Below are 115,026 nucleotides of genomic sequence, written 5' to 3' on the forward strand. Positions count from 1 at the left end.
AGGTAGGCCTCCAGATGCTCGGCGTTGTTCCACATGAGCGTGCCCACCCGCTCGTCGCCCGTGACGGCGAGTTCGTCGCCGAGCGCGTGGGCCAGCCGGGCGGCGCGGCGGCCGACCTCGGCGAATGTGCGCCGGTGCGGGTCCGCGCCGGTCCAGGTGATGACCTGCGAGTCCCCATGGACCGTCGACCCGTGGGCCAGGATTCGCGAGACCGTGAGCGGTACGTCCTGCATCGTGCTGAGCACCGGGTGCCTCCGCTGTGTTACGGGCGGGTAGTCGTGCAGCGATTGTCGACGCATACCAATCGGTATGTCACGTCCCTGAAGTGTGTTCTTTCCCGCTCGCGGAGGCGTTTGCCCTACCCGGTGCCCCCGTCACACCCGCGGACGCGCGCCCGCCGTGCCCGCGACCGCCTGGAGCACCAGGACCGAGAGGTCGTCCTCGACCGGGCCGGTGCCGAAGTCGTGGGCCGCTCGCCGGACGTGTTCGGCCAGGGCCTTCGCGCCCAGGCCCAGCCCGTCCCGCAGGACGTCGGCCAGGCCGTCGTTGTCGTCCAACTGCCAGGTTCCGCAGCGGCGTTCGGTGACGCCGTCGGTGACGCAGAGCAGCGTCTCGCCCGGTGCGAGGTCGAAGGAGCTGGCCTGGAATTCGGCGCCCTCGTCGATGCCGAGCAGCATCTGCGGATCCGATACCGCCTCCACCCTGCCGTCGACGAAGAGGCGCAGCGGCGGCGGATGGCCCGCGGTGGCCACCGTGCAGTGGGCCCCGGCGACGCCCGGGTCGACCTCCAGCTCCCCGTAGAGCAGGCTCAGGAAGCGGGGCCCGGCCAGCTCGCCGCCGACCTCCACGGCCTCGGCGCTCTCCTCCGCCATGGCGGCGTTCAGCCTGCTGAGCACCGATTCGACGCCGTGGCCCTCGCGGGCCAGCAGCCGCACCAGATGCCGCGCCAGGCCGGTGACGGACATCGCCTCCGGGTCCTTGCCCTGGACGTCCCCGAGCAGGAAGCACCAGCGGCGCTCGCCCATCGGGAAGATGTCGTAGAAGTCGCCGCCGACGGTCTGCCCCTCGCCGTGCGGTTCGTAGACGATCGCCGTGTCGACGCCGATGATGCTGGCCAGCGATGCGGGCAGCTGCCGGCGCTGGAGGGCCCGGCTGATGGTCGTCTGCCGGGTGTACTGGCGGGCGGTGTGCACGGCCTGGGCCACGCGGCGCGCCACGTCCTCCATCATCCGCACCACGGTGTCGGTCATCTGCAGCTGCCCCGCCCGGCCGAGCAGCAGCACTCCCTGGTCCGTGTCGCGGGCGACGAGGGGGAAGGCCAGCGCCGAGCCGCCGGTGTGGTCGGCACCGGCGCTCTCCGGCCAGGGCCACGGGGTGCCCGCGCCGCCGACCCCTTCGGTCGGCGGGTCCCGGTCCAGCTCCGTACGCAGCGGATTGATGCGCCGCTCGTCGACGTGCCAGACGCGGGAGAGCTGCATTCCGCCGCCCTCGGTGTTCAGCCAGATGGCGCACCAGTCGGCGAGCCGGGGGACGAGCAGCTGTGCGGCGAGGGAGGTGACCATGTCCTGGTCGAGCTGTCCGGCCAGCAGCTCGCTGGTCTCGGCGAGGAACGACGGCCCGCCGCGGTCCGCCCACTCGGCGGCGAAGCGGCGCGGGCGGACGCGGGGCGCCCGGCGCTCAAGGGGCACCTTGGGTGCCGGGGCGGCGTGGGCGGGAGCGGAAGCGGCGTCGGCGGCCGGGGACGGCTCGGCCGGGGCGGCGTCGGCCCGGGAGTCGTCACCTCGGGAGCCTTCGCCCGCGGTGGCGTCGGCCGGAAGGGCCGGGGAGGGCGCGGCCGGGGAGGGCGCTGCGGGCGTGCCGGGCGGCGGGCCCGCAGGGGTGTCGTCGGGGGGAGGCTCGGCGGAGGGCTCGGCGGGGGCCTCGGCCTCCAGGCGGAACCAGACCTTCTTCTCCGCCCGCCGGTAGGTCACGCCCCAGGACTCCGCCAGCGCGGTGACCAGCTGGAGGCCGTAGCCGTGTTCCCCGCGCCGGGCGTCCACCCCGCCGCGCACCCTCCTGGCGGGATGCCGGTCCACGACCTCGACGACGACGCCGATGCCGGTGTCCGTAGCGCTGCCGCCGACCGCGCCGGGCCGCTCCTCCAGGCGGCAGAGCACCTCGATGTCGGTGCCCGCGTACATGACGGCGTTGGTGACGAGTTCGCTGGCAAGGAGGACGGCGTCGTCGACGAGTTCCCCCATGGGCCCTTCCGCGGGACTTTTCGCGAGCCCGTCCCCGGGCCCGTCCGCGAGCCCGTCACAGAGTGCGGCGCGCACAAATCGACGGGCCCCGGAGGCTGCCAGCTGGTTCGCCGGCAGGCCCTTCCGGGACACGGATTCGGTCACGGACTCCGTCACGCGAGCGGACGATGTTGCCACTCCGCCCCCTCGATGCGCCTGGGAAGAGGTCAGTGCGAGCAGTATGTGCGAGCGCTTTATACTATGACATACATGCGCATATGGAACGCCGGTGTGTCCAAATGGATCAGTGGGGGGATGGTGTGCCATGGCAGAGGACCCGACCCGGCCTGATTCCCGGCCCGATTCCCGACCCGAACCCCCGCCTGCTCCCCCGCCCGATTCCGGCCCTGCGCCGCCCGGCGGAGCATGGGTCCGCGAGGCCGACCTGCGCCCGCTCCTCACCGCCCTGCACGCCCTCTGCGACGGGGATTTCACCGTCCGGGTGGACGGCGTGGAGGAGGGCGTACCGGCCGAGATGGCGGGCGTCCTCAACCAGATCGTGGCGCGCAACGCGCATCTGTCGTCGGAGCTCCAGCGGGTGCGCCGGGAAATCCTCCGGCAGGGGCGGCTGGACGAGCGGATCACGGCAAGCCCTGGTCAGGGCGGCTGGACGACCAACACCGAGGCCGCCAATACGGTGCTCGAAGCGCTGGTCGTCCCCGTCGCGAAGGCCACCCGGGTGCTCGACGCGGTGGCCGACGGCGACCTGACCCAGCATGTCGATCTGCACGACGGCTCCCGCCAGCTCCGCGGCGATCTGCGCCGCCTGGGCAGCGGCGTGAACCGCATGGTCGACCAGCTCTCACTGTTCACCGGCGAGGTGACCCGCGTGGCCCGCGAGGTCGGCACCGAGGGGCGGCTGGGCGGACGGGCGAAGACGCAGGGGCTCTCGGGTGACTGGCGCCATGTGACGGAGGCCGTCAACACGATGGCGTCGCGGCTGACGGCGCAGGTCCGCGACATCGCGGTGGTGACGACGGCGGTGGCGCGCGGCGACCTGACGCAGCAGGTGACGGTCGAGGCCACCGGCGAACTGCTGGAGCTGAAGCTCACCGTCAACAAGATGCTGGATCAGCTGCGGGCGTTCGCCGACGAGGTCACGCGCGTGGCCCGCGAGGTCGGCACCGAGGGCCAGCTCGGCGGACGAGCCACGGTCAGGGGCGTGTCCGGGGTCTGGAAGGACCTCACCGACAACGTCAACTTCATGGCGTCCAACCTGACCTGGCAGGTCCGCAACATCGCCCAGGTCACCACCGCCGTCGCCAACGGCGACCTCAGCCAGAAGATCACGGTGGATGCGCGCGGCGAGATCCTGGAGCTGAAGTCGACGATCAACACCATGGTCGACCAGCTGTCCGCGTTCGCCGACGAGGTCACCCGCGTCGCGCGCGAGGTCGGCACCGAGGGGCAGCTCGGCGGAAGGGCCCAGGTCAGGGACGTATCCGGGGTCTGGAAGGACCTGACGGAGAGCGTCAACTTCATGGCCGACAACCTGACCTCCCAGGTCCGCAACATCGCCCAGGTCGCGACCGCCGTCGCCGAGGGCGACCTCGGCAAGACGATCACGGTGGAGGCCAAGGGGGAGATCCTGGAGCTGAAGTCGACGATCAACACCATGGTCTCCCAGCTGTCCGCGTTCGCCGACGAGGTGACCCGGGTGGCGCGCGAGGTCGGCACCGAGGGCAACCTGGGCGGTCAGGCGCAGGTCAGGGGCGCCTCCGGGGTCTGGAAGGACCTCACCGACAACGTCAACTTCATGGCCCTCAACCTGACCTCCCAGGTCCGCAACATCGCCCAGGTCACCACCGCAGTCGCCAACGGCGACCTGTCGAAGAAGATCGACGTCGACGCGCGCGGCGAGATCCTGGAGCTCAAGGACACCGTCAACACGATGGTCCAGCAGCTGCGGGCGTTCGCCGACGAGGTGACCCGCGTGGCCCGCGAGGTCGGCACCGAGGGCCGGCTCGGCGGGCGCGCCCAGGTCCACGGCGTGTCCGGGGTCTGGAAGAACCTCACCGACAACGTCAACTTCATGGCCGACAACCTGACCTCCCAGGTCCGCAACATCGCCCAGGTCGCGACCGCCGTCGCCCGCGGTGACCTGTCGAAGAAGATCGACGTCGACGCGCGCGGCGAGATCCTGGAGCTCAAGACCACCATCAACACGATGGTCGACACGCTCTCGTCGTTCTCCTCCGAGGTCACCCGCGTGGCCCGCGAGGTCGGCAGCGAGGGCCGGCTCGGCGGCCAGGCCCGCGTCGAGGGCGTCTACGGGACGTGGAAGCGGCTGACCACCAGCGTCAACGAACTCGCCGGCAACCTCACCACCCAGGTGCGGGCGATCGCCGAGGTCGCGAGCGCCGTCACCTCCGGCGACATGTCCGGCTCCATTTCGGTGGAGGCGGAGGGCGAGGTCGCCGCCCTGAAGAACAACATCAACCTGATGGTCGCGAACCTCCGCGAGACCACCCGCGCCAAGGACTGGCTGGAGTCCAACCTCACCCGTATCGCGGGCCTCATGCAGGGACACCGCGACCTCGTCGAGGTCGCCGACCTGATCCTGCGCGAGCTGACCCCGCTGGTGAACGCGCAGTTCGGTGCCTTCTTCCTCGCCGAGGCGGGCGCCGAGCCCGGCGAGGGGCTGGAGCTGATCGCCGGTTACGGCACGGGGCAGGCCGAAGGGCGCCGCCAGCTGCCCCGGATGCGGCTCGGCACCCCCGGCTGGGGGCTGATCACCCAGGCCGCCATGGAGAAGCGCCGCATCCTCGTCGAGGCCGTACCCCCGGACTACATCAACATCAGCTCCGGCCTCGGCGCCTCGGCCCCGGCCAGCGTCGTCATCCTGCCGGTCCTCTTCGAGGACCAGGTGCTCGGCGTCATCGAGCTGGCGTCGTTCAGCAAGTTCAGCGAGGTCCACCTCGCCTTCATCGACCAGTTCGTGAACACCATCGGCGTCTCCATCAACACCATCATCGCCAACTCCCGCACCGAAGCGCTGCTCTCGGAGTCCCAGCGCCTCACCGCCGAACTGCGCCAGCGTTCTGATGAGTTGCAGCTCACCAACGCCGAACTGGAGGAAAAGGCAGCCCTGTTGGCGACGTCCTCGCAGTACAAGTCCGAGTTCCTGGCCAACATGTCGCACGAGCTGCGCACCCCGCTCAACTCCCTCCTCGTGCTGTCCCGGCTGCTCGCCGACAACCCCGACGGCCGGCTCTCCGGGCAGGAGGTGGAGTTCGCCGTCACCATCCACCGCGCCGGCTCCGACCTCCTCCAGCTCATCAACGACATCCTCGACCTCTCGAAGATCGAGGCCGGCCGGATGGACGTGCACCCCAAGAAGCTGCCGCTGATCAAGCTGCTCGACTACGTGCGGGCGACCTTCCGGCCGCTCTCCAGCGACCGCGGCCTGTCGTTCGACGTCAAGGTCGGCGAGCACGTACCCCGCGAGCTGTTCTCCGACGAACAGCGCCTCCAGCAGATCCTCCGCAACCTGCTCTCCAACGCCGTGAAGTTCACCTCGGCGGGCGGTGTCGAGCTCGTCGTCGAACGCGCTGCCGGGACCGAGTTCACCGAGGAGTCGCTGCGGCACGCCGACGCCGTCATCGCCTTCGCCGTCAAGGACACCGGCATCGGCATCCCGCAGGAGAAGCTCGACGGGATCTTCGAGGCCTTCCAGCAGTCCGACGGCACCACCAGCCGCAAATACGGCGGCACCGGCCTCGGCCTCTCCATCAGCCGGGACATGGCCGACCTGCTCGGCGGCAGCATCACCGCCGAGAGCGAGCCGGGCGTCGGCTCCACCTTCACCCTCTACGTGCCCGCGCACTACTCGGGCCCGTCGGTGGCGCTGGACATGCCCGAGGAGGAGAGGGAGGAGCCCCGCGCGCTCGAACCGCCGGGCGCCTCCTCCGACGAGTCCCCGCACCCGAACCTCGCCGAACAGTTCGCCGCCCAGCCGGAGCCCCTGCCCCAGGCCCCGCCCGAGCCGCTGCCCACGTACCCGGCCTCCGATGCGCTCGGCACCCAGGAGGGCGGCCTGACCCGTACTCCCCCGCCGTCCGCGGACGGCGGGGATGTGACCTGGCCGGAGACGACCCGCCTCAAGGAATGGCTGACCGGGCGCGCCGGACATGTGCTGGCCAACCGCCGGATCCTCATCGTCGACGACGACATCCGCAACGTCTTCGCGCTCACGCACGTCCTCGGCCGGGTCGGCATCAGCGTGAAGTACGCCGAGAACGGCCGCGAAGGCCTTGAGGTCCTCGACCGGGCGCCCGATGTGTCGCTGGTCCTGATGGACATCATGATGCCGGAAATGGACGGTTACGAGATGATCCAGGCGATCCGTCACGCACCGCGCTTCGCGAACCTCCCGGTCATCGCCCTCACGGCCAAGGCCATGCCGGGCGACCGCGAGAAGGCGATCGAGAGCGGCGCCAACGACTACATCCCCAAGCCGGTCGACGTGGATCGCCTGCTGTCCGTCATCTGCCGGCTCCTCGACCCCGCCCCCGAGAGCGACGGGCCCGCCGGCACCGCGGACGTCGTCACCACCGCGAACGCCACCGACATCCCGGACACGACGGAGGTCACGGACGCCAGGGACACCGACGACAAGGGCACGCCGGAGCAACGCTCATGACGACATCAACGCCGGACACCACCTCCAGCATCCTCATCGTCGACGACATGGAGGAAAACCTCGTCGCCCTCGAAGCCGTCCTCGGCTCGCTCGCCCAGGTGGTCCGCGCGCACTCCGGCGAGACGGCCCTCAAGGCGATGCTGCGCCAGGAGTTCGCGGTCGTCCTCATCGACGTGATGATGCCGGGGATGAACGGCTTCGAGACCGCCGCCAACATCAAGGGGCTCGACCAGACCAAGGACGTACCGGTGATCCTCCTGACCGGCGCCGAGGTCGACCCGAACTACGCCTACCGCGGCTACACCGTCGGCGCCGCCGACTTCCTGATCAAACCGTTCGACCCCTGGCTGCTGCGCACCAAGGTCAACGTCTTCCTGGACCTGCACCGCAAGAACCGCCAACTCGCCGCGCAGGCAGAGCAGTTGAAGCGACTGCTGACGGCGGAAGCCCACCCCGGGGAGCCGTCCACCCCCGCCGACACCCCTCGCCTGGCCGATGTCGCCGGCCAGCTGGCCCAGGTCGAACTCCTGTTGCGCGAGACGGACGGCCCCGAACCGGCCGGCCTCGCCGACCGCATCGCCGACCTGGAACAGGCGGTGGAAAGACTGGTCGCGGGGCGGGGCGCCTGAGTTCCGGTCAGGCGGGTGCGGGCCGAAGGCTGACGGGGAACGGGCCGACGGGCTGACGAGGGACCGGGCCGACGGGTCGGAAGCTAAAAAAAACGCGTCGAAGTCGCGGCCCGCTGCTCGTACCATCCCTATCCGTGACGCGCAGCCGACCGGCGCCCCTCCACTCGCCTCCGGCCCCATCCTTGGGGCGGAGAGCGTCGCGTACCCGAGTGCAGGCCGAGCGACCTTTCATGGAATGGATGAGGCGATGATCCCCGCTGACCCGACCGTCGTGCACCCGATGCCCGATCAGCCGCGGGTGGTGCTGCTGAAGCCGCTGGTGACCTCGCCGCTGATCGAGGTCGGGGAGTACTCGTACTACGACGACCCGGAGGACGCGACGGCGTTCGAGACGCGGAACGTGCTCTATCACTACGGGCCGGAGAAGCTGGTCATCGGGAAGTTCTGCGCGCTGGGCGAGGGCGTGCGGTTCCTCATGAACGGCGCCAACCACCGGATGGACGGGCCGTCGACCTTCCCGTTCCCGATCATGGGCGGGTCCTGGGCCGACCACTTCGACCTGATCAGCGGGCTGCCCGGCCGGGGCGACACCGTGGTCGGCAACGACGTGTGGTTCGGCTACCGGGCGATGGTGATGCCGGGCGTACGGATCGGGCACGGCGCGGTGATCGCGTCAGGGGCCGTCGTGGTCGATGACGTGCCGGACTACGGCATCGTGGGCGGCAATCCGGCCAAGCTCCTCCGCACCCGCTACAGCGACGCGGACATCGCCCGCCTGCTGGCCGTCGCATGGTGGGACTGGCCTGCCGAGCACCTCACCTGGCACGTACGGACGGTCATGTCCGGGAGCATCGACGACCTCGAAGCGGCCGGCCGGGCTCTTCGCGCGTGAGTCAGGCCGACAGGCCCAGCTCCGGATCCTCCCGGAGCTTGGCCAGGGCGCGCGAGACGGCGCTCTTGACCGTGCCGACGGAGACCTCCATGACCTCGGCGGTCCGGGCCTCGCTCAGGTCCTCGTAATACCTGAGCACGACCATCGCCCGCTGTCTGGGGGGCAGCCGCATCACGGCCCGCCACATCGCGTCCCGCAGGCCCTCCAGCTCGGCGGGGTCCGGGGCGGGCAGCGGGTCCGGCTCGGGCAGCTCGTCGCAGGCGAACTCCTCGACCTTGCGCTTGCGCCACTGGGACGTGCGGGTGTTGATCAGCGCACGGCGGACGTAGCCGTCCAGGGCGCGGTGGTCCTCGATGCGCTCCCAGGCGACGTACGTCTTGGTGAGCGCGGTCTGCAGCAGGTCTTCCGCGTCGTTGGGATTCGCGGTGAGCGACCGCGCGGTGCGCAGCAGCACCGGCCCCCGGGCCCGTACATAGGACGAGAACGACGGGAACACAGCGGGGCTCGAAGCGCTTGTGCACACTGGCGTGGTCATATCTCCACGCTAGAAGCGAGGGTGGGTCGCGGGGATCGGCCCAAGGTGCCGAAGCGCTCTCCGCCTCAAGTTGTACGGGGGGTGCTGACCCCACCTCCTCAGGGCGGACAGGGGTAGGGGGTGTCCCTGAGGCCCGCCCCCGGAGAGCGGATTCCCCGGCGGGCGGCGGGGGGCCGGTCACGCCCCGGTGGCGGCCTGGTCGCTGTCCGGTGGCCTAACCGTCGTCCCTGCCGAGGATCAGGCCCGAGGTGGGGACGCCGGTGCCCGCGGTGACCAGGACACGGGCGGCGTCCGGGGTCTGGTTGACCGAGGTGCCGCGCAGCTGGCGCACCGCTTCGGCGATGCCGTTCATGCCGTGCAGATAGGCCTCGCCGAGCTGGCCGCCGTGGGTGTTCAGCGGCAGCGTGTCCGCGGCGGTGAAGCCGGCGGCCTCGCCGGGCCCGCAGAAGCCGAACTCCTCCAGCTGCATCAGCACGAACGGCGTGAAGTGGTCGTAGAGGATGGCGACGTCGATCTCGGCGGGCGTGAGCGCCGCCGTGCGCCAGAGCTGCCGGGCGACCACGTTCATCTCGGGCAGGCCGGTCAGATCGTCACGGTAGAAGCTGGTCATCTGCTCCTGGGCGCGGCCCGCCCCCTGCGCGGCCGCGGTGATCACGGCAGGCGGTCGGCGCAGGTCACGGGCCCGTTCGGCGGTCGTCACGACGATCGCCTGGCCGCCGTCCGTCTCCTGGCAGCAATCCAGCAGCCGCAGGGGTTCGGCGATCCAGCGGGAAGCCGCGTGATCGGCGAGGGTGATGGGCTTGCCGTAGAAGTAGGCGGCGGGGTTGCGGGCCGCGTGCCGGCGGTCGGTGACGGCGACATGCCCGAAGGCCTCGGGGGTCAGCCCGTACGTGTGGAGGTAGCGCCGGGCGGCCATGGCCACCCAGGAGGCCGGGGTGAGCAGCCCGTAGGGGAGGTTCCAGCCGAGTGCCGCGCCCTCGGCGGACGGCTCCCGCCGCTGCACTCCGGAGCCGAAGCGGCGGCCGGAACGCTCGTTGAACGCCCGGTAGCAGACGACGACTTCGGCGAGGCCGGAGGCGACGGCCAGGGCCGCCTGCTGCACGGTGGCGCAGGCCGCGCCGCCGCCGTAGTGGACGCGGGAGAAGAAGGACAGCTCGCCGATACCGGCCGCCTGGGCCACGGTGATCTCGGGGCTGGTGTCCATGGTGAAGGTGACCATGCCGTCGACGTCGGCCGTGGACAGGCCCGCGTCGTCGAGGGCCGCGTGCACGGCCTCGACGGCGAGTTTCAGCTCGCTGCGCCCGGAGTCCTTGGAGAACTCGGTGGCGCCGATGCCGACGATGGCGGCCCGGCCGCCCAGGGAATCGGAACGGTGCACGCTCATACGGCACCCTCCCGGGCGGGCACGCCCTCCGCGGCGGCGGGGGCGGACTCCGAGGCGGGGGCGGCCCCCGGTGCGGGTGCGCCCTCCGCCGCCGGGACGGTCACGGTGACCGTCCCGGTGACGTGGTGGCCGATGCCGTTGGCGCCGGTGACGCGTACCTCCACCGTCGTGCCGTGGTCCTGGTCGGCAGGGCCGACCGCGGCGATCTCCCCCGTCAACACCATGGTGTCTCCCGGGTAGTTGGGCGCACCGAGCCGGATGGCGACCTTGCGGAGGACGCTGTGCGGGCCGAAGTGGTCGGTGAGGTAGCGGCCGACGAGGCCGTTCGTCGTGAGGATGTTCATGAAGATGTCGGGGGAGCCCTTTTCCCTGGCGGCCTCGGCGTCATGGTGCACGTCCTGGTAGTCGCGCGAGGCGACCGCCCCGGCGACGATCAGGGTGCGGGTGATCGGGATGCTGAGCGCGGGCAGCTGATCGCCGGTCTTCATACGGTCGCCTCCTTCTCGTTCGCGGACTCATCCCGGGCGAGCAACCGGCCCAGCTCATCGAGGAGTTGCGCACCGCCACCGAGATACGCGGCGAGTTGCCTGCCCCACAGGAAGTGCCGGTGGACGGGGTGTTCGACGTCGGCGCCGATCCCGCCGTGCAGATGCTGGCCGGTGTGCACCACGCGCGTGCCCGCCTCGGCCGCCCACCAGGCGGCGGTCAGCGCATGCGGCGCGGCGTCCAGGCCCGCGTCACGCCGCCAGGCTGCTTCGTAGGTGGTGACCCGGATCGCCTCGGTGTCCATATGGGCGTCGGCGGCACGCAGCAGCACGCCCTGGTTGGCGGAGAGCGGACGGCCGAACTGCTGCCGCTCGGAGGTGTACCGGACGGCGCGGGCGAGCGTGCCCGCGCAGACCCCCGCCTGGAGACCGGCGAAGGCGGTGCGGGCGGTGGCCAGGACGTCGTCGTAAGGGGGCGAGGACATGCGGGCTTCGCCACCGGGCCCGCCGGACCTGCCGGCCCCGCCGCCCAGCGGCTCGGCCGGGGCCGCGTCGAGGGTCAGCCGGCCCGCCGACCAGGGCGCCGTCGTCGCCACCGGTTCGACCCCGACGCCCGGGTCACCGGCCCGTACGAGCCACAGCCGGCGCCCGGCATCCGGGACCAGCACCAGCGTGGCCTCGCACAACCAGGGGACGAGGGGGACCGTCCCGGTCAGCCGGGCCCGGCCGGCGGGCGCTCCCGCACCCGGCGGGGCCGTCTCCCGCACTCCCGGCGGCCCGCCGCCCCGCCCGAACGCGCCGGTCGCCACCTCCGTCCCCTCCCGCAGGCCCGGCAGCAGCCGTTCGCGCTGGTCGGCGGTGCCGTGCGCGGCGAGGGGCAGCAGGCCGAAGGCGCAGGTGGCGACGAGCGGCACCTGCGCGGTCGTACGGCCCTGCTCCTCCAGCAACAGGACCAGTCCCAGCAGCCCGATGTCCTCGACGGCACCCGGCAGCCCGGCCGCGCACAGTGCCTTCCACAGCTCGGTGTCGGCGGCCGCCGGGCCCAGTGCGGCCAGCCGCTCGGGCGTGGACAGGTCGGCGCAGATCTCCGCCGCCAGCCCGCTCGCGGCCCGCTGCTCCTGAGTGGGGGTGAAGTCCATCAGCCCGCGCCCCCTTCGCCGCCGGCCCCGGCCCGGAAGACGGGCAGCAGCAACTCCTCGTCCACCTGCTGGAATTCGAGCCGCACGGGCATCCCGATCCGCACCTCGTCGTACGGCACCCCGACCACCTCGCTGACCATCCGCACCCCTTCGGCGAGCTCGATCAGGCCGACCGCGTAGGGAGGGTCGAAGGCCGGGAAGGGCGGATGGTGCATCACGACATACGAATAGACCGTCCCGGCGCCGCTCGCCTCGACGGTGTCCCATGCGGCGCAGCCGCAGCCGTTGCAGCCCGGAAGCCAGGGAAAGCGCAGTACCGCGCAGCGCGTACAGCGCTGGATCAGCAGGCGGCGGGCGGCGACGCCCGCCCAGAACCCGGCGTTGTCCCGGTTGACGACCGGACGCGGGCGGCGTTCCGCGGGCGGCCGGGGAGGTGCCGCGGCGCCCTCCGACGGAGCGTCCAGCGGGGCGCGCGAGGGGGACGGCGAAGAGGGGTCCGACAGTCGACCGTCCGCTGAACTCCGCCGCGCGGGCGCATACTTGAGGATCCGGAAGCGGTGCGTACCGACCGGCTCCCCCGCCACCCGTATGTCCATCCGCGTGGTGACGAAGTGCCCCGTCCCCAGTTTGGTGGTCTTGCGTTCCGACACCGATTCGATGACCGCGTCGAAGGTCACCCGGTCCCCCGGGCGCAGCGGCCGGAGATACTCCTGCTCGCAGTCGGTGGCGACGACGGAGGTGTAGCCGGCGCCGTCCAGCAGGCCGAACAGCTCGTCGTGCGCCCCCGAGCGGTCGGTGTGGCCGGACAGCCCGCCCATCGTCCAGGCCTGCAGCATCGTCGGCGGCGCGACGGCCTGTGCGCCCCGGTAAGCGGGGTGGGTGTCGCCCATCGCCTCGCACCAGTGCCTGATCATCGGCTCGTTGACGGCGTCCTTCGCCACGCCCTCGGTGGCCGCGGCCCGCCCCTCGAAGGCCTTCAGCCGCTCGTACAGCCGCCGCCCCGACACCTCCTCGCCCCGCTGCTGCCCGTTCACCGGCGTCCCCTCCGCATCCCCAGTCGCATCGTCGCCACGATCTCCCGCTGGACCTCGCTCACGCCGCCCCCGAAGGTGTTGATCTGCGCCGCACGGTTCATCCGCTCCACCTCGCCGTCCCCGAAGGCGCCCGGGGAGGCGGCCCGTACGAGGGCGGCGTCGCCGATCACCTCCTGGCACATCCGGTAGACCTCGACGGTGCTCTCCGTCCCGGCGAACTTCACGCCGGCGGCATCGCCGGGGCTGAGCGTCCCGGCGCCCACGTCGCCGACCAGCCGCCAGTTCAGCAGCCGGGTGGCGGCCAGCCGGGCGTGCGCCTCGGCGAGCCGGGACCGTACCCACGCCTGGTCCGCGGCCCGCTCGCCGGTTTCCGGGTCCGGGGTGCGGGCGTACGCGAGCGCCGCGTCGAGGGCGTCCTCCGCCTGCATGCCGAGGGCGGCGAGGGCGACCCGCTCGTGGTTGAGCTGGTTGGTGATCAGCCCCCAGCCGGCGTTCTCCTCGCCGACGAGGTTCCCGGCCGGGACGCGGATGCCGTCGTAATACGTCGCCGTGGTGGTCAGCCCGCCGACCGTCTCGATCGGGGTCCACGAGAAGCCCGGCGCGTCGGTCGGCACGAGGAGGATCGAGATGCCCCGGTGTTTCGGCGCCTCGGGATCGGTGCGGCAGGCCAGCCAGATCCAGTCCGCCTGCTGGGCGTTGCTGGTGAAACTCTTGCTGCCGTCCACCAGCCAGTCGGCCTCCGCCCCCGCGGCATCCCCCACCGCCCGGCCGCCCCCCGCCCCCCGGCCGTCGCTCCTCCCCTCGCCACCCGCCACCCTCACCGCCCGGGTACGGAGCGAGGCGAGGTCGGTGCCGGCGTCCGGCTCCGTGTAGCCGATCGCGAAGACGAGGTCGCCGCTGAGGATGCGCGGCAGGAAGTAGTCCTTCTGCCGCCGGGTCCCGTATTTCATCAGCGTCGGGCCGACGGTGTTGAGGGTGACCATCGAGACCGGCGCGCCCGCGCGGTACGCCTCGTCGAAGAACACGAACTGCTCGTCGGGGCCGCGCCCCTGGCCTCCGTACTCCGTCGGCCAGCCCAGCCCCAGCATGCCGTCGGCGCCGATCCGGCGGAGCAGCGCACGCTGTCCGGCGGCTCCCTTGATCGGCCCGTGCGGTAGCAACTCCCGGAAGTATGCACGGAGTTCGCTGCGCAACCGCTGCTGGCGCGCGGTGGGGGCGAGGTGCACGTCAGCGGCCTACCCTTCTGCGGGGTCCGTCCCGTGCGCACGAACGGGACGTCCCGGGTACACGACTTCGGGAGACGTCCCGGGCGCACGAACGAGCGCGAGGGTTTCTGACTGTCCGTCAGAAACCCTCGCGCTGTCAAGGCCGGCGCGGTGAACCCCAGAGCGCCCCAACGCCCCCACGCCGTGCCTCGAATCCCACCCCCATCCGTCGATCAGCTACCGGTCACCTGTCGGCCGATGGCCGTTCCACCACCGCTCCCCATGCGGCGGGGTACGTCACCAGAGGTGGGTGAAGTTGACGGTGGTCTCGTCCTGGTCGATGTGCGTGAAGCCGGAGCCGTTCACGCTCGCCGTGTTGTTCTTGTTCGACGCGCCCGGCCCATTGGCCACCTGCTGGGTGGTGGTCGAGTTGCCGTGGTTGCTGCCGCCGACGCCGGTGCCCGACTGGCTTGTCGACGCCGCGCTCGATCCGTTGCTCGCGAAGCCACCGTTGTCCGCCTGCGCCACGCCGACGCAGAGTGCGGCCGCGAACGGCAGTGCGGCGGCGACGGCAATGACGCGGGCAATACGGGTGCGTGCCATGTTTCTTCCTCCTACGGAAACCAACGGAACACGTTCTGGATCTGCCGACTCCACACAATCGCCGGGCCTGTCGGGGCCCCTGTGGAGCTTGCGGAGAGTGCGAATGCTGTGGAAGCCCAGCAACCGCCTGGCCGAACTCCTCCCCAATGCTTGGCAGTTGACGGATGCCCGCCCCCTGGTGCTTCCTCTCTCGGCGTCGCGAACTCAGGATTGCCCAACGAATCCCCGGCAAATACGTGCCGAAGGGTCGATTCCCTCGCAAGCATGAGGAACCCCGGGTAAACCCGAACCCACGCCCCGGCGCCCCCTTTCGCGCCCCCCTTGGCGCCCTCGCACTTCCGACCACGCCGACCGGGAGCCGCGCCGCCCCCGACCACCGCGAAGCGAGCACCACCCCCTGCACCCCAGGCACCCCAGGCCCCTCCGGCTCCCGGCCCGCCCCTCCGGGACTCCTCCACCCCACCCCCCTCCCCTCTTCCTTTTGTCGAACATCTGTACGAAAATGAACGTATGGCCACGCCCCGAAGCCATGCCGAACCACCCACCGCCACACCCCGCACCGACCCGCACACCACCGCACGCGACCTCGACCCGCACACCACCGTCCTGGGCCACGCACTCGCCGCCGCCGAACGCGGCTACGCCGTCCTCCCGTTGACCCGCGCCAAGCTCCCCGCGGTCCGTTCCCCGCACCGCGGGCACCCCGAGGCCCCGCCCTGCCGCGGCGCCTGCGGCCGCATCGGCCACGGCGTGCACGACGCGACCAGCGACCCTCTCGGCGTCCGCCGCCTCTTCGCCGCCGCCCCCTGGGCCACCGGCTACGGCATCGCCTGCGGGCTGCCGCCGCACCACCTCATCGGCATCGACCTGGACGTCAAGAACGGCGCCGACGCACTGACCGCCCTCCGGCTCCTCGCCGGGCAACACCGCTTCCCGCTGCCGCCGACCGTCACGGTCCTCACCCCCAGCGGCGGCCGCCACCTCTGGCTGACCGGCCCGCCGTCCCCACCGGCGCCGCCCGTCCCCAATTCGGTGGGCCGCCTCGCCCCGGGCATCGACATCCGGAGCGCCGGCGGCTATCTGATCGGCCCCGGATCGCTCACCTCCCGCGGCCGCTACACCCTCGCCCCCGGCTCACCGCCCCGGCCCGCCCCCGCACCGCGCGCCCTGCTCGCCCTCCTCACGCCCCCACCGCACACCCCGGCCCGGGGCGCGGCTTCCACCACGTCGCCCCACCCCGCCCCGGCCCTCGTACACTTCGTCCGCACCTCCCCCGTCGGCCAGCGCAACGCCCGGCTCTTCTGGGCAGCCTGCCGCGCGTACGAATCCGGTCTGGGGCAGGAGCTCGCGGCACGGCTCACCGCGGCCGCCCGCCACACCGGCCTGTCGGAACGGGAAGCCCGAGCGACGATCAGTTCGGCAGCCCTACGCGCCACGGCTCCGCGCCGGTGAGGGCGGCCGGGGACGGCGAGGCCGGCGCGGTGCCCGGGACAGCGAGGGTCTGTCGTGTGGATCACCCCGCGAGCCCGGCATGATCCACACGACAGACCCTGGGCCGCCGACCTCGTTCAGCCGGTCTTGCGCGCCTCGATCAGGAAGCGGGTCGTCTGCGCGACAAAGGATCCGCGCTCGCGAATCAAAGCGTCCAACTCCCGCAAACGGTCCCGGTATTGCTCGACGGTGAATCCGGGCACCATCCAGATCACCTTCCGCAGGAAGTAGACGACCGCCCCGACGTCGAAGAACTCGGTGCGCAGCGACTCCGCTCGCAGATCCACCACCTCCAGGCCGGCCGCTTCCGCCTCCCTGCGGGCGTCCTCGGGGTGACGGGCCCGCCGCACCTGCTCCGGCTGCGGTCCGAGGAAGTACTCAACCAGCTCGAACACGCTGGCCGGACCCACCTGTTGGGAGAAGTACCTGCCCCCCGGGCGCAGCACCCGGGCAATCTCCGACCACCACACGGTCACCGGGTGGCGGCTGGTCACGAGGTCGAAGGCGTCGTCGGCGAACGGCAGCGGCGGCTCGTCCGCGTCGGCCACCACGACCGCGCCGCGGGGATGCAGCAGCTGCGTGGCCTTCGCGACGTTCGGCGGCCAGGACTCCGTGGCGACCATCAGCCGCGGCAGCTTCGCCGCCCCGGCGAGCACCTCGCCGCCACCCGTCTGGACATCCAGCGCCGCCGACGCCTCCGCCAGCCGCGCACTCATCGTCCGCTGATACCCCCACGAGGGCCGCTCCTCCGTGGCCCGTCCCTCCAGCCAGGAGAAGTCCCAGCCGTCCACCGATACGGCATCGGCCTCGTCCACCAGATCATCAAAACTTCGCGTCATACCTGCATAATCACGGCAAAACTCACTCCACGCCAACGATTTAGCTCCCCCTCCCCACCCACAGCTCCCCACCCACAGAAGCAGACGACCAGGCCCGGCAGGGAGGGAGGGGAGGGGAAGGGAGAGGGCCGGCAGCGGGGGCTGAGCGCGTGGCGAGGGGCCGGCGGGGATGGGGCTGACGGGGATGGGGCTGACGGGGATGGGCGGCCGAGGACCAAGCCCGGTCGTCCCAGGACCAGGCCCGGTCGGCCGAGGACCAAGCCCGGTCGTCCCAGGACCAAGCCCGGTCGGTCGATTGTCAGTGCCATGCGCTTGACTGGCACTTGACCGGCAGCCGAACGGATAGCTGAGCGGCCGTCACCACACATCGCGCCGCGCAGGCAAGGCCTGGGGAGAGCCCATGACCGATCAGTTCCGCGACTCACCGCACCACCGACGCCAGGCCCCACCACCCGTCCATTTCCTCGAGCCGCTGCACGCCCCCGCCCAGACCGTGATCGACGCACCCTCGCAGTGGTCGGCGCAGGACATCCCGGACCGTGAGAGCTTCGCCTCGCAGCGGCGCCCGCACCGCTCCTCCCTGCCGGCCGCGGCCAAGGAGCCGACGGCCGCATGGCTGGAGTCCATCTTCGGGGCGGGATCGCTCTGGCGGCCCACCGATGACGAGCTCCCCGCGCGCCTGGAGGACAAGGAAGCGCGGAGGTTCCTCACCACCGTCGGCTTCCCGGCCGTGCGCCTCGACTTCGCCTCCGTCGACACCACGGACCTGTTCAAGGAAGGCATGTGGGAGGCGGATCCCGCCGAGCTCTTCGGCGAGCGCTACCCGGATGACGACTCCCCTCCGGAGCGCTACGCCTACCGCATGGGCGAGCAATACGGCAGCTACCTCATGATGATGGGCGACACCGGCAGCATCAGCCTCTACGACCCCAACGGCTGGGACCACGCGGCTGGTTACGACGGATACGCCGCCCGCTCCCTGCCCGAGCTGGCCGGCGCACTGGGGCTGCTGGCGCTCCACGAAGACGCCCTGACCGGCGCCGACTCCCGGGCCGCCCTGCGGGAGTTCCGCACCCTCATCGCCGAGTTCGACGGCGACCCCGAGCCGACCGACCTCTGGGAGAACATCTTCGAGACCCTCGACGAGGAGTACGGAGACCCGGACCGCTAGGCCTCCGTCGCTGCCGGTACTGGTGCTGGTGCTGGTGCTGGTGCCGCTGCTCAGCCCGTCGACGTACCGCCGTCGGCCCGCTCCGTCACCGGGAGCGTGAGCTCAGGACGGTCCCACATCACGACGGGGGGAGCCGCCGCCAGCGTGCCGGTGCGCAGCGCCCCCACACTCCGGTAGAAGCCCTCCGACGGCGGGTGCGAGACGATCCGTACGGCATCGAGCCCGGCGCTCCGTGCCTCGCCCTTCATATGCTCGATGAGCAGCCGACCGATGCCACGCCCCTGGGCCGCGTCCGCGACGAACATCAGATCCAACTCGGCAGATTCCACGACGAGCGCATAAAACCCGAGCACCACACCGCCGCCCGCGCCGCCATCCGCATCGTGGCCGTCCCCACGACCGTCGCCGTAGCCGTAGCCCTCACCCTCACCACCGGCACCGGCACCGGCACCGGCACCGGCACCGGCCTCAACCCCCTCAACCCCCTCAACCGCCACGAAGACTCGGTGCGCCTCGATGTAGTCGGGGCCCACCCGATACCCGTCGACCATCGCCGCGAAGGGCCCCTCGTAGGCACTGGAACCCCGCACCAGCCGCGTGAGCCGCTTGGCATCCCGTGCATGCGCCCGACGGATCACTACCGGCAGCGCCGCCTTGCTCCTCCGCCCCGCCCTGCGGAACGCCTTCGCACCCACTGCCCACCTCCCGCACGCGCCCTCGCGCCCGCTCCCCGTCTTCTTCCCCCCCACCACCGTACTGCCCTGACCAGCACCAACCCCGCCGCCGAGAGCGCGAGGCAAGGGCCGCGGGGTCCAAGCACAAGCAGCCGACCGACCCCCGGGCAGGACACCGGCCGCCGACGAGCGTGCGCCGCATCCCACCACCCGAAGATCACGCCCTACGGCCGACGCACCTCGAACTGGAAGCAGCCGTACTCCACGGCCCGCACATGCACCAGAGCCACCTCCGGGTCGGCAAACGCTTCCCCCAAGGCCCGGTCGAACCCCGCCTTGGCGTCGACGGGGATCTCGAAGAGCCGCCCGCCGACGATGTGGCCCTCGGCGTTGTACCGGCGGAGCGTACGCAGCGCCCCCGGCCGGGCGAAGGGATATCCCTGCGCCGACGGATTTCCCTGACCATCCCGGGTATCCCTGCCGCCCCCGCCGTCCCGGCCTCCCCACGGCTTCTCGCATTCATCGGCGTGCAGGAACACCGGCCCCGCTTCGTCATAGGCCCCGGGCTCCGCACCGGCCGCCGCCGCCCAGCGCCGCAGCGGCGCGTACGAGACGAGCGCGACCCGCTCACCGGCCTCGATGGACCGCAGGCAGCAGCGCAGCGGGCTGCCCACGCAATCGACGGGAATGCCGTCCTCACGCGCGGTATACGGCCGCATTGCCCGCCCGGCGTCATCGACGTCGCGGAGTTCCTTGAGCGCGGCGGGCGGGATGGGGAGAGGTACGTATGCAGTCATGCCCCCCAGCGTCGACGCCCCGCCCCTCCCCCCGCTGGCGGAATTCGGACGCCCAGGTCAACGCGCCCCAGAATTCACGTTTTGACTGCTCTGCTCTGCACTGCACTGCACTGCACGGCTCACCACTGGTCAGCGATGTACTGCACTGCCTCGTCAGGGCTCAGCGGCACCCCGCCGGCACCTTAACTGACTCGTTCGTAGTAGGCCTTGGCAGTCTTCAGGCACTTCGCACGCTGCTTTTCCGTTTTGCCGGACTGCGTATGGCACTGCTGCTTCATATCGAACAGAAAGGCCTTATCGATACGCCGCTCGTGGGTGGAGCCCTTGAACGCCGTCTTGCCAATCAGTGCCTTGTCATTGCGGTATCCGAAGTCGTGTCGTGCACAGGAGAGCTTGAAATTGAATCCACCGGGCTTGTCGGCCAGCCGCGTGCAGTAGTCGGTTGTCCAGATGAATCCGTAGGGATTGTTGCCTGACTTCTGCTGGGCACGCAGCAAGCGCCAGTCGCCGGCACTCCGGGAGGAGGAGCGAGTCATCGGATACAGACGCTTGAGCTTGGCCTTCTTGCTCGGCCCCGCCACTGCGGTACGGCCGTGGTCGGCGGCGTGGGCAGCTTGGGTGGCCTGGACGGCTTGGGTGCTGCGGACGGACGGCGCGCGGTCCGGTGCCGTACCACCCGCGAGGCTCGACGCCAGGGCCGGAGCCGCTGCCGCGACCGTGATGATCCCCGCTCCGGCAACCGAGGCAAAGGTGGCGCGTGATATGCGCATTCGTGCTGCCTTTCGTCGATCTCGTAAGTCGAGCCCGTAAGGGATAAGAGCGTACGAATGGCAGGGGTTTCGCGGTATTGAACCTTGAGACTTGCCCTTTGGTACACCTCCCTCAAGGACGTCGCACGGGGAGGACAATGCCCTTTATGTTGGCCATGGGTCCGCGGTATGACCGACCCGGCTCGCACGGGGTGATACACCGTGGCGCATTTCTAGCTGTGGGGGTTCCTTGAAGGCTCATAAGGCTTCGAAGGCGGCTGCGGTGGCCGCCATGGTGGTCGCTCTGGGCCTCGGCAGCGCCGCTGACGCGTTCGCCTGGCAGACCAAGTGGACGACGAGCGGGAAGACGCAGACGTCCAAGGCCGGCCACGTCTCCAAGGGAAAGCACTTCCTGCACATCGGTATCACCGGCAACGGGAAGACCACGTTCAGTGCAAGGCTCTACAAGAAGGTCAAGGGCAAGGACCCGCTGATCCAGACGCTCAAGGGCAAGGACAACGGCGGGTCGTGGATGGCGAATTACAAGAAGCTCTCGGCCGGCAACTATTACTTCACCTTCAGCTACCCGAAGAAGGGGAAGAAAGCGTTCGGCGGCGTCCAGTAGGGCACCGCACCCGCCCCCTGACCAAGGGCGGGGACGAACGACGACGGGCCCGCCGCACGCCCCCGTGCGGCGGGCCCGTTCGCGCGATGGCCACCGGTCCGGGATCACCGCGGCCGGCATTCCGCCCTGCCCGACCACGACCGGCACTCCACCGGCGCTCACCCAGTCGGTCAGCCAGCCAGTCGGTCAGCCAGTCGGTCAGCCGCCCACGCTCCACCAGGGACGATCAGCCGCTTCGCGACGGGCGAGTCGCCACGTGCCGTCGATCACCCCTGGCCCTTCACAGGCGGTCGACCACAGGCGGCCCCTCACCCGTGGTCCCTCACAGGCGGTGCATCACAGGTGGTCGGTCACGAGCGTTCGATCACGGGCGGTTCTTCAAGGATGGTCAGGCACCGCCTGGGCCGCCCAGTCCACCTCATCCGATGACGACTCCTGCACGGCCATCAGATGCCACCGGCACCCAGCTGACGGACACAGCAGATGGTGGTTCAGCGCGGAGACCATCGCCGCCTGCAACCGCGAGCTCTGACCTATCTTCATCAATATGCGCGAGATATGCGCCTTGACCGTACGCTCAGAAATCCGCAGCCGCCGCGCCAGCTCGCCATTGGACAGACCGCCGCCGAGCAGCAGCAGCACCTGCCGCTCGCGATCGGTCAACTGCGCCAAGTCCACCGGACCTTCGAGCGGACCACCGCCACGCTCCTCGTACGGACAGAGCGCAGCAGGCTTTTCACGCAAGGACACGGTCATCTTTCCCCCTAATCCGAGCCCGGCCCCGGCAACAGCCGTCTGAACGGGCACCACTCAGCGGCCTGCCGCAGGCTCGGTCCCGTGGCCGCGGACCAGGCCCGCGAACAGCCGCAGCTGATCGCACGGGGGCGGCCACTCACCGACCGTTTCCGGCGTGAGCGCGGTCTCCACCACCCGCATACGACTGGGCACGATCCAGAACGGCACTTCGGCCCCCAGCAACCCGCGCTGGGCGGTCGCGGGCCCAAATGCCCCTGGATCACGCCTCGTTCACCCCACCCTGGCATTCCCCCAAACGCTCACACATGAGTACCCGTACCTAGGCTGAGCGCAGCCCGCGAGAGCGCCCTCAGGCATCCTCTGACCTGCACTCTTCTACTCCCGACGCGAGGCCCGCCGCCCCTTCCCCTCATACCGCCAAGTCTCCCAGCGACCACTGACAATCAGCAGCCCGCACGGAAGCGCCGGCCGGCACCCGAAACCCCGCTCCCGACCAGCTCACTTCTCGGCGATCAACGGCGCGATCATCTTCCGCAGATCGCCCTCCGCTTCCGCAGATCGCCCCGGCGAGCGTCCCCAGCGAACGGGCAGCAGTCCGGCCCTTGCCCGTCAATGGCGATGGCGGTGGCGGTGGCGGTGGGGAGGCTCTATTGATGCCGACGAACCGGACGCCGTTGGCCTAGGTATCCATCGCGACAGCGGCGAAGTCGGGCGCCTCGGCCACACATGGACCGCACGTCGAGCCCCCAGACGTCGAGCACGACGGCCTTGCCGTTTCCCACGGCCGACCTCACCAACTCGCCCTGGGCCATGCCCGATCACCCCTCCGCCTCACGCTCCCTTCCAACCCCCTGGACACCCGGACACCCGGGCACTCGGGTGCCCGGGCACCCGGACGCACCGACACACGCCCGCCACCCGCCGCCCGCCGCCCGCCGCCCGCCGCCCGCCGCCCGCGAGGATTCCGGGTGGGGGACCCCCCTCGGACGGAGGGGGTCCCCCACCCCTCCCCAACCGAACCTGAAGAGCGCTTCAGGACTTCAGGCTGTGTTCAGGTTCGGTTCGGCACTGTGGTGAATGTCGGAAGGGCGCGACAGGGGCCCGGCCGACGGAACGAAACCGCGACACAATCCGGAGGAACGCTCCCATGAAGGCCACCGCCAAGCGCACGCTCACCCCCCGCGCCATCGTCCTCGCCACGGCCGCCGCCGTCGCACTGATCGGCAGCACGGGTGCCGCGACCGCCTTCGCGGACGACGACGGCCCGACCCCGCACTCCTCGGTCCAGCTCTCCCAGCACGAGCGCCACCTGGACGACACCGCCAAGGACCGCGCGCAGGTCAAGGCCGACAAGATCAGCCAGTCCGAGGCCACAGCCAAGGCGCTCAAGGCCGTTCCCGGCACCGCCACGTCCGCCGAAGTCGACACCGCGGACCGCAACGGCTCCCTCATCTGGGAGGTCGACGTCCTGGGCAAGGATCACAAGAACCACGACGTCACCATCGACGCCGGCAACGGCAAGGTCCTCAACCAGCACACCGACCGCGACGACGACGCCGCCCAGGACGCCGCCGAGACCCAGGCCCAGGTCAAGGCCGACAAGATCGGCCACGACAAGGCCACCGCCAAGGCGCTCAAGGCCGTCCCCGGCACCGTCGTCTCCTACAGCCTCGACGACAACGACCGCAACGGCTCCACCGTCTGGGAGGTCGACGTCCTCGGCAAGGACCACAAGAACCACGACGTCACCATCGACGCCGCCAACGGCAAGGTCCTCAACCAGCACGTCGACCAGGACGACCAGGACGACAACGACGGCGACAACGACTGACAACGGCACCAGGCCACCTGCCTGAAGCTCCCCCCCCCCCCGCAGCCCGAAGGGGCCGCGCCCGCCACTGTCCGGCGGACGCGGCCCCTTCGCCCGTTCCAGGCCCCGTCCGCGCACTCCCGGAACCCGGACACCGCAGCCGTCCCAACCGCTCCAACCGCTCAACTCCCCACCTCTCGCGCCCAACCGGCGCCAAGGGACATTCGTCGCAACCGCTCACACCTCAACGCCAGGACATCCGCCGCCCGCCTCCTGCCGCCTGCCTCCTGCCTCCCGCCTCCCGCCTCCCGCCGTCGCATTAGTCGTCCGTTAGCGGAACACCAACCCGATCTTGCAAACTGATGATCGTCCGGGAACGAGACGAGAGAACAGAGCACGGGAGTACCCATGAACACCGCCACCAACCGCTTCCGCGGCCGCGCCGGCCGCCGCATCGCCACCGCCATCTTCGCCGCCGCGGCGCTGGGCCTGGGGGCCACCGCCTGCGGACCGGACTCCGGCTCGGCGGGCGCCGCCGGCTCCTCGGACTCGTCGACCGCCTCCGACTCCCAGCCCGCCCCGAGCTCGTCCCAGTCCACGAGCGGCGGCTCCTCCTCGGGCAACTCCGGCGCGCAGGGCCAGAGCGGCGGCAAAACCGCCACGCCGTCGTCCGCTGCCGGCGCCGGCAGCGGATCCGCCTCCGGCGGGGGCGCCGCCAACGCCGGTAACCACCGCACCATCGTCGGCACGCTGGAGTACCTCGCGCCCGGCAAGCTGATCGTCAAGCCCGAGGGCGGCGGCACCGACCAGGCATTCTTCGTCGCCAACGCCACCACGGTCCTCGGCGCGGCCTCGATCTGCTCCGACGACGACAGCGGCAGCGTGTCCATCGGCGATGACGGCTACGGCACCGCCAAGTGCACCGTGGACCAGCTGGAAAAGGCCGCGAAGACCGGCAGCGTGACCGTCCGCGTCACCATGGACACCAAGTCCGGCGCCGCCGAGACGGTCGAGGAGAAGTACCACCCGTAAGCCCCCGCACCCCGCGCCACACGCGCCCGTGGGCCTCTCTCCGCCCCACCCGTAAACGGACTGGCCCACTCACCCACCGGCACCAGCCGGCCACACCGGTCAAGGACTGGGACGCAGTATCCAGCCATTGAGGCCAGTCGCCGACAAAATCGATCTCTGGAGCGAGACGCATCCCAGTGCGCTCCAGGACCCGACGGACCACGACGTCGACAGCTCCGGTGAACCGGGCGGCCGCGCTCCCGCCCTCGTCAGCGGCCAGGGTGTGGTGCAGGTACGAGACCCGTACCCCCTCCGCAAGCCGTCCGCCGAGAACGACCCTCGCCCGCCACGTCAGCCGGCTCGCACTCACCCGCGCCGAGCCGTCGGGGACTTGGTTGAGCGGCGCACCCTCGCCGTGCAGCCACCTGGCCTGGGCCGGGGTCAGTTCGGCGCTGAAGATTGGGTGAGGGGAGCGCTGAGCTCGGCTTCCGCGAGGCGAAATCCAGCGTCAACAGGGTCCACCGGCCGGAGCCCTTCAAGACGCTGGTGCGATGCCCCAGCCCGCACGCCGCCGCGTCCAGCGCGGCGCGGCGGCCGAACGCCCACTCCCAGGCCGTCACTTCGATCAGCGCGTCGGAGATCTCCTGGCCGTACCCGCCGACACTCTGAACCGGCGAGGCCCCAACCGCCCCGGGGATGCCCACGACCATCTCCATACCACCGGCCAGCCGGTGACCGACAACCGTGTCGACCAGGTCGTGCAAGGAGTGACCGGCAGGGAAACCTGCGGCGAACGCGACGAACTCGCCGCATTCGGCAAGGCCTTGAAGCCAGACGAAAGCCGCCGCGGCAGCCGAGCTGTTCAAAGGTGCGGCTTCGCGGTGACGACTGCCGCGATCCTGCACTCTCAGTGCCCCGTGTCCCTCAGGTGCGTTGACGAGCTTGCGCCGAGGGGCTGCTCACAAAGTCCGGCCAGGACGCAGTCGCGATCACAAAAGTTGCAGCAGAGCCCCGTCCGGCCGTAGCGCACAGCCGGGCAGGTCCCTGTTGCCGACCAAGCGAGTTCCCCCACTCGCTCTGTCGTCACGCCGTCAGATACGCGTCCCCAATAAAGGAGTCGGCGACAGAGACGTCCTGCTCACGCAATTCCTCCAGCCGCCTCTCGTACAGCGGCCCCGCTACATGTGCCGCTCGCGCCGGAGAGGGCGCGGCTTGCTCGATGAGGTGTTGAGCAGCAGCCTTGACCGCCGCCGACCAAGCCAGCACGTGCTGTTGAGCGCTACGCCCGCATTCCTGCGGTTCTCCGGGCAGACAGAGCGGCAGAGCCGGGCCGATCTTGTTCGCTGCATGGCGCACATGTCGAGCGATCACGTCCCAGTCCTCCTCTGTCCGCTGGACGGCTTCGGTGTCGCCTTCTTCCAGCCACCAGTCGAAGTCGTCGCCGTGATCAGCCATGTGCGTGCTCCTACGATTCGGTCCAGCGATTCCCGCGGGTGTGCCGATCGTAACCGCGCCCAATACCCCTCCCCGAGGGGCGCCGTGGCCCACCGATGGGACAGGGCGCGCACGGGCAACAGCTCTTGCGAGCGGGCAGTACGGACGTTGCCGACAGCGATGAACCAACCCAGGACGCACGGCCACACACTGCCGTCCGACCGATCGCACATTGCCCCGAAGCGCAGTGTCCGCACAGGTCATCGACGGTGGGGATAGCGCCCTTGCCTGCCCGTCCGAACGCCGGTGTCCGGTCCCCGCCGACGTTCTGCACTCCGAGGGCGGTGAGGTCTTCGGCCGCCTCGCGGACGCGTTGCTGTGCTTGCACCGAGACGGTGGCGCCCCGCAGCGGTATTGCACCCGGCCGGACGGGCACGTGGCGCAGCCGGCCGCCGTCGTCCGCCAGGCTTCTCGATCACGCGGTGAAGAGCACGCAGCGCTGCGTCTTCGCGACGTGCCGGTTCATCTTCGGCCGACACCGTACGAGGCCGAATCGCTCCCTGTACGTGCCCCATCCGTGCCAGACGGAGCGGCCACACGCGGCCAAGAGCGGTCCACCACCGGATCAACGGCGACCAGGAAAAGGAACGGCCCCCGACCCGGTTTCCCCGGTCGGGGGCCGTTCTGCTGCGGAGGCTGTGGGATTTGAACCCACGGTGGCGTTGCCGCCACGACAGTTTTCAAGAGCGTTCCGGCTGTACGGCCTGTCAGTACCCTGACCTGTGCCTATCGATCTGGTGCGGGCCAACCTGTCGCTGCTGGCCCGCACATGGCCCGCACAGGCTGACGGGCGAGTGCGCCCGGCCCCAGAGGGATCTCGGTTTCGTCTGGGGATACGGCTCCAGCCCACTCGTAGGCGCACCGGGCGAGCTGAGACCGGCCCACTCACCTTCCACTCCGGCAGCCTCGGAGCCTCAGCCGTGATCGCGTCATTCTCGTCCACCTCGCCGGGGCCTCACTACCTCACTCCATCCGCGGGTCTCGCAGGTGGTGCATGGCCAGTGCGATCTCTTCCGGATGGCTGCCTAATCGAGCGAGTGCCCACGCGGTGCGTGCATCCATAGGAGGCCCGTATGTGATGACAAGCCTGCGGGCTCGCCAGGTCGTAACAGGTGCCAAGAGCCAGCGGATCTTGGCAAACTTCGGGCGCGGCGCAAGGGGCTCAATGCTCCGGTTCACCCAGGACTGCCTCACTGCTTTCGCCGTCGTCGGTGATCGGTGATTGCGTGAGGGGGCAATCTGGGCGGGGGCACTGCGTGTGGGTGCACGCACGTAGGTTGGCCAGCGCGAATCGCGCAGCGATCAGCGCAGGATCTTCGTGGTCTGGACTTCCATAAAGGAAGCGAGACATAGCGTCCACGGGTTCATGGGCGTTGCGTACGTCGGTAAGCACGCCGAAGGTGAAGTCCCTGCTCAGACGATCTTCGTGGACCGCTTGTGCCCAGGAAACCAGGACGTGGTGCGCCCTCTCGCGCACCTCCGGCTGCTCCAGGGTCGTGTACCAGCCGCTGATGAGGAAGTCGCGAATGTTTGGCGACGCCTGGGCAATGGTGATCAGGGACGTCAACACGCTGTTGGGCCTGGAAGGGTCAGCCAATGCAAGAAAGGCCCGGGGGCCAGCGGGATGGCCGGGGTACTTGACTAGCCAGGACTCGACCGTCTCCACAACATGGGTAAGACCTCGACCGCCGCTTGCGGCGTGCGCCACCAGAGCATCCTCCGCGATCTCGGTGGCGGCATCATCGTGGCCGAGGATATGCCGCAGCCGAACGAGTGCTGTGTGGGGCCAGCGCTGGCCGTAGCTGCCACTGCACACACGGGCCACAGCTTCCCGCTGGTACGGGTTCTTCTTTGGCCTTGTCACCCAGTCCAGCAGCTTCTTGTGGGTATCTCGGCCAAGTTCATCGGTTTGGGCAGCACGTGTGAGGAGTTGAGCGACGATGCGGATCCGCTGAGGGTCGACCAGAGGGCTGGCTGTAGTCCAGTGATCGAGGACGTCGAAGAAGGGCGGGTCCACCTCAGTGCGGGAAAGCTCCAGGAGGCGTTCACCGACCTGTTTAGCCCAGTGCTCGGCTGCCCCACCGGAGGCAGTAATCCGCTCGATCCATTCCCTGGTTGCTTGGCGTTCGTGGGCCCAGTGGTGCCAGTCCGTGCGGATAGCGGAGAGAGCAAGACCCGGCCGACTTTCGAAGGCAGCTTTGTCGTCGGATGTGACGTCCACGCCCACATCGCGCATACGACGCCGGGGGCTGCGCCCTTCACGGAATCGCCGGGAAGCTGGCTCGTCGCGGGGGTCGAACTCGGCGGCCGCCTTGATGCACAATTCGAGGGGTGCGCCCTCGAGGTAGGCAGCGGACAGGAGCATCACCCGGTCCTGGCCGCGAGTACCTGTCTCGGCGAGTGTGCTTTCGAGGAAGTCGGTCCATAGCAGCACCTCTTCCCGGATGGCCCTGATCTCGCGCGCAGCCTGCTGTTGAGCGTCGGCCTCGTTCTGCTTGTCGTTGAGCTGGTCAACGGCCTTGGTGAGGCGTTCAGGCTTCACCCTGTGGAGGCGTTCAGCGATCGCGATTGCGTCGGTGGGACTGACAGTCCGGGTGATCAAGTCAGAAAAGAAACCGGCAGTGGGGTCGGGGGCAGCAGGGCCTCGTAACAGGCTGCGGCTTACCGGCCGGTTCAGCCCCGGCTGTAGCCAATCAGCTTGCACCGGGCTCCCAAGCCGCTCGGCGAGGTGGTTGCGCGCTACCTGAATGGCGTCCGGCCGCACTGCCGGCACTTCGAACCGGCTGTCCCCCCGCCAGTCACGTTGGTTTACCGTGATCACCACACAGGCGCCGGCCCCTTGGAGTTCTTCCGACCAGGCCGTAAGGGCAAGAGCAGCTGATGGGGACAACGCACGGGCCGTCGCATCGATCAAGTAACCATGCCCGGGGATCGGCTCTGGCAGCGTTTCACGTTCTGGGGTTTCGTCGTCGTCCCAGTCCGCGGCGAGATTGTAGAGCTGTGTGGCTTCGAAGCGACCGGCTAGGCAGATCTGCAGCGCGCGGACGGCGGAGATTCGCCGCCCCATTCCGGTCTCCCCGACAATCACAGCGAGGCCGTGTGCGGCGAGAGAGTCGGCGGCGCGCTGAGGGGTCGTAGTGTGAGCCCACAGCGGCTCGGTGGCAGCGGTGACTTCGGTGGGCGATACCGGTGACATCGGTAGCTTCGGGCGGTGCGTGATGGTGATGGGGCCTGTGTTGTGCCCAGCCACTTGGACGGTAGGTCCACTGTTGTTGGAAGCTGATTGCCCTGAGGGCGGGGTAGGTGGAAGCCCTTGCGACATGATCAGGACCTCCCCGTGTTGAGCCCGCCGAAGTTGTCCCTCCCGACTTGGATGACCGGCCCGGTGTTGCCCGTCGCCGTCTGACTTCCGCCGCCGTGTTGATCGTCTGCATTGCGGCTCGCCAGAACAGCCAGATCCCGTTCTGCCCCGGGGAAGTCTTCAACGAGAGTCAGCAGTCGCCGCTGCCAGCGGTCGCGCACCTCCGCTTGGTCGAGACTGTCCAGCTGCGCTTGATCAGCATCCAGCCGACCTAACTGGCGCTCTTCTTCAGCCTCTCCCCCGTGCCGGAAGAGCCGGCCAGCAGTTGATCGCATGGCGGACCAGCTGTCTTTCGCCATCTCTGCCACTAGCGCTGCCGCGGCAGCGCCGGCTACGGCCACCAATTGCGCGTGCTCACTCACTGGCTCTCATTCCTCCCGTTGACCTGCAGGTAATGACGCTTTGTCGCGCTCAATCGACGCAGGATCGCAGGACGACTCTGATGGCGAGGAAACAATGCATCACTCTGGCTGGAAGCCATCGCGCATCCCACCTAGATCGGCAGGAACCATGCGTTTGCACCGGGCGGGTGAAGTGCCCCCCGCACTCCTGCATCCACCGCCACACTCGAACACGTGCGCGTATTGCTGAGGGGTGTGCATGACCCACACGCCGACGTATCGCCGCACGGCCCCTAGGCGACGGGCGACGGGCGACGGGCGACGGGCTGACCTCTAACAAGACGGACTTCCGCAACTGGCCCCTGGGCACAGACTCAAAGCGCCACCCTCGGGAGATGGAGGATTTCGAGTTCGAGTGCTGGCGATGTTGGGAGACCAACGTCATCAAGGGGAGGCCCAAGGGCTTTTGGACGACGACTCACTACGAACTTCCAGGGGAGTGGGACTGCTGGTCGTGCGGCGCCCTCAACGGAACCCCCGATGACTGAGCTGCTGGCTGACTTGCCTTTGTTCAGCGGCGGGCGCTTCGGGCCGCCGAGCTAAACGGCGCGCCCGTGCTCCAGGTAGGCCACGCGCCCTTCGGCCCGTGCTACCACTGCGGCCTCGATTCGTCGAGCAAGCCGCGGGATCGTGCAGCTGGCTACTGCGTCCACGGGGTGGAAGTCGTAGCCTCCGATCTCCTCGGCCTGGAGCTGGATCCGCTCCCGAAGCTCCGGAGGCAACACGCCCCCATCGAACAGGTAGAGCACCTTGTCGCCCTCGGCGGGACTCGGCGCCCAGTCCATGGCGAGCAGGCGGCCGATCTCCGGCGAGATGCCCAGTTCCTCGCGTACCTCTCGTACGCATGCCTGAAGCGGTGACTCGCCGGTCTCGACGTAGCCCCCGGGGATCTCCCGGTAGTCCTTGTACGTCGGCTCAAGCATCATGACCCGACCCTGATCGTCAAAAAACAACGCGCCCGAGGCCATCCTCGGGCGCGCCATCTTCGCCTCGTGCTCGTTGTCGCTCATGCGAACGAGCCTAATCGGATCACACCACGCGCAGCCGGTCGGCCAGATCTGCAATGGGGCGGGTCGGGCGGCCACGGGTGCCGCGAATCCAGCCGAGCACCAGCTCCCGGCTCATGTAGTGGTGCCTGACCTGCTCAGGTGCAAGCTCTTCGGCGTCCAGGACGACGGCCAGTGCATCGTCCGTCCGGTTCCACGCGCTCAGCGCTCGCGCCACCTCCAAGCTGTGCCGTACCCGACGCTCAACCGGTAGGCCACTCGTGTCCACCTGCGGCCCCAGCTCAGCCGCGATCTGGATGTCCCCCAGTTCGCCGGCCGTCGCCACCCGATGGATCTCCACGTTTGTGGGGCCAAAGGCTGTCCACATGTGGTTGCCATTCGCTCCTAGGCGCGTTGCCGCGCTCTCGGCTTCCCGGAGGAACTCCTGCGTGCTCGCGCGGTCCTCCGCTCGGGCGGCTGCCATCGCACCTGTGAGGAAAAGCGTGCCGTAGACGGACAGGTACGCGGGGGTCGGCTCGGCAAGGCCCGACTGCAGAAATCCGGCGGCGTCCCTCACAAGCTGGGCTGCCGTTTCAAAGCGCCCCGTGGACAGCAAGCAATGCGTCACGGACCGGAACAGCGACCCGGTGATCGTGTTGTTTCCGCTCTGCTGTGCCGCGGCCAGCCCACGGTCGGCTGCGATCCACGCCAGTTCGTTCTCACCGAGCTTGCCGAGCACCATGGCCGCACCCTGGTACGTCATGGCGAGCAGGCCGTTCGCTTCGTCGCGTTCGTCCCCGGTGTAGGCACGGACCGCCAGCAGCGCGTCGGCCAGCAGGAGCGGCAACTGCCGCGCCGCGAAGCCATATCGCGATGCTTGGTAGGCGTCCCAGACCTCACCCACGTCGGCCCGCAGCGCTTCCATCGTCGGTGGCTCACCATCCGTTGGCGTCCCGATGAGTGGTGTCAGCAGCCGGTAGTCCATGAGGGCTTCACGAAGCGCCGGGACTGTGCGCCGGCCACTGTCCTTGGACCACTCCAGCAACGTCGGCTCGGCGATGAGGTCGCCGATGGAAACGTCCAGAGCGTGTGCAAGGGTGCGGATTACCGAGAGGCGATCCAGCTCGATGCGGTTGTTCTCCGCTTTCCCGAGCCAGTCGGCGGTGCGGCCGACAAGTCCAGCCAGTACTTCCTGCGACAAGCCTCGGCGATGGCGGTACCAGGCAACGCGCTCGCCGGTCGTTAGGTGCTGCGTCATTCCTCGCATGGCTTCAGCTTCACCTCAGTTCGCAGATGGACCCCGGAAGGATTTTCCGGGGCCTTCGGCGGCCCACGCCATAGCTTCGAGACGTACAGGGTGAGACGCCCTGAGCCAAGAACTAGGGGGCACAGCTGTGGGTTTGACGGAGTCGGAGCGGGATCAAGTCACGACGGCGCTTGAGCAACTCTCTTCGGAGTTGGACGCTATGTCGAGGAGAGCACAGAGACTTCCTGCCGGAGTCACTGGGCATCCTCCCCGCCCTCCAGCTGACGCAGACGATCGTCCAGGCGAGACAGGTGGGAACGGATCGATTCGATCTCCTGCATGATCGCCGTGAATTCAGGGCTCGGCTCGCCCCCCTCTGTGGTCTCCTGCCGGGCACTGACGAAGTAGCCGCGAGTTGAATCAGGCCGGACTACCCCCCGCTGCGTGAGCAACTGCAGCGCCTTGGTCGCCGTACCGGGTGCCACCCCGAAGCGGCTGGCAATCGACCGGACCGCCGGCAGCTTCGCACCGGCCTTCAGCTGGCCTGACTCGATGTCCCTCTGGAGGGCGTCCGCGATCTGCTCATTCACTCGGCGCGAGGAGTCAACGGTGGGCGTCATACAGCGATGCTAGCCGCCTCTTCCATCAGTTCAACCGGCACACCCAGCACAGACTGTTGTACTGGTTGTGTCAGTCGTGCTAGAACAGTCTCAGTGCTGGTCACCCCGTACGGAGTGACTGAAGAAGACCGCACAGCGCTGGCTTGACCTGCTCAAACGCACCCCCAACCGCCCAGACGGCCCCGTGACACGGGTCGAAAGGAAGCGGTCGTTGCTTGAGAACTGAACAACGTGATCCACCACCGCAGCACCGACCGTGACGGCACCGGCCGGAGGTGAGTGGAGACCCGTCGTGTGGCGCCATTACCCCTGGTGATGGCAGTCGGCACGTGCGAAGAACCGTCAGACGCCCAGCACCTGTGGGCGGCCTGGTGCAGTACCAACCAGGCGCTCATTGCTGATGGCAAGTACGGAGGGCCGACACCCCACGACGTAAAAGAACGACGCGGCATCAACCTTTCGTCGCCATGACGTCCGGGAGGGGTCTCCCCGGACCGAGGACGGCCGCGTCCATGCGAGACCTGTGTGGCCTCTGGCGGGGCCACGCGCGCCACCTCGATTGCCGGAGCGCTTCACGCTTCGGTCGGTTGCCTCCTCCGTCCGTTCGGCCCCTTAAAGGGCCGTACGGGCGGGGCTGAGGGGAGCCGGAGGTCCATTCCTGCTTCACCCGTCAACGGCGTGCGGCCCCGGTGTCCTACCACCGGGGCCGCTTCGGGCCGTTCCACTGTGAGGAGACAACGACCCATGAGGACTATCGCTGCACTTCAGGCGGTTGTTACCGCCAACCCGCCCGTCGGTGGCCCGACGGCCGCTGAGCTGGATGCGATCGAGGCGGAGATGCCGGTCATCTCCGCTGAGGTTGAGCTGCTGGACGTACAGATCAGCCTGTTGGACCGGCCGGCCTCGGAGCTGGACGAGCGTCGGCTGCGTCGGGCCCGTCGCCGGGTGCTTGCTGCCCGTCGGGACCTGCTCAACAGCGCCACTGCGCAGACGGGCGGTGCCGCATGATCCGCATCGTCACCCGAACCCATCTCGCTCACCTGACCGAGCAGGCAGACGACGCTCACGCTCGTGTCCGGGAGGTGCAGGGGCTGGCGGATGCCGCCTACGGCTCCCACATCCGGGAGGTGTTCGCGCTCACCGCCCGTGCCGAGGACGCCGAGAAGGGCGCCGAAAACGCCAGCCGGAACTTTCGGCTAATTGCGATCGCGCTGGAGGACACAGCCGCCAAACTGGCCAAGGCCCGCGCCGAGCTGGCCGACATGGCGGAGCGCGTTCAGGAGCTGAGCGCTCCGGCCGAGGGCGCGTTCATGGTGCTGCTGCTCCACTACGGCGAGCCCCACAGCATCCACCCCGACCAGGCCGCCGCCTACGCCTACGCGGCCACCTTGGGGGCCCCGCTGAGCGGTTGGCGCCTGGCGGATGAACGCCCTGCGGCGGCGGTGCCGTGGCGGTGCGTGCCGTTCATCTACGACGCTGGCCGCGACTACTTCCGCAGCGTCACCGCACCCTCCATCGAGCCTTCGGAGGGTGCGGCGTGAACGGTGTTCAAGTGCGTTCAGCAGAGCGCGCCCTGTCGGTCGGTACGTGGTTGATCGTGGCGGGCGCGATGCTCTATTCGATCCTGACGGTGACGCCGCTCATGGCCGCTCACACGCCGGATGAGTGGGACTGGACGGCGCCGATCCTGCCGCTCGTTGTGGACGCCGCGGTTGTGATCGTGGTGCGTCTGGATTCGGTGCTGGCCCGTCTGGGTGGGCACGGTGGCCGGTGGCCCATCGCCCTGCGGTGGATGACCGGCGCCATGACCCTGGCCCTGAACGTCGCTGACTCCGCCCTGAAGAAAGACCTGGTCGGAGTCGCCGTCCACTCTGTGGCGCCGCTGCTGCTGATCGTCACGGCAGAGACCGGACTCGCCTACCGGCGCGCCATCACCCACGCCGTGACCGCGCTGGAAGACAAGCGGCAGGCCGAGCGCGAGCGTCGAGAGGCGGCCGTGCGTGCGCGGGAGGAAGCCGCCCGTCGGGAGCGGAAGGAGGAGCGCGAGCACGCTGCGGCCCTGGCTCGTGAACAGCGTGAGCACGAAGCCCAGCTCACCCGTGAACAGGCCGAACGCGAAGAGCGTCTCCAGCGCGATGAGCGCGACCAGGCAGCCGCCCGGGAGCGGGCGGAGCGGGAGGCTCGTGAACGCGCTGAACAGGTGCGTGAACAGCAGCGGCGCGAGCGTGAACAGCGTGAACGCCAGGACGCCGAACAAGCCGAGCGCGAGCGCCGCGAGCGGGCCGAGGCCCGAGCGCGTGAACAGCGCCAGCGCGAAGAGCAGGCCGAGCGTGAACGCGCTGAACTGCTCGCCGCCGGCCCCGCTAGCGAGAAGCAGCCCGAGGAGCGCGCCCGCCAGACCGTGACCGCGGCCTTCCACGCCGGGCTCCCGGTGCGGACGGCCGCAGAGCTGTGTGGCTGGTCTACGGGGTGGGTCTCCACCCGCTTCCAGGAACTGCGCGACCACCAGCCGGCAGCGCCCCGTGCTCTTGAAGGGGCCGCGTCGTGAGCACGATCCCCGTCTACCGGTGGCGCCTGGCACCGGACGGACTCGCCACCCGCCGCCAACTCCGCGCCCTCGGGCTGCGCCCCGGCGGACAGCCGGTCATCGCTCAGCTGGAGCGGCGCCGCCGCCGTCGAGGTCCGCTGGTCGCCTACCTCTACCGCGTCGACCTCGCCAAGCCCGTCCGACCGATGACGCCCGCCAAATGGCAGGCCGTCGCTGCCGCACTTGCTGCACGCCGGGTGTGCCCTGGCTGTGGCCTGGATCGCGGCTACACCATCCCCACGTCGCTCGGTGTCTGCGTGCCCTGCGCGGACGCCCCCGAACTCGCCGCGTGACCTCACCTCCTCTGCGAAGGACTGCCATGGGCCTGACGAAGAAGCTGGCTGCCGCGCTCAAGCGGGACGACGAGCGTGAAGAGGCCGGTATGCACGCCGACGACCGGGTCACCTGTTACTCGCATCAGTCCTGGGCTGAGGACTGCGAGGGCCGCCATCGGAAGCCCAGCGCCGGCAGCTTGCTCGCCGAGCACAACGAACTCCAGCGCCGCCGCATGCAGTAGCTCATACCGGCCCTGACTGGGTCGTTCGCACGGCGCCCCCGGCCCGCTTTCCAGGGCCCGGCCGGGGGCGCCTTTCTGACTCCTTGAGAGGAGCCCGTTCAGCATGCCGGAAAACACCACCACGGCCGAGCAGGCCGAGGAGATCACCCCCACACCCGCCACTGACGACACCACGCTCCTGCCGCAGCAGGAGACGGACGGAAAGGTCCTGAACCTGCCCGTCCCTGGCCCGGACGAGAACTACGAGCCGAGCCAGCCGGACGAGGACGACCAGGAGGAGGAAGCAGAGGAGGAGGATGCCCCTGAGAGGGATCTGCCGGCGGCGCCGCTTCTGGCGAACGCCGTGAACCTGTCCACGGTCGGGGTGTGCAGTGCACTCAACACCGTGGGCCCGGTGGGCGCACTGGTGGCCGGTGGAGTGGCTGCGGCTGGCGTAGGCGCCCTGGGCGTCGCGGCATTCCGCTCCGCTCGCAGCAATGCTCAGCGACGGGCGGCAGTAGCGACCACGACCGGCGCCGGACGCTCCGGCCGGGCATCCCGTGGCCGCTCCGCCGGCAGGGGTGCTTCTGGCGCGGACCGTCGGGCAGGCTCCGGTCGAGCTGCTGGCGGGCGTGCCGGAAGCGGTGGCGGCCGGGGTGGCCTGTTGCGCCGCCGCGGTGCCGGGACAGGTACGAGCGGCCTCGGCACAGGTCGCGGCGGTGCACGGCGCCAGACGACAGCGGCCGGCGGTGCCGGCCAGGGACGGGCGGGTACTGGTCATGATGCGTCGGGGCTCGGTTCCGTCGGCCTCGGCAAGCACGCCGCCCGCGCATCCGGTACGGGCGCGAACACCCCTGGCAAGCGGCAGGGTTCGGGCTTCGGCACGCCCAGGTCTGGCGCGCGGCGGGATTCTGCGCGGGGTGGCGGGCGCCACGGAGCCGCAGGTAAGGGCAGCGCTCTTGATGGCGGGCGCGGGAAGTCTGCAGGGGGCGCGTCCGGCGCCGGTGTCGGCTCTGCCGGTCGGGCGCATGGCACGGGCCGGGAGACGGTGGCGGCCGCACAGAGCCGCACCGCCCGCCTGATCGCTTCCGCCGGGGAGCGTCTGGACCAGTGGCGTGAGCGGGCTGGGACGTGGCTGCGGGCGTGGGGTGCGAAGGCGTGGGCCTGGATAAAGCCCAAGGCCGCCCGGCTCTGGGCTGCCACGAAGCCCCTGCGCCGCCGGGCGTATGCCCGCCTGCGGCATTACCTGCGGCTGGCGGCTGCAGCGTTCTTCGCCACGGTCGCGGCCCTCGCGGTGATGCCCGCCTCCCTGTTCGTCGGGGCAATCGCGAACGTCCCAGCGGCCGTCAGTAAGCGGTTCCGTTTCACGGGGGCCGGGATGTCGTGGCCGGGGCGGGTGGCCCGGAAGGTCTTCGGCAAGCTCGCCGATGCCTCCCGCCGCCGCCTGAACTCCCAACTGGCCGACATGGCTACCCCGATCACCTCCGACGCCGACCACGTCGGGCACGTCTGCGACGACCCCGGCGCCACCACCGGCCCGGTCACCGAGGAACCCACCACGAGGGGAGAGCACGTGAGCGTCTTCGCCACCAGCGCGGAGGAGGTCGCAGGCGCCTACGCCGCCTACGACCCGCCGGCCATGGCCGCCGTCGCGGCCGAGTACAAGGGCCTGCCGGACGCCATCCGCTTCGTCAACGACGCCGTGATGGCCCTGGCGGAGAACTCCGCCACGATCTACCCGATGGACCCGGCCATGGCAGAAGGCGTCTCCCAGGTCTCGCAGGTCCTGGAAGCCACCGCCGCCTACGCCGACGAGATCGAACCCACCTTCCGGCAGGTTCACGAGCACGACGTGATGCGGCTGGAGAACCCGCGGGTCAACGAGCACTGGTGGAACGTCGGCGGCATCGACGGCGACGGAGCCCTGTGGGCCACCGCCTCCGTCCTGGCCACCGCCGCCGAGGAAGTCCGCGGCGTCTACCAGTCCTGGTCGCCCGAGGGCATGGGCGACAGCGCCGCCATGGCGGTCGGCGCCGAGTACGAGGGCCTGCCCGTCGGCCTGGAACACCTCGCCGAAGCCGTCACTTCTCTGGCCACGCGGTCCGCGGACACCTACCCGGTCGATCCGTGCATCGCCGAGATGGTCGCCGACGTCGTCCACGGCCTGCGCAAGGCCATCTCCGCCGCGATGGAGCTGCAGCCCGCCTTCCGCCGCCTGCACTCCGAGGAGATCGACCACAACGAAAACCCCCGCAACAACGAGCACATGTGGGCCGCACCCAAGAACGGAGGAGCACATGCCTGACCTCGACTGGCACGGTAGCCACACCCTCAACACCGCCACCGCCACCGCCGTCACCTCCGCACTCGCCGTCTCGTCCCTGACCTACGCGACAGGCGTGCACCCGATGTGGGACATGGCCGTCGCCGCGGGCGGCGCCCTGGGCGCCGCGGCCGACGGTGCCCGGCGCGGACGGCTGGGCGGGACACTCGCCTATCGGGCCGGTCTTTGGCTGGCGGCCGGGGGCTGGTCTTCCTGGGCCGCCGCCGGCGGCCCGCCCTGGTCCCTGCCGACCCTGGCTGCACTCGCCGGTGCTGCGCTGGCCGGGCGCCTGTCCTGGAACGCCGTTGGCCGCTATGAGAGCGCCGAGAAACTGCGACGCCGCAAGGCCGCCGAGGTGGCTGCGCAGGCGGAGAGGCAGGAGCGGCACGATGCATGGGGCGAGCAGTGGAAGGACCGCCTGGCCCGCATCGCGAAGCTGGAAGGCTGCAAAGTCGTGGCGATCCAGCCGTGGACGGCGAACACCGGTTACACCGTCGAAGTCGACCTGCCCGGCGGTGCTACCTGGGGCCAGCTCAAGCGCTTCGAGGACGCCCTCGGCTCCGACCTCCGCCTGGACGAAGGCTGCGGCGTCGAGGTGGCCGGCGGGCGGCGTAAGGGCACGGCCATCATCCGCGTCTCCACCGTGAATGTCATGCAGAACGATCTGCCCTTCCCGCTGGATCTGTCGCCGACCAGCATCGACGGCGAGTTCGCCATCGGCCTGCACCGCGACGGCACCCCCGCCCTCGGCTCACTGGCCTTCATCTGCGGACTGGGCATCGGCGACACCGGATCCGGCAAGACCAACACCCTCAACGTCATCAACGCCCAGCTCGTACGCACCGTCGATGCGATGGTGTGGCACATCGACACCACCGGCGCCGGCCTGTCCCTGCCGTGGCTGACCTCCTGGGCACTGAACGGCACGCACGAGCGGCCGGTCATCGACTGGAGCGCCCACACGCACGACGAGACGCGGGCCATGCTCACCATGGCCATCGAGATCATCGAGGTGCGCAAGCGCCGCTACCAGCAGCTCATGCGCAAGGCCAACGACACCAAACTCCCCGCCCGCACCGACGTCCCCGAGATCATCATCGTGGTCGACGAGACCGCGGACCTGCCCGGCAACATCAAGCAGCAGATCGAAACCGTCATGAACACCGGCCGCGCGGTGCGCGTGCGGGTCCTGGTCTCCTCCCTGCGCGCCACCTCCGACTCCATTCCGGTGGCGGTCAAGAAGCGCGCCAAGTGGCGCTGGGGCATGTACGTCACCGACCCCGAGGAACTGTCGTACCTGTTCTCCGGGTTTCAGCAGGTTGACCCTGCCGACGCCCCGTGGCCGGGGTGTGGCTTCAACGCCTACGGATCGACGAAGCCGCGGCCGTTCAAGGCGTTCGTGCTGGATCCGGACCGCATGGATCAGATCGCCGCCGCCGTCTCCGCACGGCGCCCGGTGCTGGATGAGATCTCCCGCAGCGTGCCGTACGGCCGCTACTACGAGTCCCGTTGGGCGCGCGTCCTGCCCGCCTTGTATGAGGGCGAGACGCTGCACCCGGTCACCCGGCCCTACACCGACGTAACCGTCGTACCCGTCCCCACCGCAGGCGCCCCGGGCTCGACGGTCCGTACGAACCCGGCGACGGGTGCCATAGCGGGCGGGCCGGGCGCCGAGATCAAGCCCGGCAGCCCCGCATGGGAACGCCTCTTCCCCAACCGCGCCACCAACAACACCCAGGCACCTGGCGCCCAGGGAGAGGGGCCCGGCAAGTCGCTGCGGCTCGTAGTCAACAACACCGGCCAAACGCCCCAGGAGGCGAACGACACGGCGGACAAGGAGCCGCCGGCCGAGCACCAGACCGAGGAGGCCGCGCCGCAGCCTGCTTCGTCGTCCGCGCCGATGCCGTCGGCGCAGGACGCCGCGATGCGTCTGCTGCTGGACGCGGGGCCCGAGGGCACCGGGCCCTCCCGCATGGAAGCCGACCTCAAGACCCTCGGCTACCGCACCCACCGCACCACCATCTCCGGATGGCTGCGCGTGTGGGCAGCCTCCGCCGAAGTCCGCCAGATGGGCACCGGAACCCAGGCGTACTACGTCCACCGCAGCTACGCCACGAACCAGCAGGGCGGCAACTGAGCGTCACCAACGTGTGCTTGTTGTCGCTTGTAGCGACAACAAGCACACCCCCCTCCGACCCCCCTCTGAGGCCCTGAACCCCCTTGGCTTTGTTGTCGCTACAAGCGACAACAAAGCCACTACAAGCACGCACCGTCACCACCTCAGCCCCTGGACCGGACCGCCGGCCGGGGGCTCACGCGTCCGCCCACACACTGACCACAGGAGCCCCCATGGCTGTGACCCTCTCCGCCGTCGTCCTGCTCGGCATCCTCACCATCGCCATGGTGCGCAGCCGCTCCGTCACCGCCGGAAGCGCCGTCGTCGTGTTCCTCTTCGGCTTCTTCGTCGCCGGAACCGGCGCCCACCAGCCCATCAACGCCCTGTGCCAGGCGATAGCCGACGCCCTCACCCACCTCATCGCCTGACCCGGCCGCCGGAGTACACATGAGCCCCGAACGCACCCACACCAACACCCCGCCGATGCGCGCCGAGGAGGTCCCGCCCGGCGTCCAGGAAGTCATCCTCCCCAACGGCGAACGCGCACTCGCCTACAGCACCGGCCCCACCACCCCACCGCCGTCGCCCGCCGTTCCGGCGGCGCCGGTCGCGCAGCCGATCCCGGCCTGGGCCAAGTCCACGGCCCTGCTCGCGCCGACTGTCGGCGGCGGCATCGCGATCGCGGCGGTCGGACTCTCGGCTGCGGCCCCCGGGCTGGTCGCCGTGAGCCATGTCCTGTGGTCCGCGGTTGCCGCCATTGCTGCTGGCGGTGTCGTCGCTGGTGCGGTCATCGGCCGTGTCCGCGCCCGCATCAGCGCAGCCCAACGCCCCCACATCACCCAGCACATCACCGCCAGCGGCATGTTCGGCCGCGCCAACGGAACCATCAACCACCGCTAGGAGAACCGCATGTATGAGGACGACGAGTTGTTCAGCGCCTGCGAGTTGTGCGAGCCGAGCGACGGCAGCGAGCCCTACCCCTACGCGCACTGCTGTTGCTGCGGCGCCGACGGGTCCAGCCAGTACACCGACTGCACCTGCGCCTAGCCATGGCTAGGGCGGGCCGCCTCTCACGCCAATGATCGCGGCCCGCCCTGGTCTCCAGCTCCAGCATGAAGAGGAGACACCCAGCATGACTCAACCTGCCCCCCTCCGGCGAGCCTGCCCCCGCCTGTTGGCGGCTTTCTGCGGCGTCGGCGGAGACAGCGACGGCTACCGAAAGCGCGGATTCCACGTCACTGGCGTGGACAGCAACCCGCAGCCCCGCTACATCGGCGACGCCTTCCACCAGGGCGACGCCGTCGAGTTCATCCGCGAGCACGGCCACGAGTACGACTTGATCCACGCCGGGCCGCCGTGCCAGTTCGACTGCACCCTGACCGCCGGCACCAACGCCGCCAAGCGTTCGCTCTACCCGAACCTGCTGGAGCCGACCCGCGCGGCCCTGGAGTCCACGGGTCGGCCTTACGTGATCGAGCAGCCGCCCGGCCGTGCCTCGAAGCGGATGCGGGTGGACGTGACGCTGTGCGGCGAGATGTTCGGCCTGGCCGTCCTCCGCCACCGCAACTTCGAACTCGGCCACTGGACCGCCCCCAAGCCGGTTCACAAGCCCCACCGGGGCCGTGTCGCGGGGATGCGGCATGGGGTCTGGCACAAGGGTCCGTACTTCGCTGTCTACGGCGAGGGTGGCGGCAAGGGCACCGTCGCCCAGTGGCAGCAGGCCATGGGCATCGACTGGACCAGCGTCCGCAAGGAGATCGCCGAAGCCATCCCGCCGGCCTACGGCCAGTGGCTCGGCCGCGCTTTCCTCGCCCAGGCCGCGCTGGAGGTGGCGGCATGAGTGAGCACCTCGTGAAGGCAGCCCTGGATGCTGCCGGGCGCGGCTGGCCCGTCTTCCCACTCCGCCCCGGCGACAAGCGGCCAGCAGGGCACGCCGAGGCGCGCTGCCCCGGCGCCGGCCGATGCGCGGACGGTCATCGCACCCCGGAGCAGCGCGCCACCACGGACCGAGCGGCTATCGAACGGTGCTGGCGGGCACACCCCTACAACGTCGGTATCGCCACCGGTCCGGCCGGGCTGGTCGTGGTCGACCTGGACGTGCCCAAGGACGCGGACGATATCCCTCCGCCGGAGTGGGCGGCGATGCCGGACGGGATGGACGTGTTCGCTGCCCTGTGCGAGCGCGCAGGGCAGCCCATGCCCACCGAGACGTACACGGTGCGCACCGGCCGTGGCGGACTGCACCTGTACTTCACCGCGCCTGAGGGAAAGCGGCTACGTGGGAGCGCAGGGCGGTTGGGGTGGAAGGTCGACACCCGAGCCTGGGGCGGATACGTGGTCGCGGCAGGGAGCACCGTCCACCGCCGGCCGTACGAAGTCATCCACGACGCGCCCCCAACACGCCTCCCCACGTGGCTTGGTGACCTGCTCACCCCACCACCCGCACCCAAGCCCGCCAGCGCCACCGCGCTCCGCTCCCGCATCAAGCGGAAGGACCGCTACGCGGATGCCGCCCTGGCCGGTGAGGTCGCCAAGGTCAACGACGCCCCGACCGGCACGCAGAACATCACGCTCTACAAAGCCGCCTACGCCCTCGGACGCCTGATCGCGGCCGGAACCCTCACCGAGCAGGAAGTCAACGACCGCCTTACGGACGCAGGACTGGCCAAGGGCCTGGCCCCCTCGCGGGTCGCCGCCAGCATCCGCGACGGCATCCGCCGCGCCACCGCCAACGCCCGAGGAGGCGACGCGGCATGACCACCACCCACAACCCCCGCTCCGCCGAACCTGCCCCCGCTCCCACCGGCAGTGGTGCGCCGAAGGGAGGCGCCGAAGGCGTCCTTTCAGCAGTTCGCCCTGACCCGCGCCCGGCCGCCGGGCACGAGCCGGAGTGGGTGTTCTTCGGCCTGCACATCATCGCCCCGCCCAGCTTCTCGGCTGCCACCAGCGCCACTGCCGCGTGCCGGTGCGGCTATCGGCGCCAGGGCAAGGGCCGCGCCGCTGTCCTGCGGATCGTCGAGGACTTCACCAACCACCAGACGGCCTGCCCCCATCACACCGGCCTCGCCGAGAGGAGGAACGTCGCATGAGCACACAGCCTGTGGACACGGACCTGTGGGAGGGCTTCAACGCCCTCGACACCCAACAGGCCACCACCGCCCCCTGGGAGGAACCCGCCCCCCTCAAAGGGCAGCGGGCCCTCGCAGACTTCCCCGTCCACGCCCTGCCCGGATGGCTGCGCGACTTCGTCGCCGCCGTCGCCGAGGAGACCCAGACCCCTGCCGACCTGGCAGGGAGTCTCGCCCTGTCGGTGCTGGCGACGGCGGCTGGCGGCCGGAGTCAGGTCCACGTCCGCGGGTCGTGGAAGGAGCCCACCAACCTGTACGTGGCGGTGGCCCTGCCCCCGGCGAACCGGAAGAGCGCGGTGTTCACGCTGCTCACGGATCCGCTCTACGACGCCGAGAAGCGGCTCGTAGAGGCCGCCACGCCGGCGATCGTGGAAGCGCAGGTAACCGCCAGCATGGCCAAGGAGGCCGCCGAGCACGCAGCCTCCAAAGCTGCCAAGGCCGGGCCGGACGAACGCGACGCCCTGATGGAGTCGGCTCAGGCTCTGGCACAGACGGCAGCGTCAGTGCGGGTACCGGCCGAGCCCCAATTACTGGCGGACGATGCCACCGCCGAGACGGTCGCCACCACACTGGCCGAGCAGGGCAACCGCATCGCCGTGATGTCGGCCGAGGGCGAGATCTTCGACATCATGGCCGGCCGCTACTCCAGCGGCGCTCCCAACCTGGGCGTCTTCCTCAAGGGACACGCCGGGGACCGGCACAAGGTCAACCGGCAAAACCGCAAGGAGTACATCGAAGATCCCGCCGTGACCATCGGGATCTGCGTCCAGCCCCAGGTCCTGGAAGCCATCGGCCGCAACGAAGCCGCCCGCGGCCGGGGCCTGCTCGGGAGGTTCCTGTACTCCCTGCCGGAGTCACTGGTCGGCTACCGCAAGTCGGAACCCGACCCCATCCCCGAAGACGTCCGGGCCACCTACAGCCGCAACATCATCGACCTGACCCTGGCACTGGCCGACCAGGCCGAGCCCGCCGCCATCGAACTCAGCCGCGAGGCGTACGGGACCCTGCGGGACTACATGGACCGTGTGGAGCCCAAACTGCGCAAGCGGGAAGGGGCGTTGGGGCACATCGACGACTGGGCGGGAAAGGTCGTGGGCGCCACCGCCCGCATCGCCGGCCTGCTGCACCTTGCCGAACACCTCGAAGCAGGCCCCACGCTCCCCATCTGCGAGGAGACGATGCGCGGAGCCATCGAGCTGGGCGAGTACTTCACCAGCCACAGCCTGGCCGCCTTCGACGTCATGGGGGCCGACCCCACCGCCGACCGCGCCACCAGCCTCCTTGAAACCCTCCGGGCCCACGGCTGGGGCGAGTTCAGCAAGCGAGAGCTGATGCTCAAGGTCTCCCGATCCGAGTTTCCCACCGCAGACGCGCTGGACCCCGCCCTGGGCCTCCTGGAAGACCACGGCTACCTCCGAGCCCTGCCCGTCCAGCGCACCGGCGGACGCGGCCGGCCCCCCTCCCCCCGCTACCTCACCCACCCCCGACTGAGCACCCCGGCAACCTGACCCCCGCCACAGAAACCACAGAAACACATAAATAAGGGGACCCTGCGCCTGACCTGCGGCAACGACCGCAGGGAGGGACGGCTCGGCGCTCACACAGAAATCCGCGAAAGTCACACACAAAATGAGCCTCGGCCCCGCCTAGCGCTCGGATCGTCCGCTGGACCGACGCGGCGAACGAGGACGGCGGGAGCCCGCACCTATTTGTGTGTGACTTTCTGCGATTTCTGTGTGAGTCCACCCGCAGGCCCCAGGCATCGCATTCCCGCAGGTCAGGACACCTGCCCCGGCTTTCTGTGTATTTCGTGGTTTCTGTGTTGCGGCCCCTTGGCACTCACCCAGTTCAGCCCATGACGAAGGAGCACCTCAGTGTCCAGCCGGAAGATGCTCAAGCTCACTGAAGTACTCGAAGAGATCGACATGAGCCGCGCCGCCTTCTACCGCATGCGCGCCCGCGGCAAGGCACCCAAGCTCATCAAGCTCCCCAACGGCCAGCTGCGCGTTCGGAGGACGGACCTCGACGCCTGGTGGGCGGAGTGCGAGCAAACCGCCGCCTGATCCCGTGACCACCCTGAAGGGGCCCGCCACTCGGCGGGCCCCTTCTTCGCGCCCCTGTGGAGAGCCGTGCTCACCTACGAAGTCGAAATCTGGTCCATCCGCTCTCGCAAGAACCGCCCCAAGCCGTTCGAGCTGCGGTGGCGCGTCGGCACTCGGCCGCACTCAAAGAGCTACAAGACCAAGGCACAGGCCGACGGTCGCAGGTCCGAGTTGCTGTCTGCTCTCCGAGACCGGCAGCAGTTCGACGAGGACAGCGGCATGCCGGCCAACGAACTGGACGCCCTCAACAGCCCGACCTGGTACGACCACAGCGTCGCGTACGCCCTCATGAAGTGGCCGCAGGCTGCGGCAAAGCAGCGAGCGAACATCGCAGAGTCTCTCGCTACGGTCACCCCCGTCTTCGTCTCCACCTCACGCGGTGCCCCCGCCCCGGCCGTGCTGCGGGTGGCGCTGCATCAGTGGGCCTACCGCGCGATTCGCACACCCAACGGCCAGCTGATGCCCCGCGCTCTGGGCGAAGCGCCTCCAGGTGAAGTTCAAGCAGCGCTGGTGTGGTTGGCGAAGAACTCGCTGAAGCTGAACGAGGCAGCGAAGCCTGACCAGCTCCGGAAGGCGCTCGATGCGCTCTCGCTCAAGCTCGATGGCGACACCGCAGCTCAGACCACGATTCGGAGGAAACGCACGGTCCTGAATAACGCTCTCCGCTTCGCCGTTGAGAGGGGCTTGCTCCCCGCCAACCCACTGCAGAGAGTCGACTGGGCGGCCCCTCCGAACGACGACGAAGTGGACTTCCGCTTCGTACCTGACGCCCGGCTCGCCCGTGCCCTGCTTGAGGCAGTTCGCGGGCAGGGTGACCGAGGGGAGCACCTCGCCGGCTTCTTCGGGTGCGTGTACTACGCCGGCATGCGACCGTCCGAAGTCGCTGCACTGGATGAGAAGGCCTGCACGCTCCCGGCGGATGGGTGGGGCGAGCTGGTCCTAGCGAACAGCCGGCCAGAGGTCGGCTCAGGGTGGACGAACGACGGAAAGTCCTACGAGGCGCGTGGGTTGAAGCGGAGGGCCCGCAACACCACTCGCTCCATCCCCATCCCGCCCGAGCTGGTGAAGATGCTCAGGCAGCATCTGAAGCAGTTCGGAACGGCTGAGGACGGCCGTCTCTTCCGCGCCTCGCAGGGCGGGCGTATTCGATCCACGGAGTACACGACCGTCTGGCAGCGAGCGCGCGAGACAGCGCTCACTCCAGCAGAGTTGGCCTCTCCTCTCGCAGCGGTGCCCTACTCGCTCAGGCACGCGATCGTCTCGCTGTGGATCAAGGCGGGCGTGGACCCGGTGGAGGTTGCCCGGCGGGCCGGCCACAGTGTGGCCGTGCTCTATCGCTTCTACGCCAAGGTGCTGCACGGCACGCAGACGCGAGCGAACGCCTTGATCGAGCAGGAGCTGGGCGGGTGAGGTCGCCGGCCACCATCGAAATCCTGGCCCGCCGCTGGCCCGTACCCCCTGGTCAGCGGCGGGATACAGGCGAACCGGGGTGAGACAGCCCCAACGCAAAAGGGGTGCCCGATTTTCTCGGGCACCCCTTCTGACCAGCTAGTTCGCTGACCTCTGCGGAGGCTGTGGGATTTGAACCCACGGTGGCGTTGCCGCCACGACAGTTTTCAAGACTGTTCCCTTAGGCCGCTCGGGCAAGCCTCCCCGCGGCGCCGCTGGGCGGTGTCGCGGGGATCAGCCTAGCGTCACTTGTCGCCGGTGCGCTGGCCCAGGGTGACCTCGGTGGTGTGCTCCTTGCCGGCGCGCTTGTACGTGAGGGTGATCCGGTCGCCGGGCTTGTGCTGCCAGATCTCGCTGATCAGGGTGGGGCCGCTGTCGATCACCGTGTTGTCGAGCTTGGTGATGGTGTCGCCCGGCTGCAGGCCCGCCTTGTCGGCCGGGCCGTTGGCGGTGACGGCGTCGGAGCCGTTGTTGCCGGTCTGGGCGATCGTGGCGCCGTCGCCGGTCTGCTTCATGCCGACCTGGACGCCGATCTGGGGGTAGACCGGCTTGCCCGTCTTGATCAGGTCCTGGGCCACGCGCTTGGCCTGGTCGATGGGGATGGCGAAGCCGAGGCCGATGCTGCCGGACTGCTGCGATTCGCCGCCCAGGCCGCCGCCGCTGGCCGACTGGATCGCGGAGTTGATGCCGATGACGTTGCCGCCGGCGTCCATCAGGGGGCCACCGGAGTTACCGGGGTTTATCGACGCGTCCGTCTGGAGGGCGCTCATGTACGAGGCGCTGGTGCCACCGCCGTCGCTGGAGGCCACCGGGCGGTCCTTGGCGCTGATGATGCCGGTGGTGACCGTGCCGGACAGGCCGAACGGCGCGCCGATCGCGATCGTGGCGTCGCCGACCTGGACGTGGGAGGACTTGCCCAGCGGCAGGGGGTTGAGCGGGGCGCCGGAGGCCTTCTTGAGCTTGACGACGGCGACGTCGTAGCCCTGGGCGCGGCCGACGACCTCGGCCTCGTACTTCTTGCCGTTGGAGAACGTCGCGGTGAGCTTGCCGCCGCCTTCAGCGGCGCTGGCGACGACGTGGTTGTTGGTGAGGATGTGGCCTTGCTTGTCGTAGATGAAGCCGGTGCCCGTGCCGCCCTCGCCGGTCGCGCCCTGGGCCTCGATGGTCACGACGCTGGGCAGCGCCTTCTGCGCTATCCCGGAGACGGAGGTGGGCTTGCGGTTCAGTGCCTCGGGGTTGCCGGAGGCGGAGACCGTCGTCGAGCCGTTGTCGTCACGTCCGGCGGCCCAGAAGCCGATACCGCCGCCGACGCCGCCCGCGACCAGCGCCGCGGCCAGGACGGCGGCGACGAGGCCGCCGTTGCGCTTCCTGGGGGCCGGGTGAGTGGGGGCGCCCCACGGGTCGCCGCCTCCGTAGGGCGGCTGCTGGCCCCAGCCGCCGGAACCGGGGCCGGACGGGCCGTGTCCGGACGGGCCGTGGCCGGCCGGACCGTGGCCGGGTGATGCCGAGGACGCCGCGTAGGTCGGCAGCTGCGCGGTGTGGTCGGGGTGGCCGCCCCTGGGGTCGGCGCCCGGTCCGTTCGGAGCGCCGTACGGGCCCGGGGCCTGCCGGCCGCCGGCGTACGGGTCGCCCTGGTGCGAGCCCTGCTGCGGGCCGCCGCCCGGCGGGGCCGCTTCGGTCCTCGGGGCGAAGTCCGGCGGCGGGGGTGCCGCGGGCGGGGCGGCCGGCGTGGGCGGGGCGTCCGGAGTCTGGGCGCCGGAGGCGGACGCGGGCGTGCGCTCCGATGCCTGCGGCCCCGTCGGCGGCTTGGCCTCCGACGGGCCGGTGGCTCCCTCGTTCTCGGTGCTCACAGCTCTCTCCTCAGCTTCACGACTGTGCCGGCCCACGGCCCTGGGCCGTGTCTTGCGGTCATCGGGCTCGTCGGGCAAGGGGGGCCCGGCGGGTCCTTCGGGCTCATCGGCTTCGTACGGCTCCTACGGGCCGTACGAACCCCGTGCGCCTTCCGGGCCTTCCTGGCCGTCCTGGCCTTCCGTTTCCTCTGATTCGTCGGTTTCTCTGGCCTTTTCTGGCCTTCTCTGGCTTTTGGCTTCTGGCTTCCCTGGTACTCGGTTCCGTCGGGGACCAGGGATCCCTGGCGGACCCGGTACCGGGTCCGGGCACCGGAAGGGTTACCGGTACCCAGAACTCCTGTGCCCACTACCCCTGACCCCAGGATTCAGGATCCGGGCGATACGGGCGAGTCTCGGTTCCCCAGCCTTTCCCACAGCGCGTCAGCGCACCGTAAGCCGAGGCTGTGACTGTTCCCTCATCCTTTATGCCGGACAAATCAGGCGCATCCGCTGTGATCCACATCAGGCACCGCGCACACGGCCGCCGAGCGGTGGATGGCACGATAACGCGGTGACCTATGCACGCCCCGCCCAGGACGTCCGTCCGGGTTCTCCCGCCATTTCCGTCGTCGCCCACCGAGGCGCCTCCGAGGACGCCCCGGAGCACACTCTCGCCGCCTACCGGAAGGCGATCGAGGATGGTGCGGACGCCCTGGAGTGCGATGTCCGGCTGACCGCCGACGGCCAACTGGTCTGCGTCCACGACCGGCGGGTGAACCGCACGTCCAACGGGCGCGGTGCCGTCTCCGCGCTGGAACTGGCCGACCTCGCCACCCTCGACTTCGGCTCGTGGAAGGCGGGGGCCGACGACGCCGAGGCCCCCGACCGGCAGCACGAGGACCCCGAGCGGACCTCCGTGCTGACCCTGGAGCGGCTGCTGGAGCTGGTCGCGGACGCCGACCGCCGGGTCGAGCTGGCCATCGAGACCAAACACCCGACGCGCTGGGCCGGACAGGTGGAGGAGCGGCTGGTCGAGCTGCTCGGACGGTTCGGGCACACCAAACCGGCCACCAACGGAGATCGGCCGCCCGCCACCGGCGACGGCGCTCCCGCGGTGCGCGTCATGAGCTTCTCGGCCCGCTCGCTGCACCGCGTACGGGCCGCCGCGCCGGACATCCCGGGCGTCTACCTCATGCAATTCCTCACGCCGCGGCACCGCGACGGCCGGCTGCCCCCCGGGGTCGGCATCGCGGGCCCCGGGATGCGCATCCTGCGGGCGAATCCGGATTACGTCGCCAGGGCGCACCGCGCGGGCCACCGGGTGCACGTCTGGACGGTGAACGAGGCGGCCGACATCGAACTGTGCCGGGACCTTGGCGTGGATGCCGTCATCACGAACCGCCCCAAACAGGTACGAAAGCAACTCGGCCTTGACTAAAGCCCCTCACGGGGTGTGCACCGGCGCATTCGGCCCGTATTCCACGGTGTCGAGTGCGTCACCGCACAGCGCTTGGCCGGTTTCCGGTCCAGTCCATTGGGGAATTCATCCCCTGGCGTGGGGCAAAGGAGGTCTCGGGGGTGGCGTTGGTGGTGGCACAAGAGGTGCCGACGTCGTCGATCATGGCCGTACCTCATGGTCCAGTGGGTGTCGGCATGGCCAGACGGCGCATGCGAGCAGAGCTGTTGGCAAGTGGAGTTCAGGACACAGTCGTCGATGACGCGGTCCTCATCCTTTCGGAACTGTTGAGCAATTCGTGTAGGCATGCGCGTCCGATATACGAAAACGGATCACCGGATTCCGTACACGAGGCCGCGCGGGGCATCCCGTCGGCTTCCGTTCGCGCGTCCTGGCGGATCGACGCGCAGGGCAGGCTGACCGTCGCGGTCACGGACGGTGGCGGCCCGACCCGGCCACTTCCGGCCACTCCGTCCGTCACGGCGCGCGGTGGCCGCGGGCTGGCGATCATCCGCTCGCTCGCCAAGGACTGGGGCGTCCGCGACACGCTCGCGGGCGAGGTGACGGTCTGGGCCGTCCTCCCCCTCCAGGACGCTTTCGCCCCCCGAGGGGACCTGGCCGCCGGGCTACCACCTTCGCCGGTGCGAGGGATCGATTCCGGCCTGCCGCCGGAATTGGCGTTCGCGGACTTCGACGACCTCCCCTAGCCGGTCGGCCCCGGCACGGCGGCCAGGTGCGGCCGGACGCGCCCTCGTACTCGTCTAGGCTCGCGCCGAAACGCGTCCGCACGCCCCGGATCGACCAGGAGACACCGCCGCCATGGCCAAGAAGCGCCGCCCCCAGACCCAGGCCGCAGCACCGCAGATGAAGGACGGCGAGGTGCCGGTCGTCGGCGCCCGCGAGCCCTGCCCGTGCGGTTCCGGCCGCCGTTACAAGGCCTGTCACGGCCGGAGCGCGGCGCACGCCGCCACCGAGCTGGTGCAGCGCCCCTTCGAGGGCCTGGCCGGCGAATGCGACTGGGTGGCGCTGCGTGAGCTGGTGCCGGCCGCCACGGTCGAGCTGACGCTCAAGGGCGGGCTGCCCGAGGGCGTGCCGTCCGTGACGCTCGCGACCGTCCTGCCGATGGCCTGGCCCGCCCTGCGCCGCGACAACGGCGCGGTCCTGATCGGCCTGCAGAACGACACCGCCTCCGGCGACATCAGCCGCGACCTCGCCGACACCCTGCAGCGTGCGCTGACCGCCGAGCCGGGCAATCCGGTCGCGGCCGGCCGGACCGCCGCCGACGGGCCGCGGCTGCAGGATCTGCTCGACCCGGACGCCACTTTCGCGCCGGACGTGCACAGCGGCTTCGAGTTCTGGGTGGAGAACGCCGAGAACGCCACCGGCGAGGTCGCCGCCTCCCTGGAGCGGGCCAACGCCGCGGCGATCCCGGCCGCCCGGATCCCTGGCCTGGAAGGCGCCTACTGGTGCGAGGCCCCGGGGAAGAACCACCTGCGCTGGGTCACCTCGTATCCGGAGGAGCAGCTGCTCGACGCGCTGGCCAGGCTGCACGCGGCGGGCACCTCCTCGCTCGGCGACGGCACCCGCCTCGTCGGGTCGTTCCGGGCGCACGGCCTGGTCGTTCCCGTCTGGGACCTGCCCTCCTCGATGGGGGCCGACGAGGTCGCGGAGCCGGCGGCGGCGTTCGCCGAGCGGCTCACGAAGGCCCTCGCCTCGGACGCGCCGCTGACTCCCGAGGAGCGCCGGGCGCGCGGTGGACTCACCAACCGTCAGGTCACGTTGAGCTGACAGTGACGACCTGGACGCCTCATGCGTGACTCCTGTCACAACTCCCTCTACCTGCCGGTAAATAGGCGTCCGGAATTCCACGATCGAATTTGCTAACAGCCGATCTCTTGTTACGGTTCTTGGAGCCCGGTCGCTGGTGCATCCCCCGTCGCCAGCGACCGGGCGCTTCCATGTCCGGCGCCGGACGCGTCGTCCCGGCCGGACCGGGTCAGGACCGCTCCCGCCTCCGCGCTCCGGCCGCACCGCTCCCGCCCGCCGGCGTACGCCGCATCCGCGCAACGCCCGCCATTGGTCCGAACGACCGGCGCCCTACGCCGAGTTGCCGCCGGAGCGCAGCAGCAGCCGCTCCCCCACCACGTCGGAGACCTCCGCCACCGCGCCGTAGGGCACCCCGTCCAGGTGCGCCGTCGGCCCCGCGGGCGTCTCGCACACGCCCGGCGCGTCCGCCGCCGGCAGCGCGCAGTGCGCCTGGACGGTCGTGCCGTCGGGCCGCAGCAGCGTCAGGACGGCACGCAGCGGGTTACCCGTCGGGTTGCGGTAGTACGTACGCGCCCAGGTACGGCCCTGTTCGGCGAGTACGCAGGTCTGCGCCTCGATCCTTTGCGGAGAGGCGAGTTCGGGGCCGCAGCGGGCGGTACGGCCCTCGGCGGAGAGCAGCGGGAGGCCGAGATCGACCAGCGGCGCCGGGTGGCGGGCGTCGGCACCGGAAGCGGCGCCGGGCTTGCCGTCCGCCGTGGCGGGGCCCGACGACCCGGCCTTCCCTGTCGGCCGCTTACCGGGCATCGGGGTGTGCGCCGTGTCGGCCGGGCCTGCCGTGGCGGCGGCCAGGGGGACGGCGATGGCGAGCGCGGCCGTGCCGGCGAGCGCGATCAGGCGGAGCTTCGGCGCACGCTGCATGGGACCCACTCGCGATCGAGATGCGCCATCGGGCTTCGAACTGCCGACGACGGCTTGACGGTGGGCCGAACCTACCGCCCCGAGGAGGGTCTCCCCCGCGCAAGGACACCCGTTTCCCGTAGTGGTCGGGGCCGCTCGCACCCGTACGGGTGAACCGCCCGCGCGTTCTTTCCGGCGGGCGGCACACGGGGCCGGCGAGCACCGGCGGCGACGGGCTGCGCCGCTGCCTCAATACGGGTGCGGCGGTGGGGGATTGAGCGGCGGGAGCCGGGGCGCGCGGGGTCAGTACGCGAGCCGGCTGCCGCCGTCCGGGGTGCTGGTGCTGGCGGTGACCAGCGCGTCGACGATCGTGGACACCTGGGGCAGCCAGGGGGCCGCCGGCGTCGCGGCCGGGGGGCGCTCCCAGCGCACCTTGCCGGCGCCGATCTGCGACGGCGGGAGCACGACATAGCCGCCCTCGCCGTGGAACCGCAGCGAACTGGGCACCCAGTCCCGGGAGTGCAGCAGCTCGCCCAACTCCGCGAGGTCGTAAGGCGCCACGAGGAGTGACCAGCGGGTGGGGGTGGCGACGACGGGGCCCAGGCGGACGCCGAAGTGGTCGAGGGCCGCCAGGGCCCGCGCGCCGGCGACGGCCGGGAGGCTGATCGCGCAGGGCGCGCTGCCGCCGGTGGCCAGTACGATCGGGGCGTCCGGGCGGTTGGCCCACCACCAACGCACCATCCGGGCATCGGTCGTGGCCGCCAGCAGGCCGGGGTCGAAGGGGTGCGCACCGGGCACCACACACTCGGGGTCGGGGCAGCTGCACCGGCGGGCGGTCCGCTCGCCGAGGCCGAGCCGGCCGGTGCCGGACGGCCGCCCGGCGGAGCCGGTCCCCACGCCCGGGAGTACGGGCCACTGCCACTCGGTGGCGCAGTGGAGCGCCGCACCGAGCAGCGCCGACCTTCCGCCGCGCCGGAACAGGAGCTTGCGTCGCCTTCCGAGGATCTCGCGCATGAGCGCTCGTTCCTTTCCGTTAACGCCGAGGGCTATGTCCATCGCACTACATGCCGGTTCATGCCGCGATGTGGCGAATCATGCGACCTGGTCATGCAGCCTGGAGCCGATCACGCCACGTGGATCATTGGTCACCGCGTGTACAAGGCAGCGCATCACGCCGTACGCCGAGCGTGGAACGTGGCGGAGGGTGGCGCGCGCCTGGCGCTTGCGGTTCCGTAGTGCAATCCCGCCACATGGGAGTGCGTCGCGGTCGTCGCTGTATAGGACGCCCGCGCCCGCCGGAGAGTTCCGGTGCGGCCCCAACTGGCCCCGCACCTATCCGAGTACGTACCCGCCACTGTGGAGATGACGCGCTGTCGATCGCCGTCAGTCGACCGCAAATTAACCCTCGGGGGGAAATTTTCAGGCCAATCTACAGACCTCGTTGACACCACAAACCCCATGGGGACAATGCTGGACATCACGTCGTGGGTGCGTGTACATGTGGAGGCATTAATAGCGGAGCAGCATGACATGGGGGTTTGCGATGCTATTGAGGAAATTGAGCGGCCGCCCTTACCGCACAACATCACTCAACAAAATGCCGAACTCCCTACCAGAACCCGGCCTGACCTGGGGAAATGTCAGATCCGACGGAAGCCGTCGGTCATGACCGCCCCTCGCGTGCCGAATGTGGCTGGAATCGAACCCACCCTTCCCGCCCCCGCGCACACTGCCGACCCACCCGCGGCGAACGGCTGCGCGGACGGCCCGGCGGACCCCCAGCCCGGCGCGGCCACCGAAGCGCCGCCCGGCAGCGGAAGGGAATCCGCCCGCGGCGCCGCGCCCGAGATGTCGCCCGTCGATCAGCTCGTCGCCGTCCAGGACCGGCTGGCAGGCTGGATCTCCGATCTGAGCACGCTGCACGACCTGACCGAACAACTGGCCCGCACCAGAACCCTGGAGGACGCCCTCCAGGAGATGCTGCGGGCCGGCGCGTCCCTGGTGGGCGCGCAGCGCGGGCTGGTCGTGCTCGCACCGTCCGACGGCCTCGGACCGGAGACCACCATCGGCCTCGGCCTGGGCCAGGCCGATATCGGCCACATCGAGACCATCCCCCGCCGCGCCCTGTCGTACGCGCGGATACTGGACGGCCTCCCCGAGCCGGGCGCCGCGGACGACGCCTCCACCGGGACACCCGACGCCCGTACGGAGATCGCCGAACCGGACATCCCCGGCGAGAAGGACCTCGATCCCCGGCTGCGCGAGGTCGCCGCCCGCCTCGGCTACGCCGCCAGCTACGCCGTCCCGCTGGCCGCCGACCCCATCGGACGGATCGGCGCCGCCGTCTGGCTCTACGACGAGCCCGCCGAACCCGGCGAACGGCAGCGCCACCTCGTCGGTCTCTACCGGGCGCACGCCTGTGAGCACCTCGCCCGGCTCCTCGAACTCCACCGCAGCACCCGGGCCGCCGCCACGCTCCGCGAGGAGCTGCTGCCCGGCCGGCTGCCGCGGGTCCCCGGCGTACGCCTCGCGGTGCGGCACAGCACCGGGCCGCGCGGCGGCGGGGACTGGTTCGACGCGCTGCCGCTGCCGGACGGCGCGCTGGGCCTGGCCGTCGGGTCCGTCACCGGCTCGGGGCCGAGCGCGGTGGCCGCCATGGGGCGGCTGCGGGCCTCGCTGCGCGCGTACGCCGTCATGGAGGGCGAGGACCCCGTCGCGGTGCTCTCCGATCTCGAACTGCTGCTGCGGCTGACCGAACCGGCCCGCAGCGCGACCGCGCTCTTCGCCTTCACCGAGCCGCCGCCGGGTGCCCCCGGCGGACCGCCGGCGCCCGCGATGCCGGCCGGGATCACCGATCCGTTCCCGCGCAAGCTGGTGCTCGCCGGGGCCGGTCACTGCCCGCCGCTGATCGTCGGTGACCTGCGCACCGAGTTCGTGGAGACCTCACTCTCGGCGCCGCTGGGCATGCTGGCCTGCTGGGAAGCGCCCAGCGTGGAGATCTCGCCGGCCCGCGGCGAGACCCTGCTGCTCTACAGCGACGGGCTGCTGCACCGCACCGGTGAGGCGATGGACCGCGCGTTCGCCCGGCTGCACGCCGCGGCGGCCGGCATCCCCCGGGCCGACCGGCACGACCCGGAGGCCGTCGTCGACCACATCGTGCGCACGATGCTGCCGCAGGGCCTGGACGATCCCGCCTCCGAGGAGGACGTGGTGCTGCTCGCGGCCCACTTCGACGAGTAGCACGGGGCCGGTGGCGCGGGGCGGGCGACCGCGTCCGCACCCGGTGCTCCACAGGTCACAGCTGCCCGCCCTGGACCGTCTTCCCTCCGCACATACGATGGAAGGCGGTTCACTCTTAAAAGGAGGCATTGTGACCGACGAGCTCACGCCGGAGACCCCGGATGCGGACGAGCAGCCGATCAAGCAGCGCAAGAACGGCCTTTACCCGGGAGTGTCGGACGAGCTCGCGGCGAGCATGAAGAGCGGCTGGGCCGACACCGAGCTGCGCGACCTCCAGCCGATCGAGCAGGCCCCGAACGCCGCCCGCCGCCGCGCGGCGCTGTCCCGGCGCTTCCCCGGCGAGCGGCTGGTGATCCCCGCGGGCAATCTCAAGACCCGCTCCAACGACACCGAGTACGACTTCCGCGCCTCGACGGAGTACGTCTACCTCACCGGCGACCAGACCGACGACAGCGTGCTCGTCCTGGAGCCGCGCGCGGACGGCGCCGAGGGCCACGACGCGACGGTCCACCGGCTGCCCCGCTCCGACCGGGAGAACGGTGAGTTCTGGCTCAACGGCATGGGCGAGCTGTGGGTCGGCCGCCGCAACAGCCTCGCCGAGTCCGCGAAGCTGCTCGGGGTTCCCTGCAAGGACGTGCGCGAGCTGGCCGGCGCGCTGACCGACGCCACCGGACCGGTCCGGGTCGTGCGCGGTCATGACGCCGGGATCGAGGCCGCGCTGACCGACAAGGTCACCGCCGAGACCGACGAAGAGCTGCGGGTCTACCTCTCCGAAGCCCGGGTGATCAAGGACGAGTTCGAGATCGGCGAGCTCCAGAAGGCCGTCGACTCCACGGTCCGCGGCTTCGAGGACGTCGTGAAGGTCCTCGACAAGGCCGAGGCGACGTCCGAGCGCTACATCGAGGGCACGTTCTTCCTGCGCGCCCGCGTCGAGGGCAACGACGTCGGCTACGGCTCCATCTGCGCCGCCGGCCCGCACGCCACCACCCTCCACTGGGTCCGCAACAACGGCGCGGTCCGCTCCGGCGATCTGCTGCTGCTGGACGCCGGCGTCGAGACGAACAGCCTCTACACCGCCGACGTCACCCGCACCCTGCCGATCAACGGCCGCTACACCGACCTCCAGCGCAGGATCTACGACGCGGTGTACGAGGCCCAGGAAGCCGGTATCGCCGCGGTGAAGCCCGGCGCGAACTTCCGCGACTTCCACGACGCCTCGCAGCGGGTGCTCGCCGAGAAGCTCGTCGAGTGGGGCCTGGTCGAGGGACCGGTGGAGCGGGTGCTGGAGCTGGCGCTGCAGCGCCGCTGGACCCTGCACGGCACCGGCCACATGCTCGGCCTGGACGTCCACGACTGCGCCGCGGCCCGCACCGAGGCGTACGTCAACGGCACCCTGGAGCCCGGCATGGTGCTCACCGTCGAGCCCGGCCTGTACTTCCAGGCGGACGACCTGACGGTGCCCGAGGAGTACCGCGGTATCGGCGTCCGCATCGAGGACGACATCCTCGTCACCGCGGACGGCAACCGGAACCTCTCCGCCGCCCTCCCGCGCACGTCCTCCGACGTCGAGAACTGGATGTCCGGACTGCTCGGCAAGTAGCCGCGAGGTGTGTGTGACGACGGCCGGTGACCCGCGGGGTCACCGGCCGTCGGCATGCGCGTACGCGCCCGCGCGGGCCGCGGCCCAGACCGCGGTGGCCGCCGATTCGGCCAGCGCCGGGTCGACGGGCCGGCGGGCGATCAGGATCCGGTAGTAGAAGGGCGCCCCGAGGGCCGCCATGACCGCCTCCGGGTCCGTTTCGGCGGGCAGTTCGCCGCGCTCCACGGCGCGCCGCACCAGGTCGGCGGCGAGCTTCAGCCGGTCGTCGAAGACGTCCCGCAGCACGGTGGCGGCCTGCGGATCACGCGCCGCGGCGGAGACGACGGCCGCGATCAGGCTGCGCATCCGCTCGTCCGCGTACAGACCGGCGACCGAGCGGGCCAGCACGCGCAGGTCGCCGGGCAGGGTGCCGGTGTCGGGCAGCGGGACACCGGCGCTCAGGTCGGCCAGCAGCTCGCAGACCAGACCCTCGACGCAGCGCCAGCGGCGGTAGAGCGTCGCGAGGTGGACTCCGGAGCGCTGGGCGATCCCTTCCATGCTGAGCGCGGCGAACCCGCCCTGGCCCAACTCCTCGAAGACGGCGTCCAGTACGGCCTGCCGGGTCCTGGCTGTACGTCCGCCCGGGCGGCTGCCACCGGGGGATTGCTGCGCTGTCGTCACGGGAGCTCCGGATTGCAGTGCGGGTTCACGCCAAGTATTGTCCAGGACAGATTAACGCGAGCAACTTCGCGTTAATCCTGGTTCGCGCTGGTCTTGCAGGTACAGGGGACGCCGCGGGGGAGGTCCTCTCCCTGCGAGACCGCGCTGCCCGCCCTCTGAGGGGGTGTGATTCGGCCATCGTCTGGAACGCCGACGACCGGCCCGGATCGACCGCCCCGCACCTCCGGCCGGGCTCCCACCCGCCGATCACCGTGCGCCGCGCGGAGCGGCCGACCGCGCCTCCTGACCACTGCCCGCCGTGCGTACCGCGCACCGGCCCTCGCCCTGCGCCCCGCCGGCGTCAGCGCTGCGCGCCGGAGAAACCTCCGACCCGGCGCGTCAACTCCCTTGCGGTCTGCGTGACATGGCCCGCGATCCGGTCGCGTTCGGCGGCGTCCGCCGTGCTTCCGGGGAAGGTCACCGAAACGCCCGCGATCGGGTGCGCGAGATGGTCGAGCACGGGTGCGGCGACGGAGGACAGGCCGCCGGTGATCTCCCCCTCCTCGGTCGCGTAGCCGCGCCGCCGCACCTCCGTCAGCAGCGGCCGCAGCGCGCTGAGCGAGGTGGGCCCCGCGTCGTTGCGCAGGACGAAGGCGGAGCGGTCCGGGAACAGCGCACGGACCTGGGCGGCCGGCAGGTGCGCCAGCAACGCCCTGCCGCTGGCGGTGAGTTGGGCGGGCAGCCGGACGCCGACCTCGCTGACCAGCGGGGCCCGGCCGGGGGCCCGTTCCTCGATGACGTAGATGACTTCCCGGCCGTGCAGCACGGCGAGGTTGGCGTTGTGGCCCGTACGGTCCACCAGCGTGGCCAGCGGGACCCGGGCCAGCCGCTGGAAGGGGGCCTGGCGCTCGTAGCCGGAGGCCAGCTCGAAGGCGCTGACACCGAGGCCGTAGCGCCGCTCCTCCGGGAGGTGGACCACGAAGCCGTCCGAGGCGAGGGTGTCGAGCAGGTGGTAGGTGGTCGAGCGGGGCAGCCCCACATCGCGGGCGATGGCCGCCGCCGGCACCGGCGCCGCCTGCTTGGCCAGATAGCGCAGGACGGCCAGGACCTGGGCGGCGGCCGGGACGATGGTCATGCGGTGAGGGTAATCCGGCGGCGGGCGGGATCGGATCACCCCGGCCCGGCCTCGTGATCGTCTGGGATTCCAGACACTCAGCTGCCGATGCCTCTCGCGGTGCGGCCCCGACCTGGGGCTTCATGGGGTTATGACTGTTGTTGTTGGTGTCGGTCCGCTCTCCGCCGACGAAGTTGTGTCCGTTGCCCGTCTCGACGCCCCGGTCGCGCTCGCGCCCGAGGCCCTCAAGGAGATCGCCCGCAGCCGCGAGGTGATCCAGGGCCTCGCCGACGACGTGGAGCCGCATTACGGCGTTTCCACCGGTTTCGGCGCACTTGCCACCCGGCACATTCCGGCCGAGCTGCGCACCCAGCTGCAGCGCAGCCTGGTGCGCTCGCACGCCGCGGGGTCGGGCCCGGAGGTCGAGCGCGAGGTCATCCGCGCGCTGATGCTGCTGCGCCTGTCGACGCTCGCCACCGGCCGCACCGGAGTGCGTACCGAGACCGCGGAGGCCTACGCCGCGCTGCTCAACGCCGGGATCACCCCGGTCGTCCGCGAGTACGGCTCGCTGGGCTGTTCCGGTGACCTCGCGCCGCTCGCGCACTGCGCGCTCGCCGTGATGGGCGAGGGAGAGGTCCGGGACGCGGGCGGTGTGCTCAAGCCCGCCGCCGAGGCGCTGGCCGCCGCCGGCATCACGCCCGTCGTCCTCCAGGAGAAGGAGGGCCTCGCCCTCATCAACGGCACCGACGGCATGCTCGGCATGCTGCTGCTCGCCGCCCACGACCTGCGCCGGCTGCTGCGCACCGCCGACATCGCCGCGGCGATGAGCGTCGAGGGCCAGCTCGGCACGGACGCCGTCTTCGCCGCCGACCTCCAGGCGCTGCGCCCGCACCCGGGGCAGGCCGACAGCGCCGCCAACCTGCGCGCGCTGCTCTCCGACTCGGGCGTCATCGCCAGCCACCGCGGCCCGGAGTGCACCCGGGTCCAGGACGCGTACTCGCTGCGCTGCTCGCCGCAGGTGCACGGCGCGGTACGGGACACCCTGGCGCATGCCGAACTGGTCGCCTCGCGCGAGCTGGCGAGCGCCGTCGACAACCCCGTCGTCACGCTCGACGGGCGGGTGGAGAGCAACGGCAACTTCCACGGCGCGCCGGTCGCCTGCGTGCTGGACTTCCTGGCGATCTCCGTCGCCGACCTCGCCTCGGTCGCCGAACGCCGCACCGACCGGTTCCTCGACCCGGCCCGCAACCACGGTCTGAACGCCTTCCTGGCGGACGACCCGGGCGTGGACTCCGGCCACATGATCGCCCAGTACACGCAGGCCGCGATCGTCTCCGAGCTGAAGCGGCTGGCCGCCCCCGCCTCCGTCGACTCCATCCCCTCCAGCGCCATGCAGGAGGACCACGTCTCGATGGGCTGGTCCGCGGCCCGCAAGCTGCGCCGCGCGCTCGACGGCCTCGGCCGGGTCCTCGCCGTGGAGCTCTACACCGGCGCCCGCGCCCTGGACATGCGCGCCCCGCTGACCCCGTCCCCCGCCACCGCCGCGGTGCGCGACGGGCTGCGCGAGACGGTGCCCGGCCCCGGCCCGGACCGCTTCCTCGCCCCGGAGATCGAGGCCGCCGTGCAGTACGTGGTCTCCGGCCGCGCGGTCGACGCCGCCGAGTCGGTCACCGGCCCGCTGGTCTGATCCGCGTCCGCCCGCCCGGCCCGGCAGGAGTAGCGATACTCCTGCCGGGCCGCCGGGCGTTTTCGTCCACGCATCTGTGAGGAGAGAGCCAGTGGCGACAGAGGTATTGCGGGCGGCGCGGCGGCAGGCCGCGCCGTGGAAGAACGGGGGCGGCGTCACGTCCGAGGTCGCCGCGGAGCCGGCGGGGGCCGGGCCGGGGGACTTCGACTGGCGGGTGAGTGTCGCGGAGGTGGCGGACAGCGGGCCGTTCTCCGCGTTCGACGGCGTGGACCGGATCATCACCCTCGTCGACGGGGACGGCATGGTCCTGACGGTCGACGGGGTCGCGCACACGGTCACCGACCCGTATGTGCCCTTCGCGTTCCCCGGCGGGGCGCGCACCGAATGTGCGCTGGTCGGCGGGCCGATCACCGATTTCAATGTGATGGTGCGCGGTGGCGCCGTGGCCGCGCGCGTACGGATCGCGCGCGAGCGGGTCGAGGTGGCGTCAAAGCCGGGGGTGCGGGTACTGGTGGTCGCCCTCGCCGGGTCGGCCGTGCTGTCCCGGTCGGGCGTCGAACTGGGCCGCCTGGACGCCGTGTTGCTGTCCGGCGGAGACGGTGAGGCGGTGGAGGTGGGCATCGACGGGGTGCTGGCCGTGGTCACGCTCACCGAACTGGCCTGAGGCCTGACGGGCGGGACGATTCTTCCGAACGGCGTCCGAAGGGAGTCCGTTCGGAGTCCGTTCGGAGTCCGTTCGGAGTCCGAAACGGAGTCCGTTCGGAGTCCGTTCGGAGGGGGCCGGTCGGTTCGCGGACCGACCGGCCCCCTCCGGGACGTGCGACGCGCGGTTACGCCCGGCGGGCCGCCGCCGTCCGGCCCGTGACGATCCGGTGGATCAGCCGGGCGCCGGCCCGCGCGGTGCGCTGGTCGACGTCGAGGTCCGGATTCAGCTCGGCGACATCGCAGACCGCGAGCCGGCCACTGGCCGCCACGGCGGCGCAGACGTGCTCGACGATGTCCATCTGCACCCCGTAGGCAGCGGGGGCGCTGACGCCCGGCGCGGCGCCGGCGGGCAGCACATCGAGGTCGATGCTGAGGTGGACCAGGTCGCAGCTCGCGAGGAAGTCGGCCACGAAGGCGTCGACGGCCGCCAGGTTGAGCACCCCGCAGGCGGTGTCCGGCAGGTAGCGCACCCCCAGCCGGTCGGCGGTCCGGAAGAGCCGTTCGGCGTTGCTCGGCTGACTGACCCCGAACACCCAGTAGTTGAGGCTCCGGCCGGCGCGCTGCTCGTCGTGGGCCATCTGCAGGAACGGGGTGCCGGAGCTGGGCCGGACGTCGTCGCGCAGATCGAAGTGCGCGTCGAGGTTGAGCACCCCGACCCGGGCGCCGTCGCGCACCGCGCGGCTCGCCGCCAGTCCCTGGTAGCTGCCGTACGCGACCTCGTGGCCGCCGCCCAGCACCATCACCGGGCCGCCCCGGTCGACGAGCGGGGTGATCACCCGGCCCAGGCGGCGCTGCCCGGCTTCGAGGTCGCCGCCGGCCACCTCGACGTCGCCGAGGTCGACCGCCCGGGACGGCGCGGGCAGCGCCATCGAGGACAGCGCCCGGCGCAGCGCGCCCGGCCCGTCGGCGGCGCCCTGGCGCCCCTTGTTGCGCCGTACGCCCTCGTCGCTGCGGAAGCCGACGAACGCCACATCGCCCGGCTCGGCGTGCTCCGCGCCGAGGCTCACCGTGTGGTGCCAGCGCAGATTGTCGGCGCCGGGGCCGTCGTCCCGGCCGGTCCACGGCTCGGGTGCCGCATCCGCGACGGTGACGGGGGGAGCCGGGGTCGGTGCGACAGTGCTCACTTGGCCTCGTCCTCGGTCATCGGGACGCGCACCCCGCGCTGCTTGGCGACGTCGGCGGCGTGCTCGTAGCCGGCGTCGACGTGCCGGATGACGCCCATCGCGGGGTCGTTGGTCAGCACCCGGGAGAGCTTGCGGGCGGCGAGCTCGCTGCCGTCCGCGATGCAGACCTGGCCGGCGTGGATGGAGCGGCCCATGCCGACGCCGCCGCCGTGGTGGATGGAGACCCAGGAGGCACCCGAGGAGGTGTTCACCAGGGCGTTGAGCAGCGGCCAGTCGGCGATGGCGTCGGAGCCGTCGAGCATCGACTCGGTCTCGCGGTAGGGCGAGGCGACGGAGCCGGAGTCGAGGTGGTCGCGGCCGATGGCGACCGGTGCGGACAGTTCGCCGGAGGCGACCATCTCGTTGAAGCGCAGTCCGGCGCGGTGCCGCTCGCCGTAGCCCAGCCAGCAGATACGGGCCGGCAGGCCCTCGAACTCGACCCGCTCGCCCGCCATTTTGATCCAGCGGTGCAGATGCGCGTTGTCGGGGAAGAGCTCCATGATGGCCTTGTCGGTGGCCTCGATGTCCTTGGGGTCGCCGGACAGCGCGGCCCAGCGGAAGGGGCCCAGGCCCTCCTCGAACAGCGGGCGGATGTGCGCCGGGACGAAGCCGGGGAAGTCGAAGGCCCGCTGGTAGCCGGCCTTGCGCGCCTCGTCGCGGATCGAGTTGCCGTAGTCGAAGACCTCGGCGCCCGCGTCGAGGAAGCCGACCATCGCCTCGACGTGCCGCGCCATGGACGCGCGGGCGCGGACGGTGAAGTCCTCCGGGTCCTTACGGGCCTGCTCGTGCCACTCATCGAGGCTCACGCCGACGGGCAGGTAGGCCAGCGGGTCGTGCGCCGAGGTCTGGTCGGTGACGATGTCGATGGGCGCGCCCGCGGCCAGCAGCTGCGGGAAGATCTCGGCGGCGTTGCCGGCGAGCCCGATGGACAGCGGCCGGCGGGCGTCACGGGCCTCGACGGCGAGCCGCAGCGCGTGGTCCAGGTCGTCGGCGGCGATGTCGAGGTAACGGCGGGCGATGCGGCGCTGGATCCGGCTCGGGTCGACGTCGACGCAGATCGCGACGCCGTCGTTCATGGTGACGGCGAGCGGCTGGGCGCCGCCCATTCCGCCGAGGCCCGCGGTGAGGGTGATGGTGCCGGCGAGCGTGCCGTCGAACTTCTTGCGCGCCACGGCGCCGAACGTCTCGTACGTGCCCTGGAGGATGCCCTGGCTGCCGATGTAGATCCACGAACCGGCGGTCATCTGCCCGTACATGGTCAGGCCCTGGGCCTCCAGCGAACGGAACTGCTCCCAATTCGCCCAGTCGCCCACCAGGTTGGAGTTGGCGAGCAGCACCCGCGGCGCCCACTCGTGGGTGCGCATCACGCCGACCGGCTTGCCGGACTGCACCAGCAGCGTCTCGTCGTTCTCCAGCGTCTTGAGGGTGCGGACGATGGCGTCGTACGCGGGCCAGTTGCGGGCGGCCTTGCCGGTACCGCCGTAGACCACCAGGTCCTCCGGGTGCTCGGCCACCTCGGGGTCGAGGTTGTTCATGAGCATCCGCAGCGCGCCCTCCTGCTGCCAGCCGAGGCAGTTCAGTTCGGCGCCGCGGGGGGCACGGATACGCGGGGCGTCCGGGGAAGGGCTGGTCATGCTGGACTCCTGGTGGATCGGTGGAGCGGTGGTGGTGCCATGACACGTCAGGCGCGCGGCCGGAACCAGCGCCGCTCCCCCGGTTTCTCGGATCCGAGAAACCGATTCCGGCGGGACGGTTGCCGGGCGGCCGGGAGCGTCCTTGCGACCGCTGGTTTTGTGCCCACGCCCTAGAATTCCGGAGGACGCTCCGCTTGTACGGCCCGCGCGGCCCGGACGGCACGGGGTGCGAGGCCGCTGGCTGACGAGGACGGTGAACTGGCTTGGGCGCGGACGCGGCGGATCTCGCCCGGCTGTACGAGGAGCTCGCCTCGGCCGCCACGCCCGCCTATCAGCGCGTCAAGGACCTGGTCTCGGCGCAGATCACCGGCGGCCACTGGCGTGAGGACGACGCGCTGCCGTCGGAGAGCCAGTTCGTCGACGCGCTGGGCCTGTCCCGGATGACGATCAACCGCGCGCTGCGTGAGCTGGCCGCGCAGGGCGTGATCCGCCGGGTGATGGGCGTGGGCAGCTTCGTCGCGGTGAGCAAGGGCAGTTCCGGCCTGGTCGAGGTGCACAACATCGCCGACGAGGTGCGCGCCCGCGGCCACCGCTACGACGCCCGGGTGCTGTGCCTGCGCGAGGAGCATGCCGCGCCGAAGATCACCGCGCAGCTCGGTCTGGCGGCGGGCCGGCCCGTCTTCCACTCCCAAGTGGTGCATTTCGAGGACGACGCGGCGGTCCAGCTGGAGGACCGCTACGTCAACCCGGACTTCGCACCCGGCTATCTGGAGCAGGACTTCACCCGGCAGACGCCCTTCACGTTCCTGTCGAAGGTCGCGCCGCTCGGCAGGGGCGAGCACATCGTGGAGGCGACGGTCCCGTCCCCCGAGGAGTGCGCGCTCCTCGCCGTCGAGCCCTCCGAGCCGTGCCTGCTCATCCAGCGCCGCACCTGGTCACGCGATGTGCTGGTGAGCATCGCGCGGCTGTTGCACCCCGGGTCGCGCTACCGCCTCGAAGGCACCTTCGACACTCACTGACCGCCGTCCGTCGTGGCCGGGGCGCGTCCCGACACCGCGGCGGTGAGCCGGCCCGCGGCCTGCCGCAGCACGTCCCGCACCTCGTGGGCGTCGTGCCGGGCATGGTGCCGGCGCCAGGTGCTGCTGAGGGCCGCGACCGGGCGCCCGTGGTGGTCGAAGGCCGCGACGCCCATCGAGCGGAACCCCTCGGAAACCAGCTCGACCTCCTCCGACCAGCCGCGCTCCCGGTCCCGCCGCAGCAGGCCGAAGAGTTCGGCCAGCGAGCGCGGGCCCTTGCCCGTACGGGTGGTGAGGTCGCCGGGTCGGGGGAAGAGCGCCCGCAGTTGGGCCTCGGGGGAGTGCGCGAGGATCGCCCGCCCGTTGGCCGTCAGGTGGGCGGGCAGCCGTACGCCGACGTCCGTGACCAGGGCGATGTCGACCTCGCCGGCGCGGTGCGCGGCCGGGCGTTCCTTGAGCAGGTAGACCGTCTCCGCGCCGTTGAGGATCCCCAGGTGCACCGTCTGGCCGAGCTTGCCGGCGACGCTGCGCAGGAGGGGCCGGGCCAGCCGCTCCAGGGGTTCGTGGCGCAGGTAGGCGGAGCCGACCTCGAAGGAGGCGACGCCCAGGCCGTACGCCTGCTCCTTGGCGATATAGGTGACAAAGCCGCGATCGGCCAGCACCGCGAGGATGTGGTAGGCCGACGACCTGGGGATGTCGAGGTCCCTGGCCAGTGCGCCGGCCTGGACCAGACCGGGCCGGCCGGCGAGGTACAGCAGGATGTCCAGCGCCCGCCCAACTGCCGGTGAGGCACTGGATGTCGCACCGCGTTCACTCATCGGACCACCTCTTGACACGCCTGTATATACAGGAATATACAGGCGGCTCGCAGTGGCGTCGACAGCCGATCCGGCCGGTCACGAACGCCCCGTCACACGTCCGGGACGTGCAGTCCAAGGGAGGCAGCCGTTGACCACCGCCACAACGAGCTTGAACAGGGGACTCGGGTCCCGGCACATACGTTTCATCGCCCTCGGCTCGGCCATCGGCACCGGCCTTTTCTACGGTTCCTCCGAATCCATCAAAGCAGGCGGCCCGGCAGTCCTGCTCGCTTACCTGATCGGCGGGGCCGCCGTCTTCCTCGTCCTGCGCTCGCTCGGCGAAATGGCCGTGCAATCACCGTGCGCCGGGTCGTTCGGTGAATACGCGACGAAGCACCTCGGCCCGCTGGCCGGATTCACCACCGGCTGGACCTACGCCTTCGAAATGGTCATCGTCTGCCTGGCGGACATCACGGCTCTCGGCGTCTATATGGGCTTCTGGTTCCCGGACGTCCCCCGCTGGATCTGGCTGCTGGCCGCCGTCCTCGTCATCGGCGCGCTCAACCTTTTCAGCGTCAAGGTCTTCGGCGAGCTGGAATTCTGGCTCTCGCTCGCCAAAATCATCGCCATCGGCGCGATGATCGTGGCCGGCATCGCCATCCTGATCTTCGGCGTGACGAGCGGCGGTCACGCCCACCACATCGGGATCGCCAACCTCTGGGAGAACGGCGGGTTCTTCCCCAACGGCGTCCAGGGCTTCATCGTCTCCTTCGCCGTCGTCATGTTCGCCTTCGGCGGCACCGAGATCATCGGGGTCACGGCCGGTGAGGCGGAGAACCCGGAGAAGACCATCCCCGGCGCGGTCAACTCCATACCGCTGCGGATCGTCCTCTTCTACGTGCTGACCCTCGCGGTCATCATGTCGCTCAACCCCTGGCAGAACGTCGACTCCTCCGGCAGCCCGTTCGTCGAGATCTTCGCGACGGTCGGCCTCAAATCCGCCGCGACCGTCCTCAATATCGTCGTCGTCATCGCCGCGCTCTCCGCCATCAACAGCGATATCTTCGCCGCCGGCCGGATGATGTACGGAATGGCCGAACGCGGCCAGGCACCCACCGCCATGCGGCGCCTTTCCCGCAACGGCGTGCCCTGGATTACCGTCGTCATCATGATCGGGGCGCTGCTGTTCGGTGTGCTGATGAATTACCTGGTGCCCGACAAGATCTTCCTCATCATTTCCTCCATCGCCACCTTCGCCACCGTGTGGGTATGGCTGATGATCCTGCTCACTCAGGTCAGGGCCCGCCGCAGGATGTCTCCCGAGGAATCGGCCGCCCTCACCTACCCGGTGCCGTTCTGGCCCTACGGCCAATTCGCCGCCATCGCCTTCATGGCGGCGGTCATGGTGCTCCTCGCCTTCTACGACAGCACCCGCATCGCCCTGGTCGTCGGCGCTGTCTGGCTGGCCCTCCTCACCGCCGTCCACCACTTCTGGGTACGGCCGCGAACGGGGCGGGGCCCGGGGGCGATGGCGGCATCGGGCGCGGAGGAGGCGCCGGGGGAAACGCCGGCCTCGCCGGCTGCGCCCGTGCACTCGTCGGCACAGGGGTGACCGGCGGCCGGGGGAAGTGCGGTTCGCGCCCCTCGGCACACATCCTGCAGCTCAGTGACAACTCCGGCTGAGGGCGGGGCACTTGAGCGCCGCGGCTCCCGCCTTCGTCGCCTCCCGCCGTCGCCGCCTCACGACGCCATCGGAAGCGGCGCGCCTTCCCGCCACTTGAGGATCTTGTCGAAGCTGACGACCGCGCCGCGCCGGCCCGTGCGGTTGCGGTAGCGGACGTGGTCGGTGAGGGCCTCGATGAGGAAGAGGCCGCGGCCGTCCTCGGCGTAGGCGGGGGCCGCGGGGGTGGGGACGGACAGCGGGCAGGGCGCGGGGTCCCGGGGGGCGGTGCGGAAGCCGGGGCCGGAGTCGGTCACCTCGATACGGCAGGTGTCGCCGTCGATGAAGGCCGTGACGCGGTAGTCCTCGGTGGCGGCGTCACCGCCGTGTTCGACGGCGTTCGCGCAGGCCTCGGAGAGGGCGACCGACAGGTCGTAGCAAATATCCGGGTCGACGCCCGCCGTTTCCATCGTTCCCAGCAGCAGACGGCGGGCGAGCGGCACGCTCGCAGGCTCGCGGCGCAGATGGAGGGACCACCAGATGCTCATCGCTCCAGCCTTCCTGGCCGCGGCTCGACATACCGATACGTATTGCCGCCCCACATGGTCCGTAAGCCTGTCCGGGGCGTGACACCGCTCATTCGGCGGATGCGGACTCCGAGCGCATCGGTGTAGGCCGCGATACCCCTGCGCGCCCCCGCGCGCCCCGCCGTCCCCCGGTACGTCCCCGGAACGCGGCGATGAGCGGCGCCCTGCCGTAGGCGGCGGTTAAGGGCAGTGGGATGATGGCGCCGCCATGACTGCCCCGCCTGCTTCCACAGCGCGCGCGGCCGCCGATCTGCGGCTGCTGAGGGCCGCGGTGTTCACCGCGGTCTGTGTCGCGCTGTCCGCGGCCGGGCACATGGCTGCCTCCTTCTCCGCCGTTCCGTTGTGGACCCTGGGCCTCGCGTGCGCCGCGGTGTTCGCGCTCGCCGTGCCGCTGGCCGGGCGGGAGCGCTCGCTGCCCGGCATCGCAGCCGGACTGGCGGTGGGCCAGCTCGCCCTGCACTCGCTGTTCGCCATGAGCCGGCATCCGATGTCCGCTCCGTCGATGGGCGGTGACGGCTCCGGCCGGCTGTCCGATCAGGCGGCGATCGCGCTGGCCCGGCACATGACCTGCGGCCTGGGCACGGGCCGGGTGGACGGCGGCGAGGCGCGCCGGATCGTGGATTCCGGCGGCTTCGATTCCGCCGCGACGGCCGGAGCGGCGGGAGCCCATCCGGGCGCCGGCGCGGCGGCCGATCCGACGATGGCGCACTGTCTGGCGCCGTCGCTGCCCATGCTGTTGGGGCATCTGCTCGCGGCGCTCGCCATCGGCTGGCTGCTGCGGCGGGGCGAGGCGGCGCTGTGGCGGCTGGTCCGGCTGTCCGCTCCCGCGGCGCGTGAGGTGGCGGCCCAGGCGCTCGTCGGTGTGTTGCGCGGCACGCTCAAGCTCGTTCGCGCCCTGCTCACGGGCCTGGGCACGGCGCACGATGATGCGCCGCGCGCCCCCGTTTCGTACGGGGATGACAAACCCGGCCCGCAGACACTCGCACTCCACCACAGTGTCGTCAGGCGGGGGCCACCCACCCTGGCCCTCGCGGCCTGACGACACGCGAAGCACGCCCCCACAGGAGGGGACGGGCTCTCGCGCCGTCGCCGCACGCGCGCCAGAACAGCACCGTCACCCGACCTTCTCCTCTTTGGGAGTGTTTGCGCTTATGTCGAACCTGTCGCACCCCTCGTCCCTTTCCTCCGCTTCTGCCGCGGACGACCGCCCCGAGGGCCCTGCGCGCCGGCTCGCCCGGCGGCTGCCGATCGTCGGTGCTCTCGCCGCCGGCAGTGTGCTGCTGCTCGCCGTCCCGGCCTTCGCGCACGTCAGCGTGCAGCCGGACGCGGCCGAGAAGGGTGGCTATGCGACCGTCAATTTCAAGGTGCCCAATGAGCGTGACGACGCCTCGACGGTGAAGCTCGAGGTGAACCTGCCGACCGACCACCCGCTGGCGTCGGCCATGCCGCAGCCGGTGCCGGGCTGGTCGGTGAAGGTCACCAAGGCCAAGCTCGCCAAGCCGATCGACATGCACGGCGAGAAGATCACCGAGGCGCCCTCGAAGATCACCTGGACCGCCGAGGACAAGGGCGTCGAGCCCGGCCAGTTCCAGCAGTTCCCGGTCTCCGTCGGCCAGCTGCCCGAGGACGCCGACCAGGTCGTCTTCAAGGCCCTCCAGACGTACGACGACAAGGAGGTCGTGCGCTGGATCGAGCCGACGAAGGAGGGCGCCCCGGAGCCGGAGAACCCGGCGCCGGTGCTCAAGCTCACGGCGGCGGGTGACGACGCGCACGGCGCCACGGCCACCGCCGCGGACGCCAAGAACGGCCACAAGGATGGCGCCAAGGCCACCACCACGGCCGCCACGGACGCCTCCGACAGTGACAGCACGGCGCGCATCCTGGCCGTCGTCGGCATCGTCGTGGGCATCGTCGGAGTCGGGTTCGGCGTGCTCGCCGGCCGTCGGCGCAGCGCCTGATCACCTGCCGGGCCGGCCGGTGATCCCGCCGGCCCGGCACCCGTTCCCGAACCACTGGACATATCTGCAATGCGTAGAAGGACCCTGCTCGCGGCCGGCCTCACGGCAGCCGCGGCTCTCACCATGACCGCGTGCGGCAACGACGACGGCACGTCCGCCGCCGACGTCTCCGGCCCGGCCTCCAAGCCGATCATCACGCTCGACAGCCCGATCGAGAAGCCGGACCTCCAGCTGACCGACACCGACGGCAAGAAGTACGACCTGCTGGAGAAGACGAAGGGCCACCCGACCCTCATCTACTTCGGCTACACCAACTGCCCGGACGTCTGCCCGCTGACCATGGCCAACATCGCGGTCGCGGTCAAGCAGCTGCCGAAGGCCGAACAGGACGACCTGCGGGTGCTGTTCGTGACCTCCGATCCCGAGCGCGACACCCCGGCCGCCCTGAAGAAGTGGCTCGGCGGCATCAACAAGAACTTCACCGGCCTGACCGGCGACTTCGCCACCATTCAGGGCGGCGCGCGGAGCGTGAACATCGGCATCGAGAAGCCCGTCAAGAAGAAGAACGGCGACGTCGTGTCGACCCACGGTGCCCAGGTGCTGTTGACGTCCCCGAAGGACGACCGCATCCACTGGATGGGCATGCAGGACGCCACCTCCGCCAACTACACCAAGGTACTTCCGAAGATCATCAAGGGGCAGAACCCGTGAACCGCCGTATAACCCTCGCCGCCGCCGTCACCCTCACCGCCGGGCTCGCGCTCGCCGGCTGCGACAGCGCGGACTCCGCCCCGAAGCTCAAGGTCTCCGGCGCGTACATGCCGCAGCCGGTCACCCAGGACATGGCCGGCGCGTTCTTCGTCATCAAGAACACCGGCGGCACCGCCGACAAGCTCACCTCGGTGACGAGCGATCTCGCCAAGGACATCACGATCCACAAGACGGTCGGCAACAAGATGGAGGAGGTCCCGTCGCTGGAGGTGCCCGCGGACGGCGAGCTCCGCCTCGCGCGCGGCGGCAATCACCTGATGCTGATGGGCCTGAAGAACAAGCCCGTCGAGGGCGACAAGGTCACCGTCGAGCTGCACTTCAAGACCGCCGGCCCTATCAAGGTGGACGTCCCGGTGAAGTCCGCCGGCTTCGAACCGAAGAAGCAGAAGTAAGAAGCAGTAACAGGACACGCACTGAAGTGAAGTGAGGGGAGCACCGACCATGGCCATCACCGGCTCCTTGCCGCGGCGGTCCGTTGCGCTGCGTCTGCTGGTCGTCGCCGCGGCGCTGTTCGGCGCGCTGCTCGGCGGCGCCGCACCGGCGTCCGCGCACGCCGCGCTGACGGGCAGCAACCCCGCGCAGGGGTCGGTGGTGGACCGTGCCCCCGAGCAGGTCTCGCTCACCTTCTCCGAAGGTGTCGCGCTGGGCGACGACTCGATCCGCGTCCTGGACCCGCAGGGCAAGCGGGTGGACCGCGGCAAGCTGCGCAACCTGTGCAGCGGGAGCACCGTCAAATACGGGGCGGGGCTGCCGCCCGGCCTCGCCGACGGCACCTACACCGTCGCCTGGCAGGCCGTATCGGCCGACAGCCACCCCGTCTCGGGTGCCTTCACCTTCTCCGTGGGCGCACCCTCCAAGTCGGCCGCTGCGGTGCCGCAACAGGAGGCCGGCGGCGGGCTGGTGGGTGCGCTCTACGGCATCGCCCGCTATCTCGCCTATGCCGGTTTCGTGCTGCTGGTCGGCGGCGTGGCCTTCGTCCTTGCCTGCCGCCCGGCGGGCGCCGGCGTACGGTCCGTGCAGCGCCTGGTCGTCCAGGGCTGGGCGGTGCTGACCGCCACCACCATCGCGATGCTGCTGTTGCGCAACCCGTACACCGGGTCCGGCGACCTCGCCGACATCGTCGATCTGGCAGGCCTCAAGGCGGTCCTGACGACCAAGCCGGGAGCGGCGCTGATCTCCCGGATGCTGTTGCTGGCCGCCTCGGCGGTGTTCGTGGCGGTGCTCTTCGGGGCGTACGCGCGTGCGCAGGAGCCCGCGGAGACCTCGCCGGGGGAGACCTCACCGGAGGAAGCGGCTCCGGGGGAACCCTCGGAAGAAAGCCCGTCGCCGGAGGCCGCCGCCCGGCTGCGCAAGGATCTGACGCTGGGGCTCTCCGTCGGCGGGGTGATCGTCGCCGCCGGGCTCGCCGCGACCTGGGCGATGGCCGAACACGCCTCGACCGGTCTGCAGACCGCCATCGCCATGCCGGTCGACGTCCTCCATCTCCTCGCCGTCGCCACCTGGCTCGGCGGGCTCACGGCCCTGGTCGTGTCCCTGTACTGGGGCCCGCCGGTGGAACGGGACGCCGTACGCCGCTTCTCGCGCATCGCGTTCGGTTCCGTGGTGGTGCTGGTGGCCACCGGCATCTACCAGTCCTGGCGGCAGGTCGGCACCTGGCACGCGCTGACCGACACCACCTACGGGAAACTGCTGCTGCTCAAGGCGGGCCTGGTCGTGCTGCTCGTCGGCATCGCCGGGATGTCACGGCGGTGGACGGCCCGGCTGGGCGAGGTCCGGACGCGGAGGGCGGAGGCCGACGGGGAAACGGAGGCCGGGGCAGGAGCTGAAGCGGAGGCGGAGGCGGCGCTCGAACCTGCGGCCGTGACGGCCGACACCACCGCCACCGCCACCACCTCCCCCGACTCCATCGCCACCTCCACCGACTCCCACTCCGCCGACTCCACGGGCGCCACCGACTCTCCCGCCTCCCCCGACCCGGCCGCCCCCGGCGTCACCGCCGACCGCGCCGCTCAACTCGCCCGGCAGCAAGCCGCGTTGAGCACGGCCCGGACCAAGCGGATGCGGGACGCCGATCCCGAGCGGCTCGGGCTGCGCAGGTCCGTACTGGCCGAGACCGCGGTCGCCGTCGTCCTGCTCGTGGTGACCACGGTGCTGACCGCCACCGAGCCGGCCCGTACGGAGGAGGCGGTCAAGGGGGTCGCGGCACAGTCCGCGGCCGCCAACCAGCCGAAGGTGCTGACCCTCCCGTTCGACACGGGCGGCGAGAACGGCAAGGGCACCGCCCGGCTCGACCTCGACCCGGGGCGCAGCGGGGTCGCCAACGACCTGCACCTGCGGATCTCCGACCCGTCGGGGAAGACCATGGACGTCCCCGAGGTGAAGGTCTCCTTCACCCTCAAGGCGAGGAAGCTCGGGCCGCTCCCCGTCGTCCCCCGGCACGTGAGCGTGGGCCACTGGAGCAAGAGCGGCGTCCAGCTGCCGGTTCCCGGGCAGTGGCAGGTCTCGCTGCTCGTACGGACCTCCGACATCGACCAGGTGACCGAGACCAAGAACGTGAAGATCGGCTGATGAGCAAGCAGACCTCCCCCAGCACGTCCCGCCCGGCCGACGCCGAACCGGCCGCGACCGGCGGCGCCCCCTCCCTGGAATTCACCCGCCGCCGGCTGCTCGGCACCGTCGGCGCGGCCGGCGCGGCCGGCCTCGTGGTCGGCGGGGCGGGTGGCGCCATCGGGGCCGTCGGCGCGGAGGGCGACGCCCCGAAGGCGCTGTCCACTCTCGGCGCGACCGAGGTCGCCTTCCGCCGGGAGCGCGCCGGGCAGCAGCCCGGCATCACCACTCCGCTGCAGGCCAGCGGCCATCTCGTCGCCTTCGACCTGGCTCCGGGCGCGGACCGCAAGGCCGCCGCCGCACTGCTGCGGCGCTGGTCGCGGACGGCCGAGGAGCTGATGTCCGGGCGGGCGCCGGACGGCGACACCGGCGTCGCCCTCGACGCGGGTCCGTCCTCGCTGACCGTCACCTTCGGCTTCGGCCACAGCTTCTTCGACCGTACGGACCTGAAGAAGCGGCGCCCCCTCCAGCTCGATCCGCTGCCCGACTTCTCCGCCGACGCGCTGGACGCCGGGCGCAGCAACGGCGATCTGTGGATCCAGATCGGCGCGGACGACGCGCTCGTCGCCTTCCACGCGCTGCGGGCCCTGCAGAAGGACGCGGCCGGCAGCGCCCGGCTGCGGTGGCAGATGAACGGCTTCAACCGCACTCCGGGTGCCACCGCCCACCCGATGACCACCCGCAATCTGATGGGCCAGGTCGACGGCACCAACAACCCCAAGCCCTCGGACAAGGACTTCGACGAGCGGATCTTCGTGGGGCGGGACACGGACCAGGAGTGGATGCGCGGCGGTTCGTATGCCGTCGTGCGCAGGATCCGGATGCTGCTGGACGACTGGGAGAAGCGGTCACGGGGCGAACAGGAGAAGGTCATCGGCCGCCGGAAGGACGACGGCGCACCCCTGACCGGCGGCTCCGAGTCGACCCCGATGCGGCTGGACAAGAACCGCGCCGACGGCCTGCCGGTGATCCCCGCCGACGCACACGCCAGGATCGCGGCCCCGGAGTCCAACCAGGGCGCGGCGATGCTGCGCCGCCCGTACTCCTTCCACGACGGGTTCCGCGACGACGGTGCCCCGGACGCCGGTCTGCTCTTCATCTGCTGGCAGGCGGATCCGCTGCGCGCCTTCACCCAGATCCAGCGGAAGCTGGACCGCGGCGACGCGCTGTCGCCGTTCCTGCGCCACGAGGCGAGCGGCCTGTACGCGGTGCCGCCGGCCGCCACCCCCGACGGCTACGTGGGCCAGCCGCTGCTGGAGGGCTGAGGCCGCGCCGGATATCCGGGGGCCCGCCCAGGGGGCCGTCCACGGGATGAGGAACTTTCCGCCCGCCCTCGTGGGGCTCGGTATCGTGAAGGACAGGGAGAAGATCGGCGGGGCGCCCCCGCAATGATGCGAGGGAGTCACCTGTATGTCGGCCAGCCGCTACACCTATCTGGGGCCCGCGGGCACCTTCACCGAGGCCGCCCTGCGCACCCTCCCCGAAGCGGCCACCCGCGAGCTGGTGCCGATGGTGTCGGTGCCGGCCGCCCTGGACTCGGTGCGGGCCGGTGAGGCCGCCGCGGCCCTGGTGCCGATCGAGAACTCCGTCGAGGGCGGGGTGACGACCACCCTCGACGAACTCGCCTCGGGCGAGCCGCTGATGATCTATCGCGAGGTGCTGCTGCCGATCGCCTTCGCGCTGCTGGTGCGCCCCGGTACGGCGCTGCCGGACGTGAAGACGGTGACCGGACACCCGGTCGCCCAGCCGCAGGTCCGCAAGTGGCTGGCGAAGCAACTCCCCGCAGCGGTCTGGGAGTCGGCGGCGTCCAACGCGGACGGCGCGCGGCTGGTGCAGGAGGGCCGCTACGACGGCGCGTTCGCCGGTGAGTTCGCGGCGGCGACGTACGGGCTGGAGCCCCTGGTCACCGACATCCATGACGCGCAGAACGCCGCCACCCGCTTCGTTCTGGTGGGCCGCCCGGCCCGGCCCGCCTCGCCCACCGGCGCCGACAAGACCTCGGTGGTGCTGTGGCTGGCCGCCGACCACCCCGGCGCGCTCCAGGAACTGCTGCAGGAGTACGCGGTCCGCGGCGTGAACATGATGCGGATCGAGTCCCGGCCGACCGGCGACGGCATCGGCCGCTACTGCTTCTCGGTGGACTGCGAGGGGCACATCACCGACCGCCGGGTCAGCGAGGTCCTGATGGGCCTGAAGCGGATCTGCCGCGGCGTGCGGTTCCTGGGCTCGTATCCGCGGGCGGACGAGGTGGCGCCGACGATCCGGCCGGAGATGACCGACTCGGCGTTCGGCGAGGCGTCGGACTGGCTGGCGCGCTGTCTGGACGGGCGGAACTGACGCGCCACCCGGCAGCGGTCGGCCGGTGGTGCGGTCGGCCTGTGGTCGGTCAGCGGTCGTCAGCGGTCGAGCACGCCGGTCCGCGGTCACGACCTGCGGCTTTGCGGGTCGCGAAGTTGTCCACAAAGTTATCCACAGGGGCAGTTCTCGACCTGTGGGTAAGTCGACATGGGAGTCGGACGGAATCGACAAATCCCCCTACTGCTCCCACACAGCCGCACAGCGCCATACCTCGCACCGCGTCAGCACAATTCACGTGATCAATCCTTTAGAGCGAGCCAATCCCACACGAAAGAGTGTGTGAAGTGGGTTTTGGCGGGGAATCCATAGCCGAGCATTCCGGGATCGGAATGATCAGTTCCGACTTCCACAGATCTCACACACACCCTGTGGATAAGAATCCCCGAACCCCCGCCCCCTGTGGACAACTCGCGCCCCTGCGGCCCGCGGACAGGGCCGGAGCGGCCGGACGACCGGGCTCCCCGAATGCTCCCGCACGGGAAATGCGCGCGAATTCCCCGCACCATTTCCCTCACCCCGTCCGGCCCGCGCGCCCCCTTTCCCGCTTTCCGCACCTCCGGCCGGCATCTCACCCTCTCGGAATAAATAACCCCAAAGCGGACAAATTGCCATGCCGGTGAATATGGCGTCGAGCACCGGTGCCCGGCCCCGGTAGCCTGGTGGGGTGATTGACCTTCGCCTGCTTCGTGAGGACCCCGACCGTGTGCGCGCCTCCCAGCGCGCCCGTGGAGAGGACGTCGCACTCGTCGACGCGCTTCTCTCCGCCGACGAGCGGCGCAGGTCGTCCAGCGTCCGCTTCGACGAGCTTCGAGCCGAGCAGAAGGCGCTCGGCAAGCTCATCCCCAAGGCCGCCGGCGACGAGAAGGCCGTGCTGCTGAAGAAAGCCGGTGAGCTGTCCGCCGCCGTCAAGGCCGCCGACGCCGCGCAGGACGAGGCCAAGGACGAGACCCAGGCCCTGCTGAGCAAGCTCGGCAACCTCGTCCACCCGGACGTCCCGGTCGGCGGCGAGGAGGACTTCACCGTCCTGGAAACCCTCGGCACCCCCCGCGACTTCGCCGCCGAGGGCTTCGAGCCCAAGGACCACCTGGAGATCGGCGAGCTGCTCGGCGCGATCGACGTCGAGCGCGGCGCCAAGGTCTCCGGCTCGCGCTTCTACTACCTCACCGGCATCGGCGCGCTGCTGGAGCTGGCGCTCGTCAACGCCGCCATCGCGCAGGCCACCGAGGCCGGTTTCACCCCGATGCTGACCCCCGCGCTGGTGCGCCCGCGCGCCATGGAGGGCACCGGCTTCCTCGGCCAGGCGGCGGAGAACGTCTACCACCTGGAGAAGGACGACTACTACCTCGTCGGCACCTCCGAGGTCCCGCTCGCCGCGTACCACATGGACGAGATCGTGGACGCGGCCAAGCTGCCGCTGCGCTACGCCGGTTTCTCCCCGTGCTTCCGCCGCGAGGCCGGCACCTACGGCAAGGACACCCGCGGCATCTTCCGGGTCCACCAGTTCGACAAGGTGGAGATGTTCTCCTACGTCGCGCCGGACGACGCGCAGGCCGAGCACCAGCGCCTGCTGGACTGGGAGAAGCAGTGGCTGACGAGCCTGGAGCTGCCGTTCCAGGTGATCGACGTCGCCACCGGTGACCTCGGCTCGTCGGCCTCCCGCAAGTTCGACTGCGAGGCGTGGATCCCGACCCAGGGCAAGTACCGCGAGCTGACCTCGGCCTCGAACTGCGACGAGTTCCAGGCCCGCCGCCTCTCGGTCCGGATGCGCGAGAACGTCGACGGCCGGCAGAAGGTCTCGCCGCTGGCGACGCTCAACGGCACGCTCTGCGCCGTCCCGCGCACCATCGTGGCGATCTTCGAGAACCACCAGCAGGCGGACGGCTCCGTGCGCGTCCCCGAGGTGCTCCGCCCCTACCTCGGCGGCCGGGAGATCCTGGAGCCCGTCGCCAAGTGACCGTTCCCGGCCCCGGCACTGCTTCCGCGCTGCCCTACAAGCTCATCGCGACGGATCTCGACGGGACCCTGCTGCGGCACGACGAGACCATCTCCGGACGCACCCGTGCGGCGCTCGCCGCGGCCACCGCGGCGGGTGCGGCGCATATCGTCGTCACCGGCCGTGCGGTGCCCTGGACCCGGCACATCCTCGACAGCCTGGACTACCACGGGCTCGCGGTGTGCGGACAGGGCGCGCAGGTCTACCACGCCGGTGAGCACCGCCTGCTGACGTCGGTGACCCTGGACCGACAGCTGGCCGGTCTCGCGCTGTCCAAGATCGAGGCGGAGGTCGGCCCGCTGCTGCTGGCCGCGAGCCGGGACGGTCTGGAGGGCGAGGTGCTGGTGGCCCCCGGCTACCGCATCCAGGAGGGCCCGCTGCCGAACGTCATGATCCAGGACCCGGGCGAGCTGTGGGCGGCGCCGCTCAACAAGCTCTACCTCCAGCACCCGGCGCTCGGTGACGACGCTCTGGCGCAGGCCGCGCGCCAGGTCGCCGGGGATCTGGTGGGCGTCACGGTCTCCGGCGAGGGCATCGTCGAGCTGCTGCCGCTGGGCCTGACGAAGGCCACCGGTCTGTCGCTGGCAGCCCGCCGCCTGGGCATGAAGGCCGCGGACACCCTCGCCTTCGGCGATATGCCCAACGACATCTCGATGTTCGCCTGGTCCGCGCACGGCGTGGCGATGGCCAACGCCCATGACGAGCTGAAAGCCGTCGCGGACGAGATCACCGCCTCCAACGAGGAGGACGGCATCGCGAAGGTGCTGGAGCGGCTCTACCCGTCGTGAGGCGGGGGCCGCGGGGATGCGAGGGTGCGCTCCCGCTCTTGAGGATCCGAAGTCCCTGGCCTTGCGCGGCAGGGGGCAGGCGGCCAGGTGGCCCGGTGGCCGTCAGCGGCCGTATCGTGCGCCGGGCGATGACGTCACCACCAGCGGCCCCGCGCCCTTGATATGGCGGATGCGGGGCGCGCTCTCCATCGTGGCGACCCCCGGCAGGGCCGCAACGCGCGTCGTCAGATACGTGTAGAGCGCGCCGACGTCCTTGCAGAGCACGGAGGCGAACAGGTTCTTCGGCCCGGTGGTGGCGCAGGCGAAGGCGACCTCCGGGTGGGAGGCCAACGCCGCGCCCGTGGCGGCGAGTTCGGCGGGTGCGACGGACAGCCACAGGGCCACCATCACGCCGTAGCCGGAGAGCCGCAGGTCGTAGTCGACGTCGTAGTAGAGGACCCCGTCCGCACGGAGTTCGGCGAGCCGGCGGCGGACGGTGGTGGGCGACCAGCCGGTGACGGTCCCCAGCTCGGCGAGCGGCGTACGGCCGTCGCGGGCGAGCTCGCCGAAGAGGCGGCGGTCGGCGTCCGTGAGGGTGGCGGGGGAGGATGCCGGGGCGGTGGGGGTGGCGGGGGCCGGCGGGCTCAAACGGGCGATCTGCGCGTCCGACAGGGCACCCGACTTGCTGATCAGGCTCTGCGGGCCGCCGTAGAACTCGTGCAGCAGGCAGTGCGCGGTGACGCCGACGACACTCGGCGTGCGCGGCAGTTTCTGCAGCAGCAGGGCGTCACTGTGCTCACTGCTCGCCGCGCGGCAGACCGCCGCGATCTCGGTACCGCCCGACATCAGGCTCACCCAGGCGGTGTCCGGGCGGCGGGCGATCGCCTCGGCGACGGGCACCGCGGCGTCCGGCGCGCACTGCACCCGCACCAGCCATTCGACCTCCCCCAGCGCCCGCGCGTCGGTCAGCCCGAGCACCTTGATCGCCCCGCTGGTGCGGTGCCGGGTGTAGCGGCGCGCGACGGTCTGGTCGGAGACCCCGAGCACGTCGGCGATCCGGCTGAACGGTGCCCGTCCGTCGATCTGCAGGGCATGGATCAGCTGATGGTCGAGGACGTCGAAGGCATCGCCGCCGGGACGCCGGGACCCGGCGGCGGGGCGGGAATCCTCGCCACCGGGGCGGGTGGTGCCGGGGCCGGTGCCGCGTCGAGCCTTCCGGTCGGATTTCACCACTGGAGGCTAACGCGTGTCGGATCGCGCCGCGGCAAGCGCACTGGCTGGGAGATCCGGGGGTGCGGAACGGACGGTGAGGTCGAGCAACACCGTTCACCACGCATCACCACGGAGGAATGACCATGCACAGCGCACCGGAGCGGGGGTCCGCGGCGAGCGGCCGGGCGCCGGACGTCCGCGGCAAGTGGTGGCCCTTGGTCGCCATCACCCTCGGCAACTTCGTCCTGCTCGTCGACGTGACGATCGTCAACGCCGCACTGCCACGGATATCCGACGGCCTGAACGCCTCCTTCACCTCCCTGCAGTGGGTGATGGACATCTACGCGCTGGCGCTGGCCGCGCTGCTGATGGTGGCGGGTTCCGCCGCCGACCTCTTCGGGCGGCGCAAGCTGTACGTGGCCGGGCTGGCGCTCTTCGCGCTCGCCTCGCTCGCCTGCGGACTCGCCCCCGACGCGGGCACCCTGATCGCGGCCCGCGCCGTCCAGGGCGTGGGCGCGGCAGCGATGTTCGCCACCAACACACCGCTCCTGATGGCGGCCTACCGCGGCCGGGACCGCGGCGTGGCGTTCGGCATCTGGGGCGGCACCAGCGGCGCGGCAGCGGCCGTCGGCCCGGTGCTGGGCGGCCTGCTCACCGAATACGTCGACTGGCGGGCGATCTTCCTGGTCAACCTGCCGCTGGCCGCCATCGCCGTAGGGATCACGCTGCGCCACGTCCAGGAGTCGCACGGCGACCGCACGGCCCGCATCGACTGGCCCGGCGCCGCGTCCTTCACGGTCTGCGCGGGCGCGCTGACGTACGGCCTGATGCGGGGCGGCGAGGAGGGCTGGACGGAGTCCGGGACGCTCGGCTCGCTGGCCGTCGCCGTGCTGGCGCTGCTCGTCTTCGTCGGCGTGGAGCGGCGGGTGCGGCAGCCGCTGCTGGACCTGGCGCTGCTGCGCCGCCCCACGTTCGCGGTGCTGATGGTGGCGGCCCTGCTGCTGCAGGCGGCGGCGTTCCCGTATCTGACGTTCGTCGGGCTGTGGACGCAGAACATCCTGGGCCTGAGCCCGGTGCAGGCGGGCCTCGCGGTGCTGCCGTTGGCGGGGACGTCCCTGCTGGTCGGCGCGCTGGGCGGCCGGCTGCTCCAGCGGATGGCGCCTCAACTGCCGGTGGGAATCGGCCTGTTGCTGGTGGGCTCGGGTGCTCTGCTGCACGTCGCCCTGCTCGGTGACGGCGCGGGCTGGGCGGCGCTGATCCCCGGGCTCGCGGTGAGCGGACTCGGCGTCGGGATGGCGATGCCGGTTCTCGTCTCGGCGGCGCTCGGCGCGGCGCCCCCGCAGCGTGCGGGGATGGCGAGCGGCGCCGTGAACACCTTCCGTCAGCTGGGCTTCGCCTTCGGCATCGCGGTGCTCGGCACGGTCTTCGCCGCAGCCCTGCACGACGCCGGACCCGGCGGCCCGGGGCGGACGATCGGCGCCGCGTACCTCGACGGACTGCACCGCATCACGCTGATCTCCGGCCTGGTGGCGCTCGCGGCCGGACTGCTGGTCCTGGCGGTCGTACGACGCTCGGCGGCGGACGGCGGTGGCGGCGCCGCGGGCACCCCGGACGCCGGTGGCCGCACCGGTGCGGCGGACGGCACGTCGGCGGCCCCGGCGCGGGAGGGCGCACCGGCCGGGGGCTGAACCCTGCCGGGTGGGGAGGGGCGGGGCGGGGGACCGGGGACGGGTGAGGGGCGAGGCGTGCGGGATGAGGCGCGCGGGATGAGGGCAATCCACCGGCCACCGGGCGGCAGCATCGCGTCAAGTCCCGTCCCCGGGACGTCAATGATGCGTATGGAGGGGGCCGGGCCACCGGTTTTCCGGGCATAGCGTCAGCAACGAGCCCCGGCACACGCGTTTCCCATCGGCCCGGGGCCGCTGTCCCACCGGACAGGACCTAGGAGCGACGCCGTGTCCCACACCCTCCCCGCCGAAGATCCGGAACCTGCCGAACGCATCCCGGCCGGACCGCTGTTCGTCCCCGTCCGGTCGGGCCCCGCGGGCTGTACGGCCCGTCTGTTCCGCACCCCGCTCGGCGGCCGTACCGCCGTCGGCTTCACCTCGCCGCAGCGGCTCGCCGCGGCGCTCGGCAACGGCCAGCCGTGGGTCCGGCTCGCCGAGCCCGCGCTGCGCGCCCTGACCGCTCCGGTGGGGGCGGCCACCGTGACCGTCGACCCCCGCCTCACCCCGGGGCTGTCCCCCGATGCGACCCCTGATCTCTCCCCCAGGCTCACGCTGCACGGCAGCCGGGGCAGGACCCGTACCGCCCGGCTACGGGCCGCCTGAGAGGGAGGGCCACCCCACCATGAGCCACAGCACACTGCCCCGGACGGCACACGAAGCCGCCCATGAGGCACGCACCGGAACGGCACCCGAAGGGGCAGCGGAGACCGAGAGCCACTCCGGCGTCTGGCCCCGGTCGGCGGGGCCGCTCGCGCGCGGCGACCTCGCCGTGGGCGGCGTACCGCTGACCGGTCTGGCCGACCGCTTCGGCACCCCGGCGTACGTCCTGGACGAGGACGAGATCCGGGCCCGCTGCCGCAGCTACCTCCAGGCGTTTCCGGACGCCGATGTCTACTACGCGGCCAAGGCGTTCCTGTGCCGCGCCATGGCGCACTGGGTCCGGGAGGAGGGCCTCGGACTGGACGTCTGCTCGGCGGGCGAGCTGGAGCTGGCCGTCACCACCGGCTTCCCGCCCGACCGGATCGTGTTGCACGGCAACGCCAAGAGCCCGGACGACCTGCGGACCGCGCTGCGGCTCGGCGTCGGGCGGATCGTCATCGACAGCACGTCGGAGATCACCCGGCTGGCCGCCGCCCTCCCCGCGGGCGCCCGGCAGAAGGTCCTGGTCCGGGTCGTCCCCGGCATCGCGGCCGGCGGTCACGCCAAGATCCGTACCGGCACCGACGACCAGAAGTTCGGCCTGTCCCTCGCGGACGGGTCCGCTCAGCACGCCATCGCCCGGGTCATCGGCCAACCGCGCCTCCAACTGGTCGGACTGCACTGCCACTTGGGCTCCCAGATCACCACCGTCAAGCCCTATCTGTCGGCGGTACGCCGGATGGTCGGACTGCTCGCCCGGGTCCATGAGCAGCACGGCATCACACTGCCCGAACTGGACCTCGGCGGCGGCCACGGCGTCGCCTACCGCCCCGGCGAACGCGCCCTGGACATCGCCGTCCTGGGGGCCAGGATCCGCGCCGAACTCGCCCGCGGCTGCGCGGCCGCCGGCCTCCCGGTGCCACGGCTCGCGGTCGAACCCGGCCGCGCCATCGCCGGGCCTGCCGGCGTCGCCCTCTACCGGGTACTGGCCGTCAAACAGACCGCCGGCCACCGGTTCGTGGCGGTGGACGGCGGGATGAGCGACAACCCGCGGCCGGCGCTGTACGGGGTGCGCTATGCGCCCCGGCTCGTCGGCCGCAGCGCGTCGGCCACCCCGGAGCCGATGACAGTCGTCGGGCGCCACTGCGAGGCGGGCGATGTGCTCGCCACCGATGTCCTGCTCCCGGGCGACATCCGGCCCGGTGACCTGCTCGCCGTCCCGGTGGCCGGTGCGTACCACCTCTCCATGGCCTCCGGCTACAACCTCGTCGGCCGCCCGCCCGTCATCGCCGTCGCCGACGGCCGCGCCCGGCTCCTCGTACGCCGGGAGTCCCTGGCCGACATCCAGGAGCGGGACATCGGCCTGTGAGCCGGTGAGGCGGAAGCCGGAGACGCGAGGTGAGGGGGTGGGGTTCCTCACTCCACCCCTCTTACGGTGTCCTACCGTGCCGTTCCGTGTACGCTCAACACATCAGTTGTAGGATGACTGGGCAACTGGCCGCCGGCCCGCCGTCCAGGCGTCCCACCGGACCAGCGACCGGAAGGACGGGCGGACGGACATGGCGCTGCAGGCAGCGGGACGGCAGTCCCTGGTGGACACCGTCGTCGAGGCACTGCGGGCGCAGCTGGCCGCCGGGGAGTGGAAGGTCGGGGCCCGCATCCCGACCGAGCACGCCCTCGCCGAACAGCTCCAGGTCGGCCGCAACACCGTCCGCGAAGCGGTCCGGGTCCTCGTACACGCCGGGATGCTGCGCTCACGGCAGGGCGAGGGCACATTCGTGGTGTCCACCGCCGACCCGGGCGACATCATGCGCGGCGTCCAGCGGGCCGGCATCCGCGACGTACTGGAGCTGCGGATCGCGCTCGAAGCGGAGGCCGCCCGGCTCGCCGCACTGCGCCATGAGCCCGCCGATCTGGAGCGGATGCAGGCGGCCCTGGACGCCCAGGCCGAACTGGCCGACGACGAGGGGCAGCCCGGCGCCGGAAGCCTGGAGCTCTACGCCGACCACGACATCGCGTTCCACAAAGCCGTCGTCGAGGCCGCGCACAACACCGCGCTGACGGCGACGTACGGCTGGTTCAGCAGCTCCGTACGGGAGGCGCTGGTCACCGCACTCGACGACCACGCGATGCCGAAGATCGTGCACGGCGATCACCGGGCCGTCATGGAGGCGATCGCCGCGGGGGACCCGGAAGGCGCGGAACGGGCCACCCGGGCGCTCCTGGAAAAGCCCAAACGCGCCGTGGAAGCCCTGCTCGCCACCCGCTGAGCCCCTCCCGCCCCTTCCGGTTCCCCCCTCGCATCACAAGTCCCCCTCACATCTCAGCTCCCCCCCTCACATCTCAGCTCCCCCCTCACTCCTCAAGTCCCCTCACGTCTCCACTCCCCTTCCCCCGCGGTCGATTGATGAGGTACGCACGCATGCCAGAAACCAGATCCGATGCCCCCTTGATCGACGCCGAGGAGGATCTGGTCGCGGCACCGCAGGTCGCCGTGGCCCGGCGCAGGCTGCGTGCGCACCCGGCCCTCGTACTGGTCGGCATCGTGCTCGCCGCCCTCAACATGCGGGCGGCGCTGGCCGGAGTCTCCCCGCTGCTCAGCGAGATCGGCGACCACTTCCACCTGGCCGCGACCGCCAGCAGCCTGGTGACGACCATCCCGCTGGTCTTCATGGGACTCGGCTCGATCGCCGCGCCCAAACTGGCCCGCCGTTGGGGCACCGAGGCGGTGCTGTGCGGCGCGCTGGTGCTGCTGTGCGGCGGCATCGTGCTGCGGATCGCGCCGCCGGTCGTCGCGCTGTTCGCGGGCTGTGCGGTGGTCGGCGCGTCGATAGCCCTGCTGAACGTGCTGATGCCCGGCCTCATCAAGCGGGACTTCCCGGAGAAGGCCGCGGGCATGACCGCGCTGTACTCGACGGCAATGATCATGGGCGCGACGGTCTCGGCCGCCTCCGCCGTCCCGCTGGAGAACGCCCTCGGCGGCTGGCAGGGATCGCTGGTCTCCTGGTCGCTGCTGGCCGCCGTCGCCGCCCTCGCCTGGATCCCGCAGGCGGTCATCGCGCGGCGTGGCACCCACCACGGTGCGGCCGCGGCGCAGCCCGTGCACACCACCGAGAACGGCCCGAAACTGAGCCGCTCCCCGCTGGCCTGGCAGGTCACGCTCTTCATGGGTTCACAGTCGCTGATCGCGTACGTGGTCATCGCCTGGATGCCGACGATCTTCACCGACCACGGCATGGCCAAGGGCGAGGCGGGCCTGGTCTTCGCCTTCAGCACCCTGCTGCAGATGGCCGGTTCGTTCGTGGTGCCGATGCTCGCCGGCCGGATGCGGCGCCAGCGGCTGCTGGGCGTGGGTGTCTCCGCGCTGATGGCCTGCGGCGTCGGCGGACTGCTGGTCGCGCCCGTGGCCGGCGCCTGGCTGTGGGCCGTCATCCTGGGCATCGGGCAGGGCGGGGCACTGGGCCTGGCCCTGACGATGATGGTCCTGCGCTCCGGCGACGCGCACACCGCCGCCCGTCTTTCCGGCATGGCGCAGACCGGTGGCTACCTCCTGGCCGCGGCAGGACCGCTGGTCCTCGGCGCCGTCCACCAGGCGACCGGCGGGTGGACCGTCCCGATCGTCCTGCTGCTGCTCGTCTGCGCGGGACTGGCCCTGCTGGGCATGGGCGCGGGCCGCGACCGGCGGATCGGGGACGGGGCGCAGGTGTAGGCGCAGGTGTAGGCGTAGGCGTAAGGACAGGCTCGGGGGATGGGGCGCCGGTGTGGGGACGGGGCGTGGCGTCGCCGGCCGGGGTGCGCGGGAGGTCAGGCGGGCGCGGTGGTGGGGGCCGGTTCGCTCCGGGCCGCGCCGTAGGGCACTCCCGCTGGCGGCGCGCCGGGCTCACGTGGCGCGCCGGGCCCGGCGGGCGCGCCACGCCGTAGCTCCGCTTCCCGCGTGACGGCGCGCAGGGTGGCGCGGTGGACGGCGCGGGCGAGGCGGGCCCCCCAGAGGGAGCGCGGACCGGCGAACTGCTCGACGTGGGTGCCCGGACCGGGGATGCGGGCGGCGACGCAGACGGCGTCGGTCGGTGTGCCGGAGGCGTCCTGGCCGTGGTCGAGCAGCGCCTGCACCTTGGCCTCGGTGGCGGTGGCCACGGCGTTGACCAACGCAGCGTCGCTGAGCGCGACGGGCAGCGCGATGACGGTGTTGATCGTGCCGGGGCCCTGGTGGACAAGGGCGTCGGCGGGCGGGACCGCGGCCCAGCCGGACACCCCGGTCCCCGCGGTGACCAGCGCCTCCACGCCCTCGTCGGCGGCATGTGCGCGGGTGCCGAGGATGTCAGCGGCGGTCATCAGGCCGACACCCGCGCCGACCGGCCCCCCGGTCCCGCGGCCGTGGCCGGAGCCGGGGGCGGGGCCCGTGCCGGGGGCGGGGCCGGTGCCCGCTTCTGCTCCCGCTCCCGCTCCCGCTGCGATCTCCGCCAGGTGGATCTGCGGATCGCGGCGCGTATAGCCGTGCGGCACCTGGGCGTTCAGGACCCAGCTGCGTTCGCCGATGCCGCCGCCCAGGACCGCGCTGGAGATCATGCGCCAGCCGGGGCCCGCCCGCCACAGCAGCGCGGGACGGGCCGGTGCCCCCGGAGCGTCGTAATGGTGAACGATCTGCGCGATCAGCAAAGATCCGGATGAGGTCACCCGGCAACCCTACGGACTGGCCTACGGTGCCCTCATGAGCGATGGTGAGCGCACCGTTCGCCGGCCGGGGCCGCGGCTGAGCCGCACCGGCCGGCTCCTTCTCGTTGCCGCACTGTGCGTCCTGGTGATCCTCGCCGTGCTGATCGTCCCCCGGCTGCTGGGCGGCGGTCCGGAGCGCGCGGAGAGACTGACGGTCCCGGAAGGGCAGCGGGCGTCGCAGGTCTACGCCGCCGCCGACAAGGCGCTTCATCTGGCCTCCGGCAGCACGGCGAAGGCCGCCACCTCCGCGCGGCTCGCGCTGCCGGACGAGGCGAAGGGCAACCCGGAGGGTTATCTCTTCCCGGCGACCTATCCGATCGACTCCGACACCACCCCGAAGTCGCTGATCGCCTACATGGTCGACACCGCCAACCGGCGCCTCGCCGACGACGGCATCGCTTCGTACCGGACGGTGGTGATCGCCAGCATCGTGCAGGCGGAGGCGGACCGGCCGGGCGACATGGGCAAGGTCGCCCGGGTCATCGACAACCGGCTCGCCAAGAACATGCCGCTGCAGATGGACTCGACGATCAACTACGCCCTCGGCCGCAGCACCCTCAACACCAGCCACTCCGACACCAAGACGAACAGCCCGTACAACACCTACAAGCACCAGGGCCTGCCGCCCACCCCGATCAACAACCCCGGAGCGGACGCGCTGAAGGCGGCCGGGGCGCCGCCGAAGGGTGACTGGCTGTACTTCGTCACCGTCAAACCGGGCGACACGCGCTTCACGGCCGACTACCAGGAACACCTCAAGAACGTCCGGGAGTTCAACGAGGCCCAGGAAGCGGCCGGCTGAACCGCCTCCCGCTCCTGGCGCGCTCCGCCCCGGCCAGGGCCGCCGCTACTCCTCACCGGCCAGTGTCAGCGTCTTCAGGCGGCGGCCGGCGTACCAGGTCGCGGCGACCGTGACGACCGCCAACAGGCCCACCGCGAGCGGCAGTCCGACCTCCGAGGTGATCGCGCCCTCCGCGCCGATCCGCTGGCCTATGGCCAGGGCCCACTGCTGAATGCTGAGGGTGCGCGCACCGGGGATGAGCGACCCGACCAGGGCCTCCCAGACCAGGGCGTAGACCAGGCCGAAGACGACGGCGTGCCGGGTGACCGTGCCGAAGAGGAGGAAGAGGGCGCTGTAGGCGACCGAGGCGACCGCTGCCGCGAGGGCGTACGCCACCGCGATCTGCTGGCTGTTGCCGTTCAGGACGAAGCCGGCGACCAGCACCGGGACGGCCGAGAAGACCACCGTCACACCGATCGCGACCAGCAGCTTGGTGAAGATGATCGTGTGCCGCGGCACCGGCTTGGCCAGCAGATAGACCACCGAGCCGTCGTCGATCTCCGGGCCGATGGCGCCCGTACCGGCGATGACGCCGATCAGCGGCACCATCGTGCCGAGCGCGAAACCGCCCAGGATGTTGCCGGCGGTGGTGTCATCCGCGCCGGTCAGCGCGCGGACGACGAGGGCGATGACCACCAGCAGGGCGGGCAGCGCGAAGAGGATCAGGGCGCGGCGCCGGCCGAGCAGCGCGCGGTAGGTGAGCCGGGCGACCGTCGGGTGGAACAACACGGCCTTCGGAGGGGGCGTGGCCGCCGGCGAGGCGGGCGGGGCGGTGGTCGGGGAGGTCGTGGACATGCGTCAGGGCTCCTTTCAGGGCCTCAGGCCGCTACGAGGTAGGAGAAGACGGATTCCAGCGACTCGTCGGAGGGCGAGACCGTCAGGAGGCGGATGCCGTGGTCGCGGGCGACCCGCGGCAGGAGTTCGGTGAAGCGGGTGAAGTCGATCGCCTGGATACGCAGCGCGCCCTCGGCGAAGTCCACCTCGATGCCGGCCGTCGAGGGGTCGGCGATCAGCGCGCCGGCCAGCGCCCGGTCGTTGTCGGAGCGGACGAGGTAGCGGTGCGGGCGGTCCGTCATCAGACGGCGGATCTTGCGGAAGTCGCCGGAGGCGGCATGCCGGCCGGCCACCACCACCTCGATGTGTGAGGCCAGTTGCTCGACCTCTTCGAGGATGTGCGAGGAGAACAGGACCGTACGGCCTTCATCGCCCATCTGCCGCAGCAGCTCCATCAGCTGCATCCGCTGGCGCGGGTCCATGCCGTTGAACGGCTCGTCGAGCAGCAGCACGGACGGGTCGTGGACCAGCGCGGACGCCATCTTCACGCGCTGGCGCATGCCCTTGCTGTACGTCGAGATCTTGCGGTCCTGGGCCTGCTCCATCTCGACGGTGGCCAGTGCGCGGGCCGCCTCGGCCCGGCCGAGACCGTGCAACTCGGCGTTGGCCAGGACGAATTCGCGCCCGGTGAGGAAGTCGTACATCGCCTCGCGCTCGGGGACGATGCCGATGTGGCGGTAGATACCGGCGTTGCGCCAGATGGTGGTGCCGTCGAGGGTGACGGAGCCGTTGGAGGGGGCGAGGAAGCCGCCCATCATGTTGATCAGGGTGGACTTGCCGGCGCCGTTGGGGCCGAGCAGGCCCGTCACGCCGGGGGCGATGGTCATCGTGATGTCGTTGACGGCCACGACATTGCCGAACCAGCGCGAGACATGGTCGATCGAAACAGTGCTCATGGGCGCAGCCCATTCCTTCGAAGGGTCGTGGTGGGCGACGGGCGGGCGCTCACAGCCCGGCCTTCCGGTAGCGGCGCATCAGCAGGGCATAGCAGCCGGCGATGACGACCAGGGTGAAGAGGAGATAGACGAATCCGGCGGCGGTGGACGGCTCCAGACCGTTGGGGAAGGAGCTGGTGCCGCCGAGGAACTTGGTCTGCACACCGTCGATGAGGGTGATGGGCGAGAACAGCCCGAGCCAGCCGGCGGCCGCCTCGCTGCCCTGAACCGCGGCGATGCCCTGGACGGCGCTCACGGCGGCGTACGGGATGGTGAGCACGGCGATCACGGCCGCCACGCCGAAGCCCCGGCGGGGTGTGAGCGCGGAGATGACCAGGCCGATGCCGGCGAACAGCAGCGAGAGCAGCGCGACGGAGACGAGTCCCTGGCCCAGCCCCTTGGTCTGGTCGAGGAAGTCCAGCTCGGCCAGCAGCGCGCCGATGTAGAGGACCAGCAGCGGCGCCGCGGTGAGGACGAACAGGGCGCTCGCCATCGCTGCGAATTTCGCCGCCACGTAGTCGGCGCGCTCGATGGGGCGGGAGAAATACAGCGGGACGGTCTTGAAGCGCAGATCGCGGGAGACGGACTGCGGTGCCTGGGCCGCGAGATAGAGACCGATGACGGCCTGGAGGTAGATGGCGTAGCGGGTGTAGTCGACGGGGAGCGCCGTGGCCTTGGTGAACACGGCCACCGCCACCATGATCGCGGCGGGCAGGCACATCACCGCGAAGAGCAGCATCGGCAGCACCTTGGTCCTGGCCGAACGGCCGAGGCCGTAGGCGCCGCGCAGGCTCTGCGAGAACAGCGAACGGCGGGCGTAGGCGCGGCCCAGCCGGGGGCCGTCGTAGTGCCGGTATCCGATGTTGTGGATGAAGGCGGATCCGGGCGGGGCGGGCTGCGGCGCGGTGGATGCGCGCCCGGGAGCGGGCACTGGTGTGGAGGGGGACGCGGACGTCGTGGGCTCAGGCGACATCGGGGGCGCCTCCGTCCTGGGTCGTGTGCGGGGCGCGGGCGGCTGCGGTGGAGGCGGCGCCCGCGCCGGCGGTGGCGGAGGTGCGGGTGCTGGTGGCGGTCTCCATGGCGGGGGTGCGTGCGGCGTCGGCCGCGGCGTCCGCGTCGCGGAAGACCTCGGCGATGCGGTGGCGGCGCTGTTCCATCCGGATCAGGCCGAGGCCGAGGCCGGCGACGGTGTCGCGCACCAGGTCGTAGGTCTCCTCACCCGCCGCCTCGACGTACAGGAGGTGGCCGGCGGAGGCGAGGCCCCCGGAGCCGGTGGCGGTGGTCACCGCGGCGCCGGCGCCGAGCAGCGCGGCGCGCAACGCCTCGGTGCCGTCGGGGTGCTCCTCGGTGTCCGTGACTTCGACCGCCAGGGAGGCGGTGACCTGCGTGAACTCGTCCGTGGAGGAGGAGCGCAGCAGCTTGCCGCCGTCGATGACGACGACGTGGTCGCAGGTGCGCTCCAGCTCACCGAGGAGGTGGGAGGTCACCAGGACGGAGATCCCGAAGTCGGTGTGGACGCGCCGGATCAGGCCGAGCATCTCGTCCCGGCCGGCCGGGTCCAGACCGTTGGTCGGCTCGTCCAGGAACACCAGCTGCGGGTCGTGGACCAGCGCCTGGGCCAGTTTCACCCGCTGCTTCATGCCCGTCGAATAGCCGCCGATGGGGCGGTACCGCTCCTCGTAGAGGCCGACGTGGCGCAGGGTGTCCGCGGTGCGTTCGCGGGCGGCGGTCGGCGGCAGGCCCGCCATGCGGGCCATGTGCACGACGAATTCGGTGGCCGAGACGTCCGGCGGCAGACAGTCGTGTTCGGGCATGTAGCCGACCCGTTCACGGATGGTGCCGCCGTCCTTGGTCACATCCAGGCCGAGGACATGGGCTGTCCCTTCGGTGGCCGGGGCCAGGCCGAGGAGGATCTTGATCAGGGTGGATTTTCCGGCGCCGTTGGCACCCACCAGGCCGGTTACGCCGGGGGCGATGTCAACGGACAGCCGGTCCAAAGCGGTCACCCGCGGGAACCGCTTGCTCAGGCTTTCGGTCACGATCACAGTCACGTCATCGACGTTAGAGGCGTCCGTCACACCGGTCATCAACCCAGGCGGCTGGATATCCCTACCTCTCGGGGAGTACGGGCCCGTAGGGGACCTCATGCTTTCTGCCCATCGGACGTCGGGGTTGCACCGCGCTCACCGGCCCCCGGGGCCTCGGACCGCGAGGCGGTTCCCCTCCCGGGGTACGCACCCCTTGACGCAGCCGCTGGTCATTGTCACATTCATCAGTGTCAAGTTACGGGCGCGTACCGCAATGGACTGCTTACGGACGGACGGTTGGCGATGGCCTCAGTCACCTCAGCGACCTCTGCGACATCAGCCGGCCCGGCGGGAGCCGGGCAACTCACCGCTGAACTCCGGGGGTTCAGAGAGGTCCAGCGCCTCGCCTACGCCTGCGCCGAGGCGGTGGCCGGCCAGCTCAGGCCCGGGGTCACCGAGCGCGCGGCGGCACGGATGCAGCGCGAATGGCTCCAGGAGCGCGGGGTGCGGGACTGGTTCCATCTGCCCTTCGCCTGGTTCGGCGACCGCACCGCCTTCGCCAATTTCCGCCTCCCCCTGCAGTTCTTCCCCACGCACCGCAAGCTGGAGCCGGGGATGCCCTTCATCCTCGACATGGCACCGGTTCATCAGGGATTCACCGCCGACATCGGCTATTCCGGCTGCCTCGGTCTGAATCCCGTGCACGACCGGCTGCTCGCCGACCTCGAAGCACATCGCGAGCTGATCCTGCGCGAGGTCCGCGAGCGGCGCTCGCTGCGGGAGATCTACGAGGACGTCGAACGCCTGATGGTGCGGCAGGGCTACGCCAACCGCCACCGTGCCTATCCTTTCGGCGTCATCGCCCACAAGATCGACCGGGTCAAGGAACGCCGCTGGTCACCCACCCTGTTCGGGTTCGGCACCCAGTCCCTCAAGGGCCTCGCCTCCGATGCGCTGCACGGCCATCGCGACGGCTGGTCGCCGCTGTGGAGCCCGTACACCTTCTCCGACCACCCGCCGCAGCCCGGCCTGTGGGCGGTCGAACCCCATCTCGGATTCCGGGGGACCGGCGCGAAGTTCGAGGAGATCCTGGTCGTCACGGACTCCAAGGACCCGCAGGAAAGCGCCTTTTGGCTGGACGACGATCTGCCGCATGTGCGGCGCTGGCAGGAGGAGAAGGCCGCGTGAACACGGGACGTGAGAACGACAAGGACCGGGACCCGAGGCAGGGCCGGACGGAGGGGGAGAAGCAGGGGAAGGGCCCCGGGGCCGGCCTCACCGGGGCGCGTGAGCGCTGGGTGCGGACCGGCGGGGTCGAGCTGTGTGTCGCCGAACTCGGGGACCCCTCGCAGCCCACGGTGCTGCTGGTGCACGGCTATCCGGACAGCAAGGAAGTCTGGTCCGACGTCGCCCACGGGCTGGCCGACCGGTTCCATGTGGTGCTCTACGACGTCCGGGGCTGCGGCCGGTCCACCGCCCCGAAGCCGCTGCGCGGCGGCTTCACCCTGGAGAAGCTGACGGACGACTTCCTGGCAGTCGCCGACGCCGTCAGCCCGGACCTCCCCGTTCACGTCGTGGGCCACGACTGGGGCTCGGTGCAGGCCTGGGAATTCGCCACCGTCCCGCACACCGAAGGCCGGATCGCGTCCTTCACCTCCATGTCGGGACCGTCCCTGGACCACTTCGGCCACTGGATCAAGAAGCGGGCGGCGCGCCCCACCCCCCGGCGCGCCGCACAGCTCCTCAACCAGGGCGCCAAGTCCTGGTACGTCTACATGCTGCACACCCCCGTACTTCCCGAACTCGCCTGGAAGGGACCGCTCGGCAAGCGCTGGCCGGCGATTCTCCGGCGCATGGAGAAGGTGCCTGGCGACGGCTACCCAACCGCGTCGCTGCCGTCGGACGCCGCCCACGGCGCCTGGCTCTACCGCGACAACGTCCGCGCGCGGCTGCGCCGCCCCCGCGCCGACGCCTACGCGCACTGCCCTGTCCAGCTCATCACCCCGACCGGCGACATGTTCCTCTCCCAGCGGCTCTACGACGACCTGGAGCAGTGGGCGCCCCAGCTGGTGCGCCGCACCCTGCCGGGCAAGCACTGGGTGCCGCGCACCCGGCCTGATCAACTGGTCTCCTGGATCACGGAGTTCGTCACCTCCAAGGAGGAGGGCGATCCGGCGAAGCAGGTCACGGCCACCGGCGCGCACGCCGACCGCTTCGGCGGTCAGCTGGTGCTGGTGACCGGCGCGGCCAGCGGGATCGGGCGGGCCACGGCGTTCGCCTTCGCCGAGGCCGGCGCGCGGATCATCGCCGTCGACCGGGACGCGGAGGGCGCCGCGCGGACCGCCGACATGGCGCGGCTGATCGGCGCACCGCAGGCATGGGGCGAGGTCGTCGATGTCTCGGACGAGGCGGCCATGGAGAAGCTCGCCGCCAAGGTCGACGCCGAATACGGCACCGTCGACGTCCTGGTGAACAACGCCGGTATCGGGCTCTCCGGCTCCTTCATGGAGACCAGCGCCGAGGACTGGAAGAAGGTCCTGGACGTCAATCTCTGGGGTGTCATCCACGGCTGCCGGACCTTCGGCAAGCGGATGGCGGACCGCGGGCAGGGCGGCCATATCGTCAACACCGCCTCCGCAGCCGCCTTCCAGCCGTCCAAGATCCTTCCCGCCTACAGCACCTCCAAGGCGGCCGTGCTGATGCTCAGCGAGTGTTTGCGCGCCGAACTCGCCGGTCAGGGCATCGGCGTCTCCGCCATCTGCCCCGGCCTGGTCAACACCAACATCACCTCCACCGCGCGTTTCACCGGTGTCCCCGCCGACGAGGAGAAGCGCCGCCAGGCCAAGGCCGCGCGCCTGTACGGCATGCGCAATTACCCGCCGGAGAAGGTCGCCGACGCCATCCTGCGCGCCGTGGTCCGCAACCAGGCGGTGGTACCCGTCACCCCCGAGGCACGCGGCGCCCACCTGATGTCCCGCTTCACCCCGCGCGCCCTGCGCGCCCTCGCCCGCATCGAACCACCGATGTAACGCGGGTAATGCGGGTAATGCGGGTAATGCGGACTAGCGGGGGGGCGCGGACCGGTCCGGGCTGGCTCGGGTGGGGCGGGTAGGTCGGGTAGGTCGGGGCGGATGGGTCCGGGCGGATGGTCCAGGCGGATGGTCCGGGCGGATGGGCGGGGTCGGTCGGCACCGGCCTGGCTCCCGGCGGGGCCCGGTCCGGACCGGGCCGGCCCGGTGGGGACCGGACCCGTGGACTGCGCGGGACCTGGCTCGGCCGGACCGGGCCTGGCCCGGCCCCGCCGGTCCCGTGAGCCCCGTCCGCCCTGTCAGTCCCGTCAGTCCCGTCAGTCCCGTCAGTCCCGTCAGTCCCGTCAGTCCCGTCAGCCTGCCCGAGGGCGTGGGCGCCGCACGCCCCTCCGGAGAACTGCGCACGTGAGGAGACGCGCATGACCGCACCGCTCCCCCAGGAGCCCCACCCGATCGCACCACGGCGGGTCTCGTTCGACTGGCGCGGGACACCGCTGCACTGGATACCCGAGGAACCCACCGCCACGCACGTCATCAACGTGCTGCACCTGCTCCTGCCGGCCGGCGAACGGTGGTTCGTGAAAGTCTTCAAGGAAGCACTCCCCCTCGTCACCGACGAGCAGCTCCTCAAGGACGTCAAGGGATTCATGGGCCAGGAGGCCACCCACAGCGTCCAGCACGCCTACGTCCTGGACCACCTGGCCCAGCAGGGCCTGGACACCGGCCCCTACACCCGGCACGTCGACTTCCTCTTCGAGTACCTCCTCGGCGAGAAGCCCCCGTTCGGCCTCCCGCTCCCCGAACAGGAGTGGCTCCGCTTCCGGCTGTCCCTCATCGCCGCGATCGAGCAGTTCACCGCGGTGCTGGGCAACTGGGTGCTGGACGCCGACGGGCTGGACCTCGCCGACCCCGATCCGGTCATGCTCGACCTGCTCCGCTGGCACGGCGCCGAGGAGGTCGAACACCGCGCGGTCGCCTTCGACATGTACGAACACACCGGCGGCGAGGCCACGGCCCGCTACCTCCGCCGGATACTCGGCATGGCGGTAACGGCACCCGTACTGCTCCACCTCTGGGCCTGGGGAGCGGCCTACCTCCTCCGCCACGACCCGCAGCTCGCCGCCCCCTCCCGCTACTCGCTGAGCGAGCACAACCGAGCCGTCCGCAAGGGGCTGCTGCCCTCTTGGCGTGAGCTGGGCTCGGCGATCCCGCGCTATCTGCGGCGGTCGTACCATCCCTCGCAGGAAGGGTCGCTGCGCACGGCCGTCGCCTACCTGGCATCCTCCCCGGCCGCGCGGGCCGCGGCAGGCGCGGTGGGCCGCGCCGCCCTCTCGTAGCGCGGCATCGCATAAGGAGCACCACAGTGACCGAGCAGCCGCCGGCGGCCGAATACCGCATCGAGGACCTGGCCCACATCAGCGGCGCCACGGTCCGCACCATCCGCGCCTACCAGGACCGCGGGCTGCTGCCGCGGCCCGAACGCCGTGGCCGGGCCAACGTCTACAGCGACGCCCATCTGGCCCGTCTGCGCCAGATCGCCGATCTGCTCGACCGCGGTTACACCCTCGCCAGCATCAAGGAACTGCTGGAGGCCTGGGACGCCGGTCGCGATCTCGGCGGCGTCCTCGGTCTGGTCGCCGAGGTCGACGGGCCGTGGACCGACGAGGAGGCGTCCCGGATCAGCCGCGCCGACCTGGACGCCGCCTTCGGCGGCGCTCCCGACGATGCCGCCGTGGCCGAGGCCATCGCCCTGGGCGTCCTGGAACGCGTCCCCGACAGTGACGACGAGTTCCACGTCCCCAGCCCGCAGGAACTCGCCGTCGCCGCCGAACTGCATTCGGCAGGCGTCCCGTTGAAGGCGATCGCCGGCCATTTGCGCGAGGTGCGGGGGCAGGTGGAACACATCGCGTCCCGGTTCCTGGACTTCACCACCGAGCACGTGTTCCAGCCGTACCTGGACCACCCCCCGACCGAAGCCGAGACGGTGGAGGCAGCCGCCCTCGTACGCCGGCTGCGCCCCCTGGCCCAAAAGACCGTGGACGCCGAACTCGCCCGCGCCATGCGCACGTTGGCTGCCCGCTACCTGCGCCACCACCTGGCCGAAGCCCTCCCCTCCGGCTTCCGGTCCCCCTCGGACTTCCGGTCCCCCTCGGACGCGGCTGGGTGGACCCAGCCGGGAGGGCGAAGCCACCCGGGAGGGCGAAGCCAGCCGACGGGTTGGGGGCAGCCGGCCTGGGCCCAGGCGGACGAGCGGCGTCAGTCACCCGAGTGGGCCCAGGCCGCGGCCGGGACGTCAGCCCGCCCTCCTGTGGAACCGGCCCCTCTCTCCCGAATGGCAGCCCCTGAGTCCGGGACGACAGCCCACGCGCCCGGGGGCGTCGGCGACGACGCGGCCCAGCCGACTACCAGCGGCGCGGGGCCTGCGGCAGGCCGCGGAAGCGACGGCGGCCCCAGCGCGACCCGTACGGCGGACGGCGGCACCACCGCGAACGGCCCAGCGGATGACGGCACCACCGCGAGCGGCCCGGGGGACGGCGGCCCCGCGGCGGTCGGCCGCGCCGGGGTCGCCCGGGGTGTCGATACCGCCCCGGAGGCCGAAGGCGACCAGCAGCCGCACACCGAGGAGGTGTCCCTGCCGGACGCCACCGTGCGTGCCGTACAGGACTTGGTGGGCCCCGAGCACACCGCCGCCTTCATCGCTGCGGCGGCACACCGGGAGGTCCAGGCCCGCACCATGGACGCCCTGACCAAGGCCGCCCGCGGCACCTCCACCCGGGACGACGAGATGGGTGGGGGCGAGCCGCAGGCCTGACCACCCGCATCATTCGCGGGGACGGGAGGGGAGGGGAGGGGAGGGGAGAGGGAGCCGGGCAGGGCTCGGGGGCCTTGCTGGGGCCGCTCGCAGCCCGCCCGGAGCGCCTCCAGTCACCTGCCGCGCTCCGTCGGCCCTCCGCCATCCGCCGTCCGCCGTCCGCCATCCCGCGCCAACGACGCTGCGCTGCACTGCCCTCTTTCAGTCTCTTCAGTTATCAAGGTTCGGACCGGACGCGCTTCGGCAGTCCGTTTGGCTGGGTGACCAGGACCTGGCGGCCTGGGTGGGCGACCGAGGCCGGGGTCTGGGCCGGAATCCGGGTCACGATGCGACCCTCCGACCACGCCACCCGCCCACCCGACGCCGGGCCGGCCGACCGGTCCGGTAACCGCCGCTTCGCAGGCCAGCGACCCCACTCCCTCAGTGCTGCGCCACGCCAGCACTCCCTCAGGCATCGCCCCTCCTGGTTCGGCGAACCGCAGGGAGCCCCCGGGCCCACGCCCCTCGTGTCATCAACTCAGCTCAACTCAACCCGACTTGGCCCGACTCGGCTCAACTCCATTCGACTCAACGCACCGGGTCCGGCAGCCAGTTGCCGTGGAAGCCGTACGGCACGCGCTGCGGGAGATGGACAGTGGCTACGGGGCCGGCGGTTATGTCCTCCGCATCGAGCACGACGAGATCGCTCTTGTCGGTGGCAGCGTCGTAGACGTAGGTGATCAGCCAGCCCGGACCGCCCGGACGCTCATCGGCGGGTGCGAAGGCCGCCTCGCCCGGGGTGCGCCCAGGACCGAAGTCGTATCGGGCGGCAGCACCGGTCCGCAGGTCGTAACGCAGCAGCGCGCCGGGAACCGGGCCTGTGCCGGGCGCCTCCGCGGAGGTGGCGTGGCCGTATCGGGCCGAGAGGCCGGCGAGGCGGTCGTCCACCCGGGGGAACTCGCAGAACTGGTCGTCCAGTTGCTCCTCGCTCACGGTGCCGGCGGTGAGGTCGATGGTCCAGCGCCACAGATGCGCCGAGGCGTCGCTGCTGTATTCGGGATAGCGGGAGACATACAGAACGATGCGGTGGTCACCGTCGTCGTGGGCGTTGAGGGCGTGGAAGACGTAGCAAGGGTCGATGGGCAGCCAGCGGACCGCGCCGAACGGATCGTCGCGGCGCAGCACGCCCAGCCGGGCGCCGTACTCACGGTCCCAGCGGAACGGCATCCCCTGGGCACCGCGGTCGAAGAGGACCGGGAGATCCATGAAGACCACATGGCCTTCGGTCAGATGGAAGTCGTGCATCATCGTGGGCGCCTGGACGTCGACGGGGCGGCTGATGACCAACTCCCCTGCTGCGTCGGCGCGGTGATAGGTGAGGTAGGGCGCGGCATGGCCGTAGCCGAAGAAGTGCAGCTCGCCCGTCGTCGGACAGGTCTTGGGGTGCGCGGTCATGGCGGTGGTGAGACGGCCGCCGAAGTCATGGGCCCCGATGCTCTCCAGCTCGTGGCCCGGGCGGCAGTCGATCTCGTACGGGAACGACGACTCGACCAGCGCCAGGGTGCGGCCGGCGTGCCGGACGACGTGGGTGTTGGCGAGGCCTGCCGTCAGATCGCGGCGGCCCTGCTCGTCCACGGTCTCCGCACCCTCGGTGAAGGTCGGGGTGCGCACCCAGCGGTTGCGGTAGGAGCGGGCGCTGCCGCCCTCCAGGCGCAGGCCGTGGACCATGCCGTCCCCCAGGAACCAGTGCCGCGAGGCGGCTTCCCGCGGGTTGGGGCCGTTGCGCAGATACCAGCCTGTGAGCTCCGGCGGGATGGTGCCCGTGACCGGCAGGTCGTAGGCGGTCAGTTCGTCCATCACCGGGGCGAAGTTGCCGGCGAGGTGGGGGGCCGGGGCGGATGAGGCCGATGCGGTGGTCGGTGACTTGGTGCTCATGCGGCCATGCCTTCCTGGATGTCGGGGCCGGCCTGCCTCTGGAAGCGGGCACGGGCCCGGTCCGGATAGACGGCGGTGAAGCGGATGGGCAGAACGAAGCCGGCGATCTGGAGGGGGAGCGAAACGAGCAGGCCCAGGTCGTAGGCCGTGACAGCCGCCTGGGCTGCGGAGGTGAGAGTGAAGGACAGCGCCCAGGCGGCGGTGATCACGACGTTGATCCGCAGGAAGAGCGGGGTCGCCCACACCTCCGGAGGCGCCATCTTGCGGGCGATCGGCAGGGTGAAGGGCCGGCGGACCGCTATCGACACCCAGGCGATCAGCGCCAGCCAGCCGGTCGAAAGGGCTCCGCCGTAGTGCTGCAATCCGCTGTCGGGACGCGCGAAGGCCAGGATCGCCAGGGCCACGAAGAACACGATCGTGCCGTATTCCAGCAGCCGGGCTCCCGGCGCGAGGCCGGCCGCGCGGTCGGCGACGAGCAGCACGACGGAGACCACCAGGGCGGCGAGCGCACCCCACTGCCAGCCGAACGAGGCCACCGCGGCAAAGACGAGCCACGGAATGAAGCTCCGCAGATAGTTCATGATCCCCCTCTTCATCAACTTCTCTTTGTCAGCTGATTCGCCGACCGGTTCGTCGACCTCTTCTCGGCGGTCGGCGACCTCTTCGCCCGCGACCGTCGCGCACCATCCCGGCGATCAGACCCGCACCGGAACATTCCAACATCGACATGTCGAAGATAGAAGGTGCAGCTTTGACATGTCAACAGTGGAAGGTAAAGTGCGGGTCATGAGCCTGCGACATGCCGTACTCGGACTGCTGGCGGAAGCCCCCGCCAGCGGCTACGACCTGATGAAGACCTTCAACGCCTCGCTCGCGAACGTCTGGCCCGCGACGCAGAGCCAGGTCTACGGCGAGCTGACGAAGCTCACCGCCGCCGGCATGGTCACCGTCGCCGCCGAGGGCCCGCGCGGCCGCAAGGAATACGCCATCACCGACGGGGGGCTCGGCGAGCTGCGCCATTGGCTCACCGACGTCGAACCTGTCGGACACGCCCGCCACGACGGCTTGTTGCGGGTCTTCTTCCTCGGCGTACTCACCCCGCTGGAAGCACGGGCCTACCTCCTGCAGCGAGCCGAGGCGGCGGCCGGCGATCACGCCGGGCTCGTCGAGATCGACGAGACCACTCCGTGGGACGACGACATGATCTCCGTGTACGGGCGCATCGCGCTGGAGTACGGCCTCCGGCAGTCCGCGATGCAGGAGGAATGGGCCCACTGGGCCGCCGAGGAGATCAACAGCGCCAAAGCCAGGAACGCGGCAGAGGGGACCGGGGGCCGCCAGCAGCCGCACGCCGAGTGAGCGCCGGCCACCCGGCACCCCCCCCCGCCCCACACAGGAATTCGGATGCCACCGCGTACACCGCACGGCACTCTGGAGGAATGAACAGCCCGCGCTCCGTGCGCATTTCGAAGTATCTGGCGAAACATCTGCGCCACGAACCAGAACGGATCGGCATCACCCTCGACGCCCATGGCTGGGTGCCTGTGACGGAGCTGATCGAAGCTGCCACCCGGCACGGGTTCCGGTTCTCCCGGGCCGAGTTGGACTCCGTGGTGGCCGAGAGCGACAAGCAGCGCTACGCCATCGAGGGCGACCTGATCCGCGCCAACCAGGGCCACTCCGTACATGTCGATCTCGATCTCCCGACGGCCGAACCACCCGCCCACCTCTTCCACGGCACGGTGGCCCGCAGCGTCGCCGCCATCCGGGAGGAAGGGCTTCGGCCGATGTCCCGGCACGCCGTCCACCTCTCCCCGGACCGCGAGACCGCGACCCGGGTGGGCGCGCGGCGCGGCAAGGCCGTCGTACTGACGATTGACGCGGCGGCGATGCACCGGGCGGGCCACGAGTTCAGGGTCAGCGCCAACGGCGTCTGGCTGACCGAACGCGTACCTCCGGAGTTCCTCCGCTTCCCCGGCTGACCACCGGGAGGACACCGGAGAGGCACCAGAGAAGGCACCGGCACGGCGCAACGGAAGCGGCGAGGAACCGCAGGCCCCGGCCGTCCGCAAGCGTCTGAGAAGCCGCACCCGGAACGCGTACAACGCAGGTCAGGGACACAAGGAGGCGGAGACCGCCCAAAGAGGCACACGCCCCGAGCATCAGAGGCCTGGAGTCAGCGGCGGACTCCCAGGCGGTGTCAGAGGCCCGGAGCACCCCACACCGGGAACCACCGCGACAGGTCCTTCTCGATCGTCAGATCGTCACCGAGCATCGCCCGGGCCTGGAGTTCGAGCGGATTGTCGCGCTTCTCGCCGGCGCCCGGCTGGGGCGCGAACGGGTAGAACGTGCCGCGCTTGTAGAGGTAGACGAGGGCCAGCGACCGTTCCCGCTCGTCCCGGAATCCGATCAGCGAGCACAGTAGTTGCGGGCCGAACCCGGCCTCCTCCAAAGACGTGTTGACCGCGTGCAGGTCGTTGACCAGGCCCGCCACGTCCTCCGGCGGATGCCGTGCGAGCAGCCAGGTGTAGCCGTACGCGTCCTGGGTGAACTCCACCGAACCGTCCAGCAGCGCCCGCGCCTCCTCCTGGATCCGCGAGAACGCCCCGCCCTCGACGCTCGCGAAGCACACCGACCCCAGGCCGGAGGGAACGAATCCGGCCGCCGCCTGCAGCGTCACGGCGGCGGACGGCAGCGCGAAGAGCTGATCGAGATCGGGGCGTACCGGCTTGCTGCGGCCGAGGATGGCGTCCAGAAATCCCATGCGCGACGTACTCCTTGATCAGGCCGGTCGGGTCGGTGAGCCAGTCGGGTCGGTCAGTCCGCCGGCCGGGTCCGTCAGTCCGCCAGCCGGTTCGGTCAGGCGGATCGATCCGGGTGGGTTCCGCTGCTGCCGGGCGGCGGTGCCGCTCACGGCCGTCCCAGGTCCGCCGCTATCCGGCCCAGCTGGTCCAGCCGCTGTTCCAGCGTCGGGTGCGAGGACAGCAGCCGGCTGACGCTCTCCTTGTTGAACGCCGGGGCGAAGTAGAAGGCGTTGAACGGCTCCGCCTTACGCAGATCGCGGGTCGGGATCCGTGCCATCTGCCCGGTGACCTTCGTGAGCGCGGAGGCCAGCGCCGAGGGGCGGCCGGTGAGTATCGCGGCGGCACGGTCGGCGGACAGCTCCCGGTAGCGGGACAGCAGCCGCGTCAGCAGGAAGCTGATGGCGTAGACGACCACGCTGACGGCGGTCACGATGAGCACGGCGATGGCCGCGTTCTGGTCCCGGTTGTCGCGGCCGATGCCGCTCCACAGGGCGGCTCGGGTGATGATCCCCGCCAGTACGCCGAGGAACGACGCGATGGTCATCACCGCGACATCGCGGTGTGCGACATGGGAGAGCTCATGGGCGAGCACGCCCTCCAGCTCCTCCGGCTCCAGCCGGCGCAGCAGCCCCGTGGTGGCGCACACCATGGAGTTCTTCCTGTTGCGCCCGGTGGCGAAGGCGTTCGGCACATCCGACTCGGCGATCGCGACCCGCGGCTTCGGCATATCGGCCAGCGCGCACAGCCGGTCGACGGCTCCGTGCAGCTCAGGGGCCTGCTCCGGTGTCACCTCCCGCGCGCCCATGCTGAACGCCGCGATCTTGTCGCTGAACCAGAACTGAGCGACGAACAGGGCACCGGCGAGCACCAGCACCACCACCCACGCGCCCTTGAGCAGCACCACCAGCACGCCGACGACCACGACGTACAGCAGGCCGATGAAGAACATCGTGGTGACCATGCGCGAGGTCAGCCCGCGGTCCGGGGCGAATCGGGTCTGTGCCATGGCTCCTCCACAACGCGCGGCTTCGTTTCGCTTCGCGCAGTTGCGCCGGGACCCATCCGCGCGCCGTCTTTGCACCGCGCGCCGCGCCCTGCATTCTGCGCCGCTGTCCCGATTCTCCCTCTTGATGGCTATATACGGAGTAAAGCCCAGGCCAGGAGGGTCCCCGGACATACCGGGAACGACCGGACAGGAGTCGGGCTGCGGAAAGTTATCCACAGGGTGTGGGGGTGCTTGTCCACAGGTCTGGCCGGCTCGCAGCGGCGCCCGGCCGCCTCGCCTTAGGCTTTGTCGCATGAACAACCCACTGCGCCTGAGCACCGTGATCCTCCCCGTCCGACGCTGGCACGACGGCGGTCGCGACCAGTGGCAGCGGGCTGAAGAGCTGGGCTTCCACACCGCCTACACCTACGACCACCTGTCCTGGCGGACCTTCCGGGACGGCCCGTGGTTCGGCGCCGTGCCGACGCTGACCGCGGCAGCCGCTGCGACCTCCCGGCTGCGCTTGGGCACCCTTGTGACCTCGCCCAACTTCCGTCATCCGGTCACCCTCGCCAAGGAACTGATCTCGCTCGACGACATCTCCGACGGCCGCGTCACCCTCGGCATAGGCGCCGGGGGAAACGGCTTCGACGCGACCGCGCTCGGCCAGGAGCCCTGGTCACCCCGTGAACGCGCGGACCGCTTCGGCGAGTTCGTGCCGCTGCTCGACCGGCTGCTCACCGAGGACGCCGTGACGCACCAGGGCACCCACTACTCCGCCGATGAAGCCCGCAACATCCCCGGCTGTGTGCAGCGGCCCCGCCTCCCGTTCGCCGTCGCCGCCACCGGGCCGCGCGGTCTGAAGCTCGCCGCGCGCCACGGCCAGGCCTGGGTGACGACCGGCGACCCCAAGATCTCCAAGACGGGGACCCCGGAGCAGTCGCTGACCGCCATCCAGGGCCAGATCGAGAAGCTGGAGAAGGCCTGCACGGACATCGGCCGCGACGTGAACGACCTCGACAAGATCCTTCTCACCGGCTTCACCCCGGAGGGCGGCCGGCCACTGGAATCCCTGGAGGCCTTCGTGGACTTCGCCGGCCGGCACCGCGCCCTCGGTTTCACCGAGATCGCGCTGCACGCACCGATACCGGACTCCGATTTCGCCGCCGACCAGAAGGTGTTCGAGCAGATCGCCACGGAGGCGCTCGGCCGGCTCGGCTGATCCCGACGGGTGGCGGCCCGGCCTCCCGCGCGGGCATACGCCGGGAGCCGGGGAGCCGCCCAGGGGATGCCGACGGGAGGCACGCGGCTCAGGCGCGCGACCCACCGCACGTCTGTGCACGGCAATACGCGAGGATGGACGGGTGACCGATGCCTCCGCCAGACCACCCCGCGTGCCCGAGCCGGCCGTTGCGCCCCGGCTGATCGCCACCGACCTCGACGGCACGCTGCTGCGCGACGACAAGACGGTTTCCGACCGGACGATCGCCGCGCTCGCCGCCGCGGAGCGGGCCGGCATCGAGGTCTTCTTCGTCACCGGACGCCCGGCCCGCTGGATGGACGTGGTCAGCGACCATGTGCACGGACACGGCCTGGCGATCTGCGCGAACGGCGCAGCCGTCGTCGATCTGCACCGCGGCCGCCGCATCATCGAGGTCAGCCCGCTGGAACGCGCCATCGCCCTCCAGGTCGTTCAGACGCTGCGCGAGGTGGCGCCCGGTACCTCCTTCGCGGTCGAACGCACCGGCGGCATCCATTACGAGCCGAAGTACCCGCCGTTCTTCCGCGACCCGGCCGCGGTGACCGCGTCGGCGGAGAAACTGCTGGCCGAGGATTTCGCACCTCCGGTGCACCCCGACGCGACGGCGACCCCGTACGGCACGACGGTCCCCGAAACGACGGCGGCCCCGTACGGCGCCACGGGCCACGCCACGGCCGCCGGCGCCTCCGGCACGACGGCCGCCCCGGCCGGCGCCCCCGCTCCCACCGTCACCGGCCCCGGTCAGCCGGTGCTCAAGCTGCTGGCGCACCACCCCGAGATGGACCCGGACGCCTTCCTCACGCTGGCCCGTAAGGCCGCCGGATCCCTTGCCTCCTTCACCCGCTCCAGTCCCTCCGCCCTCCTGGAGATCAGCGGGCTCGGCGTCAGCAAGGCCCACACGCTTGCCCGCGCCTGCGCCGAACGGGGCGTCACGCCGGAAGAGGTCGTCGCGTTCGGGGACATGCCGAACGACATAGAGATGCTCACCTGGGCCGGGACCTCGTACGCCATGGCCAACGCCCACCCGGACGTCCTGGCCGCCACCACCCGTCAGACCACGTCCAACAACGACGACGGTGTCGCCGCGGTCATCGAACGCATCCTTGAGGAGCGCTAGGGGGCAAGCCCCGCCCCCCGCGCGGGGTGGTGGAACCGGCCGCACCGTTGCCGCCACACCGCTACAGGTGTCAGGTCACCCGGCCTCAGGGCAACGGCTCAGGGCATCCAGCCTCAGCGCTGCGGCATTACGGCGCTACGGGGGTTCAGCGCCATCGGGCTCGGCACACCCCGCTCTCGGCGCAACGAGTCCGGGGCATCCGGTCTCACAGCCGTACGCCGTGCAGCCGCAGCCACGGCACGGGGTCGACGCCCGACCCCAGATCGGGCTTCCGGCGCACCTCGAAGTGCAGATGCGGGCCGGTGGAGTTGCCGGTGTCGCCCGAGAGCGCGATCCGTTGGCCGGACATGACCTGCCCGCCGGGGCGCGCCATCACCGCCGACAGATGGGCGTACTGCGAGTACAGCCCGGCCCCGTGTTGTATGACCATGCTGATCCCGAAGCCGTCGCCGCAGGTCAGGCTCGTCACACGACCCGCGCCCACGGCCCGTACGGGGGTGCCGACGGGCACCGCGAAGTCCTGGCCGGTGTGGCCGCCGGACCAATGATCACCCGCGCCTCCGAAGGGTGCGGACAGTTCATAGCCCTCCACGGGGCGCGTCCATCGCACTCCCGGCGTCGCCGCCGGGGCGACGCCCTGCGCAGCGGTGGAAACCGCGGGCGGCAGCTTGCCGCAGGACTGCCGCGCGGACGCCGCCGAGGCCAGCTGCCGCAACGCGTCGCGGGCCGATCGCAACCCACTACCGACCCGCTCCCGCGCCTTCTCCAGACGGTCACGCCGGCTGCTGAGCGCCGCCGCGCGGGCCGTCGCCGCCACGCTGTCGGCCGCCAGCGCGCGGCTCTCCCGCCGTACCGAACGGGCCCGCGCGGCCAGCACCCGCTCCCGTCGCTTCGTCACCCGCTCCACCGTGGCCGGCGGCTTCCCGCGATGGGCGCCCACCGCGCGCAGGGTGTACGCGGCGACGCTGCCGGCGCGGTACTGCTCGCCGGCGATCGCGCCCACCGTGCGAAGCAGGCTGCCGGCGGTGCGGCGTTCGCGGCGCAGCGCCGTACGGAGCCGGTCACGCTCGGCCCGCTCCGCCTGTACGGCGCGCCGCCCCTCCACGTACGCCCTGCTCGTGCGGTGGGCCGCCTCGCCCAGCCGGATCACCGCCAGGCTGGCCTCAGCCAGCTGCTCGTCGGCACTGCGCGGCCGGGAGACATGGCCGGGAGCGGGAGCAGATGCGGAAGCGCGGTCACGATCAGAAGCGGAAGCGGAATCGTGACCGCGAACGGTAGCGGGGGCGGTGGCGGCGTCCATCGGGCTGTGGACGGAGCCGGTCGCGGTCGTCACGGCACGTGTGAGGGGCCCGGGTGGGGTGAACGCCCCGGCTGCGGGGGCTCGTCCGTCCGCCACGGTGGCCGGTGGACCGGCTCCCGGCTCCGACGTGAGCACCACCGCGCACAGGCACGCGCACACGACGCGCGCCGCGGCCCTGCGGGGCCCCCGCCCCGCTCCCTTCTGTCCCAGCCGTCCCTGCTGTCTCTTCCACCCCTGCCGCCACGTGGATGAATGCATGGGCTCGATAGTTGCCCGAAGCGGACACAAATCGCCGTATATAGGTCACCCATTGCTCACTCAACGCCCTGAACGGCCCATTTCGTGCACCGCCGGTCGAAGTCGGCCACCCTGCACCGGCGCCTCAGGCAACGGGCGCCTCAGACAACGGGCGCGTCCGGAACCCGTCACCGGCCGCCGTCGGCCGCCGCCCCGGCTACCGGCACCGGCCACGGCCCGCCCGCGTCACCTCACCACAGCACCCCTCACAACGGCGCCTCCCACGTCAGCGTCGTCCCCGAGCCGTCCTCCCCGAGCCCGGGGCCGTAGCCGCTGGAGCCGCCGAGTGAATCCGCGCGGGTGGCGAGGTTCTTCAGGCCGCTGCGGCGACCGCCCTCCGCGATGCCGATGCCGTCGTCCGCCACCGTCAGCCGTACGCCGTCGACACCGTCGGCCAGCGTGACCGTCGCATCGACCACGACCTCGATCCTCGTGGACTGCGCGTGCCGGAAGGCGTTCGACAGCGCCTCGCGCAGCGCCGCGATCAGGTTCTTGCCGGTCAGCTCGCCGACCCGGGAGTCGACCGCGCCGATGAAGTTCGCCGACGGCTGGAAGCCGAGGGGCACGGCGGCCGTACCGATCTCCCGCAGCACCCTGGTGCGCAGCCCGGACGGCGCTTCGGCGGGACCCTGCTGGAGCGCGAAGATCGCGGTGCGGATCTCCTGGATGGTCACGTCCAGTTCGTCGACGGCCTTGCCGACGCCCCGCCGCACCTCCGGCACCACGGACCTGCGGTGCGCGCTCTCCAGCATCATGCCCGTCGCGAACAGTCGCTGGATGACGAGATCGTGCAGGTCACGCGCGATCCGGTCGCGGTCCTCGAAGACGGCGAGACGTTCGCGGTCGCGTTGCGCGTCGGCCAGCACCAGCGCCAGCGCCGCCTGCGCGGCGAACTGGGCGGCGAGCGTCCGCTCGGCACCGGTGAAGGGGCGGCCGCCGCGATTCCGCGGCGTCGCGAGGGTGCCGAGGACCCGGCCGCCGCTTTTGAGCGGCAGCATCATGCTCGGGCCGAAGCGCGGCGCGATGGCCGTGATCATGCGGACGTCGGTGGCGGAGTCGTCCACGAACACCGGCTCGCCCGCGAGGAGTTTCTCCGTCACGGGGCTGTCGGGCGGGATCTGGGTGCCCAGGATCCCGGTGGGGTCGTCGGCCGAGACCGCGACGATCTCCAGCCCGCCGTCCTCGTCGGGCAGCAGCACGATCCCGGCTGCCGAGTCCGCCAGCTTGCGGGCCTGTTCGGCGACGACGGCCAGCGCGTCGTCCACATCGCTGCCCGCGAGGAGTTCGGTGGTCACCGCGACGGACCCGTCGATCCAGCGTTCGCGCTGCCGGGTCGCGGCGTACAACCGGGCGTTGCCGATCGCGATGCCGGCTTCGGTGGCGAGCACCCGCACCATGTGCAGGTCTTCCTCACTGAACTCCCCGCCGCCGTGCTTCTCCGTCAGGTAGAGGTTGCCGTAGATCTCCCCCTGGACCCTGATCGGCACCCCCAGGAACGTCCGCATCGGCGGGTGCCGCGGCGGGAATCCGGCCGACCGGACGTCCTGGGTGAGGTCGGCGAGCCGCAGCGCCTTGGGGTCGTGGATCAGCGCGCCGAGCAGGCCCTTGTGACCGTCCGGCAGCTTGCCGATCTGCTCACGCTGCTGACCGGTCACGCCGTACGTCACGAAGTCCGACAGCCCCTTGCCGGTGTCGTCGATGATCCCGATCGCGGCGTAGCGCGCCTCGGCCAGCTCGGCCGCGGTCTGCGCGATCCGGTCGAGGGTGATGTGCAGATCGAGCCCGGCGCCGACCGTCCGCATCGCCTCCAGCAGCTGCGGCACCCGGGCGGTCAGCTCGGACGACAGGCCCTGGAGGCTACGGGTGGCCTCGGTGGCGGCCTCCATGGGGTCGGGGATCTTGCCGGCCCTCCCCTCGTCCATGGGCTCGGGGGCCGCTCCGGTGCTCCCGGCGTCCATGGGGTCTTCAGGTCCTGCCGTGGCTGCCATGCCACGAGCCTAATAAGTGCACTATTCCGAGGAAAGTCCAGTTGGTCGGCTATGTGGCGTCCGCGTCGTCACCCAGGTGGTGACGGTGCCGCGAGAGCCAGGGCCTTTCGTGGGGATCAGGCCGGGTCGGGCCGGACCGGCGAGCGGGCCCGGTGCCGTGGAGGCGCGGTGCCGGACCCGCGTACCCGGCACGATCCGGACGAGAGGTCAGGTAATGACTGTGCCCTGAGCTGCGGGATGGGAGGGCCCCCGGCTCTGCGCCGAGAGTGCTGCCGGGAGCGCAGGTGCGGGCTCCGGGGCCGGTGCTCCCGCGAACGCCGCGTCCACCGCGCGCTCACGCTCCAGCATCCGCCGGAACGGTCCGTCGGCCGCCGCCAGCTCCGCGTATCCGCCGTGCTGCGCGGGACGGCCACGGTCCAGTACCAGCACCTCGTCGACCGCCTCCAGACCGGTGAGCCGGTGGGTGATCAACAGCGTCGTACGGCCTTCCGTCGCGGCCAGCAGATCGGCGGTCAGTGCGTCAGCGGTGGCCAGGTCCAGATGCTCGGCGGGCTCGTCCAGGACGAGCACCGGGAAGTCGGCGAGCAGCGCGCGGGCCAGCGCGAGGCGCTGCCGCTGGCCACCGGACAGGTGGGCACCGTGCTCTCCGACCATGGTGTCCAGCCCCTCGGGCAGCCCGCGCACCCAGTCCGCGAGCCGCGCCCGCCCGAGGGCGTCCCACAGGTCCTGGTCGCCGGGACCGGCCGCTTCCGGATCGCGGCGGGCGAGTTTGAGGTTCTCCCGCAAGGAGCTGTCGAAGAGGTGCGCGTCCTGGGCGCACAGCCCCACCAGCCGCCGGACCGCGTCACCGTCCACCGCCTCGGCATCCGTCCCGTCCAGCGTGTACGTCCCCGTCTCCCGGTCCAGGAAGCGCAGCAGCACCTGCGCCAGCGTGGTCTTTCCGGAACCGGACGGACCGACGACGGCGAGCCGCCGACCGGGTGTCAGGGTGAACCCGACCCCGTCCAGCGCGGGCTCGGCCTGCCCAGGGTGGCGAGCGGTCAGGTCCCGAACGACCAGCGGGAAGGGCCCATCGGGAGCCGCGGCCGCAGCAGCCGGCTCGCGCACCGGCGCCGGGGCGTCCAGCACCTCGAAAACCCGCTCGGCCGCGTGCCGGGTGCGCTGGCGGTACTGCACCGCGAGCGGCAGGCCCGTCACCGCCTCGAAGGCGGCGAGCGGGGTGAGGATCACCACCGCCAGCGTCACCCCGTCCAGCCGTCCCGCGTGCACCGCCTGGACACCGACGACCGCGGCCGCGGCGACGGTCAGCCCGCACAGCAGCGCGGAGAGCCCGGCGCCGACCCCTGCCGCGGCGGCCGAACGCGACGCGATCCGGGTCAGGTCACGGTCCGCGCGGCGCGCCGCGTCGGTACGGCTCGTGAGGGCACCGGCGACCGTCAACTCGGCCGTTCCGGTGAGGAGATCGACGACCCGGGTGGCGAGCACCCCGCGGGCAGGCGCCAGCTGACGCTCCGCCCGCCGGGCCAGCGCACCCGAGAGTGCGGGCACTCCGGCACCCGCGAGCAGCAGACCGGCGGCGAGGATCACCCCGGCCTCCGGCAGCAGCCACCCGGTGAAGCCGACGGCGCCCGCCCCGACCAGCACCGCCGCGCCGACGGGCAGCAGCCACCGCAGGAAGTAGTCCTGGACGGCGTCGACATCCGCGACCAGCCGCGACAGCAGATCGCCGCGGCTGCGCTCCTTGAGTCCGGCCGGTGCGAGCCGCTCCAGCCGCCGGAAGACGGCCACCCGGACGTCGGCGAGCATCCGGAACACCGCATCGTGTGCCACCAGCCGCTCGGCGTACCGGAACACCGCGCGCCCGATGCCGAACGCCCTGGTCGCGGTGACCGCCACCATCAGATAGAGCACCGGCGGGTGCTGCGCGGCCCGCGAGATCAGCCAGCCGGAGGTCGCCATCAGGCCCACCGCACTGCCCAGCGCGAGGCTTCCCAGCAACAACGCCAGCGCGAACCGTGCCCGCCGGGCACGGGCCGTCCGCCGCAGCCGGGTCAGCGCCGCACCCCGCGTGGGGACGGCGTCGTCATCCGCGCGCTCGGCCGGAGCCGCAGGAACAGGAACGGGCGCGGGCTCCGGCGTCGCCGCCGGCACGGACGCCATGGCGCGGCCCGGCTCCGCCGTGTACCCCGGCAGCACGGGGTCTCCCGCCGGGCCCGCCAGCCGCACCGTGCGGTCGGCCACCGCCAGCAGGGCCGGCCGGTGCACGACCAGCAGCACCGTGCGGCCGACCGCGAGCCGGCGGACCGCCGCGACGATCGCCTCCTCGGTCTCGCCGTCCAGATTCGCGGTCGGCTCGTCGAGGAGCAGGATCGGGCGGTCGGCGAGGAAGGCGCGGGCGAGGGCGATGCGCTGACGCTGGCCCGCGGAGAGCCCGGCACCGGATTCGCCGAGGCGGGTCCCGGTGCCGTCGGGGAGCGCGTCGACGAAGTCCAGCGCACCGGCGTCACCCAGGGCGGCACGCACCGCCGCGTCCGTCGCGTCGGGGCGTGCCAGCCGTACGTTCTCGGCGATGGTGCCCGCGAAGAGGTGCGGGTGCTGCGGCACCCAGGCGATCCGCCGCCGCCAGCTCTCGGGGGAGAGGGTGGCGATGTCCTGGCCGTCGACGAGAGCCCGGCCCTCGGACGGTTCGGTGAAGCCGAGCAGCACGCTGAGCAGCGTGGACTTGCCGGCGCCGGACGGCCCGACCAGGGCCACGGTCTCGCCGGGCCGGACCTGGAAGGAGGTCGCGGGGAGCGATTCCCCGCTCCGTCCGGGGTGGCGGACGACCAGCTGCTCGACGGCCAGCGCGGTGCCCTCGGGCGCGGGCGACGTGCCGGGAGTACGCAGCGGGGTCTCCAGTACCGCGAAGATCTCCTCGGCGGCCGACAGTCCCTCGGCCGCCGCGTGGTACTGCGCGCCCACCTGCCGCAGCGGCAGATACGCCTCGGGTGCCAGCACCAGCACCATCAGGCCGGTGTAGAGGTCGAGTTGGCCGTTCACCAGGCGCATGCCGATCCCGACGGCGACCAGCGCGACGGAGATGGTGGCGAGCAGTTCGAGCGCGAAGGAGGACAGGAAGGCGATCCGCAGCGTACGCAGCGTCGCCCGGCGGTATTCGCTGGTGATGGTGCGGATGGCGGCCGCCTGCGCCTTGGCGCGGCCGAAGACCTTGAGGGTGGGCAGCCCCTCGACGACATCGAGGAAGTGCCCGGACAGCCGGGAGAGCAGCCTCCACTGGCGGTCCATCCGGGACTGGGTCGCCCATCCGATGAGGATCATGAAGAGCGGGATCAGCGGGAGGGTGAGGACGATCGTCAGCGCCGAGATCCAGTCGCCGGTGACGATCCGGGCCAGCACCGCGAGGGGGACCACGACCGCCAGCCCGAGCTGCGGCAGATAGCGCGCGAAGTAGTCGTCCAGCGCGTCGATACCGCGGGTGGCGAGCGTGGTGAGTTCACCGGTCCGCATCTGCGACGCATTCGCGGCCCCGCCTGTCGTGCCGGCCGGTCCGCTCTCCGCGTCCGTGCCGTCCGGCCCGGTCTGCGGGCGGCGGACGGTCGTGCCGGGCCCGAGCAGCGCGGCCCGTTCGAGAAGCCGCATCCGCAGCTCGGACTTGACCGACGCACTCGCGCGGTGCGCGGCCAGCTCGGTGAGCCAGGAGACCAGTCCGCGGCCGACAGAGACGACCGCAAGCAGCACCATCGGCGTGGTCAGACCGACGAGGTCCAGGTCGTGCTGGAAGGCGCCGACCACCACCTCGGCGATGAGCATGGCCTGGCCGACGACCAGACCCGCCCCGGCAAGCCCGAGCACCACCACCGCGATGAGGAAGCCGCGGGTGGCGCGGGCGTATCGAAGCAGGCGCGGGTCGACCGGTTTCACGTGAAACTTCCGTCCTGATGAGCCGGTGGAAGAACTTGTTGCGGGGGCAGGTGAGGACCACTGGTGACGCACCGGGGTGAGCCGGCCCCGTGAAGCTCACTCACCCCGGTGGGTCCCACGGTCAGTGGGCGTCGGCGATGTGCTGGGTACCGATCCGCTTGCGGAACACCCAGTACGTCCAGCCCTGGTAGAGCAGCACGATCGGTGTGGCGATACCGGCACACCAGGTCATGATCTTCAGGGTGTAGGGGCTGGACGAGGCGTTGGAGACCGTGAGGCTCCAACTCTCGTTCAGCGTCGACGGCATGACGTTCGGGAAGAGCGTCAGGAACAGCATCGCGACCGCGGCCGCGATGGTGACCCCGGAGAACCCGAACGCCCATCCCTCACGCCCGAGTTGGTTGGCGATCAGCGCCGCGATCAGCGCGACCACCGCCACGATCATGGCGATGAGGCTGCTGCCGTCACCCTTGTCCACCTGGGTCCAGCTCAGGAAGCCCACCGCGAGCACGGCGGTGACCAGTCCGAGGACGGTCGCCGTCCTGCGCGCCCGCTCCCGGATGTCGCCCAGCGTCTTGAGCGAGGCGAACACCGCGCCGTGGAAGGTGAACAGCGTGAGGGTGACCAGGCCGCCGAGGATCGCGTACGGGTTCAGCAGGTCGAGAAGGGTCCCGACGTACTCCTTGTGCGCGTCGATCTTCACGCCGCGCACGATGTTGCCGAACGCGACGCCCCACAGCACGGCGGGCAGCAGCGAGGTCCAGAAGATCGCCTGCTCCCAGTTCCGCTGCCACTTCTCCTCGTTCCGCTTGGCGCGGTACTCGAAGGCGACCCCGCGCACGATCAGGCAGACGAGGATGACCAGCAGCGGCAGATAGAAACCGGAGAAGAGGGTGGCGTACCACTCGGGGAAGGCGGCGAAGGTCGCGCCGCCCGCGGAGAGCAGCCACACCTCGTTGCCGTCCCACACGGGACCGATGGTGTTGATCAGAACGCGCTTCTCGCGCCGGTCCCGGGCGAGCAGCTTGGTGAGCACGCCGATACCGAAGTCGAAGCCTTCGAGGAAGAAGTACCCGACCCAGAGGACGGCGATGAGGACGAACCAGACGTCATGGAGTTGCACTGCCGCCTCCTAGTACGAGAAGGCCATCGGCCGGTCGGCGTCTGTGGAGTCGCCGCCGATCTTGGTGGGCGGGTTGAGGTCGGAGTCGGTGAGTTCCTGGGGTCCGGCCTTGATGTACTTCACCAGCAGCTTGACCTCGATCACGGCGAGCACCGCGTAGAGCGAGGTGAAGACGATCATCGAGGTGAGCACCTCGCCCTGCGAGACGCCGGGCGACACCGCGTCGGACGTGCGCAGCAC

General features: G+C 71.1%; 99 protein-coding genes, 1 tRNA gene and 1 pseudogene (2 of these 101 cut by a window edge). 56 read left to right on the forward strand and 45 right to left on the reverse strand.

Annotated features, from left to right (window positions below; genetic code table 11):
- Positions 1–245, reverse strand: partial view of a long-chain fatty acid--CoA ligase gene (locus ACIRQ7_RS17670; protein WP_404263359.1) — the beginning only. The gene continues 1,405 nt to the left of window position 1, outside the view; only the first 245 of its 1,650 coding nucleotides appear in the window; the start codon lies at positions 243–245; its stop codon lies beyond the left edge, outside the window.
- Between the two features lie 129 nt (positions 246–374).
- A complete protein-coding gene (locus tag ACIRQ7_RS17675) occupies positions 375–2,240 on the reverse strand; it encodes a SpoIIE family protein phosphatase (RefSeq protein WP_404263361.1) in 1,866 nt (621 codons plus the stop codon).
- Between the two features lie 304 nt (positions 2,241–2,544).
- Between ACIRQ7_RS17675 and ACIRQ7_RS17680 the strand changes: the two genes are divergently transcribed.
- The 3 genes from ACIRQ7_RS17680 to ACIRQ7_RS17690 all read left to right on the forward strand — a co-directional run bounded on the left by ACIRQ7_RS17680 (position 2,545) and on the right by ACIRQ7_RS17690 (position 8,442).
- Entirely contained in the window at positions 2,545–6,921 is a 4,377-nt protein-coding gene (locus tag ACIRQ7_RS17680) for a HAMP domain-containing protein (RefSeq protein ID WP_404263362.1), read from the forward strand.
- Entirely contained in the window at positions 6,918–7,550 is a 633-nt protein-coding gene (locus tag ACIRQ7_RS17685) for a two-component system response regulator (RefSeq protein WP_404263364.1), read from the forward strand. Before ACIRQ7_RS17680 ends, ACIRQ7_RS17685 begins: the two co-directional genes overlap by 4 nt.
- A 235-nt stretch (positions 7,551–7,785) precedes the next feature.
- A complete protein-coding gene (locus ACIRQ7_RS17690) occupies positions 7,786–8,442 on the forward strand; it encodes a CatB-related O-acetyltransferase (protein WP_404263366.1) in 657 nt (218 codons plus the stop codon).
- Between the two features lies 1 nt (position 8,443).
- Here ACIRQ7_RS17690 and ACIRQ7_RS17695 read toward each other — a convergent pair whose 3' ends face one another.
- The 7 genes from ACIRQ7_RS17695 to ACIRQ7_RS17725 all read right to left on the reverse strand — a co-directional run bounded on the left by ACIRQ7_RS17695 (position 8,444) and on the right by ACIRQ7_RS17725 (position 14,827).
- Positions 8,444–8,977 (reverse strand): SigE family RNA polymerase sigma factor, encoded by a 534-nt coding sequence (locus ACIRQ7_RS17695; RefSeq protein ID WP_404263367.1) that lies wholly within the window; start codon positions 8,975–8,977, stop codon positions 8,444–8,446.
- Positions 8,978–9,191: 214 nt separating this feature from the next.
- Entirely contained in the window at positions 9,192–10,361 is a 1,170-nt protein-coding gene (locus ACIRQ7_RS17700; protein WP_404263368.1) for a lipid-transfer protein, read from the reverse strand.
- On the reverse strand, positions 10,358–10,849 hold the full coding sequence (locus ACIRQ7_RS17705) for a MaoC/PaaZ C-terminal domain-containing protein (RefSeq protein WP_404263370.1): 492 nt from the start codon (positions 10,847–10,849) through the stop codon (positions 10,358–10,360). Before ACIRQ7_RS17705 ends, ACIRQ7_RS17700 begins: the two co-directional genes overlap by 4 nt.
- Positions 10,846–11,985, reverse strand: coding sequence for an acyl-CoA dehydrogenase family protein (locus ACIRQ7_RS17710; protein WP_404263372.1), 1,140 nt, complete (start codon positions 11,983–11,985; stop codon positions 10,846–10,848). The genes ACIRQ7_RS17705 and ACIRQ7_RS17710 overlap by 4 nt, the downstream gene beginning before the upstream one ends.
- On the reverse strand, positions 11,985–13,019 hold the full coding sequence (locus ACIRQ7_RS17715) for a bifunctional MaoC family dehydratase N-terminal/OB-fold nucleic acid binding domain-containing protein (protein ID WP_404263374.1): 1,035 nt from the start codon (positions 13,017–13,019) through the stop codon (positions 11,985–11,987). Before ACIRQ7_RS17715 ends, ACIRQ7_RS17710 begins: the two co-directional genes overlap by 1 nt.
- Positions 13,016–14,245: an acyl-CoA dehydrogenase family protein gene (locus tag ACIRQ7_RS17720; RefSeq protein ID WP_404263376.1), complete on the reverse strand. Its 1,230-nt coding sequence runs from the start codon at positions 14,243–14,245 to the stop codon at positions 13,016–13,018. Before ACIRQ7_RS17720 ends, ACIRQ7_RS17715 begins: the two co-directional genes overlap by 4 nt.
- A 276-nt stretch (positions 14,246–14,521) precedes the next feature.
- Positions 14,522–14,827 carry a hypothetical protein gene (locus ACIRQ7_RS17725; protein ID WP_401464730.1) on the reverse strand — a complete coding sequence of 102 codons (306 nt, stop codon included), beginning with the start codon at positions 14,825–14,827 and terminating at the stop codon, positions 14,522–14,524.
- 510 nt (positions 14,828–15,337) lie between these two features.
- Here ACIRQ7_RS17725 and ACIRQ7_RS17730 point away from each other — a divergent pair.
- Positions 15,338–16,279, forward strand: a complete 942-nt coding sequence (locus ACIRQ7_RS17730) for a bifunctional DNA primase/polymerase (RefSeq protein WP_404263378.1) — start codon at positions 15,338–15,340, stop codon at positions 16,277–16,279.
- Positions 16,280–16,395: 116 nt separating this feature from the next.
- Here ACIRQ7_RS17730 and ACIRQ7_RS17735 read toward each other — a convergent pair whose 3' ends face one another.
- Positions 16,396–17,157, reverse strand: coding sequence for a class I SAM-dependent methyltransferase (locus tag ACIRQ7_RS17735; RefSeq protein ID WP_404263379.1), 762 nt, complete (start codon positions 17,155–17,157; stop codon positions 16,396–16,398).
- Between the two features lie 400 nt (positions 17,158–17,557).
- Between ACIRQ7_RS17735 and ACIRQ7_RS17740 the strand changes: the two genes are divergently transcribed.
- Positions 17,558–18,328: an SUKH-4 family immunity protein gene (locus ACIRQ7_RS17740; RefSeq protein ID WP_404263381.1), complete on the forward strand. Its 771-nt coding sequence runs from the start codon at positions 17,558–17,560 to the stop codon at positions 18,326–18,328.
- 50 nt (positions 18,329–18,378) lie between these two features.
- Here the strand turns inward: ACIRQ7_RS17740 and ACIRQ7_RS17745 are convergent, their stop codons facing one another.
- From ACIRQ7_RS17745 to ACIRQ7_RS17755, 3 genes are all read right to left on the reverse strand, one after another.
- Entirely contained in the window at positions 18,379–19,023 is a 645-nt protein-coding gene (locus tag ACIRQ7_RS17745) for a GNAT family N-acetyltransferase (protein ID WP_404263383.1), read from the reverse strand.
- Positions 19,024–19,226: 203 nt separating this feature from the next.
- Complete coding sequence (locus tag ACIRQ7_RS17750) at positions 19,227–19,799, reverse strand: DUF1203 domain-containing protein (protein ID WP_404263385.1); 573 nt, start codon at positions 19,797–19,799, stop codon at positions 19,227–19,229.
- A gap of 182 nt (positions 19,800–19,981) precedes the next feature.
- On the reverse strand, positions 19,982–20,569 hold the full coding sequence (locus ACIRQ7_RS17755; protein WP_404263387.1) for a phospholipase A2: 588 nt from the start codon (positions 20,567–20,569) through the stop codon (positions 19,982–19,984).
- A gap of 262 nt (positions 20,570–20,831) precedes the next feature.
- On the opposite strand from ACIRQ7_RS17755, the gene ACIRQ7_RS17760 reads away from it, so the two are divergent.
- Positions 20,832–21,173 (forward strand): hypothetical protein, encoded by a 342-nt coding sequence (locus ACIRQ7_RS17760; protein ID WP_404263389.1) that lies wholly within the window; start codon positions 20,832–20,834, stop codon positions 21,171–21,173.
- A gap of 378 nt (positions 21,174–21,551) precedes the next feature.
- Here the strand turns inward: ACIRQ7_RS17760 and ACIRQ7_RS17765 are convergent, their stop codons facing one another.
- A complete protein-coding gene (locus ACIRQ7_RS17765) occupies positions 21,552–21,929 on the reverse strand; it encodes a LuxR C-terminal-related transcriptional regulator (protein WP_401464709.1) in 378 nt (125 codons plus the stop codon).
- A 1,147-nt stretch (positions 21,930–23,076) separates the two neighbouring features.
- Here ACIRQ7_RS17765 and ACIRQ7_RS17770 point away from each other — a divergent pair.
- Together ACIRQ7_RS17770 and ACIRQ7_RS17775 are read left to right on the forward strand one after the other, a co-directional pair.
- The gene (locus tag ACIRQ7_RS17770; RefSeq protein ID WP_404263390.1) at positions 23,077–23,760 is read left to right on the forward strand and encodes a PepSY domain-containing protein; all 684 of its coding nucleotides are present in this window, start codon (positions 23,077–23,079) and stop codon (positions 23,758–23,760) included.
- A 387-nt stretch (positions 23,761–24,147) separates the two neighbouring features.
- Entirely contained in the window at positions 24,148–24,771 is a 624-nt protein-coding gene (locus ACIRQ7_RS17775; RefSeq protein ID WP_404263392.1) for a hypothetical protein, read from the forward strand.
- A gap of 1,062 nt (positions 24,772–25,833) precedes the next feature.
- Here the strand turns inward: ACIRQ7_RS17775 and ACIRQ7_RS17780 are convergent.
- The 6 genes from ACIRQ7_RS17780 to ACIRQ7_RS17805 all read right to left on the reverse strand — a co-directional run bounded on the left by ACIRQ7_RS17780 (position 25,834) and on the right by ACIRQ7_RS17805 (position 32,858).
- The gene (locus ACIRQ7_RS17780) at positions 25,834–26,205 is read right to left on the reverse strand and encodes a hypothetical protein (protein ID WP_404263394.1); all 372 of its coding nucleotides are present in this window, start codon (positions 26,203–26,205) and stop codon (positions 25,834–25,836) included.
- A gap of 1,201 nt (positions 26,206–27,406) precedes the next feature.
- On the reverse strand, positions 27,407–29,311 hold the full coding sequence (locus tag ACIRQ7_RS17785; protein ID WP_404263396.1) for a hypothetical protein: 1,905 nt from the start codon (positions 29,309–29,311) through the stop codon (positions 27,407–27,409).
- 257 nt (positions 29,312–29,568) lie between these two features.
- Positions 29,569–29,967 (reverse strand): hypothetical protein, encoded by a 399-nt coding sequence (locus ACIRQ7_RS17790; protein WP_404263398.1) that lies wholly within the window; start codon positions 29,965–29,967, stop codon positions 29,569–29,571.
- Positions 29,968–30,545: 578 nt separating this feature from the next.
- Complete coding sequence (locus tag ACIRQ7_RS17795; protein ID WP_404263400.1) at positions 30,546–31,016, reverse strand: NUDIX domain-containing protein; 471 nt, start codon at positions 31,014–31,016, stop codon at positions 30,546–30,548.
- 19 nt (positions 31,017–31,035) lie between these two features.
- The gene (locus ACIRQ7_RS17800) at positions 31,036–32,259 is read right to left on the reverse strand and encodes a helix-turn-helix domain-containing protein (RefSeq protein ID WP_404263402.1); all 1,224 of its coding nucleotides are present in this window, start codon (positions 32,257–32,259) and stop codon (positions 31,036–31,038) included.
- A 233-nt stretch (positions 32,260–32,492) separates the two neighbouring features.
- The gene (locus tag ACIRQ7_RS17805) at positions 32,493–32,858 is read right to left on the reverse strand and encodes a GntR family transcriptional regulator (protein WP_404263403.1); all 366 of its coding nucleotides are present in this window, start codon (positions 32,856–32,858) and stop codon (positions 32,493–32,495) included.
- A 744-nt stretch (positions 32,859–33,602) separates the two neighbouring features.
- Here ACIRQ7_RS17805 and ACIRQ7_RS17810 point away from each other — a divergent pair.
- The 16 genes from ACIRQ7_RS17810 to ACIRQ7_RS17885 all read left to right on the forward strand — a co-directional run bounded on the left by ACIRQ7_RS17810 (position 33,603) and on the right by ACIRQ7_RS17885 (position 47,020).
- On the forward strand, positions 33,603–33,866 hold the full coding sequence (locus ACIRQ7_RS17810; RefSeq protein ID WP_404263405.1) for a DUF6284 family protein: 264 nt from the start codon (positions 33,603–33,605) through the stop codon (positions 33,864–33,866).
- Positions 33,863–34,399, forward strand: coding sequence for a hypothetical protein (locus tag ACIRQ7_RS17815; RefSeq protein WP_404263407.1), 537 nt, complete (start codon positions 33,863–33,865; stop codon positions 34,397–34,399). The genes ACIRQ7_RS17810 and ACIRQ7_RS17815 overlap by 4 nt, the downstream gene beginning before the upstream one ends.
- Positions 34,396–35,406, forward strand: a complete 1,011-nt coding sequence (locus ACIRQ7_RS17820) for a DUF2637 domain-containing protein (protein ID WP_404263409.1) — start codon at positions 34,396–34,398, stop codon at positions 35,404–35,406. Before ACIRQ7_RS17815 ends, ACIRQ7_RS17820 begins: the two co-directional genes overlap by 4 nt.
- Positions 35,403–35,738 (forward strand): RRQRL motif-containing zinc-binding protein, encoded by a 336-nt coding sequence (locus ACIRQ7_RS17825; protein WP_404263410.1) that lies wholly within the window; start codon positions 35,403–35,405, stop codon positions 35,736–35,738. The genes ACIRQ7_RS17820 and ACIRQ7_RS17825 overlap by 4 nt, the downstream gene beginning before the upstream one ends.
- 26 nt (positions 35,739–35,764) lie before the next feature.
- Positions 35,765–35,962, forward strand: a complete 198-nt coding sequence (locus tag ACIRQ7_RS17830) for a hypothetical protein (RefSeq protein ID WP_404263412.1) — start codon at positions 35,765–35,767, stop codon at positions 35,960–35,962.
- A gap of 1,027 nt (positions 35,963–36,989) precedes the next feature.
- Entirely contained in the window at positions 36,990–38,246 is a 1,257-nt protein-coding gene (locus ACIRQ7_RS17835) for a hypothetical protein (RefSeq protein WP_404263413.1), read from the forward strand.
- Positions 38,239–40,401: a hypothetical protein gene (locus ACIRQ7_RS17840; protein ID WP_404263414.1), complete on the forward strand. Its 2,163-nt coding sequence runs from the start codon at positions 38,239–38,241 to the stop codon at positions 40,399–40,401. The genes ACIRQ7_RS17835 and ACIRQ7_RS17840 overlap by 8 nt, the downstream gene beginning before the upstream one ends.
- 212 nt (positions 40,402–40,613) lie before the next feature.
- Positions 40,614–40,808, forward strand: a complete 195-nt coding sequence (locus ACIRQ7_RS17845) for a hypothetical protein (RefSeq protein WP_404263415.1) — start codon at positions 40,614–40,616, stop codon at positions 40,806–40,808.
- 19 nt (positions 40,809–40,827) lie between these two features.
- Positions 40,828–41,280: a hypothetical protein gene (locus ACIRQ7_RS17850; protein ID WP_404263417.1), complete on the forward strand. Its 453-nt coding sequence runs from the start codon at positions 40,828–40,830 to the stop codon at positions 41,278–41,280.
- Positions 41,281–41,289: 9 nt separating this feature from the next.
- Complete coding sequence (locus tag ACIRQ7_RS17855) at positions 41,290–41,427, forward strand: hypothetical protein (protein WP_404263418.1); 138 nt, start codon at positions 41,290–41,292, stop codon at positions 41,425–41,427.
- 85 nt (positions 41,428–41,512) lie between these two features.
- A complete protein-coding gene (locus tag ACIRQ7_RS17860) occupies positions 41,513–42,220 on the forward strand; it encodes a DNA methylase (protein ID WP_404263419.1) in 708 nt (235 codons plus the stop codon).
- Positions 42,217–43,137, forward strand: a complete 921-nt coding sequence (locus ACIRQ7_RS17865) for a bifunctional DNA primase/polymerase (protein ID WP_404263420.1) — start codon at positions 42,217–42,219, stop codon at positions 43,135–43,137. Before ACIRQ7_RS17860 ends, ACIRQ7_RS17865 begins: the two co-directional genes overlap by 4 nt.
- Positions 43,134–43,469, forward strand: coding sequence for a hypothetical protein (locus tag ACIRQ7_RS17870; protein ID WP_404263422.1), 336 nt, complete (start codon positions 43,134–43,136; stop codon positions 43,467–43,469). The genes ACIRQ7_RS17865 and ACIRQ7_RS17870 overlap by 4 nt, the downstream gene beginning before the upstream one ends.
- Positions 43,466–45,016 (forward strand): YfjI family protein, encoded by a 1,551-nt coding sequence (locus tag ACIRQ7_RS17875; protein ID WP_404263424.1) that lies wholly within the window; start codon positions 43,466–43,468, stop codon positions 45,014–45,016. Before ACIRQ7_RS17870 ends, ACIRQ7_RS17875 begins: the two co-directional genes overlap by 4 nt.
- A 366-nt stretch (positions 45,017–45,382) precedes the next feature.
- Positions 45,383–45,571 (forward strand): helix-turn-helix transcriptional regulator, encoded by a 189-nt coding sequence (locus tag ACIRQ7_RS17880; RefSeq protein ID WP_404263426.1) that lies wholly within the window; start codon positions 45,383–45,385, stop codon positions 45,569–45,571.
- A 66-nt stretch (positions 45,572–45,637) separates the two neighbouring features.
- Entirely contained in the window at positions 45,638–47,020 is a 1,383-nt protein-coding gene (locus ACIRQ7_RS17885; RefSeq protein WP_404263427.1) for a tyrosine-type recombinase/integrase, read from the forward strand.
- Positions 47,021–47,176: 156 nt separating this feature from the next.
- On the opposite strand, the gene ACIRQ7_RS17890 is transcribed toward ACIRQ7_RS17885, so the two are convergent.
- Together ACIRQ7_RS17890 and ACIRQ7_RS17895 are read right to left on the reverse strand one after the other, a co-directional pair.
- A tRNA-Ser gene (locus ACIRQ7_RS17890) sits at positions 47,177–47,263 on the reverse strand.
- A gap of 41 nt (positions 47,264–47,304) precedes the next feature.
- A complete protein-coding gene (locus tag ACIRQ7_RS17895; RefSeq protein ID WP_404263429.1) occupies positions 47,305–48,909 on the reverse strand; it encodes a trypsin-like peptidase domain-containing protein in 1,605 nt (534 codons plus the stop codon).
- A 550-nt stretch (positions 48,910–49,459) separates the two neighbouring features.
- Here ACIRQ7_RS17895 and ACIRQ7_RS17900 point away from each other — a divergent pair.
- The 3 genes from ACIRQ7_RS17900 (at position 49,460) to ACIRQ7_RS17910 (ending at position 52,132) form a co-directional block, all read left to right on the forward strand.
- The gene (locus tag ACIRQ7_RS17900) at positions 49,460–50,326 is read left to right on the forward strand and encodes a glycerophosphodiester phosphodiesterase (protein WP_404263430.1); all 867 of its coding nucleotides are present in this window, start codon (positions 49,460–49,462) and stop codon (positions 50,324–50,326) included.
- Positions 50,327–50,379: 53 nt separating this feature from the next.
- On the forward strand, positions 50,380–51,051 hold the full coding sequence (locus tag ACIRQ7_RS17905; protein WP_404263432.1) for an ATP-binding protein: 672 nt from the start codon (positions 50,380–50,382) through the stop codon (positions 51,049–51,051).
- 112 nt (positions 51,052–51,163) lie between these two features.
- Positions 51,164–52,132 (forward strand): DUF5926 family protein, encoded by a 969-nt coding sequence (locus ACIRQ7_RS17910; RefSeq protein WP_404263433.1) that lies wholly within the window; start codon positions 51,164–51,166, stop codon positions 52,130–52,132.
- Positions 52,133–52,441: 309 nt separating this feature from the next.
- Here ACIRQ7_RS17910 and ACIRQ7_RS17915 read toward each other — a convergent pair whose 3' ends face one another.
- Both ACIRQ7_RS17915 and ACIRQ7_RS17920 read right to left on the reverse strand, forming a co-directional pair.
- A complete protein-coding gene (locus ACIRQ7_RS17915; RefSeq protein ID WP_404263434.1) occupies positions 52,442–53,029 on the reverse strand; it encodes a hypothetical protein in 588 nt (195 codons plus the stop codon).
- 282 nt (positions 53,030–53,311) lie between these two features.
- Positions 53,312–54,022: a bifunctional DNA primase/polymerase gene (locus tag ACIRQ7_RS17920; RefSeq protein WP_404263436.1), complete on the reverse strand. Its 711-nt coding sequence runs from the start codon at positions 54,020–54,022 to the stop codon at positions 53,312–53,314.
- 453 nt (positions 54,023–54,475) lie between these two features.
- Here ACIRQ7_RS17920 and ACIRQ7_RS17925 point away from each other — a divergent pair, with 453 nt between their 5' ends.
- Together ACIRQ7_RS17925 and ACIRQ7_RS17930 are read left to right on the forward strand one after the other, a co-directional pair.
- Positions 54,476–56,248, forward strand: coding sequence for a PP2C family protein-serine/threonine phosphatase (locus tag ACIRQ7_RS17925; RefSeq protein ID WP_404263438.1), 1,773 nt, complete (start codon positions 54,476–54,478; stop codon positions 56,246–56,248).
- 130 nt (positions 56,249–56,378) lie between these two features.
- Complete coding sequence (locus tag ACIRQ7_RS17930) at positions 56,379–57,848, forward strand: aminopeptidase P family protein (RefSeq protein ID WP_404263440.1); 1,470 nt, start codon at positions 56,379–56,381, stop codon at positions 57,846–57,848.
- A gap of 39 nt (positions 57,849–57,887) precedes the next feature.
- Here ACIRQ7_RS17930 and ACIRQ7_RS17935 read toward each other — a convergent pair whose 3' ends face one another.
- Entirely contained in the window at positions 57,888–58,508 is a 621-nt protein-coding gene (locus ACIRQ7_RS17935) for a TetR/AcrR family transcriptional regulator (protein WP_404263442.1), read from the reverse strand.
- 340 nt (positions 58,509–58,848) lie between these two features.
- Complete coding sequence (locus ACIRQ7_RS17940; RefSeq protein ID WP_404263444.1) at positions 58,849–59,622, reverse strand: IclR family transcriptional regulator; 774 nt, start codon at positions 59,620–59,622, stop codon at positions 58,849–58,851.
- A 130-nt stretch (positions 59,623–59,752) separates the two neighbouring features.
- On the opposite strand from ACIRQ7_RS17940, the gene hutH reads away from it, so the two are divergent.
- Together hutH and ACIRQ7_RS17950 are read left to right on the forward strand one after the other, a co-directional pair.
- Positions 59,753–61,288, forward strand: a complete 1,536-nt coding sequence (gene hutH, locus ACIRQ7_RS17945) for a histidine ammonia-lyase (protein WP_404263445.1) — start codon at positions 59,753–59,755, stop codon at positions 61,286–61,288.
- Positions 61,289–61,379: 91 nt separating this feature from the next.
- Positions 61,380–61,952: a HutD family protein gene (locus ACIRQ7_RS17950; protein ID WP_404263447.1), complete on the forward strand. Its 573-nt coding sequence runs from the start codon at positions 61,380–61,382 to the stop codon at positions 61,950–61,952.
- Between the two features lie 166 nt (positions 61,953–62,118).
- On the opposite strand, the gene hutG is transcribed toward ACIRQ7_RS17950, so the two are convergent.
- Together hutG and hutU are read right to left on the reverse strand one after the other, a co-directional pair.
- The gene (gene hutG, locus ACIRQ7_RS17955) at positions 62,119–63,117 is read right to left on the reverse strand and encodes a formimidoylglutamase (protein ID WP_404263449.1); all 999 of its coding nucleotides are present in this window, start codon (positions 63,115–63,117) and stop codon (positions 62,119–62,121) included.
- Positions 63,114–64,790: a urocanate hydratase gene (gene hutU / locus ACIRQ7_RS17960; protein WP_404263451.1), complete on the reverse strand. Its 1,677-nt coding sequence runs from the start codon at positions 64,788–64,790 to the stop codon at positions 63,114–63,116. The genes hutG and hutU overlap by 4 nt, the downstream gene beginning before the upstream one ends.
- Positions 64,791–65,053: 263 nt before the next feature.
- Between hutU and hutC the strand changes: the two genes are divergently transcribed.
- On the forward strand, positions 65,054–65,809 hold the full coding sequence (hutC, locus tag ACIRQ7_RS17965) for a histidine utilization repressor (protein ID WP_404263452.1): 756 nt from the start codon (positions 65,054–65,056) through the stop codon (positions 65,807–65,809).
- On the opposite strand, the gene ACIRQ7_RS17970 is transcribed toward hutC, so the two are convergent.
- A complete protein-coding gene (locus tag ACIRQ7_RS17970) occupies positions 65,803–66,624 on the reverse strand; it encodes an IclR family transcriptional regulator (RefSeq protein WP_404263454.1) in 822 nt (273 codons plus the stop codon). The genes hutC and ACIRQ7_RS17970 overlap by 7 nt on opposite strands.
- Before the next feature lie 130 nt (positions 66,625–66,754).
- Here ACIRQ7_RS17970 and ACIRQ7_RS17975 point away from each other — a divergent pair, with 130 nt between their 5' ends.
- A complete protein-coding gene (locus tag ACIRQ7_RS17975; RefSeq protein WP_404263456.1) occupies positions 66,755–68,218 on the forward strand; it encodes an amino acid permease in 1,464 nt (487 codons plus the stop codon).
- 128 nt (positions 68,219–68,346) lie between these two features.
- Here ACIRQ7_RS17975 and ACIRQ7_RS17980 read toward each other — a convergent pair whose 3' ends face one another.
- The gene (locus tag ACIRQ7_RS17980) at positions 68,347–68,814 is read right to left on the reverse strand and encodes an ATP-binding protein (protein WP_404263457.1); all 468 of its coding nucleotides are present in this window, start codon (positions 68,812–68,814) and stop codon (positions 68,347–68,349) included.
- A 247-nt stretch (positions 68,815–69,061) separates the two neighbouring features.
- Between ACIRQ7_RS17980 and ACIRQ7_RS17985 the strand changes: the two genes are divergently transcribed.
- From ACIRQ7_RS17985 to ACIRQ7_RS18025, 9 genes are all read left to right on the forward strand, one after another.
- Complete coding sequence (locus ACIRQ7_RS17985; RefSeq protein ID WP_404263458.1) at positions 69,062–69,892, forward strand: hypothetical protein; 831 nt, start codon at positions 69,062–69,064, stop codon at positions 69,890–69,892.
- A gap of 112 nt (positions 69,893–70,004) precedes the next feature.
- Entirely contained in the window at positions 70,005–70,811 is an 807-nt protein-coding gene (locus tag ACIRQ7_RS17990) for a YcnI family protein (protein ID WP_404263459.1), read from the forward strand.
- 69 nt (positions 70,812–70,880) lie between these two features.
- Entirely contained in the window at positions 70,881–71,522 is a 642-nt protein-coding gene (locus ACIRQ7_RS17995) for an SCO family protein (protein WP_404263461.1), read from the forward strand.
- Positions 71,519–71,974 (forward strand): copper chaperone PCu(A)C, encoded by a 456-nt coding sequence (locus tag ACIRQ7_RS18000; protein WP_404263463.1) that lies wholly within the window; start codon positions 71,519–71,521, stop codon positions 71,972–71,974. Before ACIRQ7_RS17995 ends, ACIRQ7_RS18000 begins: the two co-directional genes overlap by 4 nt.
- A 49-nt stretch (positions 71,975–72,023) precedes the next feature.
- Positions 72,024–74,150 (forward strand): copper resistance CopC/CopD family protein, encoded by a 2,127-nt coding sequence (locus ACIRQ7_RS18005; RefSeq protein WP_404263464.1) that lies wholly within the window; start codon positions 72,024–72,026, stop codon positions 74,148–74,150.
- Positions 74,150–75,454 (forward strand): iron uptake transporter deferrochelatase/peroxidase subunit, encoded by a 1,305-nt coding sequence (gene efeB / locus ACIRQ7_RS18010; RefSeq protein ID WP_404263466.1) that lies wholly within the window; start codon positions 74,150–74,152, stop codon positions 75,452–75,454. The genes ACIRQ7_RS18005 and efeB overlap by 1 nt, the downstream gene beginning before the upstream one ends.
- 145 nt (positions 75,455–75,599) lie before the next feature.
- Positions 75,600–76,526 (forward strand): prephenate dehydratase, encoded by a 927-nt coding sequence (gene pheA, locus ACIRQ7_RS18015; RefSeq protein WP_404263467.1) that lies wholly within the window; start codon positions 75,600–75,602, stop codon positions 76,524–76,526.
- Between the two features lie 685 nt (positions 76,527–77,211).
- A complete protein-coding gene (gene serS, locus ACIRQ7_RS18020) occupies positions 77,212–78,501 on the forward strand; it encodes a serine--tRNA ligase (protein ID WP_401464608.1) in 1,290 nt (429 codons plus the stop codon).
- On the forward strand, positions 78,498–79,328 hold the full coding sequence (locus ACIRQ7_RS18025; RefSeq protein WP_404263468.1) for an HAD family hydrolase: 831 nt from the start codon (positions 78,498–78,500) through the stop codon (positions 79,326–79,328). Before serS ends, ACIRQ7_RS18025 begins: the two co-directional genes overlap by 4 nt.
- A gap of 102 nt (positions 79,329–79,430) precedes the next feature.
- Here the strand turns inward: ACIRQ7_RS18025 and ACIRQ7_RS18030 are convergent, their stop codons facing one another.
- Positions 79,431–80,537, reverse strand: coding sequence for an Lrp/AsnC family transcriptional regulator (locus ACIRQ7_RS18030; protein WP_404263469.1), 1,107 nt, complete (start codon positions 80,535–80,537; stop codon positions 79,431–79,433).
- Between the two features lie 125 nt (positions 80,538–80,662).
- On the opposite strand from ACIRQ7_RS18030, the gene ACIRQ7_RS18035 reads away from it, so the two are divergent.
- From ACIRQ7_RS18035 to ACIRQ7_RS18055, 5 genes are all read left to right on the forward strand, one after another.
- Entirely contained in the window at positions 80,663–82,207 is a 1,545-nt protein-coding gene (locus ACIRQ7_RS18035) for an MFS transporter (RefSeq protein WP_404263471.1), read from the forward strand.
- 267 nt (positions 82,208–82,474) lie between these two features.
- On the forward strand, positions 82,475–82,849 hold the full coding sequence (locus tag ACIRQ7_RS18040) for an SAV_915 family protein (protein ID WP_404263472.1): 375 nt from the start codon (positions 82,475–82,477) through the stop codon (positions 82,847–82,849).
- Positions 82,850–82,868: 19 nt separating this feature from the next.
- A complete protein-coding gene (gene lysA / locus ACIRQ7_RS18045; protein ID WP_404263474.1) occupies positions 82,869–84,254 on the forward strand; it encodes a diaminopimelate decarboxylase in 1,386 nt (461 codons plus the stop codon).
- A 190-nt stretch (positions 84,255–84,444) separates the two neighbouring features.
- Entirely contained in the window at positions 84,445–85,155 is a 711-nt protein-coding gene (locus tag ACIRQ7_RS18050) for a FadR/GntR family transcriptional regulator (RefSeq protein ID WP_404263475.1), read from the forward strand.
- A gap of 152 nt (positions 85,156–85,307) precedes the next feature.
- Positions 85,308–86,594 (forward strand): CynX/NimT family MFS transporter, encoded by a 1,287-nt coding sequence (locus ACIRQ7_RS18055; protein WP_404263477.1) that lies wholly within the window; start codon positions 85,308–85,310, stop codon positions 86,592–86,594.
- A 95-nt stretch (positions 86,595–86,689) separates the two neighbouring features.
- Here the strand turns inward: ACIRQ7_RS18055 and ACIRQ7_RS18060 are convergent, their stop codons facing one another.
- The gene (locus tag ACIRQ7_RS18060; RefSeq protein WP_404263908.1) at positions 86,690–87,451 is read right to left on the reverse strand and encodes an adenosylcobinamide amidohydrolase; all 762 of its coding nucleotides are present in this window, start codon (positions 87,449–87,451) and stop codon (positions 86,690–86,692) included.
- A 142-nt stretch (positions 87,452–87,593) separates the two neighbouring features.
- Here ACIRQ7_RS18060 and mltG point away from each other — a divergent pair, with 142 nt between their 5' ends.
- Positions 87,594–88,400, forward strand: a complete 807-nt coding sequence (gene mltG / locus ACIRQ7_RS18065) for an endolytic transglycosylase MltG (protein ID WP_404263479.1) — start codon at positions 87,594–87,596, stop codon at positions 88,398–88,400.
- 45 nt (positions 88,401–88,445) lie between these two features.
- Here mltG and ACIRQ7_RS18070 read toward each other — a convergent pair whose 3' ends face one another.
- The 4 genes from ACIRQ7_RS18070 to ACIRQ7_RS18085 all read right to left on the reverse strand — a co-directional run bounded on the left by ACIRQ7_RS18070 (position 88,446) and on the right by ACIRQ7_RS18085 (position 92,295).
- Complete coding sequence (locus ACIRQ7_RS18070; protein WP_404263910.1) at positions 88,446–89,165, reverse strand: ABC transporter permease subunit; 720 nt, start codon at positions 89,163–89,165, stop codon at positions 88,446–88,448.
- Positions 89,166–89,257: 92 nt separating this feature from the next.
- Positions 89,258–90,169 carry an ABC transporter ATP-binding protein gene (locus tag ACIRQ7_RS18075; RefSeq protein WP_403674273.1) on the reverse strand — a complete coding sequence of 304 codons (912 nt, stop codon included), beginning with the start codon at positions 90,167–90,169 and terminating at the stop codon, positions 89,258–89,260.
- Positions 90,170–90,218: 49 nt separating this feature from the next.
- Positions 90,219–91,181 carry an ABC transporter permease subunit gene (locus ACIRQ7_RS18080; RefSeq protein ID WP_404263482.1) on the reverse strand — a complete coding sequence of 321 codons (963 nt, stop codon included), beginning with the start codon at positions 91,179–91,181 and terminating at the stop codon, positions 90,219–90,221.
- Complete coding sequence (locus ACIRQ7_RS18085; protein WP_404263483.1) at positions 91,171–92,295, reverse strand: ABC transporter ATP-binding protein; 1,125 nt, start codon at positions 92,293–92,295, stop codon at positions 91,171–91,173. Before ACIRQ7_RS18085 ends, ACIRQ7_RS18080 begins: the two co-directional genes overlap by 11 nt.
- Before the next feature lie 243 nt (positions 92,296–92,538).
- Here ACIRQ7_RS18085 and ACIRQ7_RS18090 point away from each other — a divergent pair, with 243 nt between their 5' ends.
- From ACIRQ7_RS18090 to ACIRQ7_RS18105, 4 genes and pseudogenes are all read left to right on the forward strand, one after another.
- Entirely contained in the window at positions 92,539–93,423 is an 885-nt protein-coding gene (locus ACIRQ7_RS18090; protein ID WP_404263485.1) for a M24 family metallopeptidase, read from the forward strand.
- A gap of 110 nt (positions 93,424–93,533) precedes the next feature.
- Positions 93,534–95,264 (forward strand): SDR family oxidoreductase, encoded by a 1,731-nt coding sequence (locus ACIRQ7_RS18095; RefSeq protein WP_404263912.1) that lies wholly within the window; start codon positions 93,534–93,536, stop codon positions 95,262–95,264.
- A 419-nt stretch (positions 95,265–95,683) separates the two neighbouring features.
- On the forward strand, positions 95,684–96,601 hold the full coding sequence (locus ACIRQ7_RS18100) for a metal-dependent hydrolase (RefSeq protein ID WP_404263487.1): 918 nt from the start codon (positions 95,684–95,686) through the stop codon (positions 96,599–96,601).
- A gap of 26 nt (positions 96,602–96,627) precedes the next feature.
- Positions 96,628–97,362 (forward strand): annotated as a pseudogene (locus ACIRQ7_RS18105) (MerR family transcriptional regulator); the annotation flags it as partial.
- 1,281 nt (positions 97,363–98,643) lie between these two features.
- Here ACIRQ7_RS18105 and ACIRQ7_RS18110 read toward each other — a convergent pair.
- Both ACIRQ7_RS18110 and ACIRQ7_RS18115 read right to left on the reverse strand, forming a co-directional pair.
- Complete coding sequence (locus ACIRQ7_RS18110) at positions 98,644–99,990, reverse strand: carotenoid oxygenase family protein (protein WP_404263489.1); 1,347 nt, start codon at positions 99,988–99,990, stop codon at positions 98,644–98,646.
- The gene (locus tag ACIRQ7_RS18115) at positions 99,987–100,586 is read right to left on the reverse strand and encodes a hypothetical protein (RefSeq protein WP_404263491.1); all 600 of its coding nucleotides are present in this window, start codon (positions 100,584–100,586) and stop codon (positions 99,987–99,989) included. The genes ACIRQ7_RS18110 and ACIRQ7_RS18115 overlap by 4 nt, the downstream gene beginning before the upstream one ends.
- A 190-nt stretch (positions 100,587–100,776) precedes the next feature.
- On the opposite strand from ACIRQ7_RS18115, the gene ACIRQ7_RS18120 reads away from it, so the two are divergent.
- Both ACIRQ7_RS18120 and ACIRQ7_RS18125 read left to right on the forward strand, forming a co-directional pair.
- Complete coding sequence (locus tag ACIRQ7_RS18120; protein WP_404263493.1) at positions 100,777–101,349, forward strand: PadR family transcriptional regulator; 573 nt, start codon at positions 100,777–100,779, stop codon at positions 101,347–101,349.
- Between the two features lie 80 nt (positions 101,350–101,429).
- Complete coding sequence (locus ACIRQ7_RS18125; RefSeq protein ID WP_404263495.1) at positions 101,430–101,972, forward strand: RNA 2'-phosphotransferase; 543 nt, start codon at positions 101,430–101,432, stop codon at positions 101,970–101,972.
- Positions 101,973–102,190: 218 nt separating this feature from the next.
- On the opposite strand, the gene ACIRQ7_RS18130 is transcribed toward ACIRQ7_RS18125, so the two are convergent.
- Both ACIRQ7_RS18130 and htpX read right to left on the reverse strand, forming a co-directional pair.
- Positions 102,191–102,754, reverse strand: a complete 564-nt coding sequence (locus tag ACIRQ7_RS18130) for a hypothetical protein (protein ID WP_403674294.1) — start codon at positions 102,752–102,754, stop codon at positions 102,191–102,193.
- 146 nt (positions 102,755–102,900) lie between these two features.
- A complete protein-coding gene (gene htpX / locus ACIRQ7_RS18135; RefSeq protein WP_404263497.1) occupies positions 102,901–103,800 on the reverse strand; it encodes a zinc metalloprotease HtpX in 900 nt (299 codons plus the stop codon).
- Positions 103,801–104,092: 292 nt separating this feature from the next.
- Here htpX and ACIRQ7_RS18140 point away from each other — a divergent pair, with 292 nt between their 5' ends.
- The gene (locus ACIRQ7_RS18140; protein ID WP_404263498.1) at positions 104,093–105,001 is read left to right on the forward strand and encodes an LLM class flavin-dependent oxidoreductase; all 909 of its coding nucleotides are present in this window, start codon (positions 104,093–104,095) and stop codon (positions 104,999–105,001) included.
- Positions 105,002–105,143: 142 nt separating this feature from the next.
- On the forward strand, positions 105,144–106,157 hold the full coding sequence (locus tag ACIRQ7_RS18145; protein ID WP_404263499.1) for an HAD family hydrolase: 1,014 nt from the start codon (positions 105,144–105,146) through the stop codon (positions 106,155–106,157).
- A gap of 205 nt (positions 106,158–106,362) precedes the next feature.
- Here ACIRQ7_RS18145 and ACIRQ7_RS18150 read toward each other — a convergent pair whose 3' ends face one another.
- From ACIRQ7_RS18150 to ACIRQ7_RS18170, 5 genes are all read right to left on the reverse strand, one after another.
- A complete protein-coding gene (locus tag ACIRQ7_RS18150) occupies positions 106,363–107,490 on the reverse strand; it encodes a M23 family metallopeptidase (RefSeq protein ID WP_404263501.1) in 1,128 nt (375 codons plus the stop codon).
- Between the two features lie 470 nt (positions 107,491–107,960).
- A complete protein-coding gene (locus ACIRQ7_RS18155) occupies positions 107,961–109,640 on the reverse strand; it encodes a GAF domain-containing sensor histidine kinase (protein ID WP_404263914.1) in 1,680 nt (559 codons plus the stop codon).
- Positions 109,641–109,949: 309 nt separating this feature from the next.
- Entirely contained in the window at positions 109,950–113,663 is a 3,714-nt protein-coding gene (gene cydD, locus ACIRQ7_RS18160) for a thiol reductant ABC exporter subunit CydD (protein ID WP_404263503.1), read from the reverse strand.
- 121 nt (positions 113,664–113,784) lie between these two features.
- Positions 113,785–114,786, reverse strand: a complete 1,002-nt coding sequence (cydB, locus tag ACIRQ7_RS18165; protein ID WP_404263504.1) for a cytochrome d ubiquinol oxidase subunit II — start codon at positions 114,784–114,786, stop codon at positions 113,785–113,787.
- A 9-nt stretch (positions 114,787–114,795) separates the two neighbouring features.
- Positions 114,796–115,026: the 3' end of a cytochrome ubiquinol oxidase subunit I gene (locus tag ACIRQ7_RS18170; RefSeq protein WP_401464531.1), read on the reverse strand. It continues 1,278 nt past the right edge of the window; the window shows 231 of its 1,509 coding nt (coding positions 1,279–1,509); its start codon lies beyond the right edge, outside the window; it ends in the stop codon at positions 114,796–114,798.

This window comes from Streptomyces sp. NPDC101393, assembly GCF_044767385.1.
Taxonomy (GTDB): domain Bacteria; phylum Actinomycetota; class Actinomycetes; order Streptomycetales; family Streptomycetaceae; genus Streptomyces.

Bases quoted from the DNA above. Each gene is read 5' to 3' on its own strand.
- ACIRQ7_RS17845 (WP_404263415.1), top strand. From the start codon at position 40,614: ATGGCTGTGACCCTCTCCGCCGTCGTCCTGCTCGGCATCCTCACCATC.
- ACIRQ7_RS17735 (WP_404263379.1), bottom strand. From the start codon at position 17,157: ATGACGCGAAGTTTTGATGATCTGGTGGACGAGGCCGATGCCGTATCG.
- ACIRQ7_RS18075 (WP_403674273.1), bottom strand. From the start codon at position 90,169: ATGAGCACTGTTTCGATCGACCATGTCTCGCGCTGGTTCGGCAATGTC.
- ACIRQ7_RS18060 (WP_404263908.1), bottom strand. From the start codon at position 87,451: ATGATCTCCAGCGCGGTCCTGGGCGGCGGCATCGGCGAACGCAGCTGG.
- ACIRQ7_RS17860 (WP_404263419.1), top strand. From the start codon at position 41,513: ATGACTCAACCTGCCCCCCTCCGGCGAGCCTGCCCCCGCCTGTTGGCG.
- ACIRQ7_RS17925 (WP_404263438.1), top strand. From the start codon at position 54,476: ATGCTGGACATCACGTCGTGGGTGCGTGTACATGTGGAGGCATTAATA.
- ACIRQ7_RS17985 (WP_404263458.1), top strand. From the start codon at position 69,062: ATGACTGCCCCGCCTGCTTCCACAGCGCGCGCGGCCGCCGATCTGCGG.
- mltG (WP_404263479.1), top strand. From the start codon at position 87,594: ATGAGCGATGGTGAGCGCACCGTTCGCCGGCCGGGGCCGCGGCTGAGC.
- ACIRQ7_RS17995 (WP_404263461.1), top strand. From the start codon at position 70,881: ATGCGTAGAAGGACCCTGCTCGCGGCCGGCCTCACGGCAGCCGCGGCT.
- ACIRQ7_RS17910 (WP_404263433.1), top strand. From the start codon at position 51,164: ATGGCCAAGAAGCGCCGCCCCCAGACCCAGGCCGCAGCACCGCAGATG.
- ACIRQ7_RS17810 (WP_404263405.1), top strand. From the start codon at position 33,603: ATGAGGACTATCGCTGCACTTCAGGCGGTTGTTACCGCCAACCCGCCC.
- ACIRQ7_RS17685 (WP_404263364.1), top strand. From the start codon at position 6,918: ATGACGACATCAACGCCGGACACCACCTCCAGCATCCTCATCGTCGAC.
- ACIRQ7_RS17770 (WP_404263390.1), top strand. From the start codon at position 23,077: ATGAAGGCCACCGCCAAGCGCACGCTCACCCCCCGCGCCATCGTCCTC.
- ACIRQ7_RS17675 (WP_404263361.1), bottom strand. From the start codon at position 2,240: ATGGGGGAACTCGTCGACGACGCCGTCCTCCTTGCCAGCGAACTCGTC.
- ACIRQ7_RS17840 (WP_404263414.1), top strand. From the start codon at position 38,239: ATGCCTGACCTCGACTGGCACGGTAGCCACACCCTCAACACCGCCACC.
- ACIRQ7_RS17700 (WP_404263368.1), bottom strand. From the start codon at position 10,361: ATGAGCGTGCACCGTTCCGATTCCCTGGGCGGCCGGGCCGCCATCGTC.
- ACIRQ7_RS17765 (WP_401464709.1), bottom strand. From the start codon at position 21,929: ATGACCGTGTCCTTGCGTGAAAAGCCTGCTGCGCTCTGTCCGTACGAG.
- ACIRQ7_RS17785 (WP_404263396.1), bottom strand. From the start codon at position 29,311: ATGGGGCGGCGAATCTCCGCCGTCCGCGCGCTGCAGATCTGCCTAGCC.
- ACIRQ7_RS17680 (WP_404263362.1), top strand. From the start codon at position 2,545: ATGGCAGAGGACCCGACCCGGCCTGATTCCCGGCCCGATTCCCGACCC.
- ACIRQ7_RS17855 (WP_404263418.1), top strand. From the start codon at position 41,290: ATGTATGAGGACGACGAGTTGTTCAGCGCCTGCGAGTTGTGCGAGCCG.
- htpX (WP_404263497.1), bottom strand. From the start codon at position 103,800: ATGGCACAGACCCGATTCGCCCCGGACCGCGGGCTGACCTCGCGCATG.
- ACIRQ7_RS18155 (WP_404263914.1), bottom strand. From the start codon at position 109,640: ATGGAGGCCGCCACCGAGGCCACCCGTAGCCTCCAGGGCCTGTCGTCC.
- ACIRQ7_RS17750 (WP_404263385.1), bottom strand. From the start codon at position 19,799: ATGACTGCATACGTACCTCTCCCCATCCCGCCCGCCGCGCTCAAGGAA.
- ACIRQ7_RS18085 (WP_404263483.1), bottom strand. From the start codon at position 92,295: ATGACCGGTGTGACGGACGCCTCTAACGTCGATGACGTGACTGTGATC.
- ACIRQ7_RS18090 (WP_404263485.1), top strand. From the start codon at position 92,539: ATGGCCTCAGTCACCTCAGCGACCTCTGCGACATCAGCCGGCCCGGCG.
- ACIRQ7_RS18125 (WP_404263495.1), top strand. From the start codon at position 101,430: ATGAACAGCCCGCGCTCCGTGCGCATTTCGAAGTATCTGGCGAAACAT.
- ACIRQ7_RS17725 (WP_401464730.1), bottom strand. From the start codon at position 14,827: ATGGCACGCACCCGTATTGCCCGCGTCATTGCCGTCGCCGCCGCACTG.
- ACIRQ7_RS17775 (WP_404263392.1), top strand. From the start codon at position 24,148: ATGAACACCGCCACCAACCGCTTCCGCGGCCGCGCCGGCCGCCGCATC.
- ACIRQ7_RS18100 (WP_404263487.1), top strand. From the start codon at position 95,684: ATGACCGCACCGCTCCCCCAGGAGCCCCACCCGATCGCACCACGGCGG.
- ACIRQ7_RS17870 (WP_404263422.1), top strand. From the start codon at position 43,134: ATGACCACCACCCACAACCCCCGCTCCGCCGAACCTGCCCCCGCTCCC.
- ACIRQ7_RS17695 (WP_404263367.1), bottom strand. From the start codon at position 8,977: ATGACCACGCCAGTGTGCACAAGCGCTTCGAGCCCCGCTGTGTTCCCG.
- ACIRQ7_RS17795 (WP_404263400.1), bottom strand. From the start codon at position 31,016: ATGAGCGACAACGAGCACGAGGCGAAGATGGCGCGCCCGAGGATGGCC.
- ACIRQ7_RS17875 (WP_404263424.1), top strand. From the start codon at position 43,466: ATGAGCACACAGCCTGTGGACACGGACCTGTGGGAGGGCTTCAACGCC.
- pheA (WP_404263467.1), top strand. From the start codon at position 75,600: ATGTCGGCCAGCCGCTACACCTATCTGGGGCCCGCGGGCACCTTCACC.
- ACIRQ7_RS18035 (WP_404263471.1), top strand. From the start codon at position 80,663: ATGCACAGCGCACCGGAGCGGGGGTCCGCGGCGAGCGGCCGGGCGCCG.
- ACIRQ7_RS18140 (WP_404263498.1), top strand. From the start codon at position 104,093: ATGAACAACCCACTGCGCCTGAGCACCGTGATCCTCCCCGTCCGACGC.
- ACIRQ7_RS17970 (WP_404263454.1), bottom strand. From the start codon at position 66,624: ATGAGTGAACGCGGTGCGACATCCAGTGCCTCACCGGCAGTTGGGCGG.
- efeB (WP_404263466.1), top strand. From the start codon at position 74,150: ATGAGCAAGCAGACCTCCCCCAGCACGTCCCGCCCGGCCGACGCCGAA.
- ACIRQ7_RS18055 (WP_404263477.1), top strand. From the start codon at position 85,308: ATGCCAGAAACCAGATCCGATGCCCCCTTGATCGACGCCGAGGAGGAT.
- ACIRQ7_RS17800 (WP_404263402.1), bottom strand. From the start codon at position 32,259: ATGCGAGGAATGACGCAGCACCTAACGACCGGCGAGCGCGTTGCCTGG.
- ACIRQ7_RS17710 (WP_404263372.1), bottom strand. From the start codon at position 11,985: ATGGACTTCACCCCCACTCAGGAGCAGCGGGCCGCGAGCGGGCTGGCG.
- ACIRQ7_RS17690 (WP_404263366.1), top strand. From the start codon at position 7,786: ATGGATGAGGCGATGATCCCCGCTGACCCGACCGTCGTGCACCCGATG.
- ACIRQ7_RS18080 (WP_404263482.1), bottom strand. From the start codon at position 91,181: ATGTCGCCTGAGCCCACGACGTCCGCGTCCCCCTCCACACCAGTGCCC.
- ACIRQ7_RS17915 (WP_404263434.1), bottom strand. From the start codon at position 53,029: ATGCAGCGTGCGCCGAAGCTCCGCCTGATCGCGCTCGCCGGCACGGCC.
- ACIRQ7_RS17940 (WP_404263444.1), bottom strand. From the start codon at position 59,622: ATGACCATCGTCCCGGCCGCCGCCCAGGTCCTGGCCGTCCTGCGCTAT.
- ACIRQ7_RS17865 (WP_404263420.1), top strand. From the start codon at position 42,217: ATGAGTGAGCACCTCGTGAAGGCAGCCCTGGATGCTGCCGGGCGCGGC.
- ACIRQ7_RS18005 (WP_404263464.1), top strand. From the start codon at position 72,024: ATGGCCATCACCGGCTCCTTGCCGCGGCGGTCCGTTGCGCTGCGTCTG.
- ACIRQ7_RS17850 (WP_404263417.1), top strand. From the start codon at position 40,828: ATGAGCCCCGAACGCACCCACACCAACACCCCGCCGATGCGCGCCGAG.
- ACIRQ7_RS17920 (WP_404263436.1), bottom strand. From the start codon at position 54,022: ATGCGCGAGATCCTCGGAAGGCGACGCAAGCTCCTGTTCCGGCGCGGC.
- ACIRQ7_RS18050 (WP_404263475.1), top strand. From the start codon at position 84,445: ATGGCGCTGCAGGCAGCGGGACGGCAGTCCCTGGTGGACACCGTCGTC.
- ACIRQ7_RS18110 (WP_404263489.1), bottom strand. From the start codon at position 99,990: ATGAGCACCAAGTCACCGACCACCGCATCGGCCTCATCCGCCCCGGCC.
- ACIRQ7_RS17730 (WP_404263378.1), top strand. From the start codon at position 15,338: ATGGCCACGCCCCGAAGCCATGCCGAACCACCCACCGCCACACCCCGC.
- ACIRQ7_RS17815 (WP_404263407.1), top strand. From the start codon at position 33,863: ATGATCCGCATCGTCACCCGAACCCATCTCGCTCACCTGACCGAGCAG.
- hutH (WP_404263445.1), top strand. From the start codon at position 59,753: ATGACTGTTGTTGTTGGTGTCGGTCCGCTCTCCGCCGACGAAGTTGTG.
- ACIRQ7_RS17990 (WP_404263459.1), top strand. From the start codon at position 70,005: ATGTCGAACCTGTCGCACCCCTCGTCCCTTTCCTCCGCTTCTGCCGCG.
- ACIRQ7_RS17830 (WP_404263412.1), top strand. From the start codon at position 35,765: ATGGGCCTGACGAAGAAGCTGGCTGCCGCGCTCAAGCGGGACGACGAG.
- ACIRQ7_RS17805 (WP_404263403.1), bottom strand. From the start codon at position 32,858: ATGACGCCCACCGTTGACTCCTCGCGCCGAGTGAATGAGCAGATCGCG.
- ACIRQ7_RS18130 (WP_403674294.1), bottom strand. From the start codon at position 102,754: ATGGGATTTCTGGACGCCATCCTCGGCCGCAGCAAGCCGGTACGCCCC.
- ACIRQ7_RS18120 (WP_404263493.1), top strand. From the start codon at position 100,777: ATGAGCCTGCGACATGCCGTACTCGGACTGCTGGCGGAAGCCCCCGCC.
- ACIRQ7_RS17705 (WP_404263370.1), bottom strand. From the start codon at position 10,849: ATGAAGACCGGCGATCAGCTGCCCGCGCTCAGCATCCCGATCACCCGC.
- ACIRQ7_RS17780 (WP_404263394.1), bottom strand. From the start codon at position 26,205: ATGGCTGATCACGGCGACGACTTCGACTGGTGGCTGGAAGAAGGCGAC.
- ACIRQ7_RS18115 (WP_404263491.1), bottom strand. From the start codon at position 100,586: ATGAAGAGGGGGATCATGAACTATCTGCGGAGCTTCATTCCGTGGCTC.
- hutU (WP_404263451.1), bottom strand. From the start codon at position 64,790: ATGACCAGCCCTTCCCCGGACGCCCCGCGTATCCGTGCCCCCCGCGGC.
- ACIRQ7_RS17980 (WP_404263457.1), bottom strand. From the start codon at position 68,814: ATGAGCATCTGGTGGTCCCTCCATCTGCGCCGCGAGCCTGCGAGCGTG.
- ACIRQ7_RS17755 (WP_404263387.1), bottom strand. From the start codon at position 20,569: ATGCGCATATCACGCGCCACCTTTGCCTCGGTTGCCGGAGCGGGGATC.
- ACIRQ7_RS17740 (WP_404263381.1), top strand. From the start codon at position 17,558: ATGACCGATCAGTTCCGCGACTCACCGCACCACCGACGCCAGGCCCCA.
- lysA (WP_404263474.1), top strand. From the start codon at position 82,869: ATGAGCCACAGCACACTGCCCCGGACGGCACACGAAGCCGCCCATGAG.